General features: G+C 57.7%; 66 protein-coding genes and 38 pseudogenes (2 of these 104 cut by a window edge). 42 read left to right on the forward strand and 62 right to left on the reverse strand.

The window, feature by feature from the left end; genetic code table 11:
* Window positions 1-652, forward strand: partial view of an EAL domain-containing protein gene (locus PYH37_RS30250; protein WP_280736302.1) — the 3' portion only. It extends 164 nt beyond the left edge of the window; only the last 652 of its 816 coding nucleotides appear in the window; its start codon lies beyond the left edge, outside the window; its stop codon occupies window positions 650-652.
* 936 nt (window positions 653-1,588) lie between these two features.
* On the opposite strand, the gene PYH37_RS30255 is transcribed toward PYH37_RS30250, so the two are convergent.
* The 9 genes and pseudogenes from PYH37_RS30255 to PYH37_RS30295 form a co-directional block, all read right to left on the reverse strand.
* Window positions 1,589-2,284, reverse strand: a complete 696-nt coding sequence (locus PYH37_RS30255) for a response regulator transcription factor (protein ID WP_280736301.1) — start codon at window positions 2,282-2,284, stop codon at window positions 1,589-1,591.
* Window positions 2,285-2,591: 307 nt separating this feature from the next.
* A complete protein-coding gene (locus tag PYH37_RS30260; RefSeq protein ID WP_425336181.1) occupies window positions 2,592-4,004 on the reverse strand; it encodes a Glu/Leu/Phe/Val family dehydrogenase in 1,413 nt (470 codons plus the stop codon).
* 146 nt (window positions 4,005-4,150) lie between these two features.
* On the reverse strand, window positions 4,151-4,657 hold the full coding sequence (locus PYH37_RS30265) for a UPF0262 family protein (protein ID WP_280736300.1): 507 nt from the start codon (window positions 4,655-4,657) through the stop codon (window positions 4,151-4,153).
* A gap of 15 nt (window positions 4,658-4,672) precedes the next feature.
* Window positions 4,673-5,854: an acetyl-CoA C-acetyltransferase gene (locus PYH37_RS30270; protein WP_280736299.1), complete on the reverse strand. Its 1,182-nt coding sequence runs from the start codon at window positions 5,852-5,854 to the stop codon at window positions 4,673-4,675.
* Window positions 5,855-5,916: 62 nt separating this feature from the next.
* On the reverse strand, window positions 5,917-6,546 hold the full coding sequence (locus PYH37_RS30275) for a 3-oxoacid CoA-transferase subunit B (RefSeq protein WP_280736298.1): 630 nt from the start codon (window positions 6,544-6,546) through the stop codon (window positions 5,917-5,919).
* Window positions 6,547-6,559: 13 nt separating this feature from the next.
* Window positions 6,560-7,258: a CoA transferase subunit A gene (locus PYH37_RS30280; protein WP_280736297.1), complete on the reverse strand. Its 699-nt coding sequence runs from the start codon at window positions 7,256-7,258 to the stop codon at window positions 6,560-6,562.
* Between the two features lie 82 nt (window positions 7,259-7,340).
* On the reverse strand, window positions 7,341-8,750 hold the full coding sequence (locus PYH37_RS30285) for an aldehyde dehydrogenase family protein (RefSeq protein WP_280736296.1): 1,410 nt from the start codon (window positions 8,748-8,750) through the stop codon (window positions 7,341-7,343).
* A gap of 146 nt (window positions 8,751-8,896) precedes the next feature.
* Window positions 8,897-10,300: an aspartate aminotransferase family protein gene (locus tag PYH37_RS30290; RefSeq protein WP_280736295.1), complete on the reverse strand. Its 1,404-nt coding sequence runs from the start codon at window positions 10,298-10,300 to the stop codon at window positions 8,897-8,899.
* A 691-nt stretch (window positions 10,301-10,991) separates the two neighbouring features.
* Window positions 10,992-11,186 (reverse strand): annotated as a pseudogene (locus PYH37_RS30295) (glutamate dehydrogenase); the annotation flags it as partial.
* A 576-nt stretch (window positions 11,187-11,762) separates the two neighbouring features.
* On the opposite strand from PYH37_RS30295, the gene PYH37_RS30300 reads away from it, so the two are divergent.
* The 6 genes from PYH37_RS30300 (at window position 11,763) to PYH37_RS30325 (ending at window position 19,655) form a co-directional block, all read left to right on the forward strand.
* Window positions 11,763-13,133: an MmgE/PrpD family protein gene (locus tag PYH37_RS30300; RefSeq protein WP_280736294.1), complete on the forward strand. Its 1,371-nt coding sequence runs from the start codon at window positions 11,763-11,765 to the stop codon at window positions 13,131-13,133.
* 154 nt (window positions 13,134-13,287) lie between these two features.
* On the forward strand, window positions 13,288-14,571 hold the full coding sequence (locus PYH37_RS30305; protein WP_280736238.1) for an aminotransferase family protein: 1,284 nt from the start codon (window positions 13,288-13,290) through the stop codon (window positions 14,569-14,571).
* 98 nt (window positions 14,572-14,669) lie between these two features.
* The gene (locus PYH37_RS30310; protein ID WP_280736293.1) at window positions 14,670-15,884 is read left to right on the forward strand and encodes a M20 aminoacylase family protein; all 1,215 of its coding nucleotides are present in this window, start codon (window positions 14,670-14,672) and stop codon (window positions 15,882-15,884) included.
* Between the two features lie 396 nt (window positions 15,885-16,280).
* Window positions 16,281-17,615, forward strand: a complete 1,335-nt coding sequence (locus PYH37_RS30315; protein ID WP_280736292.1) for a CaiB/BaiF CoA transferase family protein — start codon at window positions 16,281-16,283, stop codon at window positions 17,613-17,615.
* A 118-nt stretch (window positions 17,616-17,733) separates the two neighbouring features.
* On the forward strand, window positions 17,734-18,522 hold the full coding sequence (locus PYH37_RS30320; RefSeq protein ID WP_280736291.1) for an enoyl-CoA hydratase-related protein: 789 nt from the start codon (window positions 17,734-17,736) through the stop codon (window positions 18,520-18,522).
* A 143-nt stretch (window positions 18,523-18,665) separates the two neighbouring features.
* Complete coding sequence (locus tag PYH37_RS30325; RefSeq protein WP_280736290.1) at window positions 18,666-19,655, forward strand: NADPH:quinone oxidoreductase family protein; 990 nt, start codon at window positions 18,666-18,668, stop codon at window positions 19,653-19,655.
* Between the two features lie 194 nt (window positions 19,656-19,849).
* Here the strand turns inward: PYH37_RS30325 and PYH37_RS30330 are convergent.
* A pseudogene (locus PYH37_RS30330) lies at window positions 19,850-20,217 on the reverse strand (DDE-type integrase/transposase/recombinase); the annotation flags it as partial.
* Window positions 20,218-20,395: 178 nt separating this feature from the next.
* Here PYH37_RS30330 and PYH37_RS30335 point away from each other — a divergent pair.
* From PYH37_RS30335 to PYH37_RS30345, 4 pseudogenes are all read left to right on the forward strand, one after another.
* A pseudogene (locus PYH37_RS30335) lies at window positions 20,396-20,632 on the forward strand (IS30 family transposase); the annotation flags it as partial.
* A 559-nt stretch (window positions 20,633-21,191) separates the two neighbouring features.
* Window positions 21,192-21,345, forward strand: a pseudogene (locus tag PYH37_RS32610) (IS6 family transposase); the annotation flags it as partial.
* A gap of 197 nt (window positions 21,346-21,542) precedes the next feature.
* A pseudogene (locus PYH37_RS30340) lies at window positions 21,543-22,327 on the forward strand (IS110 family transposase); the annotation flags it as partial.
* A 122-nt stretch (window positions 22,328-22,449) separates the two neighbouring features.
* Window positions 22,450-22,758: pseudogene (locus PYH37_RS30345) on the forward strand (transposase); the annotation flags it as partial.
* Window positions 22,759-23,401: 643 nt separating this feature from the next.
* On the opposite strand, the gene PYH37_RS30350 reads toward PYH37_RS30345, so the two are convergent.
* The 4 genes from PYH37_RS30350 to PYH37_RS30365 all read right to left on the reverse strand — a co-directional run bounded on the left by PYH37_RS30350 (window position 23,402) and on the right by PYH37_RS30365 (window position 28,800).
* On the reverse strand, window positions 23,402-24,604 hold the full coding sequence (locus PYH37_RS30350) for an acyl-CoA dehydrogenase family protein (protein ID WP_280736289.1): 1,203 nt from the start codon (window positions 24,602-24,604) through the stop codon (window positions 23,402-23,404).
* Window positions 24,605-24,650: 46 nt separating this feature from the next.
* Window positions 24,651-25,844 (reverse strand): acyl-CoA dehydrogenase family protein, encoded by a 1,194-nt coding sequence (locus tag PYH37_RS30355; protein ID WP_280736288.1) that lies wholly within the window; start codon window positions 25,842-25,844, stop codon window positions 24,651-24,653.
* A 99-nt stretch (window positions 25,845-25,943) separates the two neighbouring features.
* A complete protein-coding gene (locus tag PYH37_RS30360) occupies window positions 25,944-26,723 on the reverse strand; it encodes a carnitinyl-CoA dehydratase (RefSeq protein WP_280736287.1) in 780 nt (259 codons plus the stop codon).
* Window positions 26,716-28,800, reverse strand: a complete 2,085-nt coding sequence (locus tag PYH37_RS30365; RefSeq protein ID WP_280736638.1) for an acetate--CoA ligase family protein — start codon at window positions 28,798-28,800, stop codon at window positions 26,716-26,718. The genes PYH37_RS30360 and PYH37_RS30365 overlap by 8 nt, the downstream gene beginning before the upstream one ends.
* A gap of 742 nt (window positions 28,801-29,542) precedes the next feature.
* Between PYH37_RS30365 and PYH37_RS30370 the strand changes: the two genes are divergently transcribed.
* The 4 genes and pseudogenes from PYH37_RS30370 to PYH37_RS30385 form a co-directional block, all read left to right on the forward strand.
* On the forward strand, window positions 29,543-29,677 hold the full coding sequence (locus tag PYH37_RS30370) for a sigma factor-like helix-turn-helix DNA-binding protein (protein ID WP_280736637.1): 135 nt from the start codon (window positions 29,543-29,545) through the stop codon (window positions 29,675-29,677).
* A 55-nt stretch (window positions 29,678-29,732) separates the two neighbouring features.
* Window positions 29,733-30,619 (forward strand): annotated as a pseudogene (locus tag PYH37_RS30375) (carbamoyltransferase N-terminal domain-containing protein); the annotation flags it as partial.
* A 92-nt stretch (window positions 30,620-30,711) separates the two neighbouring features.
* Window positions 30,712-31,156 (forward strand): annotated as a pseudogene (locus PYH37_RS30380) (transposase); the annotation flags it as partial.
* Window positions 31,122-32,201, forward strand: a pseudogene (locus PYH37_RS30385) (IS3 family transposase); the annotation flags it as partial. The pseudogenes PYH37_RS30380 and PYH37_RS30385, both read left to right, overlap by 35 nt.
* Window positions 32,202-32,290: 89 nt before the next feature.
* On the opposite strand, the gene PYH37_RS30390 reads toward PYH37_RS30385, so the two are convergent.
* From PYH37_RS30390 to PYH37_RS30400, 3 genes are all read right to left on the reverse strand, one after another.
* Window positions 32,291-32,743: a PaaI family thioesterase gene (locus PYH37_RS30390; RefSeq protein ID WP_280736286.1), complete on the reverse strand. Its 453-nt coding sequence runs from the start codon at window positions 32,741-32,743 to the stop codon at window positions 32,291-32,293.
* Window positions 32,744-32,887: 144 nt separating this feature from the next.
* A complete protein-coding gene (gene kce, locus PYH37_RS30395) occupies window positions 32,888-33,823 on the reverse strand; it encodes a 3,5-dioxohexanoate:acetyl-CoA acetone transferase (RefSeq protein ID WP_280736285.1) in 936 nt (311 codons plus the stop codon).
* 608 nt (window positions 33,824-34,431) lie between these two features.
* Window positions 34,432-35,823, reverse strand: coding sequence for an amidohydrolase family protein (locus tag PYH37_RS30400; RefSeq protein WP_280736284.1), 1,392 nt, complete (start codon window positions 35,821-35,823; stop codon window positions 34,432-34,434).
* Between the two features lie 1,057 nt (window positions 35,824-36,880).
* Here PYH37_RS30400 and PYH37_RS32615 point away from each other — a divergent pair.
* Window positions 36,881-37,162 carry a helix-turn-helix transcriptional regulator gene (locus tag PYH37_RS32615; RefSeq protein WP_425336223.1) on the forward strand — a complete coding sequence of 94 codons (282 nt, stop codon included), beginning with the start codon at window positions 36,881-36,883 and terminating at the stop codon, window positions 37,160-37,162.
* Window positions 37,163-37,417: 255 nt separating this feature from the next.
* Here PYH37_RS32615 and PYH37_RS30405 read toward each other — a convergent pair whose 3' ends face one another.
* From PYH37_RS30405 to PYH37_RS30440, 6 genes and pseudogenes are all read right to left on the reverse strand, one after another.
* Window positions 37,418-38,002, reverse strand: coding sequence for a plasmid pRiA4b ORF-3 family protein (locus PYH37_RS30405; protein WP_280736283.1), 585 nt, complete (start codon window positions 38,000-38,002; stop codon window positions 37,418-37,420).
* A 2-nt stretch (window positions 38,003-38,004) separates the two neighbouring features.
* Window positions 38,005-39,379 (reverse strand): annotated as a pseudogene (gene tnpC, locus PYH37_RS32620) (IS66 family transposase).
* Between the two features lie 78 nt (window positions 39,380-39,457).
* Window positions 39,458-39,805, reverse strand: coding sequence for an IS66 family insertion sequence element accessory protein TnpB (tnpB, locus tag PYH37_RS30425; protein ID WP_280736282.1), 348 nt, complete (start codon window positions 39,803-39,805; stop codon window positions 39,458-39,460).
* Window positions 39,806-39,951: 146 nt separating this feature from the next.
* Window positions 39,952-40,143, reverse strand: coding sequence for a transposase (locus tag PYH37_RS30430; RefSeq protein WP_280736281.1), 192 nt, complete (start codon window positions 40,141-40,143; stop codon window positions 39,952-39,954).
* 128 nt (window positions 40,144-40,271) lie between these two features.
* Window positions 40,272-41,678 (reverse strand): amidohydrolase family protein, encoded by a 1,407-nt coding sequence (locus PYH37_RS30435; protein ID WP_280736280.1) that lies wholly within the window; start codon window positions 41,676-41,678, stop codon window positions 40,272-40,274.
* Between the two features lie 176 nt (window positions 41,679-41,854).
* A complete protein-coding gene (locus PYH37_RS30440; protein ID WP_280736279.1) occupies window positions 41,855-43,018 on the reverse strand; it encodes a M20 aminoacylase family protein in 1,164 nt (387 codons plus the stop codon).
* A gap of 92 nt (window positions 43,019-43,110) precedes the next feature.
* Here PYH37_RS30440 and PYH37_RS30445 point away from each other — a divergent pair.
* From PYH37_RS30445 to PYH37_RS30485, 9 genes and pseudogenes are all read left to right on the forward strand, one after another.
* Window positions 43,111-43,495 (forward strand): annotated as a pseudogene (locus tag PYH37_RS30445) (transposase); the annotation flags it as partial.
* A gap of 1,439 nt (window positions 43,496-44,934) precedes the next feature.
* A complete protein-coding gene (locus tag PYH37_RS30450; RefSeq protein ID WP_280736278.1) occupies window positions 44,935-45,291 on the forward strand; it encodes a group II intron maturase-specific domain-containing protein in 357 nt (118 codons plus the stop codon).
* A 118-nt stretch (window positions 45,292-45,409) separates the two neighbouring features.
* A pseudogene (locus PYH37_RS30455) lies at window positions 45,410-45,655 on the forward strand (transposase); the annotation flags it as partial.
* A gap of 84 nt (window positions 45,656-45,739) precedes the next feature.
* Window positions 45,740-46,032 (forward strand): annotated as a pseudogene (locus PYH37_RS30460) (hypothetical protein); the annotation flags it as partial.
* Window positions 46,017-46,450 (forward strand): annotated as a pseudogene (locus PYH37_RS30465) (transposase); the annotation flags it as partial. The pseudogenes PYH37_RS30460 and PYH37_RS30465, both read left to right, overlap by 16 nt.
* A gap of 230 nt (window positions 46,451-46,680) precedes the next feature.
* The gene (locus PYH37_RS30470; protein WP_280736277.1) at window positions 46,681-47,796 is read left to right on the forward strand and encodes an ABC transporter ATP-binding protein; all 1,116 of its coding nucleotides are present in this window, start codon (window positions 46,681-46,683) and stop codon (window positions 47,794-47,796) included.
* The gene (locus PYH37_RS30475; RefSeq protein WP_280736276.1) at window positions 47,793-48,707 is read left to right on the forward strand and encodes an ABC transporter permease; all 915 of its coding nucleotides are present in this window, start codon (window positions 47,793-47,795) and stop codon (window positions 48,705-48,707) included. Before PYH37_RS30470 ends, PYH37_RS30475 begins: the two co-directional genes overlap by 4 nt.
* Window positions 48,700-49,524: an ABC transporter permease gene (locus PYH37_RS30480; protein WP_425336178.1), complete on the forward strand. Its 825-nt coding sequence runs from the start codon at window positions 48,700-48,702 to the stop codon at window positions 49,522-49,524. Before PYH37_RS30475 ends, PYH37_RS30480 begins: the two co-directional genes overlap by 8 nt.
* A gap of 268 nt (window positions 49,525-49,792) precedes the next feature.
* A pseudogene (locus tag PYH37_RS30485) lies at window positions 49,793-50,944 on the forward strand (IS3 family transposase).
* 373 nt (window positions 50,945-51,317) lie between these two features.
* Here PYH37_RS30485 and PYH37_RS30490 read toward each other — a convergent pair.
* Window positions 51,318-52,370 (reverse strand): annotated as a pseudogene (locus PYH37_RS30490) (IS110 family RNA-guided transposase).
* A 130-nt stretch (window positions 52,371-52,500) separates the two neighbouring features.
* On the opposite strand from PYH37_RS30490, the gene tnpA (PYH37_RS30495) reads away from it, so the two are divergent.
* Together tnpA (PYH37_RS30495) and tnpB (PYH37_RS30500) are read left to right on the forward strand one after the other, a co-directional pair.
* Complete coding sequence (tnpA, locus tag PYH37_RS30495; RefSeq protein ID WP_280736275.1) at window positions 52,501-52,887, forward strand: IS66-like element accessory protein TnpA; 387 nt, start codon at window positions 52,501-52,503, stop codon at window positions 52,885-52,887.
* Window positions 52,884-53,225: pseudogene (gene tnpB / locus PYH37_RS30500) on the forward strand (IS66 family insertion sequence element accessory protein TnpB). The gene tnpA (PYH37_RS30495) and the pseudogene tnpB (PYH37_RS30500) overlap by 4 nt, the downstream one beginning before the upstream one ends.
* On the opposite strand, the gene PYH37_RS32625 reads toward tnpB (PYH37_RS30500), so the two are convergent.
* Complete coding sequence (locus tag PYH37_RS32625; RefSeq protein WP_425336204.1) at window positions 53,159-53,455, reverse strand: hypothetical protein; 297 nt, start codon at window positions 53,453-53,455, stop codon at window positions 53,159-53,161. The pseudogene tnpB (PYH37_RS30500) and the gene PYH37_RS32625 sit on opposite strands and share 67 nt — an antisense overlap.
* Between PYH37_RS32625 and tnpC (PYH37_RS30505) the strand changes: the two are divergent.
* Together tnpC (PYH37_RS30505) and PYH37_RS30510 are read left to right on the forward strand one after the other, a co-directional pair.
* Window positions 53,363-54,904 (forward strand): annotated as a pseudogene (gene tnpC, locus PYH37_RS30505) (IS66 family transposase). The gene PYH37_RS32625 and the pseudogene tnpC (PYH37_RS30505) sit on opposite strands and share 93 nt — an antisense overlap.
* Window positions 54,905-54,912: 8 nt before the next feature.
* Window positions 54,913-55,194, forward strand: a complete 282-nt coding sequence (locus PYH37_RS30510; RefSeq protein WP_280736274.1) for a hypothetical protein — start codon at window positions 54,913-54,915, stop codon at window positions 55,192-55,194.
* A 456-nt stretch (window positions 55,195-55,650) separates the two neighbouring features.
* On the opposite strand, the pseudogene tnpA (PYH37_RS30515) reads toward PYH37_RS30510, so the two are convergent.
* From tnpA (PYH37_RS30515) to PYH37_RS30540, 7 genes and pseudogenes are all read right to left on the reverse strand, one after another.
* Window positions 55,651-56,092 (reverse strand): annotated as a pseudogene (tnpA, locus tag PYH37_RS30515) (IS66-like element accessory protein TnpA).
* Between the two features lie 557 nt (window positions 56,093-56,649).
* Window positions 56,650-57,243, reverse strand: coding sequence for a thioesterase family protein (locus tag PYH37_RS30520; protein ID WP_280736273.1), 594 nt, complete (start codon window positions 57,241-57,243; stop codon window positions 56,650-56,652).
* A 51-nt stretch (window positions 57,244-57,294) separates the two neighbouring features.
* Window positions 57,295-57,379, reverse strand: a pseudogene (locus PYH37_RS32630) (DUF6429 family protein); the annotation flags it as partial.
* A gap of 556 nt (window positions 57,380-57,935) precedes the next feature.
* Window positions 57,936-58,727, reverse strand: a complete 792-nt coding sequence (locus tag PYH37_RS30525) for an SDR family NAD(P)-dependent oxidoreductase (RefSeq protein WP_280736272.1) — start codon at window positions 58,725-58,727, stop codon at window positions 57,936-57,938.
* A 432-nt stretch (window positions 58,728-59,159) separates the two neighbouring features.
* The gene (locus PYH37_RS30530) at window positions 59,160-60,032 is read right to left on the reverse strand and encodes a 3-hydroxyacyl-CoA dehydrogenase NAD-binding domain-containing protein (protein ID WP_280736271.1); all 873 of its coding nucleotides are present in this window, start codon (window positions 60,030-60,032) and stop codon (window positions 59,160-59,162) included.
* Window positions 60,033-60,115: 83 nt separating this feature from the next.
* Window positions 60,116-60,826, reverse strand: a complete 711-nt coding sequence (locus tag PYH37_RS30535; RefSeq protein WP_280736270.1) for an aspartate/glutamate racemase family protein — start codon at window positions 60,824-60,826, stop codon at window positions 60,116-60,118.
* Between the two features lie 44 nt (window positions 60,827-60,870).
* Entirely contained in the window at window positions 60,871-61,755 is an 885-nt protein-coding gene (locus PYH37_RS30540) for a beta-keto acid cleavage family enzyme (RefSeq protein ID WP_280736269.1), read from the reverse strand.
* Between the two features lie 145 nt (window positions 61,756-61,900).
* Here PYH37_RS30540 and PYH37_RS32635 point away from each other — a divergent pair, with 145 nt between their 5' ends.
* The gene (locus PYH37_RS32635; protein WP_425336221.1) at window positions 61,901-62,299 is read left to right on the forward strand and encodes a DUF1612 domain-containing protein; all 399 of its coding nucleotides are present in this window, start codon (window positions 61,901-61,903) and stop codon (window positions 62,297-62,299) included.
* On the opposite strand, the pseudogene PYH37_RS30545 reads toward PYH37_RS32635, so the two are convergent.
* The 5 genes and pseudogenes from PYH37_RS30545 to PYH37_RS30565 all read right to left on the reverse strand — a co-directional run.
* Window positions 62,268-63,377: pseudogene (locus PYH37_RS30545) on the reverse strand (IS110 family RNA-guided transposase). The gene PYH37_RS32635 and the pseudogene PYH37_RS30545 overlap by 32 nt on opposite strands.
* Window positions 63,378-63,567: 190 nt before the next feature.
* Window positions 63,568-64,305, reverse strand: a complete 738-nt coding sequence (locus PYH37_RS30550; RefSeq protein WP_280736268.1) for an aspartate racemase/maleate isomerase family protein — start codon at window positions 64,303-64,305, stop codon at window positions 63,568-63,570.
* Window positions 64,306-64,636: 331 nt separating this feature from the next.
* Complete coding sequence (locus PYH37_RS30555; RefSeq protein WP_280736267.1) at window positions 64,637-65,806, reverse strand: M24 family metallopeptidase; 1,170 nt, start codon at window positions 65,804-65,806, stop codon at window positions 64,637-64,639.
* A 145-nt stretch (window positions 65,807-65,951) separates the two neighbouring features.
* Window positions 65,952-66,143 carry a hypothetical protein gene (locus PYH37_RS30560; RefSeq protein WP_425336176.1) on the reverse strand — a complete coding sequence of 64 codons (192 nt, stop codon included), beginning with the start codon at window positions 66,141-66,143 and terminating at the stop codon, window positions 65,952-65,954.
* A gap of 710 nt (window positions 66,144-66,853) precedes the next feature.
* A pseudogene (locus PYH37_RS30565) lies at window positions 66,854-67,057 on the reverse strand (transposase domain-containing protein); the annotation flags it as partial.
* Between the two features lie 82 nt (window positions 67,058-67,139).
* Between PYH37_RS30565 and PYH37_RS30570 the strand changes: the two are divergent.
* Window positions 67,140-67,944: pseudogene (locus PYH37_RS30570) on the forward strand (IS110 family transposase).
* A 284-nt stretch (window positions 67,945-68,228) separates the two neighbouring features.
* Here the strand turns inward: PYH37_RS30570 and PYH37_RS30575 are convergent.
* Window positions 68,229-68,381, reverse strand: a pseudogene (locus PYH37_RS30575) (IS66 family transposase); the annotation flags it as partial.
* Window positions 68,382-68,540: 159 nt separating this feature from the next.
* On the opposite strand from PYH37_RS30575, the pseudogene tnpC (PYH37_RS30580) reads away from it, so the two are divergent.
* From tnpC (PYH37_RS30580) to PYH37_RS30600, 5 genes and pseudogenes are all read left to right on the forward strand, one after another.
* A pseudogene (gene tnpC / locus PYH37_RS30580) lies at window positions 68,541-69,331 on the forward strand (IS66 family transposase); the annotation flags it as partial.
* Between the two features lie 2 nt (window positions 69,332-69,333).
* Window positions 69,334-69,816 carry a plasmid pRiA4b ORF-3 family protein gene (locus tag PYH37_RS30585; protein ID WP_280736265.1) on the forward strand — a complete coding sequence of 161 codons (483 nt, stop codon included), beginning with the start codon at window positions 69,334-69,336 and terminating at the stop codon, window positions 69,814-69,816.
* A 207-nt stretch (window positions 69,817-70,023) separates the two neighbouring features.
* Complete coding sequence (locus tag PYH37_RS30590) at window positions 70,024-71,124, forward strand: ABC transporter substrate-binding protein (protein ID WP_280736264.1); 1,101 nt, start codon at window positions 70,024-70,026, stop codon at window positions 71,122-71,124.
* 117 nt (window positions 71,125-71,241) lie between these two features.
* Window positions 71,242-72,678: an amidase gene (locus PYH37_RS30595; RefSeq protein WP_280736263.1), complete on the forward strand. Its 1,437-nt coding sequence runs from the start codon at window positions 71,242-71,244 to the stop codon at window positions 72,676-72,678.
* A 776-nt stretch (window positions 72,679-73,454) separates the two neighbouring features.
* Window positions 73,455-73,622 (forward strand): annotated as a pseudogene (locus PYH37_RS30600) (integrase); the annotation flags it as partial.
* A gap of 13 nt (window positions 73,623-73,635) precedes the next feature.
* On the opposite strand, the pseudogene PYH37_RS32640 reads toward PYH37_RS30600, so the two are convergent.
* The 7 genes and pseudogenes from PYH37_RS32640 to PYH37_RS30625 all read right to left on the reverse strand — a co-directional run.
* Window positions 73,636-73,751 (reverse strand): annotated as a pseudogene (locus PYH37_RS32640) (integrase); the annotation flags it as partial.
* Between the two features lie 63 nt (window positions 73,752-73,814).
* Window positions 73,815-74,180: pseudogene (locus tag PYH37_RS32645) on the reverse strand (IS110 family transposase); the annotation flags it as partial.
* Between the two features lie 23 nt (window positions 74,181-74,203).
* Window positions 74,204-74,758 (reverse strand): annotated as a pseudogene (locus tag PYH37_RS30605) (ATP-binding protein); the annotation flags it as partial.
* Entirely contained in the window at window positions 74,662-75,117 is a 456-nt protein-coding gene (locus PYH37_RS30610; protein ID WP_280736262.1) for an ATP-binding protein, read from the reverse strand. The gene PYH37_RS30610 and the pseudogene PYH37_RS30605, both read right to left, overlap by 97 nt.
* A pseudogene (gene istA / locus PYH37_RS30615) lies at window positions 75,114-76,607 on the reverse strand (IS21 family transposase). Before istA ends, PYH37_RS30610 begins: the two are co-directional and overlap by 4 nt.
* Window positions 76,608-76,744: 137 nt before the next feature.
* Window positions 76,745-77,118: pseudogene (locus tag PYH37_RS30620) on the reverse strand (IS110 family transposase); the annotation flags it as partial.
* A 155-nt stretch (window positions 77,119-77,273) separates the two neighbouring features.
* Complete coding sequence (locus tag PYH37_RS30625; protein ID WP_280736261.1) at window positions 77,274-78,917, reverse strand: MFS transporter; 1,644 nt, start codon at window positions 78,915-78,917, stop codon at window positions 77,274-77,276.
* 502 nt (window positions 78,918-79,419) lie between these two features.
* Here PYH37_RS30625 and PYH37_RS30630 point away from each other — a divergent pair.
* Both PYH37_RS30630 and PYH37_RS30635 read left to right on the forward strand, forming a co-directional pair.
* Window positions 79,420-80,021 (forward strand): annotated as a pseudogene (locus tag PYH37_RS30630) (DUF1989 domain-containing protein).
* A 157-nt stretch (window positions 80,022-80,178) separates the two neighbouring features.
* A complete protein-coding gene (locus tag PYH37_RS30635) occupies window positions 80,179-81,411 on the forward strand; it encodes a RidA family protein (RefSeq protein WP_280736260.1) in 1,233 nt (410 codons plus the stop codon).
* A 393-nt stretch (window positions 81,412-81,804) separates the two neighbouring features.
* Here PYH37_RS30635 and PYH37_RS30640 read toward each other — a convergent pair whose 3' ends face one another.
* The 10 genes and pseudogenes from PYH37_RS30640 to PYH37_RS30685 all read right to left on the reverse strand — a co-directional run bounded on the left by PYH37_RS30640 (window position 81,805) and on the right by PYH37_RS30685 (window position 95,402).
* The gene (locus PYH37_RS30640) at window positions 81,805-82,596 is read right to left on the reverse strand and encodes an SDR family NAD(P)-dependent oxidoreductase (RefSeq protein WP_280736259.1); all 792 of its coding nucleotides are present in this window, start codon (window positions 82,594-82,596) and stop codon (window positions 81,805-81,807) included.
* 432 nt (window positions 82,597-83,028) lie between these two features.
* Complete coding sequence (locus PYH37_RS30645) at window positions 83,029-83,901, reverse strand: 3-hydroxyacyl-CoA dehydrogenase NAD-binding domain-containing protein (RefSeq protein WP_280736258.1); 873 nt, start codon at window positions 83,899-83,901, stop codon at window positions 83,029-83,031.
* A gap of 83 nt (window positions 83,902-83,984) precedes the next feature.
* Complete coding sequence (locus PYH37_RS30650) at window positions 83,985-84,656, reverse strand: aspartate/glutamate racemase family protein (RefSeq protein ID WP_342394684.1); 672 nt, start codon at window positions 84,654-84,656, stop codon at window positions 83,985-83,987.
* A gap of 371 nt (window positions 84,657-85,027) precedes the next feature.
* Entirely contained in the window at window positions 85,028-90,658 is a 5,631-nt protein-coding gene (locus PYH37_RS30655; protein ID WP_280736256.1) for a type I polyketide synthase, read from the reverse strand.
* Between the two features lie 1,347 nt (window positions 90,659-92,005).
* Window positions 92,006-92,125: pseudogene (locus tag PYH37_RS30660) on the reverse strand (transposase domain-containing protein); the annotation flags it as partial.
* Window positions 92,126-92,239: 114 nt separating this feature from the next.
* A pseudogene (locus PYH37_RS30665) lies at window positions 92,240-92,458 on the reverse strand (tyrosine-type recombinase/integrase); the annotation flags it as partial.
* A gap of 136 nt (window positions 92,459-92,594) precedes the next feature.
* A pseudogene (locus tag PYH37_RS30670) lies at window positions 92,595-93,530 on the reverse strand (site-specific integrase).
* 271 nt (window positions 93,531-93,801) lie between these two features.
* A complete protein-coding gene (gene tnpB, locus PYH37_RS30675; RefSeq protein ID WP_280736255.1) occupies window positions 93,802-94,083 on the reverse strand; it encodes an IS66 family insertion sequence element accessory protein TnpB in 282 nt (93 codons plus the stop codon).
* A pseudogene (locus tag PYH37_RS30680) lies at window positions 94,080-94,466 on the reverse strand (transposase); the annotation flags it as partial. The pseudogene PYH37_RS30680 and the gene tnpB (PYH37_RS30675), both read right to left, overlap by 4 nt.
* A protein-coding gene (locus PYH37_RS30685; RefSeq protein ID WP_425336174.1) for an IS630 family transposase occupies window positions 94,460-95,402 on the reverse strand; the annotation gives its coding sequence in 2 pieces (ribosomal slippage) (window positions 94,460-95,066 and window positions 95,065-95,402; 945 coding nt in all). The gene PYH37_RS30685 and the pseudogene PYH37_RS30680, both read right to left, overlap by 7 nt.
* Window positions 95,403-95,510: 108 nt before the next feature.
* On the opposite strand from PYH37_RS30685, the gene PYH37_RS30690 reads away from it, so the two are divergent.
* Window positions 95,511-96,533: an IS110 family RNA-guided transposase gene (locus PYH37_RS30690; RefSeq protein ID WP_252746836.1), complete on the forward strand. Its 1,023-nt coding sequence runs from the start codon at window positions 95,511-95,513 to the stop codon at window positions 96,531-96,533.
* Window positions 96,534-97,059: 526 nt separating this feature from the next.
* Here the strand turns inward: PYH37_RS30690 and PYH37_RS30695 are convergent.
* Both PYH37_RS30695 and PYH37_RS30700 read right to left on the reverse strand, forming a co-directional pair.
* A complete protein-coding gene (locus PYH37_RS30695) occupies window positions 97,060-98,442 on the reverse strand; it encodes an amidohydrolase family protein (RefSeq protein ID WP_280736253.1) in 1,383 nt (460 codons plus the stop codon).
* Between the two features lie 215 nt (window positions 98,443-98,657).
* Window positions 98,658-99,926 carry an ATP-grasp domain-containing protein gene (locus PYH37_RS30700; RefSeq protein WP_280736252.1) on the reverse strand — a complete coding sequence of 423 codons (1,269 nt, stop codon included), beginning with the start codon at window positions 99,924-99,926 and terminating at the stop codon, window positions 98,658-98,660.
* A gap of 1,169 nt (window positions 99,927-101,095) precedes the next feature.
* On the opposite strand from PYH37_RS30700, the gene PYH37_RS30705 reads away from it, so the two are divergent.
* Window positions 101,096-102,724, forward strand: a complete 1,629-nt coding sequence (locus PYH37_RS30705) for an MFS transporter (RefSeq protein WP_280736251.1) — start codon at window positions 101,096-101,098, stop codon at window positions 102,722-102,724.
* Window positions 102,725-103,252: 528 nt separating this feature from the next.
* Here the strand turns inward: PYH37_RS30705 and PYH37_RS30710 are convergent.
* Window positions 103,253-103,669, reverse strand: a complete 417-nt coding sequence (locus tag PYH37_RS30710) for a DDE-type integrase/transposase/recombinase (protein WP_280736250.1) — start codon at window positions 103,667-103,669, stop codon at window positions 103,253-103,255.
* Window positions 103,670-103,699: 30 nt separating this feature from the next.
* Here PYH37_RS30710 and PYH37_RS30715 point away from each other — a divergent pair.
* Window positions 103,700-103,949 (forward strand): annotated as a pseudogene (locus PYH37_RS30715) (ATP-binding protein); the annotation flags it as partial.
* Window positions 103,950-103,959: 10 nt separating this feature from the next.
* Here PYH37_RS30715 and PYH37_RS30720 read toward each other — a convergent pair.
* From PYH37_RS30720 to PYH37_RS30730, 3 genes and pseudogenes are all read right to left on the reverse strand, one after another.
* Entirely contained in the window at window positions 103,960-104,922 is a 963-nt protein-coding gene (locus PYH37_RS30720) for an IS110 family RNA-guided transposase (RefSeq protein ID WP_342394760.1), read from the reverse strand.
* A 125-nt stretch (window positions 104,923-105,047) separates the two neighbouring features.
* Window positions 105,048-105,494, reverse strand: a pseudogene (locus PYH37_RS30725) (transposase); the annotation flags it as partial.
* A gap of 694 nt (window positions 105,495-106,188) precedes the next feature.
* Window positions 106,189-107,421: an ATP-grasp domain-containing protein gene (locus PYH37_RS30730; RefSeq protein WP_280736248.1), complete on the reverse strand. Its 1,233-nt coding sequence runs from the start codon at window positions 107,419-107,421 to the stop codon at window positions 106,189-106,191.
* 1,349 nt (window positions 107,422-108,770) lie between these two features.
* Here PYH37_RS30730 and PYH37_RS30735 point away from each other — a divergent pair.
* Window positions 108,771-109,478, forward strand: a complete 708-nt coding sequence (locus tag PYH37_RS30735) for a response regulator transcription factor (RefSeq protein WP_280736247.1) — start codon at window positions 108,771-108,773, stop codon at window positions 109,476-109,478.
* Between the two features lie 357 nt (window positions 109,479-109,835).
* Here the strand turns inward: PYH37_RS30735 and PYH37_RS30740 are convergent, their stop codons facing one another.
* Window positions 109,836-115,343: the 3' portion of a hybrid non-ribosomal peptide synthetase/type I polyketide synthase gene (locus PYH37_RS30740; RefSeq protein WP_280736246.1), read on the reverse strand. 1,542 nt of this gene lie beyond the right edge of the window; only the last 5,508 of its 7,050 coding nucleotides appear in the window; the start codon falls outside the window, past its right edge; its stop codon occupies window positions 109,836-109,838.

Here is a 115,343-nt window from a genome sequence, read left to right on the forward strand (position 1 = left end):
CACCGCCGGCGAATTTTTGCCCGCGCTAGAAGCATCGGGCTATGCGCCTGAATTGGACCGCTGCATCTTGAGCTTAGCCTTCGAATGGTTGTCGAAGAGTGCATCCGGGTCGCTCGGATGCAACGTTTCATCCTTGAACTTCTCCAACACAGAAAACCGTGCGATGCTCTATGATCACCTTCATCGAAATCGATCGTTTGCACCGCGACTGGTCTTGGAGATTACTGAGAGCGCCCCGAGTTTCGGCGCTGCGGAGTTTATTCGAGATATTCGGAAGTTAGGTTATAGGGTTGCTATTGATGATTTCGGGACTGGGTTTTCGACCCCGGAAGCTATTTTTTCGATGGCCGTGGACATCGTCAAGATCGACGCTTTTTTTGTACAGCTGAACAGGCGTCTGGGCGCTGACCGCGTGTTGCACCATATGGTAGGGTTGGCCTCGTGCGCGGCACCGACCATTGTCGTCGAAGGGATCGAGACTTACGAACAGCTTACCTTGGCAAAAGCGGCTGGTGCCACCCACGTCCAGGGTTATCTGCTGTCTGAGCCTACGTTGTGTCCGGTCTTTCGGGGATTGGCACATCCCGGCGCTCCAGGTAGCGCAGCCGCAGGTGGGTTGCAGGTGCCCGGCTTCACCAAGCGTTCGGCTTGACAATCCTCTTCCTAACGGCCCAGCACTTACGACGGAGGCTGCTATTTAGTTGTACGAACGATGAGAGCTTCCGAACTCCGGCAGCCTGGACGAACGAAGTCGTTGTGCAGCCCGGACGATCAAACTCATCAGCACCTCCTCCGCTGACGTTAGTGGAATGCAACTTGAATAAATTCTAGTTAGAACCGATGCGAACTGGATTGCTCCGATTTGGATCGACAGCCCCGCGGTTCCTATTGATGCGTGATGCGGCCTTGAAGCACAGGACGTGACCACATTTGACTCCGCTAAAATGGCGGCTGAGTAATCAGGAGCGAACGGGGGGATTCTCGTCTGCTCCCTACTATTCTCTGGAACATACGAATCGCCGAGGAGACTCGAACCTGGGGGAGTATCTTGAGTTGGATCTGGATTGTCCGCTCGCCTCGACCGACTCGGCATACGGCTGGCCCCTGCGGCTTCGTCGCAGGGGCCTTGTTCACTCATCAGGCATATCTGATGAGTTTCCAGGTCACAGCCTTACCGCTGTAGGGAGGCATACGGTTTCCCTTTGCGATAGGAGCCGTGGTTCTCGGCGAGCCGACGACCTCCCAATTTCCACTCTCTGGGCAAATTTCGCCTGTTCGTGCCGTCGTTCCAATGGGCTTTTTCATTGCACTTACTCCCGCGACTGGTTGATGAAACTGCCTTTAGGAGTAAAATCCAATGCTCTGTTGACTTGGTAAAACTCCGGAAGGCCGATCAGTCTGACCGCGTCGCGAGCCAACCAGACCAATCGAGAGGCGGGGCCGTCGGCACGGTCTCGCCTTTTCATTGTGAGCAGGTCCCTGTCAGAAAGGCTGCCGTTCTCGGGCGAGCAGTTTTCCTGTCGCCATCAGAATTGCGGGCGCCCCCAGTGCTCCAATTCGAAATTTCTCCCGACGGAACGGGCAACGGTCACAATTCGCTGTAGCGGTATCCAAAACCACGGACAGTTTGAATGCAGGCCCCACTTTCCTCGCTGAGGTGCTTTAGCTTCTTTCGCAACCGGCTGACATAAACATCGAGGGTCTTGTCATAGGCATCGAATTCGCGAAAGAAGACGTTCTTGTATAGGAAAGACTTCGAGCAATTTCGGTTTCTGTTTTTGTAGAGCGCTTCAATGATGCGTGCTTCCGCATCCGTTACCAGCATTTCACTCCCACTGCATACCAACACTCTTCTTTGAAGGTCGCAGATTACGTGGCCCAAAGACACCAAGTCCTTTCGTTGCTGTGCCGGCCGTTCGGACCTGTGCGCCACCAGCCTCCTCATTCGCGCGTGCAATTCCCGAATGTGCAACGGCTTCATGATGTAATCGTCTGCTCCGAGATCAATTGCATCGGCACGACTGTCACCGGTTCCCGCCTCGGAAATCAGAATAAGCGGAACATTCGTGTTGCACCGAATTGCTCGCAAAATTTCGATCCCGTTACCATCTGGCAGATTTACGTCGACAACTATCCCGTCAAAGTAATCGATCTCACGGCTGTGTACGATGTGCGCAGCCTGCTTGTAGGTCGACAGAAGCCGAAGGCGATCGGAGGAGACCGGCCATTTTAGGCGAATAGTTTCGGCCTCCAGCGGGTCGTCTTCAATAACAAGTACATCCATGAGCCAAGTCACCTCGATCTGTAGTAGCCACCCCCGGACGATGCCTCTTTCACATTTGGGGCAACCTGCGACTGGTATGACTCTTGAGGCCGCGGTAGTGCTGAAGCCGATTTATCTACAGACATCTAATTTCTGGCCTCACCTGTGATTGCCGCAGAGTTGGATCCCATTGAACAAATAGTGCGATATCTCCCGATGTGCCTCGCCACCTGGGCACCGGTCGCCGGGAGTGGAGACATGCGGCAGAGTAAGAATAGCCGGTAGCGCCGCACGCCGCTTTCGCCATACTGCACCAAGCGAAAAGCTGTCATATGCCGATGGCCTCATAAGCGTCTGCGATCTGCCGGATAGAGGCGACATAAGCTGCGGTTCTGTAGTCGCCGAGTTCCGGTTGCTTCTCCAGCAGATGGCCAATGCGTGCCCAGGTGCTGCGCATGACGTCTTCGAGGCCGGAGCGAACGAGGTCGATCTCCGCGCCGCCCTCCAGGAACTCGTCGCGGATGTCAGCCGGGAACTCCTTGCCGGTCATTCGTTCGAGGACAGCCGCAATCGTCTGGTTGCGCCGTTCGCGCCGCCGCCGCTCCATCAGCCCGAACGGAATGTGCGTCAGGTTCTTGACCCACTCGAAGTAGCTGACGACGACACCGCCGGCATTGACATAGAGGTCGGGAAGGATGGTGACGGCACGGGAGCGCAGGATCTTGTCCGCCTCGAAGGTCACAGGACCATTAGCCGCCTCGACGACCAGGTGTGCCTTGATGCGTTCAGCGTTGTCGGCATGAATGGCATTTTCCATGGCCGCCGGAATGAGAACTTCGCAGCGCTGTTCAATGCCGGTCATGTCACCGGCAAAGGACTTAGCGCCTTCAAATCCGAGAACGCTGCCGGTGCGAATCTGATGCTGCTTGAGCGCCTCGATGGGAAGGCCTTCGGGATTGGCGACATAACCATCACGTTCAGCAACAATGGTGACGCGTGCGCCATCCTCTTCGGACAAGAATTTGGCAGCGTGATAGCCGACATTGCCGAAGCCCTGAACGATGACCGATGCGCCTTTGAGATCGCGGCGGCCGTCTAGACCTTGCGTACGAGAATCGCGAAGATAGCTCTGGATGGCGAACTGCACGCCCCTGCCGGTGGCCTCCGTCCGCCCGGCAATGCCGCCCTTCGACAAGGGTTTACCGGTGACGCAAGCGCGCGCGTTGACGACATCGGTCGGATTGGCGCGGCGGAACTCGTCCATCATCCAGGCCATTTCGCGCTCGCCCGTGCCGATATCCGGAGCCGGAACGTTGACGCCCGGACCGATCAGGCCGCGCTTGTTGAGTTCCTGGGTAAAGCGGCGGGTGATGCGCTCGAGTTCCTGCGGCGTCCACTCGCGCGGATCGATCTTCAGCGCCCCCTTGGAGCCGCCGAAGGGAACGTCCACGAGCGAGCACTTCAGCGTCATCAATGCAGCGAGCGCCTCGACCTCCTCGGCGTCGGCCTTGGAGGCATAACGAATGCCACCTTTGACCGGTTCGCAGTGTTCACTATGAACCGAGCGCCAGCCGATGAAGCTGTACATGCGGCCGCGCAGGCGCACTCCGAAGCGGACCGTGTAGGTCGAGTTGCACTGGATGATCCGTTCTGCCAGTCCTTCCGGCAGATCCAGGAAGGACATGGCATGGCGGAAGTTCTGGTCGACGCTCTCCAGAAAGCCTGCGGAACCGACCTGCATCACGCACCTCTCACGGCTTGAGAAGCGCCGCTTCGAGAGTAGCGTTTGCCGATCTGCAACGGCGACTGTGATCTTGCATGCACTTCTTGCTTCCTCCTAAGGCTATCGATGAGGCGCCGACCACCGACCGTGGCATGGCCGGGGTCTCATAGCTGGTCAACTTGACGAATCCGATGATCGGCATTGCGCGCGAGCAGCGCGTAGATCAGCGTGAACAGGCGACGCGCTGTGTCCTTGTCGATGCTGACTTTGGTTGAAAGACGCTCTCTCAATAGCTCGGCCGCTTCGTTGTGGATGCCACGGCGGCCCATGTCGATCGCCTGCAGCCGCTCTGGCCCTGGCCGGCACATGGCGTCGTAATAGCTTTCGCAGACGCGGGTGTAATCCTTGAACAGTCGGCGGAACGGCGTGAGCGACAGATAGTGGCTGACGACATGCCCCCCGTTGTCGTCCGCTATATGCAGTGCCAATCGCCCGTCCGCGGTCTTGATTTTGAGACGATAGGGGCCGCCGTCATGGCCGTGCGGCGTGAAGGTGTTGGATTCCAGAAGGTCGATGATCGCGAGCGCCTGTTCACGTTCGACGCGAGCATCTCGTGTCCTGAAGGAGCAGTCGAGTGCAACATCGCAGAGACGATACTCGGCGCCAGTCATCACACTCCCCCTCCCTCACACCGCGTCTACGCACATCGCGATGCCCATCCCGCCGCCGATGCAGAGCGTGGCAAGACCCTTCTTCGCTCCCCGGCGCTTCATCTCGAACAGCAGCGTGTTGAGCACGCGGGCGCCGGAAGCGCCGATCGGGTGGCCGATGGCGATCGCGCCACCGTTGACGTTGACGATCTCGGGGTTCCAGCCGAGGTCCTTGTTGACGGCGCAGGCCTGCGCTGCGAAGGCTTCGTTGGCTTCGACGAGGTCGAGATCGCCGAACGACCAGCCGGCCTTTTCGAGCGCCTTGCGTGAGGCCGGGATCGGGCCCGTGCCCATGATATGTGGGTCGACACCGGCGGTTGCCCAGGAGACGATGCGGGCGAGCGGCGCGATGCCGCGGCGGACTGCTTCTCCTTCGCTCATCAAAAGTGTTGCGGCCGCGCCGTCATTGATGCCGGATGCGTTTCCTGCAGTTACCGTACCCTCCTTGTCGAAGGCCGGGCGGAGCTTCGTCATGCTGTCGAGGCTGGCGCCGTGACGGATATATTCGTCCTGGTCGACCACGACATCACCCTTGCGGGACTTGACGGTGAAGGGAACGATCTCATCAGCAAAGCGGCCGTCTTTCTGGGCCGCCTCCGCCTTGTTCTGCGAGGCAAGCGCAAACTGATCCTGCTCCTCGCGGGTCAGCTGGTACTGGCGAGCGATGTTCTCGGCGGTGATGCCCATGTGGTAGCCATGGAAGGCGTCGGTCAGACCGTCCTTGATCATGGTGTCGATCATCTTCATGTCGCCCATCTTGATGCCGTTGCGTAGATGCGCGCAGTGCGGCGCCATCGACATCGACTCCTGACCGCCGGCGACAATGATCCTGGCATCGCCTGTGACGATCTGCTGCAGTCCGAGCGCGACGGCACGAAGACCGGAGCCGCAGAGCTGGTTGATACCCCAGGCGGTGGCTTCCTGCGGGATGCCAGCCTTCATCGCTGCCTGGCGCGCCGGGTTCTGGCCCTCGCCGGCGGGCAGAACCTGGCCGAGGATGACCTCGTCGACTTCACCAGCTTCGACGCCCGCGCGCTCGAGCACGCCCTTGATGACGGCAGCACCGAGCTCATGCGCCGGCGTATTGGCAAACGCACCATTGAACGAACCGACCGCGGTACGTGCGGCGCTGGCGATAACGATGGATGGGGTGCTCATGACGGCTCCTCCGCTGGTTGATGATCCAATCGACGTTGGGCTCTGCCCGGCAGGCTCCGGGATCAGTTGATTATCGTCGCGTCCGTCGCGGCGCGCAGTTCGCTATCCGTCACGCCATCGGCGAGTTCCACCAGCTTCAGGCCGCCATCGACGACGTCGAGAACGCCAAGATTGGTGATGATCCGGTCAACAACGCCTTCGCCGGTGAGTGGAAGCGTGCAAGTCTTCAGCACTTTCGACTCGCCCAGCTTGTTGGTGTGATCCATGACGACGACCACCCGCTTGACCCCGGCCACCAGGTCCATGGCGCCACCCATGCCCTTGACCAGCTTGCCGGGAATCATCCAGTTGGCGAGATCGCCGTTCTCGGCGACTTCCATGGCGCCGAGGATCGCCATGGCGATCTTGCCGCCGCGGATCATCGCAAAGCTTTGCGCCGAGTCGAAGAAGGCCGAATGCGGCAGCGCCGTTACCGTCTGCTTGCCGGCATTGATCAGGTCGGCATCGATCGCGTCCTCGGTCGGGAACGGACCGATGCCGAGCAACCCGTTCTCCGACTGCAGCGTCACATGGACGCCGTCCGGGATATAATTAGCGACCAGCGTCGGGATGCCGATGCCGAGATTGACGTAGGTGCCGTCTTCAAGTTCGCGTGCAGCCCGTGCTGCCATCTGGTTCCTGTCCCAGGCCATCTCTTCCCTACCTTCAAACCGCTGCGCGCGTTGTGCGCTGTTCGATGCGTTTTTCGTGCTCGCCCTGGATCAGGCGGTGCACGTAGATCCCGGCCAGGTGGATTTGGTCCGGATCAAGGCTGCCGACAGGCACGATCTGCTCGGCTTCGGCGACGCAGATCTTGCCGCAGGTGGCGGCTGGAGGGTTGAAGTTGCGGGCCGTCTTGCGGAAGACCAGATTGCCCGTCGTATCCGCCTTCCAAGCCTTGACGATCGAGAGGTCGGCGACAATGCCGGTCTCGAGCACATAGGTCTCGCCGTTGAAGACCTTGTGCTCCTTGCCCTCGGCGACGACGGTGCTGACTCCGGTCTTGGTAAAGAACCCGGCGATGCCTGCACCGCCTGCCCGCATGCGCTCGGCGAGCGTACCTTGCGGGTTGAACTCGAGTTCCAGTTCACCGCTCAGATACTGCCGCATGAACTCGGCGTTCTCGCCGACATAGGACGAGATCATCTTCCTGATCTGCCTGGTCTTCAGCAGCACGCCGAGACCGAAATCGTCCACCCCGCAATTGTTCGACGCGATCGTCAGGTCCTTAGTTCCGGCGTCACGGATCGCAGCGATCAGCAGTTCCGGGATACCGCAGAGGCCAAATCCACCAGCCGCGATAAACATTCCGTCGAACAGCAAGCCATCAAGGGCTGCCTGCGGGCTTTCGTAAATCTTATTCATAGTCTCCCTCGAGTTCTGCCAGAGGCGTCCGGCACTCGCCCCTGCATGTTGTCCGGCGGATCAGGTCACCCCAATATGGGTGTCACCCGCGATTGATGCAGACGACCTTCGGCTGAGTCATGTCCTCGTAGGCGAAGCGGACGCCTTCGCGCCCCATGCTGCCGTATTTGAAGCCGCCGAACGGCATGGCGTCGAAGCGATAGTCAGAGGAGTCGTTGATCATCACCCCGCCGGCCTCGATCCGGCTGGCTGCGTCTAGCGCGACATTGAGATCGCTGGTGAAGATGCCGGCATGCAGGCTGTAGTCCGGAGCGTTGGCCATCTCGATCGCTTCGTCAAGCGTATCGAAATGCGCCAGCATGACCACGGGTGCAAACACTTCCTCATGCCACAGCCGGCAGCTCAGAGGCGTACCTTCGAGAACGGTCGGGTGATACAGAGACCCCTCGCGACAGTTACCGCAAAGCAGCCTCGCGCCGGCTTTGATGGCTTCGTTGACCGCGGCTTCGGTGCGTTCCGCGACTTGGGCAGAGATCATTGGCCCGACGTCGGTGTCCTCCCGCAGGGGATCACTGGCCTTGAGCTTCTGTGTTGCCCCGACAAAGGCATCACGGAAGCGGTCGTAAAGCTCGGCCTGGATCAGGATGCGCTGCGCACCGATGCAGTTTTGGCCCGCCGCCCAGAAGGCACCGGAGACGCAACCCTCGACCGCCTTCTCGAAGTCGCAATCATTCATGACGATTACGGGCGCATTGCCGCCGAGCTCCATGGCGAGCTTCTTCAGGCCGGCCGCGCGGCTGATTGCTTCGCCCGTGGCAAAACCGCCGGTGAACGACACCATCCGCACCTCGCGGGCAGAGATCATGGCAGTCACCAGTTCTCGGTCGCCGTGAACGACCGTAAGGACCTCCTGAGGCAACCCGGCTTCACGCAGCGCTTCGACGAGCTTGATCGCAGAGAACGGTGTCAGGTTGGAGGGCTTTAGCAACACCGCATTGCCGCCGGCGACGGCAGGGCCGAGCTTGTGAGCCACCAGGTTCAGCGGGTCGTTGTAGGGGGTAATCGCGGTGATGATGCCGAGCGGTTCGCGGGTGAACCAGCCCTGGCGCTGTTCCGAGCCGGTATAGGCATCGAAGGGCACGATCTCGCCGGCATTGCGCTTTGCTTCCTCGGCCGACAGCTTCAGCGTGTTGATGCAGCGAAACACCTCTTTGCGCGCCTGGACGATCGTCTTACCGGCTTCGCGAACAATGGTCTCGGCAAAAGCGTCGCGACGGCCTTCGACAATCCGCGCGGCACCTTCCAGGACGCTCGCCCGTTTGTGCCTGGGCAGATTGCGCGAGATTTCGGCGCCGCGGCGAGCGGTTGCCAGCAGTTGATCGATCTCCGCAGGATCGGTCGACTCGACCGATCCAAGCAGCGACCCATCATAGGGGTTATGAACAGAGATCGGCGCCAGGTTGGTCTTGATGTGGAGTTTGGCGGCAGTCATGTGGCCAGTTCCCTATTCCTGATGGACCTCCCGTCGAGAGGTCGCGATTATCCGCAAGGCAAAAGTGGTCCCCCTGCCCCGTTCCGACTTCATTCAGTGGTTTCATGACAAGCCATGGCGGCCGGCCCCCAGGCCTTAAGTATCGATCAGAGCTTCTGGCGGTCGCGAACCAGCTCATCGATGACCGAGCGAACGGCCTTCTCGGCAATCGAGACGATCTCGTCGACTTCGTCCTTGGTGGTGACAAGTGGTGGGGCAAAGCCGAGGATGTCACCATGCGGCATGGCGCGGGCAATCAGGCCGCGGTCACGGGCAGCCTTGGAAATGCGGGCACCGACCTTGAGCGACGGATCGAAGCGCTTCTTGTTCTCGCGGTCACCGACGAACTCGATGGCGCCCATCAGGCCGACACCGCGCACTTCACCAACGATCGGCAGCTGGGCAAACTTCTCCTTAAGCTGTGCCTGGAAATAGGCGCCAACCTCGCGGGCATTGCCCGGCAGGTTCTCCTTCTCGACGATGTCGAGCACCGCATTGGCCGCGGCCGCGCCGATCGGATGGCCGGAATAGGTGTAGCCGTGCGAGAAGGCGCCGACACGATCGGCACCCTCTTCCAGAACCTTGTAGACCTTCTCGCCGACGATCGCGGCGGAGAGCGGGAAGTAGGCCGAGGTCAGGCCCTTGGCGACGGTGATCAGGTCGGGCTCGATGCCGTAGTGCTGCGAGCCGAACATGGAGCCGGTACGGCCGAAGCCGGTGATCACTTCATCAGCAATCAGCAGCACGTCGTGCTTTTTCAGCACCGCCTGGATCGCTTCCCAGTAACCTTCCGGCGGCGGCGTGATGCCGCCGGTGCCGAGCACAGGCTCGGCGATGAAAGCGCCAACGTTGCCGGGGCCGAGCGTTTCGATCATCTCGTCGAGCTCAGCGGCGCGGCGGGCGGAGAATTCCCGCTCCGTCTCGCCAGGGTTCGCACCCCAGTAGTGGTGCGGAACGCCGGCATGGACGACCTGCGGCAGCGGCAGATCCATATGACCGTGGTAGAAGCTCATGCCGGTCATCGAGCCGGAGACGACGCTGCAGCCGTGGTAGCCGCGCTCTCGCGAGATGATCTTCTTCTTCGTCGGCTTGCCACGCAGGTTGTTGTAGTACCAGACGAGCTTGGCCTGGGTCTCGTTGGCGTCCGAACCGGACATGCCGTAGAACACCTTGCTCATTTTGCCGGGCGCCATCTTCACCAGTCGGTCCGACAGAATCGCAAGCTCGTCCGTCGTGTGCGCCGCATAGGAGTGGTAATAGGCGAGACGATAGGCCTGGCGGGAGATCGCCTCGGCAACCTCGGTGCGGCCATAGCCGACATTGACGCAGTAGAGGCCGGCAAAGCCGTCGATCAGCTGGTTGCCGTGCGCATCCTGGATGCGGATACCCTTGCCCGTGTCGACGATCGTCGGCTCACCAAGCTTGCCGGTGGCGAAGTCCTTCAGCTGCGTGAAAGGGTGCAGGACCGTGTTGCGGTCCTTTTCACTGATGTCTTTTATGTTGATGGTCATTACCATTCCTTCCAGTGCCGGATTTTCCGCTGGTTTCTAGCTTCTGAGTTGGACGCAGGTTAGCCAAAGACTTTGCAGCAGTACTGAAAGTGGCTCAGACGAGACGGTTCTTTGCCTGAGGAACTGAATTTCGAACCACATGCTGCTGCGAAGACCGCCTTAGCTTCAACCAGGAACGTTCGGGACCAACTTCGTACGGGCGGGGGCTCTGAAGCCTTGACTTGATTAGCTCTTGAGGACACGCCGATATGTTTTTGTTTATCCATAATCTTTCACCGGACTAGTTGGCACCAAGACACTAGCGAGCGTCACCTCGAAAAAGCATTTCTCGAACGGTCACTGGTTGGCAGTAAACTCCTCAAAGACAATCGCAACGAAACGGATAATTCACAACGCGCTCGTGTTTTGCACGGTGGTCTATTCGTTATGCGTGTTGCTTGTGCTTGCAATTGAGGATGGCTTAAGCTGGTGTCTGATCATCTCGACCGCCTTCCTGTCGCGCGACCTCGAAACCGCCGATACGATCTCCCGGGCAGAAAGCGCAGTAATCTGCAGGACCCACGCCGTTCGTAAGCTTTCGACGAGGAATCCGCGTCGAAACGTCTTGGCACTATAACCGAACCCGGACGCGCAGAAGCAAGTTAACAGCGTCGCGGAGCTTAATGTTCGCGACGCGCCTTCGGAAGGCCGGCTAAATGCCGATGGCCTCATAAGCGTCTGCGATCTGCCGGATAGAGGCGACATAAGCTGCGGTTCTGTAGTCGCCGAGTTCCGGTTGCTTCTCCAGCAGATGGCCAATGCGTGCCCAGGTGCTGCGCATGACGTCTTCGAGGCCGGAGCGAACGAGGTCGATCTCCCCGCCGCCCTCCAGGAACTCGTCGCGGATGGGCGGTCAACACACATGTTGACGAGAGCGCCTTACTGGGTCGCCTCATCTAACTAGTCTCAATAGAGCTGATCGCTCGAACTTTGTTGTCGGGGCAACAATATTTGAAACAGACGCTGCGGCGAGTAACGAGTGTTATTCCTTTGAGTTAAAATTTTATGCTCACTCGAGAGGGCTTAGGAGAGCCGAGTTGCTCAGAGAATCCAGGTTTGAATTCACCCGCGCTGGCGGGCAAATCCTTAGCATAGAACGCCTCGCCATCAACGCTCGGGAGGCGGCCCATCAAATCGTAGAAGGTAACGACTAAGCAGCGCCAATTCCGCATGACGCCCTCGACGACGCGCGAGCGCCTACTCGCGTATCATGGCGCGCTTTGGCACCCCCCTTCGCATGTCATCGACGTCACACTCCTTTTATCGTGCACTATCAGGACCGTCGAATAACAAAATCCCCGGGTGCATAACCATCCCACAAGGGCCAAACTAACTGATTGGCTTACATTAAAGTAGCTGCAGGTGAGGACACGATCGTCGCACCTGCTTTGTACAAGCGGTCCAATCATAGCGGCTCATAAACATGACTTTAACTCAAGACGTCGCCACCAAGGTCACTGATCTGACCTATGATGCACTTCCGGAGCATGTTTGTGACAAAGCAAAGCTTCTTGTCCTGGACCTCGTTGGCTGCATGATCGCGGGGAGCCGAACGCGCGGCGCCGTGCAGTTGATGCCGCACCTGACCACTACGGATTCCGGCGGTTGTTGCACGGTATTCGGCACATCGTTGCGGTTCCATCCCGGTAATGCCGCCCACGCTAACGCCAATAGCGCCAGCATGCTCACTCTTGACGACTCCTATGTGCTTTTTGGTCACCCGGGTTCTTCGGTGATTCCGGCCGCTCTTGCAGTCGCCGAAGAGATTGATGCCTCGGGCAAGGACCTGCTTGCGGCGATCGTTGGCGGCTACGAAATGTCACTGCGCCTGGGTGCCGCCATCAGGCCCAGTGAAAAGCGCGACCGCGAAGTCAAGGGTCTCGGGACTTGGCAAATTTATGGCGCCTGCACCGCGGCGGGCCTTTTGCATCGATTCAATGCTGAGCAAATGGCCGATGCCTATGGCCTTGTTCCGATGCATGCTCCGTTGCCGTTCCTGCGCAAGTTCCACTCGAGGCCCATGAGCCTTTTAAAGAACAATTATGGTTGGGCGAACAAAGGCGCGATCATGGCGGTAGATCTCGTGCGCACTGGCTTTCACGGCAACCGTACCATCTTTGACGGCGATGACGGATTTTGGGTGATGGCCGGTTCTGACCGCTTTGACCCCGATGGGATGCTTGACCGATGGGGTGAGCGCTATTTCACCCTCGAGACCGGGTTTAGAGCCTTTGGCGTGTGTCGGTGGATACACACCTCGATCGACGCGCTTCGTTCGATATTGGCGCGCCAAACCTTCACCCGCGATGACATCGTTTCCATTCGAGTCGAAACCGTTTCTGAGTTTGTCCGCGACTTCAACGGGCCATGGCCGGAGTCCACGATCGAGGCCGCGTTTCACATCCCCTATGCGCTCGCCCTGGAGCTGCATGACAAGTCCTCCTCCAGTGGGCTCCGGGAGGAAGACCTTGCAGATGAGGAATTAAAGAAAACTGCAGCGAAGATTAGCCTCTCTAGCGACGCCTCCGCCGACGAAAAGTTTTACGCGAAGAAGCTCTTGCCGGCTCGCGTCACCGTCGCTCTCAAGAATGGCGCCACCCATTCCGCTGAGGCAGAGATTCCGACCGGCGCCCCTGGTGGGCCTGCGTTCGGTCAAGCGGAGATCGAAGCCAAGTTTCTTTCTCTGGCAACACCGCACATAGGCGAAGCCAACGCAAAGCGTCTGATGGGAGACCTCCTTCAGTTGGAGGCTCTCTCCGTGCGCAAAGCACTGCAATTCTGCGTCGTGGCGTGATGGCCTGCATGAGCGACGTACCCCCACTTCGAAAACTAGTCCAACACATTAGGATCAGGTAAAAATGTCAATTCAAAGCACCCAGCCCAAGCCCGCTCAGAAGGAATCTTCGGGAGGCGCCTTCTACGCCGGTCGCGGCGTTAGCAAAACGCCGATGATTACCCACGCCAAAGGTATTTTCTTCTGGGATACGGAAGGCAAGCGCTATCTCGACGGTTCTTCGGGCGCGGTTGCCGCGAATATCGGCCACGGGAACGAGCGTGTGCGTGATGCAATGCTGGAGCAGGCCAGCCGCTTCAGCTATGTGGTCCGCACAGCTTTCACCAGCGAGTCGACCGAAAAGCTTTGCAAGATGATAGCGGATCTCGCGGGGCCAGGCTTCGATCAGACTTTTCTGGTTTCGGGCGGCTCCGAGGCCATCGAGGCTACTCTCAAGCTCGCGCGCCAATACGCGGTCGTTTCGGGCCAACCAAAGCGGTCGAAAATTCTTGCGCGAATGCCAGGCTATCATGGTTCCACGATGGGCGCGGCAGCGGTTACGGGGGATCCTGACCGCGACGAGATGTTTGGGCCGATAATGCGGATAATGCCAAAGGTCCCTGCGCCGTTGAGCTACCGCCTCCCTGAGGGTTTCGACGTCGACTCCTATGCTGACTACTGCGCCAACGAACTTGAGCGACTAATTCTTGCGGAAGGTGAGGACACTGTCTTGGCCTTCATCATGGAGCCGGTCGGTGGCGTCGCAACCGGTGCCCTGGTGGCTCCGGATCATTACTATAAAAAGGTCCGGGAGATCTGCAATCGCTACGGTGTTCTATTGATCTTCGATGAGGTGATGTGCGGCGCAGGCCGAACGGGCACCTTCTTGGCTGCCCATCACTGGCCCGATGCGCTTCCGGACCTCGTTGCCTGCGCCAAGGGACTGAGCGCAGGTTACACGCCACTTGGCGCGATGATCGCACCTAACTGGATCGTCGACAAGGTTGTTGAATCCGGCGGCTTCCTGCACGGACACACATACTCCGGCAATCCCCTTTCATCAGCGATTGGAGTCGCGGTCCTCACGGAGTTGGTGAATCAAGATTTGATGAAGAATGCGGAGCGGATGGGAGTCCTCCTACGGCAACGGCTAAACGCGCTGAAGGATCGCACCGAGACCATTGGAGACGTGCGGGGCATGGGATTGCTGAATGCGGTAGAGATTGTCAGGGACAAAGCCAGCAAGGAAGTCTTTCCTGCCTCTAGCCAAGCGTCCTATCGCGTTTCAGCGATCGCCCGCGATCTGGGCCTGCACATCTACGGGCGGCGCGCCGCGGGGGGGAAGTTCGGTGAATGGTTCATGGCAGCTCCTCCGCTCATCATCACCGAACAAGAAATTGAGCTGTTCACGGACCTGCTCACAGAGACATTCCGTATCTTTGAAGGTGAGATTCGATGAGTCGTGTTCGAATCTCTTCTGATTTGAGTGAACCGGAACAGGCCGGATCCAACACAAGCGCGAGACCTGCTCTTGAGACGCACTACGGGATTGGCGGTATGACGCTGGGCAAAGACCTCATAGAGGAAGCGACGGCATGGCGGCAGCAGTTCCACCGTCATCCGGAGCTTCTCTTTGACGTGGTCCACACCGCTGCTCGTGTCACCGACCTCTTACGCAGCTTTGGATGCGACGAGGTAATAACCGGCATCGGCAAAACCGGAGTGGTTGCGGTAGTCCGGGGCGGGAACGCGCCGGCGAGCCGGACTATCGGTATTCGGGCGGATATGGATGCGTTGCCCATCCTTGAGGCGACCGGACTTCCATATGCCTCGAGCGTAGCCGGCAAGATGCACGCTTGCGGTCACGACGGGCATATGGCGATTCTCTTGGGAGCGGTAAAACACCTCGCTGAAAGCCGAGCATTCTCTGGAACCCTGGTCGCCATCTTTCAGCCAGCAGAGGAGGGCGGTGCTGGCGCGAAGATCATGTCGGACGATGGTCTGTTCGACCGATTTGGTATCGAAGAGGTATATGCTCTTCACAATATGCCTGGAATGGAGGTTGGGACCTTCGCCTTGTCCGACGGTGTATTGCTTGCTGCTTCCGATCGATTCGACCTAAAAATCGCCGGCTGTGGCGGCCATGCCGCGCGTCCCCACGAAGCCATTGATCCGATTCCGGTGGCGAATCATATTGTTAGCGCACTACAGACGATCGTGTCGCGGAACGTGAATCCACTTGATCCCGCGGTCCTCTCGGTGACCTCCATTCATGCAGGGGACGCCTACAATGTTATTCCTTCAGAGGTTACGCTGAGAGGCTCCGTCCGAACGTTGTCCGACGTAAACCGTGATAACGTCGAGGCCCGAGTAGGCGCGTTGGTTACATCGATAGCCGAAGCATTTGGCGCAAGCGCCGAGCTCGACTACCGCCGCGGCTACCCGCCGACCATAAATCACGCCACCCAGGCTCGCACCCTGGGGGATGCAGCAACACGTGTCGTGGGAATTCCCGGCGTTCAACGGGACGCCCCACCGATCATGGCGGCAGAAGATTTCTCCTACATGCTGCAAGCGAGACCCGGCGCCTTCATCTTCATGGGCAACGGTATGACAGCCCCATTGCACCACCCCATGTATGACTTTAACGATGATGCACTGCCCTATGGTATCGCGCTGTGGATCAGCCTGATGACAGAAAATAAAATTGCCCCCCACCCAAACAGCAATCTTCTTCCCAGCAGAGAGGCGGCAGCTTCTCCGGGTTCATGAAGATGCCCTGCCGATCCGGCACGAAATGGATGCGTCGATAGCCGAAGCGGCGGCGCACAGACGCGACCTGCCTCGTAGCTGTGATCGGTGTTCTGGCGCGCGCATTGCCTTCTTCCGTTTGATCTTTGATCGGCTTTTCGTGGAGAAGCTAAAGGAAGTTTCCCCATCGCAATGCATTGGAGCTTTCACATCGCGGAGGCCGATCGTAAGAGTCACCGGCACTGCGTGGACGAAGTGAGGGCGCAAATTATTTCGGAGAGCCCGCGGTGTGGCGTGACCGTCAACGAAGTGGCGTGGAGCGGTATGGCTGGCAGTCGCAAAACTCCTGAATGGATAAAGATTAGAGAGCTCTCATAACGCACCGCCAGTTGTAAGGCAGACGTATCATGAAGATACTTGCTTACAGACTGGGAGCTTTACTCAGTCATCGGCAGGCGCGAAGTACTCAAGTTGAGTGCGCAGCAGCTAGGCGATAGCGCTCGCTCAATCGAAGGAATGATGATCAGCATGAGCCGAAGAATTTTTGAAGGGCTGAAAGTATTGGATTTCACAAATAACGTAGCCGGTCCGGGCGCAAGCGCTCTGCTCGCTGACTACGGTGCAGAGGTAATCAAGATTGAGAGGCCGGTTTCCGGTGATGACACAAGAGGGTGGGCCTCAAACGTACTTGAAAACTACTCGTGGTACCCGTGGCTCAATCGCGGGAAAAAATCTGTAACTATTTCACTGACCGACCCGGACGGACTCGCGATTGTCAAAAAGATGGTTACCGATGCTGATGTCGTCCTTCAAGCATTCAGGCCCGGAGTTATGCGGAGATTCGGGCTGGACTATGAATCAGTGGCTACTGTTAACCCCAATGTTGTCTATTGCTCTATTTCTGCGTACGGGCAAACGGGCCCCAAAGCCTTAAAGCCGGGCTATGACCAGATTGCGCAAGCATACACCGGCTTGACGGATATGACCGGTGAGCCTGATGGACCCCCTACCAGGGTTCGTATTTCAATTCTCGACCACTCCACTGGCATTAACGCGTTTGGATCGATATGCGCCGCGCTTTACCACCGCGAAAGGACACGTGAAGGCCAGCATATCGACGTCTCACTTGTTGGCACCGCGTTCAGTATGAATGATGTTTTTGAAGAAGTTGCAGAAGCAACTGCTTTGGGGATCAGTATTAATGCGACAAGAGTCGGTCGATTTAGCTCCTATCCAGGCACCGGCACATATAGGGGGAAGGGAAACCAATATTGTGAAATCGCCGTCAATAATGAAAAACTCTGGGGATTGCTTTGCCAGGCTATGGACCGCGAGGACCTGATCACCGACCCGAGATCAGAGTCCTTGTTGTCAAGACTGAAGAACGCTCCTTTTCTCAATACCATCATCGAGGACTGGGTGGCGAGCTTTGAGGACATCAATGTCGCACTGGAGAAGCTGGATAAATTTGGTGTTCCCAACAGCAAGGTTAAGGCGGTCGCCGATCTCGTGACAGATGAACACCTCCTGGCCAGAGGTGCTATCACAGATATTCCTGCACCGACGAGTATGCAGGCGCGCGGAGTCGCGACGATAAGGGCACGGGGGCCCTGGCATGTTTTGTCCAAGACGCCTTTACAGATGAGGAAAGCTCCCGACCTTGGCGAACACAATGTCGAGGTTCTTATGCAATATGGCCTGAATGCGGAAGAAATCGGAAGGCTACAGGAAAAGTGGAATACGTCCAAATAAAGAGAGTCCTATGACTCGGCGGTCGTTATCTTACTTTAAAAATCGTTTAGCGGCGAGATCTAAACGTCTAGAAAAGATCGGAGTAATGGGCGCCGCAGCTTAAGAGGGAATACGCAATATGGTTTACACAAAATTGGCCGTTGAAACAGAAAATGGTTACGTCGTGGCTGCCATCAACCATCCGCCAGCTAATGCGCTGGGTCAAAAGGTCCTATTTGATTTGAACACTTTGCTGGATGAGTCTCTAGAAGATCCTGAAATCAGGGCTATTGTGCTTACTGGTACCGGAGAGAAGCTATTTTCTGCCGGAGCAGACATAACCGAATTTGACTCTGTTCAAGCCGGAGACAAACCTAACCAAATCAATCCTAAAATTGAAGGCAACGACGTCTTCTCAAAAATTGAAAACTACCCGAAACCGGTGATCGCAGCCATCCAGGGTAGCGCTTATGGTGGGGGCACCGAGATATCCCTAGCATGCCATTTTAGAATTTTGGCGGACACAGCCAAAGTTGCCCTCCCAGAGGTCAAATTGGGAATTATGCCCGGCTGGGGCGGTACCCAGCGCCTGCCCAGATTGATCGGTAAAACCAAAGCTTTAGAAATGATGTTGACCGGGGACCCATTGAGTTCAGCAGAAGCGTTTAGCTTCGGCTTAGTCAATAAGGTGGTTCCAGCCAGCCAAGTTCTGGCTGAGGCTAAGGCACTTGCTGCCAGGCTTGCCCAAGGGGCACCCGTTGCAATCAGAGGAATATTGAAGGCCGTGACGAAAGGGCTGGAGACCACCATCGACGAAGGTATTAAGATCGAAGATGCCGCAAGTGTAGTGGTTTCTGCCAGCGAGGATGCCAAGGAAGGTCCAAGAGCCTTCCTAGAGAAGAGAAAGGCCAACTTTCGGGGCATCTAAGTTCGAGAATTATTCGGTTCGAGGATGAAAACCCAAGCAGGCTGCCCCCCAGGTCGAAGACTTCGGCCGAAATTCATTTGATGACATTGCAAAACACCGGTTGCCGTAACGGGAATTCGGGTGAAGACAAACGAGGATAGTTCATGAAGGCGTTGCTAAGCAAAGCGGTCGGAGGGCCCCAGGCCCTAGTCTTGGAGGACGTGCCCAACCCAAAGGCCGCGCCCGGGCTTGCGGTGGTCGAAGTGAAGGCCGTGGGCGTCAACTACCCCGACGTGCTAGTCATTGAGGACAAATACCAGTTTAAGCCGCCGCGCCCCTTCTCGCCGGGCGGAGAGATCTCGGGCGTGGTAAAGGAAGTTGGCGAGGGTGTTGTTAATGTTAAGCCGGGTGACCGGGTATTGGGCACGTCCAACTTCGGCGGCATGGCCGAGGAGATGGCCATCGAGGCGGCAAACCTGGTCCGCATTCCAGTCACGATGCCTTTTGACGAGGCCGCGGCTTTTATCTACACCTACGGGGTCTCCCACTTCGCCCTGAAGCACCGCGGCCGCTTGAGGTCAGGCGAAAGCCTGCTCGTGCTCGGCGCGGCTGGTGGCGTCGGTCTGGCGGCAGTGGAGCTCGGTCGGGCCATGGGCGCGCGGGTAATTGCGGCTGCGTCATCTCAGGAGAAAGTGGACCTGGCACTGGCTCGGGGCGCCGAGTCGGGCCTTGTTTATCCACGTGGCCCTCTCGACCGCGATGCGCAGAAGGAGCTCTCCGCGCTCTTCAAGGCCGCCGCCCCAAATGGCGTGAACGTGGTATGCGACCCTGTAGGGGGGGACTACGCCGAGGCGGCGGTGCGCTCGATTGCCCGGGCGGGGCGCTACCTAGTGGTCGGCTTCGCCGCCGGAATTCCACGCATCCCTCTGAACCTGCCGCTGCTTAAGGGATGCGACATCCTCGGGGTCATCGACAACAATCGTGATCCGGCCGCGCACGAGCAAGACCTGAAAGAGCTTTTGGATCTGTATGCCGCCGGCAAGATCAAGCCGCACATCTCCGAGCGCTTTTCCCTTGCCCGCGGCGCCGACGCCATCGGCCATCTCGCCGCCCGCAAGGCCATGGGCAAAGTGGTCGTGGTGATTAGACCGTGAGCAGCGGTGCGACCCTGATTGGTGACTACAGGCCGTTTCGTGAACAGACACACGCCTTTCAGTTGTCGATCAGCGCACAATGTTGGATTCGGATGCTCGCGTGGCGCAGTTTTCTCCATGGTGCGTTGGCGTTGTCGCGTTACCGGGCATCGGGCCATCGGGCGCGCTGGGGCAAACTCGGTCACCTGACGGGCTCATGCAGCAACGCTGGCTGCAGACTTCCATGCCGACAGGGCCTTGAGGCGGGGGAGATAGGTGGCAAGAGCAGAGCGGCGGGAGTGGTGCGGGACAAAGACATTGCGGTCAGCCGAGAAGACACTGACCAACCGCTGCAGGCCTCCCGGCGGCCGTAAGCCCTGCATCACCCGCTCTCGTCGGCGCAGCGGCAGATGCGAATTCTCCACGCGATTGTTGAGGCCCTCGTGCGAGCGGCGTTCGATAGCTGGCATGACTTGGCGTCGAGCGGCGGAGCCGAGCTTATCCGGATCAACCGCCGGGGTGGGCACCCCTGGTTCTTCAACGGGCGCTTCAGCAAGCGCTTAGCCGCCGGCGTCACGGTGCGTCATCGAGCGCACAACGCGCTTCACGATGCTGTTGCATCTTCCGCGCCTCATGGGTCACGGGGACGCGCCGCTGCGAAGAACGGCCTGCGCGCGTCGGCCATGGTGCTGAGGCCGCGCGCAACGCGATCACGCGCACCATCATCACCTTGCCCGAAGAGCCGCCGATCGCTCACCTGAGATCAGGGAGCCGAGATGGCTCAGCATGCACGATTGAAGGTCGATGTTGGCGTCCAGGTCTACTTCTGCGATCGGCAAAGCCCGTGGCAGCGCGGCACCAACGAGAACACCCATGGACTGCTGCGTCAGTACTTGCCGAAAGGCACCAATCTGAGCGTACACAGCGCCGTCGAGGGCGCCGCCGTCAACGCCAAGCCGCGAAAGACGCTCGGCTGGAGAACGCCAGCCGAAGCCCTTGCGAGTGGCTGATGCATGTAAACAAATCCGTGTTGCGACGACCGCTTGCCCGCCGGCTGAAGCCGAGGAACGCTACTACGCCATGCTGTCGCCGAGCTCTTCAGCACCGAGTTGTGGGCGCCTATGGGGGCGGAGGAGGACGCCTATATCTCCGTTGACCATGGCGGCTTCAATGCGACCCTTCGTGATTATGCCCGCTTCGCGCTGCTGCTGCGCGGGGGAAAGCTAAACGGGAAGCAGATCGCTTCACGGGAATGGGTTAGAAGACGCGAACGGCCAACAACGATCTATTCGGGATATTCGGGCGCGCCAGACCTTACTTGCCGAAAGGCGCTTACCACAACAGTTCTGGATCGAGGATCGGGAGCGGCGCGCCTATGTGTGCTCCGGCCTAATGGGCCAGATCATCTATATCGACCCCGAGACTGACTTTGTTGCGGTGAAACTGTCGCACTGGCCAGATCATAACTGGGGTCGTACGATCGAGGCCCTGGCGGCCATTCACGCCATAAGGAATGCGTACATGGCCTGCTGAAGGGACTGTCACGTTAACTCGGGCATGAGCAAGCCCGTCAGGTACAAACGCCATCGCTTTCCGCCTGAGACCATCGCCCACGCGTCTGTTTGTACTCCCGATTTCCTCTGAGCCTTCGCCTCTGGAGGAGATGTTGCTCGAGCGCGGCATTCTCGTCTCCTATGACACGGTCCGCCGCTCCAGGCGTTGCCGGCGGCTTGCTTCCGGAGCCTGCGCCGTCGCTCCACCGCATGATGAAGGACTGCGCATATCGCAAAAGCCGGACAGGGATAAGGCGGACATTCGTTTCACCAAGATCCCATGGGGAGTGAACAGCGGCCGGCGCTTCTGGCAAAGTGAGGCTGCAATAACACTCACCTCATAGGAGACGCCGTCATGGAAGCTGGAACTTCCCAACCGCATACGCGGACCGCTATCCGCACCGATCTTGCCGCAATTTTCGTATCATTGGAACTCTCTCGCTCAACGTGGCTGATCATCTCGTTGCCGCCGGGAAACGGCGAGAAGATGTCGAAGCACGCGGTGGTTGGCGGCGATGTGAGGGCATTGCTGGATCGTTTTGCTCAGCTCCAGGAGAAGGTGCGATCTCGTACGGGCAATCAGGTTCCCTGAGCATTCAGGAAGCCGGACTCGACGGCTTCTGGATCGATCGTGTGCTGAAGGCGAACGGGATAGAAAGTTACGTCGTCGACCCAGCCTCGATAGCAACCTCGCGCAGGCGCCGGGGAGCGAAGACGGACAGATTGGATGGTGAGGCGCTGGTCCGAGCGCTGTTGGCTTTCAAGCGCGGAGAGCCACGGGTGTGTACTATGGTCAATGCACCACGCCCCGAGGAAGAAGATCGCCGTCGTATTTGCCGCGAGCGCAAGGTTCTGATCTCCGAGCGCATCAAACATGTCAATCGCATCAAAGGCCTGCTCTTCGGTCACGGCATCAGTGGATACGAACCGCTGCGCAAGAACCGGCGCAAGCAACTGGACCAGCTCCACACGGGGGACGGCCGTCCTTTGCCGCCCCACCTCAAAACTCAAATAAGCCGTGAACTTGATCGGCTCGAACTGTTGTTTGAGCAAATTACAGCGGTGGAGAACGAGCGCGATACGCTCCTGGCCGCGCCAAAGGACAGCGTAGTGGCAACAACGACCGCGGCTAGCCAAATTCGAAACCCTAGCCCAAGACACGTCATCTTCCAGGAGCGATCAGCCCTGGCGGATCCAGCGGGACGAACCGATCCGCGACATGGCTTCAAAAGCCGCTGCTAAGAATGGTCTCGTCCTCCTGAGCCTGCCGCATTCGGATTGCTGATGGCAACCCGCAACGCACCCTCGACAAGGGACAGCAGCACATGCCGGGCGAAGAGGCGTGGCTCCTAGGCGAGTGGCGCTCGAACGATGAACGCAAATATTATCTGTCCAATCTGCCGGCCGAGGCGACCTTGAAAGCGCTCGCGGGTGCCATCAAAGCGCGGTGGGTCTGCGAGCAGGCCCATCAGCAGATGAAGGAGGAACTCGGCCTCGATCACTTTGAAGGCCGATCATGGCAGGGCCTACACCGACACGCGATGATGACGATGATTGCCTATGCCTTTCTTCCCGTTCTTGTCCTTGAAGGTCAAAGCATCGATCTCAGCGCTCCTATCCTCGCGATCGAGTCGCGAGGGGCTAACACGCCCGCGCCAGACATTAACGGTCGCCCCAGTTCGCGCATATGTGACACCGACCACCGGATTTGTAGGAAATCGAGGAACGTGTTGTTTTCGAACTGGATGCGCTTGTCTTCAACTGGCGACGCACCAAACATCCAGCCTGCTTCCCGGGGATGGGATGCACGTCCGTCAATGTAAGACTGTCGTTGAATTCGATTATGCCCCATGGCAGTTGTCCTTTCGACGCTTGCCGAATCTATTTCGGTCTGAAAGATGTTCCGACACAGTGCCGTTACCAGTTATCAAATAATGCTCGCGCCGTCATTTGGCTTGTATCATCTGTTTGGCGCATACCTACAACCTGCGCAAGATACGTCTGCCTGGCAACTCACGGTGCATTATGCGAGCTCTCTAATCTTTATTCATTCAAGACTTTTGCGACTGGAGTGCGATTAACGAACCTCGCCCCAAGAATTGGCAACATATTGTCTCATCAGGCGCGCCGCGCACGTCTAAGCCACCGCCTGCAATCGGCGTCCGGCCACGACGCTAGTCGAGGGTCGCCACGCGCTTCGAGGACCTCCAGGAACTATCTCGCCGTCGTCATATTGGTGGCCACCATCGTCCTATGGCTGCGATAGCTGTCCACAGCTCCTAGCCCTCCAAGTGCCGCCAGTCGCCTCAGGTGATGATCTGCATCACCGAAAAGCATGTCGATCATCACGACGCGCTTGAAGTAGTGACCTATGCTATATTCCATCGTCATTCCAATGCCGCCATGAAGTTGGATTGACTGATGGCCTATGGCTTTGGATGACCGACCGATCTGAACCTTTGCCGCCGAAACTGCGCGCTCGCGCTCAATCGTGTTGTCTTCGCCCACCATCATTGCGGCGTACAGGGTCATCGATCGAGATTGCTCCAACTCCACAAGCATGTCGACGGCACGATGCTGCAGCACCTGAAAACTGCCGATCTTCGTTCCGAACTGTTCACGCGTCTTGAGGTAACCGAGTGTGATGGCCTGCATTTTTGTGAAGCAGCCAAGGGCTTCCGCACAGAGTGCCGTGACAGCCTCATCAGCCACCCTCGAGATAACTGGGAACGCCCCTTCTGGGTCGCCAATCAAATTACTCTCGTCAACGCGTACGTTCCCCAGTGCAATTTCCACCCCGCGCAGACCATCCTGCGTCAGGAAGGGGCGGCGGGTGAGGCCCGGCGCATGAACGTCAACAAGGAAGAGCCCGATCCCATTCTTATCGCGAGTGCCTCCGGCTGTCCGGGCTGAGACTATTATCTTATCGGCCACGTCGCCGTGAAGGACGCGGGTCTTGACCCCGCTTAGAGCCCAAAAAGTACCTTGCTTCTTTGCTTGTGTCTCAACGTGGAAAAGATCATAGCGCGACTGTGACTCGGCATATGCAAAGGCCAATTTGGCTCTACCGTTCACAATCAGGGGGATTAGCTCTGTCTTTTGTGCTTCGTTCCCACCACGGCGAAGCAAACCGCCGGCAAGGACCACCGTAGCGAGATAAGGCTCTAAGATCAAGCTCTTGCCGAAAGCCTCCATCACGATCATTGTTTCGACCGGACCGCCGCTGAAGCCGCCATATTCCTCCGAAAACGGCAACGCCAGGAGACCGAGCTCAGCATAGCGTTCCCACATCGCCTCGCTGAAGCCGGGGTCCTCACCTCCGTACTTGCGGCGATCGCCGAAGCCATAACTGTCGAGCATAAGTCGCTCGACGCTTTCCGTTAGGAGCCGTTGCTCTTCCGATAGATCGAACTTCACTGCAAATATCTCCCGAAACTTACGCGCTGCCAGTGAGCACGATGCATCAAAGGCCGAGGATCGCTTTGGCGATGATGTTCTTCTGAATCTCACTAGATCCCGAATAGATTGACGCCGCACGGCTATAGAAATAGGTAGGAGCAATCTCCGCGGCCCATCGCGGGAGGACTGGCGGCTCGTTGCGGCTCCCAAGCTCCTCGTCCGGGATGTAAGGCAATGCGTTAGGCCCCATCACAGCCATTAGGAGCTCCGCGGCGGCCTGCTCAACTTCCGAGCCCCTCAGCTTTAGGATGGAACTTGCGGGATCCTGTGCTCCTTGCTGCTTTGAGGCATTGGCGATTGCGCGGAGTTGGGTGATCTCAAGTGCCTTCAACTGAACGTCGAGTTCGGCAACCTTTTCACGAAATGAGGGTTGATCAGCAAGTCGCTCGCCGCCGACATAGGTCTGAGCCGCAAGTTCCAGGGCGCGCCACATACGCTCCTTGGAAACGCCTACGCCAGCATCGCCGAACCTCTCGTTACTAAGCAGATACTTCGCGTAGCCCCACCCTTTGTTCTCTTCCCCAACTAGATTCTCGACCGGGACATGGACATTGTCAAAGAATACCTCACTGACTTCGTGACCGCCATCGATCAGGTGGATCGGGCGCACAGTGACGCCCGGCGATTTGATGTCGATGAGAAGGAAAGAGATGCCTTGCTGCTTCTTCACATCTAGATTGGTCCGTACCAGACAAAAGATCCAGTCGGCGTAGTGCGCCGATGATGTCCAGGTCTTCTGGCCATCGACGACGTAATGGTCGCCATGGCGGACTGCCCGCGTCTTAAGTGCGGCCAGATCGGAGCCAGCTCCCGGTTCCGAAAAGCCTTGGCACCACCAATCAGTTGCGTTAGCGATGCGGGGCAAATAGTATTGTTTCTGCGCCAGATTGCCGAAGGTGTAGATGACTGGACCTACCAAGTCCTCACCCGAACCGAACTTGACTAGTGCTGGAAAGGCACGCACCTCTTCTTCGAAGATGTACTGCTGCACGAGGGTCCACCCCGTGCCTCCATATTCCTGAGGCCAAGTTGGCACACCTTTCTTGTAGAGGCTCCGCGCTCCAGCCGCGATCTCTTCTTTCGACAATTTTAGGCCTTCGGCCAATTTTCGACGTATCTCCGGGATCGTACTGTCATATAAGAACTTACGTACCTCCTCCCGGAAAGTCCGATCACCTTCTGTGAACATAAGATCCATGGGGCTATACTCCATTGCTAAACAAGAGTTGCCGGTGCCGAAGATGCCGCTTCCCTCCCCGTGGGGGAAGTCTGGAGACAAGTATCGTGGCAATGACCATTATTTTTCCTTCCAGACGGGATTACGCTTTTCGACAAGGGCACGGGGACCTTCAAGGTTGTCTGCTGACCGACGAAGATTGTCGACAGTCACGAGCTGATTGCTGTTCACGCGGTTTATCGCGTCCTGGAAACTGAGGGCCTCCGCCACGCGCGCCGTCTCCTTAATCGCGGCGAAGACCAGCGGCGGGCCGCCGGCTAAAAGCCGCGCGATTTCCCAGACGCGGTCTTCAAACTTCTCTTTGGGCAGCACCTCGTTGACCAGGCCCCAGCGATGCGCCTCGGCCACGTCCATCCAGCGGCCGATGAGCAAAAGCTCCATGGCGACATGGTATGGGATGCGCTTGGGCAGCTTGATCGTCGCCGCGTCGGCCAGCGTGCCGGCGCGGATCTCGGGCAGCGCGAAGGAAGAATGGTCCGAGGCATAGATGAGGTCGCAGGAGAGCGCCAGCTCGAAGCCGCCGCCCACCGCCATGCCGTTGACGCAGGCGATGACCGGCTTGTTGAGATCGCGCAGTTCCTGCAGCCCGCCGAAGCCGCCGACGCCATAGTCGCAATCGATATCGCCGCTTGCAGCAAACTTGAGGTCCCAGCCGGCACAGAAGAATTTATCGCCGGCTGTTTTCAAAAGGGCGACGCGAAGTTCCGGATCGTCGCGGAACGCCATGAACGCTTCACCCATCAGGCGGGACGTTCGCGGGTCGATGGCATTGGCCTTGGGCCGGTCGAGCATAACTTCGAGGATCGCGCCTTCGCGGCGGGTGGTGATGACGTCAGCCATTCTTCGTTTCTCCAAGCACTAGCAGGGCATCCGCGATCCAGGCGCCATTGCCTTCGGCGCAGACGATCAGCGGATTGATGTCGAGTTCCTCAATCTCACCGGCATTCTTCTGCACGAAGTCGGCAACGCCGGCGATGGTGTCGATGGCGGCCCCGACATCCGCCTTCGGTCGGCCGCGATAGCCCTCCAACAGTGGGTAGAACTTCAATCCGCGCAGCGCCGCCTCGATGTCGTCGCGCGTCGCCGGCAGCATCAGGATCACGCTATCGCGCAAAAGCTCTACCAGCACGCCCCCGGTGCCGAGCGTCATCACCGCGCCGAACATCGGGTCACGGGTAAATCCGACGATCAACTCGGCGACACCGTCTCGCACCATGTGCTCGACATAGAGGCCAGTGCCGAGCGGCAGGAGGTCATGTGCGGCATTGCTGACGGATTCAGTATCCTTGAGGTCCAGCCGCACCGCGCCCACTTGCGACTTGTGAGCGACGCCCAGCGCCTTCAGCGCCACAGGAAATCCGAGCGCCTGGGATAAGCTAGCTGCCTCGACCGCGTCGTTCGCACGCTCGCCCTTCGGTACCGGCAGGCCGGCTTTGATCAGCCTCTCTTTGCCTTCAGCTTCGTCGAGTGTGATGCGCTCGATGCCGGAATTTCCGACAATCGTGGTGTCTACTGGCTGCGCGAGCGGTTCGCGCCAAGCGCTGCCGATGAAGGCTGCGGCCTGTGCGGCATCCATAGCTTCCGGGATACCGAATAATGGCGCGACACCATGAACGATCAGTCGGTTTGCGTGCTCCTCAGGCAAGTTCTCGGGTATTGAAGAAACAATGGCGCCGTTCGCCTTGTTGGTCTTTAGCGCGGCTTCAAAGGAACGCAATATTGCCATGCCCCCCTCATCGACATTCCAACAGCGGTCGCGACGCGGAAAATCGATCACCAAAATGTTGAGGTCGAAGCCGCCGGACACCATGGCGGAGAAAGTGGCCGTCATTGCCGGTTCGTTGTTCCAGATGAAAGTCTGGTAGTCGAGCGGATTGGCAACCGCCACCAGGGGCCCGAGAGTCGATTTCACACGGGCACGATGGTCAACTGCCAGCACGGGGAAATGCACCGAGCGCCCTTCAGCGCTGTCGGCCATTATGGAGGCCTCGCCGCCCGAACAGCTCATCGACGAGAGCCTACAGCCTGGCAGCGGGCCGGTTATGTGTAGGAGCTTCAACGCCTCGATAAAGGCTGGAATCGAATCAACGCGCGCGATGCCGAGTCGCTTCAGGAAGGCGTCGGAAGCAACATCCGAGCCGGCGAGCGAGGCGGTGTGCGACACGGTTGCCTGCCGTGCCTGTTCTGAGCGCCCGACCTTCATGGCGATGATCGGCTTCTTCAGCTCGCGGGCTCTTGCCGCCAGCCTCTCGAAGCCGGCGACCGAGTCAAAAGCCTCGATGTGTAGGCCAAGCGCGGTGACGCGCTCGTCCTCTATCAGGTCGAGCGCCATTTCTGAAAGGCCGGTCTGCGCCTGGTTGCCGGCCGTGATCAGGAAGGCGAGCGGCAAGCCGCGCTTCTGCATCGTCATGTTGATCGCGATGTTGGACGACTGGGTGATGATGGCGACACCCCTGCCCTCATTTGCCAGTTTGACACCGCCATGGTTGTCAGGCCACAGAAGCGCACCGTCAGCATAGTTGATAAGGCCATAGCAGTTCGGGCCGATAATCGGCATCTGGCCGGCTGCGGTAACGAGTTCGGCCTGCAGCCTCTCACCGTCCTCGTCATATGCGCCGGTCTCCAGAAATCCAGCTGCATAGCAAACCGCCCCACCGGCGCCACGCTCGGCCAAAGCCTTCACGACGTCGACCGTGAGGTGACGATTGACACCCACAAAAGCAGCATCCGGAGCACCGGGCAATTCGGCGACTGAACGGTATGCCTTGTAGCCATCAACATCAGCCTTGTTTGGATGCACAGGCCAAATTTCGCCAGAAAATCCAATCCTGCTCGACTGCGTGACCACACGAGCCGCCTCTTTGCCGCCGAATACGGCGATCGATTTCGGACGCAGAAGTCGCTCGAGTTTATGCATGATCATTACCTTTTCGTTTGAGCGCGTTTTCCAGAACCGCATTCAAGCGTTGCGGCTTACCGCCGAAATGGCTCCATTCAAGATTCCGTGCCAATCATCATGGACACTCCGCTAATTGTGGGCGTGCCGTCAGAGAGCTTCCAGGGTTGGCTGTGCAAATGTCGTGCCATCCTGAACGACCCACCTGCGGCTTGACGCTCAAGAGTATCGGCGGACCTTTGTTCGCGCTTCTTTTCCTATTTTTGCCTTGGATCAAGCTGAGCACGAAAAGCAAACGTCTCGGCTACAGTTCGTCTGTTCGTCTCGCGACAGTTTCGTTCAATGGCAACAGCTTTTGTCTGCTATAGATTTCGACATTGAGACATCATGCAGCGGAGCCGTTCGGTGCAACGCCTTCATATTGGTCACGAGCGAGATCGGGCATGCCCTTGGATACGGCCCAGACTCGTGATCGTTAAGGCGGAGGCGGCGCCTAGCTTTTGGCGAGGTGCGCCAGCTTCCAATCAATCGGTACAAAGCGATTCCCCAAGGCTTGGAGATCGAGATGAACCGTCGCAATCATTTCCGGATTGGAAGCGGCGGATTCCGACGCGAAGCCGGCTACCGTTCCGATCAAGGGCCGGCCAGTTTTCGGCACTGAAGATTACCTCCTGGGTCAGCAACTTTGGCATGAAGTGCCCCGGTAAACGGGGAGATTTTGATGCCGGCAAAGAGAAGGCTGACCATGAAACAATTGAGACAAATGCTTCGGCTTGCCGGAAGCGGGACGAGTTCCCGCGAGATAGCAGTCATCTTGGGGATAGCGCGCCGCACGGTGCAGGCTAACCTGCAGCGTGCGGCAGCAGTTGGATTGAGCTGGCCCTGCCGGGCGAACTGACTGATCTGGCCAATCGCGGTGGTTTCGCAATGAGCTGCTAGACCCCTGCGGCAGCGCGCGGTTCATCGAACGCCTGTTTCTAGGTGAGGCCTATACTGCCGTGGGCGATCACTTCGGACGTTATACGAACGGCAGCAGCAGGGACGAGCTAGGTATTGCCGGCAAGCTGATGGCCTATATCGCGCTGGGCTCTGCTGATGGATGTATCATAACTGTGTTTCGGGAGCTGTACGAGGAGCGCTTTGCGGCCGAAGCGGAGCATGCTCATCGTACCAGGCGGAGAGCAGCATGGAATGCTCACTTTGCGGCTATCCACGACTTCTTCCACGCGAGTCTGCGATTGAAGGCCAAGCGATCCGAAGATGTACTTGCATCGCTTCATTGTTTCCTCGAGCGTCTCCTCATCCGGGAGATGACGAGTGTTTTGGAGCGGCATTGGGGGCTTCCACGATCGCGCAATTTGTGTATTGCCGGCGGCTGCGGTCTTAATATCAAATGGAACAGCGCACCGCGTGCTACCGGCCTGTTCTGTCTGGGTGCCGCCCTTTCCGAATGACAGCGGGGCGGCAATAGGTGCCGCTTGCTCCGCAATGGCGGCGGACAGGGGCTTCGTGCCGCTGGAATGGTCAGTCTACAGTGGCCCGGCACTGATACGCAGCGATGTGCCGTCCGAATGGGAGGCTGCGCCGTGCAGTATGCGTGAACTCGCTACGCTTCTCGCGAGCAACAAGCCCGTGGTTTTCCTCGCCGGCCACGCCGAACTGGGCCACGAGCATTGGGTGGCAGAAGCATTTTCAAGAACGCGACATCCGCGGAAAGGCAGGATTGTCTCGACGATATTAAACGTCGTGAACACTTCCGGCCAGTTGCGCGATATGCCTGGAGGATCGCGCACCCGAAATTTTCAGTCGCGGAACGCCGGATCCTTACGTGCTGCTCGATTGCAGACCATTCCTAGCAGGCTGTTGAAAAAAAAAGCTGGCCTGGAGGCTTTCGCCGTGATTCACTCGCTTCGTCGAGTTTTGGAGTGATGCATGCGCGGCGGCGATGTGAGGACGGGTGAACTCTTCAGCTATGTTGATCTGGAGGATCTCGTTCGTCGTGATCATCCGCTGCGGGCAATCCGGCAGATCGTGGACGACGCGCTGGTTTTGCTGGAACGGGAGTTTGCAGCGCTCTATTCGCCGATCGGGCGGCCATCGATTGCGCCTGAGAAGCTTCTGCGCGCCATGCTTTTGCAAGCCTTCTATTCGATCCGATCTGAGCGGCTTTTGATGGAGCGGCTGGAATACGACTTCTGTTCCGCTGGTCGTCGGCATTGGCATTGACGATCCAGCTCGGGACCATTCGGTGTTTTCGAAGAACCGCGACCGGTTGCTCGAAGGCGACATCGCTGCGAAGTTCCTCGGTGCGATCCTTTCGCAGCCCAAGGTAAAGCGGTTTCTGTCAACGGACCACTTCTCCGTCGATGGCACGCTATAAGTGGAAAGCCAAGTTCGGCGGCATGGAGGTGTCCGAGGCCAAACGGCTGAAGGCGCTGGAGGACGAGAACACGAAGCTGAAGCGGCTTGTGGCGGATGCCATGCTCGACAATGCTGCTTTGAAAGACCTTTTGGGAAAGAAGTGGTGACGCCCGCAGCCAAGCGGAACGCTGTCGCGCATCTGATGAGCCAACATGGGATGAGCGAACGGCGGGCGTGTACCCTGGCGCGACGACGATCATGGCCTTCGCGAGCTCATGAAGGTGCTGGCGCATGAACGTCGCCGCTTTGGCTATCGACGCATTCATGTGCTGCTCAGGCGCGAGGGACACCTTGTGAACCACAAGAAACTCTTCCGGCTCTATCGGGAGGAGAAGCTGACGGTGCGCAAGCGTGGCGGCCGGAAGCGAGCGATAGGCACACGAGCACCGATGTTGATCGCGATGGCAGCCAATGATCGCTGGTCACTGGACTTCGTCTCGGATCAACTCACCGACGGCCGCAGGTTTCGGGTTCTGACGGTCGTGGATGACTGCACCAGAGAATGTCTGGCTCTCGTCGCCGATACATCACTCTCCGGCCTGCGGGTTGCCCGAGAGCTGGACCGGATCATCGAGGAACGCGGAAAGCCGAGGATGATCGTCAGCGACAACGGCAGCGAGTTCACAAGCAATGCGATCCTGCAATGGACGGACCGGGCCAAGGTGGATTGGCACTACATCGCGCCTGGCAAACCGATCCAGAACGCCTTCATCGAAAGCTTCAATGGGCGGCTGTGCGACGAGCTATTGAACGAAACGCTGTTCTCGTCATTGGCTCAGGCGCGATCCGCGCTTGCGAACTGGCGTCGCGATTACAACGATCACCGACCGCATTCCGGCCTCGGCTGGCTGACACCCGCCGAGTTCGCTCAGACCATCAAACCGCGACGCGATGCGGTGCTGCGCAGCCGAAACGGCTTCGCACCGCAACCCGCCGCTACCACCCCAAATACAGCAACCCAAAACCGCTGGAGGGCAAGGTCAACCCCCTTGTCAGCCTGATTATCGCGGCACGCGGTTCAGCGCCGCCCTCCCGCCGGTCGAGCTTGCTCTTGCTAAGGAAGGGCCGAGATCGTTCGAGTTCCACTGCATCAGGAATTGGGATCGCTATGTATTTGCGTCTGCCAGATGTGGGCGCAGATAAGCCCCCGCTCATTACGCACGACAGTGTACCAAACCGATGTCCTTCGGCCCACATGGAGAGGCTGGCATTCGCCAGAGATACTCTCGCTTACGCAGGGGCGAACGAAATTAGTCTTGGACTCGAGCGTTGATGTTACGTGCATTGGACCAAGATTTTGAAGGGCCCCCATCGCACCTAGACTGTCCGCCAGCGAGATCAAAACGCCGCCGTGTACTGCACCGGCGGAATTGATGTGATGATCCTCAATGTTGATGTGCGCGGTGATCCGTTCCTTCGTCACCTCGTCAAGCACTATCCCAAGCATCTTCTGAAAACCTCGAGTCGGCATGCGTCTAATATCTTCCTCGCCCCATGGTCCTGGAGCAGTTCGGATGGGTGCCAAAGTCAGTTGCTTTTTCATGTTCAAGCATCCATTGAGTGGTAGTGCGTGGTACGCGGTCGTCGCAGCGGAAGGTCGTCTCACCGTCGGGTTGGTGCTGGACATCCGCGGGTGGAACCCACACTTGCGCCAGCGCGGCGTGCTCGGTCCGAAAGGCCAGCAGGTCTAAGCGGATGTGTGCTCCCGTCCCTTTAGTCCGAGGATATGCCGGGCTTCATCAGGGGTGGCAATGTCCACAGACAACAACTTAAGGATATCTCGTATCCGGGCCACCTGCTCGGCGTTGGAGTGGGCAAGTCTGCCCTTCTCAAGATAGAGACTATCCTCCATTCCCACTCGGACATTCGAACCCATCGTCGCCCCCATTGTGCAAAGCCGTAGCTGATGCTTCCCAGGCGCGAGCACCGACCATCGGTATTCCGAGCCGAAAAGGCGATCGGCAATGTTGCGCATATGGGTCATGTTATCAGCGTCAATGCCAATTCCACCGCTAAAGCCGAACACAGTTTGTATGATAAAGGGCGGCTTCAGCAGGCCGATCTCCGCGAAATAGGCGACGTTGTACAAGTGCCCCACATCATAGCACTCGCATTCAAAGCGCGTCCCGGCGGCACCGACTTCCTGGATCGTCCGAGTGATGATTTCTTCCGTGTTCGGATAAACCCGCGACGGTGCGGCAAGGAAGAGCTCCCGTTCCCACGCATGCTTCCATTGATCAAATTTTCCGACGATTCGCTGTCTTCCATAGGGTGAAAGGGAGCCCATGTTAAGAGAGGCTAGTTCTGGCTTGAATTTGAGCGCGGCCGCTATTCTATCTTCAACAGTGGCATTGGGCCCACCGCTCGTCGTAATGTTTATGACAACATCTGACTCACGGCGCACCTTCTCAATGGCGGGCGCGTAGACCTGCGGATCTGGGGTGGGGCGACCGTCAATTGGATTCCGAGCATGAAAATGTATGATGGCGGCTCCAGCATCCGCCGCCCCGATGGCCTGCTCTGCGATCTGTTCCGGAGTAATTGGCAAATGATCCGACATTGTCGGCGTGTGAGTAGCACCGGTCACGGCGCACGTTATTACAACTTTTCGTTCAGTGAACATGACGCTACTCCATCAACTCGGCTGGATCTATGAAAATCTCAGTAAGATCTAACCGCGAGACACGTGTACGAGCGAGCCTCAAGAGTTATTCCTGGCGCCGAACCTTTATGATCGGGATACTGCCGGAATCCTGAATTTAACCGCGTAGCTGTCGGGGTCCGCCAGTAAAAGAGGAAGGGGTTCGCAGCACCAGGCTTTTCCTATCGTGGTAATCGTAGGCACTTGGAAACCGAGCGCTCGTTTGTTGGCTGCTTTCTCAAAAAAAAACAGGTACAGGACATTGTCCTCTACAAGGCGCGAAAGCGGAGCACCCTGAATATTGCAGACTCACGGTCCACCGTCAGCCGAACCTTAGATAGGAGGTGCTGCCATGGAAAGATTGCCTGAGGCAGCACCGTCTCGCCGGCGTCTTTAGCGCAACGGCGATGGCCATTGCTCGGGTGAGTTGGGGAGGCTCTGATTTTTTTCGATCGCATTCGTCGAATTTGCTGCACGTTCAGTCGGAATGCGATTTTGGTCAGCACTTTGGGGACAGCCAACCTTGCACTCGCACGCACCATTGAGCACGAGGCCATGAGCAGGGAAACTTTACACGGATGACGCATATTTTATTCAGCCGACGCTCCTGCACGCTCGAGGATCCGGCGTCGTTGCCGCAGCGCGCTACGCAGTAGCTCGGTTTGGTCGGTCGCGGTCAATCGCCCGTCTTTCATGACCACTCGCCCATCGATCATAACTAGATCAACCGGTATTTGCGATGATGAAAGTGCAAGCAGTGCCCCTGCTTGCTCCAATGCGGTATGGGTGATGTCTTCAACTGCCCGCACGACAATGTCTGCGCGCTTGCCCACGGCTAACGTTCCGAGTTCATCGGCATATCCGATGTTACGTGCAGCGTTGGCAGTTTGCATATAGAACGGTTCCGCGTCGTCGAGGCGGTGTCCAACCGAGGCTGACAGGAGCAAGCTTGCCATGCCCGCCGTCCCCAGAGGATGATACATCGTGGTGTCTATGCCTAGGGAGACACACACGCCGCGGTCAATCAACCAGGGGAGACGGCAATGGTCCTGTGGATGCACCGCTCTATGCAGAGCATTGTTCGGGCACCAGGTAATACCCGGCCGGTTTTTCACGACAAGCTCCGCATCGGCGTCGCTCATCACGTTCATGTGGCTGAGGGTTGTTCTCTCAGTTAGCGCTCCCAGCCTGTGGAGCCGCTGAACGCCCGAAATCCCATACTTAGCGTGCTCGAATTCCTGCCACTGGCGTACAAAGCCCTGGTGCTGATTAAAAAGAACTCCTGCCTGTCGGGCGAGATCGCTCGCATCACGAGTAAGCGCATCCGTCGCAGAGCACTCGCCGTAGAGGCAGACATATCCGGTAACTAGCGCGTCCTTGTCCGCATTTCTTGTCAGCTCGCGCTCAAGACGTCTGATGACGGCGGCCCGGTTAGCCGGCGCTCGCTCCATCAATCGCTTGGTTATCGTAGCCGGCGCGAGGCTCTCAAAGATGCTTACATCGTCCCAACCAAACGGCGCGGAAACCATCCCGCGCATCCCGATCCGCTGCAGCGCAGCCGCGAATGCATCGGTCTCGAACACCGTTCCCGCTTCCATGAAGCACGTATAGCCTCTGCGCAACAATGCAACAGCAGCCGCAGCGGTCAGCGCGTCTGTGGATTCGTCGTCGGTCTGTACCTTAACGTCGGCATACGAAAACTTTGAAGCAGACGCCTTGTCGATGGAAACTGGAAGGCTATGCAGTCCAAGCGAGATTGCGTGAACGTGTGTATCGATCATACCAGGGTGAACGATTGCCCCGCCCACGTCTGTTACGCTTTCAGACTGATACCGCTCCTGCAAGGAACGAGCATCCCCAATGGCGACGATTCGGTTGCCGTTCACAGCGATTGCGCCGTTATTGAGATGGGGGGAGGCACGCTCGCCAGTAAAAATCTCACCGTTGACAATCAGATGATCGACCTGTTGCTTTACTGACATGACTTCTCGAATCCTCTCCGGTAAACCTAATATTCCCGCGAAGAGCCTGGTACGAATCTAGGTAAATGCATCTGGTGCGATCCAAACTCGGGCAAAATCGCTAAGACAGGGAACCGCAGCTAGAGTGGTTTGAACAGAGTGCAACCGTTATTCCGAATAGTGATTCTTTATGCTACGATCACTTGACAGGCGCGCGCGCAAAAATAGCGAGCGATATGTCGGACATCCGGCGATCCGTTGACATGAAAGCCGCATCTCATATAGGATTCTCTGTCAAACAAACATAATAAAACCGAGGTGGAACGTCATTGTCTACCGGCTTCATCCCCCGGAACCCATTGAGGGTTAGTCGCGCTGCCCGGTTGCTCCATAAGGATCTTGGATGATCGGGACAGATGAGTTTGTTCGGCGCCTCAATCAGGGGAGCCGATTTCAAGTCCAGCGGACCAATGACGCCGCGGGTGCTTATCGGCTTCTGCCGCCTTCAGAGAACGCCTCCGGCCACGTAGACGGATATTTCGACTATCAGAACCTTAGTTTAACAATTCGCAAGTTGCAGGCCCGAGACGAATTCTTTGATGACGAGTCGGGCTTAGGACGTCTAGTGTTTCTCCTTCACTTGTCCGGATCGCGGCGGGTAGAGCTTGGGTTCCATAACCATGAACTATCCAGGCCCACGCTAGCCGTCTACTATCAGCCACGGGGACTCGTAAAGCGAAGTGTTTGGAGTAGCGGCTCTAACGAGTTGTCGCTGTCCGTTGGCATTTGGCCGAAACGACTGAACTCGCTTTTTGGCTTCTATCCACCGTGTTTTCCAAGATTCTCGGGGCAACACGAAGGGTCTCAAGCATTTTGGTATTCTCGCCCGCTCCCCTATAGCGTGATGTCAGCGGCCGAGCAGTTGCTCAGCCCTAGCATTCATCCACAGCTGTCGAAATGTTACATAGCAGTCAAATCGCAGGAACTCCTCTGTCTCAGTGTCAGCGCCCTTCTTTCCGATGGCCAATTCCTTTCCCGTGCTGATCTGAGAGCAGATCGCGTAGAGCAAGTGAAAACAATGGTGGACGCAAATCTGAAAGCACCGCCTTCTCTGTCGAGTATTGCATCTGCATTTTGCTTGCCCGTGGAGGAACTTTCAAACGAATTCCGATTGGAGACGGGCATGACATTTGCGCAGTATACCACGGAACGCAGAATGAAGCGCGCGATGATAATGCTAGAAAGCGGCGCAATCCCGTTGAAGCAGGTAGCTTTCGAGGTCGGGTACAGTCACAGTTCAAATTTCTGCACAGCATTTAAACGCCATTTTGGCTCGACACCAAAGGACGTGCGCGGATAGTGCAGTCCGTTAACCGCTGGTGGCTCTGCGAGCAAGGCAACCCTGCAGTTCCCAGCGTTGACCGTGGAAAATGCCCACGTGAGGGAGCATTTGCCACGGACGAAAGCACGTTCTCTCAGTTCGACGAACGCGGAATGTCATAGCACACACAGGGCGTGCCAGTCTTGAGCTCGGACACCGCACTCGAGGGCGTTTGGAGCATTTGGAGCATGGAGCCGGGTAAGCATCCGGCAAAAACCGCAGCCTGAAGGACTTTCAGATTTTTCGGCATGATTTGCGGGTCCACTTTGCTGGCACATCATCGACGGCTTTGTTGAGCTCGGCGAAGTTTGCCTTGTCGGGATCGTAATCCTCGCTGCCCCACCACTTGACGAGCTCGGCGTGCCGCCCGTGGGTCGGATCGGCGAGCGCCTCGCGGAACTCCTGATAGCCCCATGGCCCGCTGATGTCCTCGGGAGGGCAGCGTCCGGTTGCTTCGAGGAGCATTGGCTCTGCAAGGCCGATGACGGGGAAGGTGCGCTCGATGTTGATACTGTGCGTCCAGCCGTCGCCAAAGTCGTAAAGGTACTTGAACGATTTCGCGGCGATGTCTTCGATTGCCGCCAGCAGCGAGATCTTGCGCGCATCGAGCGGGCCATCTCCCCAGTCCTGGTCAGCCGGACCAAAGCCGACGTCGCGGATGCGGAATTCGTAAAGGTGGCTGTTGCTCCAGCCCATCGCCGCCTGCAGCACCTCATGAAGGCGAGGGAGCTTGATGCGGAACGGCACCACAACGCGCCGCATCACCGTCGGTTCGACATGGTCGAGGGTGACCTTCAGGCGTACCAGAGAAGCCGGCATCTTTAGGCTGCCAGCATGTGTGCCGCCGGCGACGCGCTCTTCCAGTTCCAGGGCAAGAGCTCATCGAGCCGATGTGCGGGATAACCGGCAATGCGGTGAAGCACGTCGGCGAGCCAGGCTTGCGGACCGACGTCGTTCATTTTGGCCGAGACAATCAAGCTGTACATGGCGGCGCGCTGGCCACGCGGTCCGATCCGGCGAACAACCACGATTTCCTGCCCAGCGCTATGCCGCGCAGGGCGCGTTCGGCGGCATTGTTCGAGAGACAGACACGCCCCGTCGTCGAGGAAGAGGGTGAAGGCAGACCAGCGTTTCAGCAGGTAATCGAAGGCCTTGGCGAGATCATCGTTGCGAGACAGCTTGGCACGATGAGCCTTCATCCACGCTTCCAGGCCGAGAACCAGAGGCAGGCTCCGCTCCTGACGAACGGCCTTTCGGACCTCCGCGCGCTGACCGTTGATCTCGCGCTCGATGTCGAACAGGGCATCGATCCGTTGCACCATTTCCAGAGCGATCGGCGAGATGACGGCCGGCGTCTTGCCCTGGCTTTTCGGCGCGCATTCGCCTCGACGTCGGCCATCGCAAAAAAAGACCGCCTCGCATGGACCAAGCAGGCTGCTTCCGTTACCGGGCCGGGCCGTCGATCCGGAAGATAGAGCTTGGTGTAGCCGGTATAGGCGTCCGCCTGCAGAATGCCGCTACAGCCGGCGAGATGCGCCTGCGGGTGCTCGACCTGACGATTGAGCGGCAGATGCTGGCCGAACTTGTCGAACAGATCATCGCCAGAAGATTGGGGCCGGCCCATCCGCGCGGGATGGCATGGAAAGGGGCCGGAGCCTGGCTGATCTTCTCGCAATCGCGGCAGGTGGACTTCTCGCGCACCGTCTGGATCACCTTCCATTGGCGCGGAATGATCTCGAGGGTTTCTGTGATGTCCTCACCCAGCTTGCGCAGACGGTCGCCGCCACAGCACTGGCAGCTCACGGGACCGGGCACGACGACGCGTTCGCGCGGAAGATCATCGGGGAAAGGCTTCTTCACCGGCCGGCTGCGGGTAAAGCCGGCGACATTGACGGCGGCCGCGGCCGCCATTTCGGCAGCGAGTTCGTCCTCGGTCGCCGCCATCTCCAACTCTGCCAGTTGGAACTCCATCTGATCGATCAGCCGGGCGCGACGCTCTGCCTTCGGGCCATAAAGCTGCCGCTCGAGCTTTTCGATGCGCAGCTTCTGCCGGGCAATGACGGCAAGATCCTCCGACGCCTTGGCCTTGGCAACGGCAAGTTCAGCCTCGATCTGGGCGCCCTTGGCGCGTGCCGCGATGAGCTCTGCCCGCAGGGCAGCAACATCGTCGGGAAGCAAATCAGGGCCGTTGTCCATGTCCGAAGTGAATCACAGAAGCCCTGATTTGCCTAGCGTTTCAAAGAACTTGTCCCGGAATATTCGCCTTCGGACGGCTCACCCGGCGCCAGTCGGCCGCCAGGTCTGCTGCGGATTTCGCCAATCAATCCCCTCCAGCAGATAGGACATCTGACCGGCGGTCAGCGCGATCGCGCCATCCTCCGTCGCCGGCCAGATGAAGCGGCCGCGCTCGAGCCGTTTCGCAAACAGTGATAGGCCCATGCCATCATGCCAAAGGGCTTTTATCAGTCGGCCGCTACGACCGCGAAAGACGAAGACGTCGCCCTTAAACGGATCGCGGCCGAGGCCCTCCTGCACTAGCAGCGCCAGACCCTGCATGCCCTTGCGCATGTCGCAGTGACCGCTCGCGATCCACACCCGCACCCCGGAACTGATCGGGATCATTTGAGCTCATGATCGCGGCCGCCAGCTCGCATGGCGCTGCTGAGCCAATTCTCACCTTCACGCCGTTCGGGAAGTCCACCGCCATCGCCAGTTCGACCGCATCACTGCTGGCAGAGCCAGCAAGCTTGGCTGGCACAAAGGCGGGCTCAGTCTCCTGGACCAAAGACCAAAGCTCGCCGCCGCCAAGTATAGATCAGGCCAGTCGAAACCTCGAAGCGGCGTGCGACTTCAGAAACCACCGCGCCAGGCGCAAAAGCCTCCGCCAGTATCTGCGCCCGATCTTCCAACGACCATCGCCGACGCCGCTCTGGTCCCGTCAGCAAAACTGCATGTCCCATGAATTGCTCAGTGCCCCCTTTAGTCCACTCTGAAGAGCGCAGACTCACGGGATAAGCGGAACTTCGCAAGGCGGTCCCCGCCGGAGGGATACGGAGCCGGTGCCGTTATCGAGATTTCAATAAATCTCTCAATCTAGGCTGAGATTGTACAATCTTCGATTATTCTTATAGAGAATCATCCGGGCCCCCTCGATAGCCTCCTCGAAATCCATGCTGCCGCCCACAACGTAATCAGTAAGTGCCTGAGCCAAATACCGCTTACCCCACCGACCGGCGAGCCAATAAAGCTCAGGAATATGATATGTGTCGCTCGCGAAAAGAATCTTGGAGAGGGGCACAGCCTCCATTACCTGTAAATATCTTTGATACAAGCTCTGATGCACGAACGGTGTCATAATTGACAATTCGAAATAGCAGTTCGGGTATAGATGACTTAGCCAAGCAGCCTTGCCAACCGAAGGGTACCCTGCATGAAGCGGAATAATTTTTGGCATCCGCATCATGTTGTTTTTGTCGAAGCGGCACACTTCTTCGAGAAAAAATGGATCCTGATTTCTTAGTATCACCCACGGCGCCTCTCCGTCCCCCGTGTGGATTTGCATGGGCATATCTCTTTTTAGGCACTCCTCTAGAGTCAAAGTGAAAGTATACCTGCACAGGTCCTTGGTGATTTGTCCGGCCTCTTCTCTGTCCATCTTATCCCGTTGATCAAAGGAGTTTCTCAGCGCAATCCAAGAGGCTTCGGCTGGACCGCGGTCATACAACGGACGAATTAACCCAATTTCCGGAAGAAGATAGGACTTCATCCCGAATGAACGTTTCCCAAAGTTTCCGTTCCCATCCAGTACTTCCAGCAGCCGTTCGACGAAACGTCGTTCGAACTCATCAAATGTGATGTTCATCTGGAATAGCTCATCTTGTATTGTCTCAATTCTGGCTATGCGATGGGATTTGCACGGAAGAATCGCTTCTTCAAAACGCTCAAATTCTTTGGCGCCGCGGCCCTCGCGTACGCCGGTTTCTAGCATAATGTTGGCGATATTTACATCGTGGAAGAGAATATTGATATATGACCAGTAATCTTTGCCGCGTTCATTTCTGGCCTCAATAACGGCTTCAAGCCTGGCTTCGCAACCCAAAAAATGGGCAAGCTCTTTGACCAGCAATTTAACGAAGACGCTTTCACCAATGTCACTAGTTATTCCGGAAACTATTCGTTGTATGTCGTACTTTTGATTGAGGGCGTGTTTGATTTCCTCATCGCCAGTCAGCCACTGCGCATAGACACCGTCTGGAAAGTAACTCGCGATCGGAAAACCCGCTAGAGAGATCCGCTCAAGATACCTCTGTGGAGTTGTGATCGCGTCTCGATCGGTTATGAAATGGCAGTGTGTGTCGTCTATCGGTAATGCATTCACCGCTTCGAAAATCGAAGCGAACTCTGGATGTTGTCTCGAGAAAAACGTCTTTAAGTGTTCCGGAATGTCATCGCGGCGAGTGGGAGTGCTATCAGCGTTCGAAGTTGTTCTCTTCATATACGTGTTCCTCTAGATCGATTTGCAGAGGAGTGGTTTTGGAGTGCACTACGGCTCTCCGTGCCGACCCTGAGCGCGAACTCCCTTTCCAAGTGACGCCCGTATCGCACGCATTTGAATTGCGTGTATGCCACGGCTGTGAAATCCTCGGCGGCCTGTCGCGCGTTTTCGCCCCCTCATACCCTTAGCACGGTCTCGACCAAATTAACCCAGTAGGCAATGCCATAAGGCAAGGCTTCATCGTTGAAGTCGTACGCAGGATTGTGCAGCGCGGGGGTGTTGCCGTTGCCGAGAACGACGTAAGCGCCGGGTCGCGCTTCGAGCATGTAGGCGAAGTCTTCTGCTCCCATTGACGGTCTCATGGACCTGTTTACGGAGGCCGAACCGACGATTCCGGATGCTGCTTTTATCGCTAACTCCGTTTCTTTCGGATGATTGAACATAGTAGGTTCGAGCCGTCGATGCTCGAACACAACTTGAGCGCCAAAGCCGCGAGCGATTCCCTCGGCACCGGCTTTGACTTCGCGCTCTGCGAAGTCTCGGACGGTAGGGGATAGTGTACGAATTGTGCCGGAAATCTGAGCAGACTCGGGAATGATATTGTATGCGTGGCCCACGTTCAATTTTGTAACTGAGATCACTAGAGCCTCAAGCGGGTCAGCTCGCCTAGATACGAGTGTCTGAAGCCCCACAACAACATGCGCAGCGATCACGACGGGATCGATGGTCCGATGGGGGCTGGCGGCGTGACCGCCCTTACCCCTAACATGAATGTCAAACTCATCAAGGGCGGCAGCCACTATGCCCGGAGAGGTCGCAAATCGCCCGATTTCCAGCCCTGGTTCGTTGTGCATTCCGAACACCTGGGAGATCTCGAAACGATCCATGATTCCTTCTTGCACCATCCTTTGCCCACCCCGACCATCCTCTTCCGCAGGTTGAAATATGAGTGCGACAGAGCCTTTGAAGTTTCGCGTAGCCGCTAATTGTTTGGCTGCCCCCAACAGCATGGCCGTATGGCCGTCGTGACCGCAAGCGTGCATTTTGCCGGCGTTCCGCGAAGCCCATGGCTTTCCCGACGTCTCCGTGATTGGCAAGGCGTCCATATCGGCTCTCAAGCCGATAGTCGGGCCAGCGCTGCCTTTGCCGTGGATTAGGGCAACTATTCCGGTTTCAGCAACTTCGGTCTCGATTCGATCGATCCCGAATGACGACAACTTTTCAAGCACGAACCTTGCTGTGTCGTGCAACTGATAATCAAGCTCTGGGATTTGATGGAGGCGTCGGCGCCATTCTGCAGCTTCAGTTTTGATCTGTAAAAGACTTCTATCATCAAGCATAACTGGTCCCCACGCTAGGCTACTTTCGGGTAGGATGGAACGAGGCAATCGCCGCTTCTGTTCTGATGATTGTGAATCAGAAGGGCTCCGACATGGAAGTTAAATCCATTATGCGCGGCTGCACGGCATTCTGCGATAGCGCGGCTTGTGGCGAAAAGAACGCCTTTCGGCTTGTCCAACGCAACGGCTACCGCGAGCGCGGAGACGCGCGCCGGGACCGTGGAACTGTGTATCCCCAAGCTTCGCACCGGCTATTTCCCGAGTTTCCTGGAGCCGCGCCGCATGGCCGAGAGGCTTTGACGGCCGTAATTCAAGAGGCGTACATCCAGGGCGTCTCGACCCGCTCCGTCGACGACCCGGTCAAGGCGATGGGCATGAGCGGTATCTCCACAAAGCCAGGTCAGTCGCCTGTGCGAAGAGATCGACGACAAGGTGAAGGCCTTCCTCGCCCGGCCCATCGAAGGCGATTGGCCATATTGTGGATCGATGGTGCGCCGTAACGGCGCGGGAGGTGACAATGAGTTAGTGACACCTCTCAAACCTGCTGATTTTCAACCGGCGGCTGAGCTGCCGCCCCATCCATGGGAGCAGTGGACGGAAGGGGACCGAGCAGCCTGACCGGGCGTCGCCGGGTGGGTGGCATAACCAGATCGGGCTTAAATGTACCGGATGCGAGCCATTGAGCGCAGGCGGGCTCGCACGGGGTAGAGCTCACCGCCTAAGGGCATCAAGGTTGGAAGTCGGAACACGCGAACTTGGATCGTCTGCCCAGCACGGAAATGGGCTCAGAAGCGGTGCTCCCCGATTCCATTCCTCCCGTCGATCCCGGCTCTGCGCCCGTCGGTCCGAGGCTACACGTCGCCAGGCGAGGCGCAGCGTGCGCAGGTCGGTGACCCAAACGCACATGTCCCGCCACGCGCCGTCGGGATTTGCCTTACTCCACTGCTAGAGTTTGCGTTGAACGCTGAGTGCCCAGGCCTCGGCCTGGTGATCCATGTCCACAGATCGCTTCTCCGTCGTGCAAGTCTACCGTCCTCCTGCCTCCCTTCGCTTTGTGCGCGGCTTTCCGGCACCCGACTACTACGAAAGCTCCGCCCTTGGTGTCGTCCATCTCGGGCCGTCGAATACGGCATCCGGCTCCGCCGGGCATCCCTGTCGCGTTTTTGCGGCAAGGCTGCCCGTCGGATATACTCCAAGCACCATGCGTGCTCCGTCCGGGTCTGAACTCGTAGGAGACATGCCAGAATTGCGCCTCGAAGATTGGCTCCAGAAGTGTCTTGACCGTGCCTTGGACGACGCGCTCCCTGATCGTGGGAATGCCCAGGGCCGGAATTGTCCTGGTTTACCGGTCTTGGGAATGAGCTTGCGCCGCGCAGGACTGGACCGATATGAGCCGGAGCGCAGTTCCGTACCTCTTGGAGAGGCTGCGCAAGCGCATCGCCGACCGACGGCTGGTGAAATCGGTCGGGCAGTTCCTGAAAGCCGGTGTGCTGTCGGAGGAGCAGTTCCTCCGCACAGATGCGGGCACCCCTCAGGGTGGGATACTCTCACCGTTGCTCGCCAACATCGCGCTCAGCGCGATCGAAGAGCGGTATGAACGGTGGACGTATCACCGCAGCAAGACCCAGGCCCGCCGCGAAAGCGACGGGGTAAAGGCGGCAAAGAGTGCGCGGACACCGATCGAAAAGCTGGTCGCTGTGTGTTCCTCCTGCGCTATGCCGACGACTTCGTGGTTTTGGTCCCGGGAACGCAGGAGGACGCCATCGCAGAGAAATCCGCTTTGGCGGCATACCTGCACCGGACCACGGGCCTCGAGTTGTCACCGGAAAAGACGAAGGTGATGCGTATGAGGAAGGGTTCGAGTTCCTTGGAGTCCGTTTCGGCATGCAGGGACAAGCGCTACGGCTACGGCCCGCGTGGAAATTCCCAAGACAAAAGTCGTCAACCTGCGTCGCAAGGTCAAGCAACTGACGGGACGGGACAGTATCTTTGTCAGTCTTGGCGATAAGCTTCGGGAAATCAACCCCATGCTGCGTGGATGGTCAAACTATTACCGCCACTGTTCGTCGGTATCGGCTGGTATGTGGGTCTGCGTCTGTTCCACTGGCTCTATAAGAAACGCCCCAAAGCGGGGGTGCGTCAAACTTTGGGGCTCCAAACAGCCCAATAGTCGACGCCCCACCAGACGGCTCTGGCGAGAGGGCCGGTCGAGCAACATATGCTCGGCTGGCCCCCGTCTGCCGGCATCGTTTGGCATTGATGGGAACGCCTGACTTTGCCATGCCTTCTGGAGAGCCGGATGCGTAACGAAAGGCGCATGTCCGGTTCGGCGAGAGGCAACGTGAAACCTGCCGTCGCAAGGCGGTAAGGCGCACATCCCCTACTCTACCCACCTATCTGAAGGTCCGGCGCGGCGGTCGCATCGTCTCCGTCGCCGTCGGCGTCAAGACCGACGGTCGGCGCGAGGTGTTGGGGCATGGAGATCGGCACGTCTGAGCCGAGCCGATCTGGACGGAGTTCCTGCGCAAGCTGACCGACGGGGCTCAGAGGCGTCAAGCTGGTCGTCTCCGATGCCCACGAAGGATCAAGGCCGCCGTCTCAAAGGTCCTATCGGCCACCTGGCAGAGGTGCCGGGTGGGGCTGTTCAAGAAGTCTCATGCGTCTGATTCAATTGAGTAATCGGCGATTGTCTGGAGCCTCCACGATGCTCGGCCGTAAAGCTGGCGCTCGAAGGGATATCATGGCGAAGCCAAGACTTGGCACGGGCTATCGAGAGCGATCCGGCGCGTCTCATAAATATGAAGATCCAAGCCTATCTGACGGCCGCGGCAGTCAACTTGAAACGACTGGCGAGCGCATTTCTGTTCATTTTATTGTTCGTGTACAGCCGTGACGCTGCCAGTTCAGCCGATATCGCCTTAGACAAGGAAGGAGAAGACTTTGCAACTGGTTTGTGGCTGCCGCATAGCGCCGCCGCCAAAGATTATTCAACAGCCCCCGGGTCCGCTTCATGAGAAACGCGCTGGCCCATGCCGGAAAGAGCGGCCGATGTGTGGTCTCCGCCTTCATCGCCACGGCCTTCGCCAGGACACACCGGAGTCCGCAAGCACCCAGTGGCGCAACGTCGCCGACCAGATCAGGCCGAAAGTACCGAAGCTCGCCCAACTCATGCACACCGCCGAAGAAGACGTATTGCACTAGACCAAGCTTCACAGCACCAACCCCATCGAGCGCCTCAATGGCGAGATCAAGCGGCGCACCGAGGTCGTCGGCATCTTCCCCAACGATCACGCCATCGTCCGCCTCGTCGGCTCGCTGCTGCTCGAACAGAACGACGAGTGAGCCGTCCAGCGCTCCAGATACCTGTCCCTTGAGACCATCGCCGCAATAAGCGATGATCCGATCATCAGCCTGCCCGCTGCGGCAAGCTGATCATTCCCGGCCCTGTCCGGAAAGCACGGCAAACGCCGAAGCTACACCATCTCCTGAGACGTCATCCAATTTCATTTCAATAATTATTTGCTCTGATTCATAATGTGCGGAACTTCAAGGCGTGCCCGGCAGGGTTTACATTAACTTCGACAAAAGCGGCAGGTGCGGTAAGCTCATTTTTTCGGCCGCCACCAGTGCGAGTGGGAACCACAAATTAGATTGGGAACGAAATGAAGGGTGAAAGAGTCACGGTCCGCCAGATCGTAAAACACTATGGCCCGGTGACTGCGGTCGACAATGTCACGGTGGATGTCAAGGCCGGAGAATTCCTGTCCTTGTTGGGATCCTCAGGTTCCGGCAAAACAACCCTCCTGATGATGATCGCGGGCTTCGAGATGCCAACCGCTGGTGCAATCCAGATCGGCACAAACGACGTCACGTACATTGCTCCGAACAAACGTAACGTAGGAATGGTTTTCCAAAAATACGCTCTATTTCCTCACATGTCGGTGCGCGACAACGTCGCGTTTCCGCTGCGCATGCGAAAGATGGATCGAGCCCAGATTGACCGGCGAGTTGAAGAGGTGCTTGCAATGGTCCAGCTTGAGTCATTTGGCGATAGGGCCCCTGCTCAGTTGTCTGGCGGCCAGCAACAGCGGGTCGCGCTGGCGAGGGCACTAGTCTTTGAGCCTCCCGTACTATTAATGGACGAACCACTTGGTGCTCTCGACAAAAAACTTCGCGAGCAACTGCAACTCGAGATAAAGTCTCTCCAGCAGCGTCTTGGCGTCACGGTGATCTATGTTACCCACGACCAAGAAGAGGCGCTGACCATGTCTGATCGTGTCGCAGTTATGAGTCATGGCCAGGTTGCTCAAATCGGCAGTCCGTTCAGTCTTTACAGCGAGCCAGCCTCGGCCTTTGTTGCCGACTTCATTGGTAAAATGAATTTTCTCTCAGCTCAGTACCTTGGCAAGGCGCAGTCCGGTCTGCAGGTCAGGCTTACCGAAAGCTCTACTGTGAGCATAACGCGCTCGCTCAACGGACATATCCCGGAGCTTTCGCCTGGACTGCCAGTGAAGGCAGCAATTCGACCAGAAAACATTTCTCTCAGCCCACGTGGGCAGGGCGGGCCAAATGCCATTCCCGGCATAGTAGACACTTCAATTTATCTTGGAACGCACAACGTAATGCTGGTCAACGTCGAAGGACGCAGGGATCTATCGCTACATATCCAGGTGCCTGTCGGACAAGACATTCCCTTTTTCGCACGAGGTGATGCGGTTGATATCCTGCTCCAGAACGATGCCATTTATCTGTTTCCCAGCAAGGGAGATTGGCAATGAGCAGTGTTGAGGTAACAGACTCGGCCCGTGGTACTGCCACTCGTCTCGCTCGTAGAACCCTCGCGACCGGAACGGCTGGCAAGTATCCGCCGTTTTTGACGGTGATGTTGCTGCTACCCCTGCTTCTGATTCTATTCTTCGGCTTTCTTTATCCGGTGGGGCGGATGTTAATAGGAAGTTTCTTCGATCCGGATTTCACGTTTCACAACTACATTCGGATGTTCACCGAGCCGCTCTATGTGAAGATACTGGCTCGAACGCTCTGGATCGCTTTTGTCTCAACGATGGGGGCTTTCGTGCTCGGATATCCGGTCGCTTACGGCATGGCACGAGCCAGCGGGAGTGTCGCGTTATGGATCGGAGCTTGCGTATTAATTCCGCTTTGGACCTCCGTTCTTGTCCGATCCTATGCTTGGATCGTTTTGCTGCAGCGCAACGGCATCATCAACAATATCCTCGTAGAAAGCGGGATAGTAGATCAACCACTCAAGCTGATCTACAACAACGGCGCTGTGGTCGTGGCGATGACACACGTACTTTTGCCATTCATGATTCTGCCGATCTACAGTTCTCTACGGTCGATTCCCAAAGAACTGCCGCAAGCCGCCGCAAATCTCGGGGCCGGCAACATTACCACCTTCTTGAAGGTAATTTTGCCTCTTAGCCTACCAGGCGTCTTCGCAGGTTCATTGATGACCTTCATTCTCGCGCTAGGATTCTACATTACGCCCGCACTAGTGGGAGGACCTCAGACCCTGATGATGGCCACATTGATCGGGCAGCAGGCGACCGTGCTTATCAACTGGCCCTTCGCCGGCGCATTGGCGATGGTTCTCCTGGTTGTGACTTTGGTCCTCGCATTCTTGTTCCGCAGGGTTCTTTCTGCATACGGAGGATTTGGCAGTGTCTGAGACTATCACTCTTGTAAGGAGCCGCCCCTTCAGTCCGGCTATCCTCGCTAAGTTTAGTGGGGGCATCATCCTTGCAGTTCTCCTGTTTTTCCTTGTCTTGCCTACGTTGATCGTCATTCCAATGTCGTTCGGCAGCGCATCCTATATTGAATTCCCCCCTTCCGGGCTTACCTTAGATTGGTACGGCAAGTTTCTTACAGACCCTGCCTGGATTTCCGCAACGCTGTTCAGCCTGCGTATCGCTATCGCCACTACCGTCTCCGCAACGATTATTGGAACCCTCGCGGCCATCGCTCTTGTTCGTGGAGACATCCCGGGCAAATCGCTCATACTTGGTCTCTCGCTCAGCCCCCTCATAGTGCCTCAAATCATTATGGCAATCGCACTCTACCTCTTGTTCTCACCGCTTCAACTTACGGGGAACTTCTTCGGCTTCTTGTTGGCTCACACCATGCTGACCGTTCCGTACGTCGTGATTTCTGTTTCCGCGGCGCTTCAGCGTTTTGACCCAATTCTCGAAATGGCAGCGCTCAATTGTGGCGCCGGACGCAGTCGTGCTTTTTTCGAGGTCGTGTTACCGCAGATTCTTCCTGGGGTGATCACCGGCGCGGTGTTTGCTTTTGTCTCATCCTTCGACGAGGCGACGGTTTCATTCTTCATATCCGGCGTTGGTGGAAAGACGATAACTCGCAAACTATTCGAGGATATCAACTTCAGCCTCACGCCGGTGATCGCCGTCGTCTCGAGCCTTATCGTATGTGTCTCTATTCTGCTGATGGGCGCAGTTCGCATCGCTCAGAATAAGGTAACCTCGTAGGGCGGGTGAAGCTCCGGTCAATATTACGACGGATAGGAGGGGCTATGAGGCGCCCCTCCCTGCCGCACACCGGACTAGCGCTTCCTATCGGACGTCCAAAAAGGCGAAGCTCCCGATGGAGACGATCAACTCAAGCGTAAGCGTTTGGCTGACGGCGTCCTGACCTGAAGTTCTACTAGGGCGTTATTTCTGACACGGGCCAGCTGACCTTGCCCCGTTGAAATAATCCATTTTGAAGTAAGCTCTGGCCCATTGGGAGGACCAGAGAATGAAGGGCAACCGTTTCACCGACGAACAGATTATCGGGATATTGAAGGAGCACGAGGCAGGCACGCCGGTCTCGGAGCTTTGCCGCAAGCACTGTGTCAGCAACGGCAGCATCTATAAGTGGAAAGCCAAGTTCGGCGGCATGGAGGTGTCCGAGGCCAAACGGCTGAAGGCGCTGGAGGACGAGAACACGAAGCTGAAGCGGCTTGTGGCGGATGCCATGCTCGACAATGCTGCTTTGAAAGACCTTTTGGGAAAGAAGTGGTGACGCCCGCAGCCAAGCGGAACGCTGTCGCGCATCTGATGAGCCAACATGGGATGAGCGAACGGCGGGCGTGTACCCTGGCGCGACGACGATCATGGCCTTCGCGAGCTCATGAAGGTGCTGGCGCATGAACGTCGCCGCTTTGGCTATCGACGCATTCATGTGCTGCTCAGGCGCGAGGGACACCTTGTGAACCACAAGAAACTCTTCCGGCTCTATCGGGAGGAGAAGCTGACGGTGCGCAAGCGTGGCGGCCGGAAGCGAGCGATAGGCACACGAGCACCGATGTTGATCGCGATGGCAGCCAATGATCGCTGGTCACTGGACTTCGTCTCGGATCAACTCACCGACGGCCGCAGGTTTCGGGTTCTGACGGTCGTGGATGACTGCACCAGAGAATGTCTGGCTCTCGTCGCCGATACATCACTCTCCGGCCTGCGGGTTGCCCGAGAGCTGGACCGGATCATCGAGGAACGCGGAAAGCCGAGGATGATCGTCAGCGACAACGGCAGCGAGTTCACAAGCAATGCGATCCTGCAATGGACGGACCGGGCCAAGGTGGATTGGCACTACATCGCGCCTGGCAAACCGATCCAGAACGCCTTCATCGAAAGCTTCAATGGGCGGCTGTGCGACGAGCTATTGAACGAAACGCTGTTCTCGTCATTGGCTCAGGCGCGATCCGCGCTTGCGAACTGGCGTCGCGATTACAACGATCACCGACCGCATTCCGGCCTCGGCTGGCTGACACCCGCCGAGTTCGCTCAGACCATCAAACCGCGACGCGATGCGGTGCTGCGCAGCCGAAACGGCTTCGCACCGCAACCCGCCGCTACCACCCCAAATACAGCAACCCAAAACCGCTGGAGCGAACTGAAAACTGGATAAAACTTGGGGGGTATCCCTCCGGTGACGGCCGCCTTGCTGAGGTAGGCTGAAGACTGCAAGTCCTAGTGCAAGCACTTCTCTATTCGGCGGTTGTGGTCAAGCGCTTTCGAGCTTGCGTTCCGGCCGGCGTTAGATGTTCTTCGCGGGGTGTTGCTTCTCTTCGGGATCGGCACCTTGGCCCTCCCACCATGGGATCGGAAGAATGAAGCGGTCCAATCTAGGAGACGTCCTGACCGCAACTGATGCGACCGGCACAGTGCTTGCAACGAACTCACCTCATCCATCGTCCCGCGAAGGACATCCATACCGCCGGGGGCGGAATGTCTTCACCTCCTCTGTTCGGTCTCGAGACGCCAGGCTCGGCGCGGAGCCCTCAATCAGCGCAGCGTTGAGCCGGGCCAAGACCGTCTTTTCTGCTCCAGCAAAACTCCGTTTCGTCACTCCACATGCGATGCATGATCACCGCCAGCCGGCGGCCAAGCGCGACGACCGCTCTCTTGAGACCACGTCTCTTGGCGACATTCATCGCCCAGGCCTTTAGCCGACCATTTCTTTACACGCGTCAACAGCACCTGGGCTGCTTCATAGAGCAAAGTCCGCAGCATCGCGTCGCCGGCAAGCGAGACATGACCGGTGCGACAGCTCTCCCCCGACCGGTTGAGCACCGGCGTCAGCCCTAGAGCCGGGCCCACTGCCTTGGAATTCTTGAATCTCGTCGGGATATCGATGGTGCTTTTGAAGGCGAGCGCCGTCACAGCGCCGACGCCGGGGATTGTCATCAGCCGCCGGCAAACTGGATCGTCGCGCACGACCGACAGCAGCTTGCCACTCAATCTCGTGAACTCCTCGCGCAGCTTTCGGCGGGCCGCCAGCAGACATGCAACGATTTCCTCCAAATCCGGTACGCGTTCGACGAGTTCTCGGATACGGTCCTCGAACTTGATAGCGCCGACCGCGCCGACCTTGAGGCCGAAGTTCCGCAGCAGGCCACGGATATCGTTCTCAATGGCAATAGCCTTGGCTTGCAACAGCTTTCGTGCCGTAAGCAGCGCCCTGCGCGGTTCTGACTTTCAAGCGTCTTCACATGCACCGGCCGGTAAAGTCCGACTCTGACCATCTGGGCAATGCCACGAGCATCGTTCCGGTCGGACTTGTTCACCTGCGCCTTCAGGAAAGCTTTGGCGTGCCGGGTCTCAATGCAGATCGCCGGCAGGCCGGCACGCCAGAGTCCATCGAACAGCCATTGCGACAACGGTCCCGCTTCAAGGCCGACACGGGCCAGTTGCCAGACCGGATCCATCAAGGCGCGCGCCAAATCCTCCGGATGGCTGGTGACCTTCAATTCCCGGCAGATCTTGCCCGTCTCATCGACAATACAGATCGGGGTCTCTTTTATCGCCACGTCCAACCCAGCATAGTGTCTCATGCTGCGCTTCCTTTCCTGATGCTTGTGGCTGTTCTCGCAGACCACGTTCTATCATCAGCTCGAAGCGCAGCGCCTCTCTTACCCTCCACAGATGCAGCGCAAGCCGAATACCCCATCTAGGAGTAGTCCTATGACGAAGCATCAGGTTGAGGTCATCACGTCGGTCGAGCGGCGGCGGCGCTGGTCCCGGGAGGAGAAGGAGCGGCTGGTTGCAGCGACATTCGAACCCGGGGCAAGTGTTTCGGAGATCGCGCACTCGGCCGGCATCCATGTCAGCCAGCTCTTCCGCTGGCGCAAGGAGCTCTGCCAGATCTCCGCGCCGTCCGTCCCGCAACTCGTTCCGGTGGAGGTCGTCGAGCCGCTGCCGTCGTCGCCAGCGGAGCCGCCGGTCTCCCGACCGCGTAAGAAGGCAAGCATCGTCACGATCGAGCTTGGCGGTGGGCGTCGTCTCCGGGTCGAGAGTGACGTCGACACCGATGCGCTCGGCCGGATTCTTGATGTGCTGGAGCGGCGATGATCCCGGTCCCGAGCGGCGTGAAGGTTTGGCTGGCGACGGGACATGCGGAGAGGCTTTCCCGGGCTGTCGCTGATGGTGCAGGAGACGCTGAAGCGCGACCCAATGAGCGGTCATCTGTTTGTCTTCCGAGGGCGGAGCGGCGGCCTGATCAAGGTGATCTGGCACGACGGCCAGGGTGTGCCTGCCTGTTCACGAAGAAGCTCGAGCGCGGCCGTTTCATCTGGCCGTCAGCGGCCGACGGCACGGTGGTGATCACGCCGGCGCAGCTCGGCTATTTGCTCGAAGGCATCGACTGGCGAATGCCGCAAAAAACCTGGCGTCCGAGCTCGGCGGGATGAGCAAAACCGCTGGCACGACGGGAGCGAATATATTCCATCCCGCCATGACCGATGCGGCCGATCAGCTTCCCGACGACCTTGCCAGCGCGCATGCGATGATCCTCGCCGAGCGCGCGGCCCGTCGTGAGGCGGAGGCGCTGGCCGCCCGCGCGCAGGCAGTGAACTCGCACTCGGATGCGCTGATCGCCCGTCTCCGGCTGGAGATCGAAAAGCTGAAGCGCGACATCCACGGCAGCCGCTCGGAGCGCAAAGCCAGGCTTCTGGAACAGATGGAGTTGCAGCTCGAGGAGTTGGAGGCCAACGCCAGCGAAGACGAACTGGCGGCGGAGTTAGCGGCACGCTCCTCGCCGGTCAGGGCTTTCGAGCGCAAGCGTCCATCGCGCAAGCCGTTTCCCAGAGCATCTGCCGCGCCAACGCGTCGTCATTGCCGCACCGGCGAGCTGCCCGTGCTGCGGCTCGGCCAAGCTGGCAAAGCTGGGCGAGGACATCACCGAGACGCTGGAGGTGATCCCGCGCCAGTGGAAGGTGATCCAGACCGGGCGCGAGAAGTTTACCTGCCGCGAATGCGAGAAGATCACCCAGCCGCCCGCGCCCTTCCACGTGACGCCGCGCGGCTTTGCCGGACCGAACCTCTTGGCGATGATCCTGTTCGAGAAGTTCGGTCAGCATCAGCCGCTGAACCGGCAGAGCGAGCGTTACGCCCGCGAGGGCATCGACCTCAGCCTGTCGACGCTCGCCGATCAGGTCGGGGCCTGCGCCGCGGCATTAAAGCCGGTGCATGGACTGATCGAGGCGCATGTGCTTGCCGCCGAACGGCTGCATGGCGACGACACCACCGTGCCGATCCTGGCGAAGGGCAAGACCGACACCGGTCGCATCTGGACCTATGTCAGAGATGACCGGCCGTTCGGCGGGCAATCGCCACCGGCGGCGCTCTATTATGCCTCGCGCGACAGGCGACAGGAGCATCCCGAGCGCCATCTGAAGAACTTCACCGGCACTTTGCAGGCCGACGCCTATGGCGGCTACAACCCGCTGTTCAAGGTGGATCGCGACCCCGGTCCGCTGACGCAGGCGCTGTGCTGGGCACATGCCCGTCGCAAGTTCTTCGTGCTCGCGGACATCGCCAGCAACGCCAAACGCGGCAAGAATGCTGCCGCAATCTCACCGGTCGCGCTGGAGGCGGTCAAACGCATCGATGCGCTGTTCGACATCGAGCGCGACATCAACGGTCTTTCAGCGAACGAGCGGCTGCAATGCCGTCAGAAGGACAGCCGTCCGCTCGTTCATGAGCTTCAGATCTGGCTTCGATCTGAGCGAGCAAAGCTGTCGCGCAGTTCACCGTTTGCCGAGCCGATCGACTACATGCTCAAGCGCTGGGACAGCTTCACATCCTTCCTCGTGACGGCCGGATCTGCCTGACGAATAACGCGGCCGAACGAGCGCTGCGTGGTTTTGCCCTCGGGCGCAAGTCATGGCTCTTTGCCGGCTCCGATCGAGGTGCCGAGCGCGCCGCCTTCATGGCGACACTGATCATCACCGCCAAGCTCAACGACGTCGATCCGCAGGCCTGGCTTGCCGACGTTCTCGCTCGCATCGCCGACACCCCGATCACCAGGCTCGAGCAATTGCTCCCGTGGAATTGGACGGCATCGTCAGCAAAAGCCGCTGCTGCGTAGGGGCACCGATGACCCACGATACCGACAAAATCCGCGCTCTTGTTCGCGATGTGTTGCTCCGCGACTGGGATCCGATCGGCATATCTGACATTCCCGAAGCGAAGGACGAATACGACGCTTATGCCGACGTCGTGCTCGGTATGCTCATCAACGAGAACGCAACGGCAGAAGACATCGCCAACTACCTCTTCAAAATAGCCACAGAGCACATGGCGCTGCCCGATCGCGAGATGGCGAAGCTGTCCGAGACAGCCGCAGCAGCAATCGTGGCCCTCCGATCAAACCGCTAGGCGGAAGTCAGCTTCGAGGTACCTGCGGTGCTCACCGGACGGATACCTTGGGGGCAAGGTCAGCCCCAACAAAACGCCGTACACCGCGGCAACGGCCGCTCGCGTCCTCGGTGTCGAGCGCCACGACAGCCGACAGCGCCAATCAATACCAGAGCCGTGGTGAGAAAAGCGGGCTAAGATCGATCGGCTCCGACATGCGCCTTCATAGCAAATCGAAGCAGAAAAGCCCAATAAAACAATGCCGAAACAGGGCGGCTGAGTCATCCTGCCGCAGTCGGCGCTGGTACCCGTTGCGCCATAACCCGTCGCCAATCAAGCCCTGCGAACAAGGCTTCGTATTGAGCCCGAGAAAGACGCATCGTTCCATCCTGCACCTTGGGCCAGGCGCCTGATGGCCACAGCGGAAGTCCACCGGCCGCGTCGCGATTAGGATCGATAATCGTTTGCCCGCGACGATCACACCGTCCCTCGCATCGCACGCACCAAGGCTGCAACCCGATCAACCGGCACATCGCCGGGAACCCTCACCACGAGGTCTGCGCCCATTTCTACCGTCACGATCTGCGAAGCGGCCGCGACCGGCTCCGGGATCGGCAAAGCATCGGTAGCCGTCTTCGGCTCCGTCGTAATCGCAAGTGGCACAAAGGCGGGTTCGATAGGCCCGTCCTCAATGGCTGGCATCAGTTCGGCAGACAGCGCCAGAAGACCCTGACGTGCTTGTCGTCGCCAGCAATTGATGCGCAACGAGATCATGACGACACGCAACGTCGGCGACACCAACTCCAGGCTCAAGGCTCTCCGCAACAATCCGCGCCTTCACAGCATCTGGCCACCGTCGGTTTCCACGACGAGGCGCCACAACTTCGCATCGCCCGACAAATCCTTCACCATCCGCCATGCCAAATCTCCAGCGTTGCCAAAAACCATGCGGTAGAAACTCAATGCTCAGAAACACACGGAATCAATGGGATGTAGGCGGCGCATACCATTCAAACAATCAAGTACGGGGTATATTTAAAGCGCAAAGATTGTCGGGACCTTCCTTCCATTCTGCGTCGGGTGTTTCTCCAGCAAAGCCGAGCGCGAACGCCAGCTCATTAAGCGCAGACTCAAATTTCTCAGCTTTCGTTCCAAATACCAGTCCCCCCAAGATATCGGAAACTGTTGGGTCGAGATCTGCAAAAGATTCAAATTTGTTTACCCAGTTGACTATTCTCTCCGTGCGTCCTTGGCTCACGATCGTTAGCTTCGTAACGGTAACTCCTGTCGGAGGCTTAAGCAGAGGCCCGATTGAAATTCGCTTCTTACGGTTCAAGGGAAAGTCACACGCCACGATCCGAGTTCTTTACCCGCATCATCACGCCTGCCAACGGAGCCGGTGGACACTTCGAATCTGCCGCCTAACGTACACGCGTGAAGGTGCCGCCGAGATAGACTGACAAAGATCAGGCAAGTTCATACTAATCTCGGTATGCCCATTCGGCGGCTGACAATGCCCGGATCGAATGTACCACTGTCCGACTCAACACTGCGTCTAAGCTCGGCCATCACATCCGGCAGGAATGGTTCTACGCGGCGCGATAGCAGATTGAAATTCAGGAAAAGCTGTTCAGCTGTCGACAGTAACGTTCCGTCGCCACGCACCATCGCTTGCGCGACATGGACTCGCTTTTCGTCAATGTCGGCTATCCAAGTAGTGAGGAGCAGATCGTCGCCGCGCATCGCTTCTTTCTTGTAAGCGACCCGCGCTTCGGCGGTGACGAGGCCAGAGATCACTGAGCCATCCGGACTTAGACGTATCGCAAAGTCGAGCCGTACATCCGCAGCTCGACTGAACGCTCCCAGATAGTGCATCATATTCATGTGCCCATATCCGTCGATAAGATCGTCGGTCACCATTGTTGCAAATTTTTGGGTCGTATTCATCATTTGCCCATTCTCGTGTGATCTTGGCAGATTACCATGCCGTTCTGATAACGCTTTGAACAAGATGTGCCGGTCGGCAACTTCCGTAACGATGGCACGCATACCCGCTATCTTCAGTTCCATATCTACTCCACGGCCTTGTCCCATGAAGCAGATCACGCTCAGTCAAAGCGCTCTCCAAGCGCACTTTTTCATTTTGCAGGGTCAGCCAAAGCAGCGCCAGCACCGCATCATCAATCTTGACGGTGTCAATCACCATCGCTGCAGCTTAACACAGACTGCACCCGTCGCGGCGCAGACAAGGGGATATGGCTCTGGTTTGCATCCTTAGTTAAAGACAGTCGGTGAGGCCCCAATAGCGTATGGCTCGGCTTAATTTGACAAGCGTCGGCATGGCGCAGGTCCTCCACGCCACCTTGAATTACGCCAACATCAACTTGGGAACCCCCGTCGAGTCAGTTCAGTGGGCCGTTGCCACTAGTCACATTTGGGCACTTTTAAGGTGGCCGCTGCAATGCAGATCGAATGGCCACCACCCCCGCATCTCGCAATTCCATAAGCTCGGCTTGGCCGTTGGCGTCAATACCTTTCAATACCTGTTCGCCATATGCTCGTATCATTTGCCGATCTGGCTGGAAATCTGTGGCGCCCCTCTCCATCTCGGCGGCGAAACCACGCCCACATACTGCCTAACCTGGCGGCCTTGAAGGCGGTCTTCGGATCAGTTGCCGACCGTTCATGTGCAACTCGCATCGCTCATTAAAAGGGTCAACTGATGTATTTCCAGGGATGACCGCACTGAGTCCTGCAATTCCTCAGCTTAAGAGGAAATCGCCACCATCCGCTATTACTACCTGGGCGGTTATGTAGGACGCGCCTGCCGCGAGATAAGTGATGAGTTCCGCATACTCTTCAGGCTGACCAATACGCTGAAGCGGAACAGCGGTTCGCGCCCACTCCTCGTTGTCCAGCCCCCATGAGCATTCCCAAGGAGAATTTACCGCTCCGGGTGCAATTCCGTTGACCCTCACCCGAGGTGCCAAAGCCTTGGCCAAATGTCTAGTCAGGTGAGCCAGCCCGGCCTTGGCGCAGGCATACGCGGTACTGCTACCGGTGCACGCGAATGCGCCTGTGGATACCGTGTTGACTACCGCGCCATGGCTCTCCATGAGAGCGGTACGGGCAGCCTTGGTCATCCAGAACGCACTCAATAAATTAACGTCCAGCATCTTCTGCCAGAAGGCTGGGGTAAGAGCATCAAAGTCATCTACTGGGATTGGCGACTTCGTACCGGGTGCTCCAGCGTTATTAATTAGATAATCAAGGCCGCCGAGCACTTCCAAGGCAGATGAGACAACTTTGTGCGCGGAGTCTGGTTGGCTGACATCTCCCGGCACGCTATACACGTCAAGACCGTCGTCCCTTAGTTTGGTGACTTCAATGATCAGCTTTTCGTTTGTGCGTAAGTCATTTATCGCGACACTAGCGCCAGATCTTGCGAGTCTTGTCGCTGTGGCAAGACCGATACCGGAAGCCGCTCCTGTTACAATAGCCTTTTTATTCCGCAAATCAAAGTTTATCATGACGTCTTCCTTGGGTTGTATCATACTCATTTCCGGAGAGTGCTATTGCACTGCTAAATTTTCGCACGGTCCCTGCCTTTGGGTGCCTTTTCGCTGCCGACGAAGGCAAGGGTATGGGCAAACGACAGGTGAGGTACCTACGATCCAGCACCGACACTGGCGATACTTGCGGCGTAGTGGTGGATCGACGCCTCGCGTCGTTCCGTCGGTCATGTAAATCTTTGCTACGGATCCATTGACGCTGCACTCCCACCTTGATTGCCTCGCCGCACTGAGGCGGTCGATCACATTGAGATATCGTGGGCGCGCCAACACGCCACCACCGAGTCCGGCCACGGTGAGCACAGCCACAATTTCTACGCCTTGACGATCCAACGCTGGGCTTGGACAAGCGCTAAGGACTCCTGTCACGTCGGTCTGAACCTCAGATGTTCCCGACTGCACGTCGTACTGCAATTATCCGCTTCTCCCGTGCGTCGTCGGGGAGCCTCTTTGCGTGCGCTGCCAAGAGTTGCGGACGAGGAGGTCACGCAGTGCATTGGTCAGCGGCGGACCTGGCAGGCGGCTCCAGTCACTGTCCATCAGGATCGACCACTTTTCTTCATTTATCTCGCCGGGGGCCTCCGGACGATCTACCCAACCCAATTGGGCCTCACATGGGCCTGAAATGCCATAGCGGAGACCAGGTCCGCTCTTAATGATGCTGTCGATCTCTTCCATCGTGGCCTCGTCGGCCGCGATCATGTGGAACGCCTCGCGGAACATCGCGGCTTGCAGGCGATTGCCGATAAAACCCGGAATGGCTTGCGACACTACAATCGGTTGTCTGCCGATGCTGCGGTACAGTTCGACTGCTGCTTCAAGTCTTTCTCTCGGCATTTCAGGTGTGCCGACGATCTCCATGGCCGGGACCAGGTGCGGAGGGGAAAAAGGATGTGCTACGAGGAGACGACCCGGGTTGGGAATGTCTCTAGCGATATCGCCTGGCAAAAGTCCTGATGTGGAGGAGGCGATAATCGAATCGAGCGGCGCGAGACTGGCAATTTCCCGGACCAGCGCGCGTTTGAGATCTATCTGTTCCGGGGCATTTTCCTGAATGAGCTCTGCCTCGGCCACCGCCTCGGCCAAAGTGGCGCAAAGTCGAAGGCGTGTACGTACAATGGGCAAATGAAGCTCTTGCAATTGCGGCTCATAGCGGTCGAGGGCCGCCACTAGACGATCCTGCCAACCCGGTGCTGGATCCCATGCGGTCACCTCATGGGTGCCAGTCATGAACAACGCCACCCAGCTCGCGCCTATTTCCCCTGTGCCGATGCATGCGATGCGCATAGATTACCTCATATCAATGGATCTGGAGAGTGACTTCTCAAATAGGCTTCGAGAAACCTGATGAACTTGAAGCGATGACAACATTAGGTGCGAACAGACTCAAGCGTCATCCGGGATATGGTTGTGATGTCGTAGATAGGCAGCCCTGTCATGCAACGGATTGCCGGCGTTATCGGCGGGAATCCAGTGCAAGTGAAGAGTAGCGCAGCGATGTCCGGATTTGCGACGCGGAGCCGCGCGACACAAGCAGCCACATCATTCTCGATGTCGGCGATATCGGTCGGTTGCGGCGGACGCATGGACGCGTTTTCAGACATCTTACCGCCTTCGACGCCGCCGATGACGATCCGATCCCGGTCGGCCTGATCAATGAGCCCAAGCAAATCATCTCGAAACACTCGTGAATCAGCTGTGACAACAGCGAGTTTGGCTTTTGGCGGCAGTTGGCGGAGCAGCGTCGGCACTAAGAGCAGGCTGGACATTATTACCGGAACACTTACCGCCGCAGCCACCGCTGCCTGATGCCGGACAGCAAAGCCGCAGTCCGAGCTGATTACGACTGCGCCTCGCTCCACCAGCCTCCGAGCTGCCGCCACAAAAGCAGGCTCGAGTGCAGGTTCGCCCTGCATCACAACATCCGCCCAGGCTCCCTCGACGGTTTCCGATATTACGGGAAAGTCGAAAGTAGCTGAACTAAACAGCGACCCGGACGGCTCCGCCGGCGGCGCCACGCCGGCCGGCAAACCGGGTTCCAAGCCCAAGATTCCAAGACAACTTCCGGCTTGCGACGTCATTTCGCCTCCAAGACATATAGATACATTTGATACATTGAGGGCGGTCATCCGCGCTTCTTAACTCCGAGGATTGCCCGTGCCTCGGCAGGTGTGGCAACGCTGGCGCCCATGCGCTCTATGATCCCAACCGCATTGTCAACGAGCCCGGCGTTGGAAGCCAGTACGCCACGTCGGAGATAGATGTTATCTTCCAATCCTACCCGGACGTGTCCACCCATGGCCACCAACTGGCCAACCATCGGCATCTCATCTGCACCACAGCCAAACCCACACCAGACTGCCCCGGAAGGCAGAATCTCACGCATCGCCTGCACAACACTCGGTACAGCGGGAGCACCATAACCTGTGCTGAGGCAAAATTGGAAAAGGGGCGGACCGTCGATTATGTTTTCGGAGATGAGTTTCTTAGCGATTTCAATGTGACCTAAATCGAAACACTCGAGCTCGGGCTTGACACCAGCGTCGCGCATAAGTGTCGCCATCTCTCGCAGATCGGACGTACGCGCAACATATATTTGCTCCCCATAACCGAATGTTCCGCAATCCAGCGTGCTCAGTTCAGGCTGAAGCTTGACGGCATGGGAGCAGCGTCCAATTGCGCTCTTAAGTGTGCTGGTGTTTGCTAATTTTAAAGGATCCAAAGAATCAAATTCAATTTCGCCGTCCATTCCACAAGTTAAGTTGATGATGACATCCGTTGCAGCGTCCCTGAGCTTTTTAACGACCTGTTCATAGAGCTCAAATCGGTTTGATGGGGCCCCCGTCTCAGGATCACGGACGTGAATATGCACAATCGCAGCTCCAGCCTTTGCAGCTTCGAGTGCAGCCTCAGCGATTTGCGATGGCGTCTTGGGGATATTTGGATGCTTCCCAAGAACCGCAGAGCTTCCTCCGGTGACTGCACACGTGACGATTACTTTCCGCGACATCAGAACTCCTACTTCCGTTCGTCTTAGTTGATTGGCTGACGCCAAACACTCGGTGCGGCGCCGAGTGGTCATACTGGCAATGTTTTATCGCGTTAAGCCGCGCCTGTTGGCTAGCCCGAATTGTTTTGCCCGGCCTTCAATTGTTATGGCTGAAGCGGAGGCGCAATCGGCCGGCGCGCGCAGCGCGGCAGAGGATTCGCGGAACAGCGCGCTGCCGAGCCGAAGGAGGAAGAAGTCGTGGCCGAGGAGTTCGCGGCCCATCGATGCCGTGCTCGCGCGCTCAAGCGCGAACCTCGAAGGCGTCACGGTTGAACGGCCGCCTCGGCCGGAAACGACGCCCGAGCGGGATTCACTCGTCCACGACCCGCATTGGGACGAGCATGCCCGGCTCGAGGAATGGCGCGCTCTACTTAACCGCACCATGGATCTTCCGCCTGTGCTTACGGCCGCGATCCTTTGGGACGCCTGGGGAGGTCAGCCCGCTGCAGCGTCGATTTGGCTAAGCTTCCTTGTCAGGCTAACTTCATCACCGCGCCCTCGATGACAATCGCCGGCGGTCACATATTTCCATAGTGCAACCAATAATTTGCGGGCCAGCGCCACGATTGCGTTCTTCTTCGTGCGGCCGCCGCTGGATTGCACGCGCGCCGTAAACCACTGGCTCAACGCTGATTGCGGCTGATGGCGCAACCACAACCACGACAGTTGGATCATTGTGGCGCGTAGGCGCGGGTTGCCCGCCTTCGACACGCCTTGCTCATGATCGATGGTTCCACTTTGCCAGGGTGTCGGTGCCAGCCCTGCGTACGCGGCAACCTGCCGCCGATTGTCAAAATGGCTAAACACGCCTTCGGTCCAGAGAACAGCCGCAAATTCTAGACCAATGCCTTTGATGTCGCACAACATTGACCCAGCCGCGGTCGTTGTTGCCACTACGCTATCCTTTGGCGCGGCCAGGAGCGTATCGCGCTCGTTCTCCACCGCTGTAATTTGCTCAAACAACAGTTCGAGCCGATCAAGTTCACGGCTTATTTGAGTTTTGAGGTGGGGCGGCAAAGGACGGCCGTCCCCCGTGTGGAGCTGGTCCAGTTGCTTGCGCCGGTTCTTGCGCAGCGGTTCGTATCCACTGATGCCGTGACCGAAGAGCAGGCCTTTGATGCGATTGACATGTTTGATGCGCTCGGAGATCAGAACCTTGCGCTCGCGGCAAATACGACGGCGATCTTCTTCCTCGGGGCGTGGTGCATTGACCATAGCACACACCCGTGGCTCTCCGCGCTTGAAAGCCAACAGCGCTCGGACCAGCGCCTCACCATCCAATCTGTCCGTCTTCGCTCCCCGGCGCCTGCGCGAGGTTGCTATCGAGGCTGGGTCGACGACGTAACTTTCTATCCCGTTCGCCTTCAGCACACGATCGATCCAGAAGCCGTCGAGTCCGGCTTCCTGAATGCTCAGGGAACCTGATTGCCCGTACGAGATCGCACCTTCTCCTGGAGCTGAGCAAAACGATCCAGCAATGCCCTCACATCGCCGCCAACCACCGCGTGCTTCGACATCTTCTCGCCGTTTCCCGGCGGCAACGAGATGATCAGCCACGTTGAGCGAGAGAGTTCCAATGATATGGGATCTTGGTGAAACGAATGTCCGCCTTATCCCTGTCCGGCTTTTGCGATATGCGCAGTAAGAGCAAGCGGATCGCCTCGAGTGTAGCCATGATGTTCCGAGGGCCGGCGACTATTCTGTTACTCACCCGACGCAACTGCCACTTACATACGCCGCGCCGCAGGTTCTTTCATGATCGGAAATGAACTTTTAAAGACCAGCGCTTAGCAATCCCAACTCGACCGCCATCCTGTCCCTGTAAGTGTGCTCGCCGAGGAGATCGAGAGTGTGCCAAGCCATGGAATTGACACTCGCGAGTACTGGGCAAGCGAGCGCAACTTCCATTTGGGCAAGGTTCGACCTTTGTATAGAGAAAGCTGCGCAAGATACGAATAACGCATCCACGGGGCGCGCAGCAGCGAGAAGGGACTCGAGCTCTGTTTGGATTCGATTCAGGGGTACACTGGCGATATCTTCGTCGGTCACGAGATTCAAAGGCCGTGCTAACGAATGATGGGCGACTACTTCGATCCCGTAACGCGAGAAATATGGCGGCATCGCGTGGTGCAGTTTGGACCCATAAGGGGTAAGGAGCGCTATTCGCTTAACCTTGTACCGTTGCATCATCGCGATGGAGGCTATGCCCGGAGACGTGTAGCGAAGACCAGGCCGGGCAGAACCGAGGAGACGCACAAGTGTTTCATTACCGAGCGCTACGGTGGCTGATGTGCATGAAAACGCGATCACGTCAATCAGATTACCAGGAGGTAAGGTTCCCAAAACGGTTGGCCAATCAGGGATTGGGGTAAAACCGCCGGCTTGATGATCGGCCTCGTCATAGGAGGTGCGCGTCGTAAAGACTCTCACGGGCGAACCCGCCATCTCGGCTTTAAAAGCGTCCTCGCCGACCGGATCGGTGGACAGTGTGATCAACCCTATGCCCTTCATCTCGTCCTCATTTGAATGATCTCGCGGATTATTCACTTTTCTCGCGGCCCCGTCCGATTTTGTCAGCTGCTGTACCGGCCCCACAAACATCCTGTGCAGAACACAATCGTTTGTGGTCCGGTTGATAGTCTGGAGCGTCCGCCCAATCTATCTGGTCGCAGGTATGGGATCTAAGGATCCGTCCCTAAATACAGCTTGGAAAATGCCGGCCAGCATTTGGCCCCCGGCACCATAACCCAGCGGTGATCTAGGAAACAGCGCCCCTTACTAACAGCTTCGCGACAGCCAGCAGATCGGACGTTGCTGTAGGTGGCCTCTCCACTCCGACTACTTAAAGCTCGTATAGCTTCCGCGGCGACTTGGTCAGGACTTCATAGCCAGATTGTGTAACACGAAACGTCTCGCTGATGACGTACCCAAAATCTTCTTCGATCCAGTTGCCGAGCATTAGGTGGAAGGTCATATTTGGCTTCAGCTCTGTCATATCGCCGTCCTTCAGACTCGCGGTGGGTTCGCCCCAATCAATACCCATGGCGTACCCACAACGTGAATCCTTCTGAAATCCGGCCCTTTCAATTGTGCGATAAAACGCAGTCGCCACGTCGCTGCAGGTTGCGCCAGGTCGAACGGCATTCAACGCCGCCTCCAAGCCTGAGACCTCGGCATCATGCAGACGCCGAAGACGATCGCAGGGAGCACCAACTGAAAACGTCCGCATGATGGCCGACACGTACCCGTGGCGGACGCCTGCTATTTCAAGATTGATCTGAGAACCTTCGCGAATGACGTCTTCGCTCCACTGGATATGGGACGTACCAGTGCGTGGAGAAGAGCAGAGTGTCATCGGTGCAAGATCAGTCCCCTCTTTGCCACCAGCCCCGCGAATGAGCTGCGCTGCGATTTCTGCCATTACTTCGGCTTCACGAACACCAGGGCGAATGACTTCGGAGGCTTTCAAGACTCCCGCGTCAGCGATTGCGGCGGCATCGCGCATCATTTCTAGTTCGAGATCAGACTTGATCATTCGTATCCAGGCAACGGAATGCGTGCAATCAACGATTCGGGCGGTTTTAAAACGAGATTTGAATTTCTCGGCGGACCTTGAGGAGAGATAGCCAAGCTGCACTCCAATGCCGCGCTCCACAGCGCGCGCTTCGTGTACGAAATCAATGATCGCATCAAAACCATCCTTAAGCGGATTTCCGATCAATGCTTCCGAATATCCGATAATGTTTTTGCGGTCCAAGAACGTTTGGTGTACCGCTGCTGGCGCATCCTGGCGCCGCAATATGAAGGTGGGCTCTTCCTCCTTCATAGAGATCACGACCGCTTGCGGCACATAGCTCGACTTAGCCGTATAGCCCGTCAGATAGGTGATATCTGAGGAATTCCCAACGATCAATGTCTCGATTTCGAGCCGGTCCATCTCCGACTTCACCGCGTTGAGACGCCTTAGAAATTCAGTGCGAGGAAATACTTGGGGCCCTTTGATAACCGGCATTTCTTTCTCCTTTTGAACGGTTAGTGATTGACAACGTTCGCGCCTTTTGCTGAACGGTCGACGGCAGTGCGGACGATGCACCGGGCTGCGACATTGGATTAAATTGACCGACTATTTGGTTACTATTCTCTGAAGAGCCAACGGCTCAGCTACAGCTTTCAAACATGCGGCCCGCATTGAGCTCTTCTGCGCGCTGAAAGGCTAACGTGGCAATCGTAGTATCCTGAACACCTGTACCGGTAAGATCGGCTGTTGTGATGTCTGCCTCGCGATTGCGGCCGGCCCTTCCGCCGGCAATAACTTGACCCAGTTCCGGAAAGTCCCGTGTCGCCCGCAAACAGTCCAGGCTCTATCCCATGATGAAGTTCACCTAGCGACGTCGACGTCGTGAGAGGATTACGGAGGACGTGATTGGCGATCCTCTCACGTGCCTGCTCGATCAAATCTAGGCTAATCATAGGATACACCTGCTCCAGAAACGGTCATAGTGCCTAACATGGTAGTCAAAAGTGCTGGTTCTGCGTCGACCGCGACCTGTGCACACCAGTTGAGCAGCTTGCCCGTTGAGCGGTCGAAACAAATAGCGATGGGTAGGGGGCCGGAGCCATCTACGAGCAACGGTCTTGCGGGTGCGTTTGCGCCGTCAGAGCCGAAGTGTTTTTGACGTTTTCCCTAACGCGCATACCGACCGATCCTCCATCAGGCGTTCCAATCACACTAAATGGGATAGACGAGGTGCGCGAGCGGCATCAATTATTCAGAAGCGGGAATTCTTATGATCTGAAGAAAGCTATCATCCGTCGGCCGACACACACCAAAGTCGTTGCGCTATTATTCTATTCAATCGAACTCGCTGCTTCCACTCTGCCTGGAGTGGAGACGAGCTGCTCGATTTCTGCTTGATCCAATTCAGGATGATTCTGGGTTGGCTGGCGCCCGTTGAGCAGCCAAAATTGCTGGGCGAAGCAGTGAAATTCAGTACGCGCGATTTTCCCCGCGCGTTGACGCCGCCTTTCGGCATTTGATTTTGGAAAATGTCGCGCTGGCTCAGGCGACAGTGGCAGTCTTGGGGAAGTTGGACGGTAGCAGGTCGGTGAGATCGGCGTCGGCGGCGCGCTGGGGCAATTCGGTGAGGACATGGCGCAACCAGGCGAACGGCTCGACGGGTGAGGCGCGGCAGGTCAGCATCAGGCTGTAGAATACGGTACTGGCCTTGGATCCATCCACGGTGTCGCTGAACAGCCAGATGCTATGACCATTTCTCCTTGCCAGGTTGTGCTCTATGCGCAGCTTATCCGTTGGCCATTTCGGCCGGGAGAAGGATGTATTCATCATGACCGGTTACGACGCATATGTCGGTCTGGACGTCCACAAGGACTCGATTTCCGTGGCAGTTGCCGACGGAGGACGGTCGGGCGAGGTTCGCCTTATCGGGACGATACCTAACGAGCCGGAAGCGCTTTCCAAGCTGATTGGGAAGCTTGGAGTTTGTCTATGAAGCTGGTCCATGCGGTTACAACGTCTTTCGGCAAATTGAGGCACTCGGGTTTGATTGCAGAGTTGTAGGGCCAAGCCACACCCCGTTCGGCCGGGCAATCGGCAGAAGAACGATTCGCGCGACGCTATGATGCTCGCGCGATTGTTGCGTGCCGGCGAACTAGCCTTTGTTTGGGTGCCGGACGCAGTGCATGAAGCGATGGGGGACCTGGTGCGCGCTCGTTCGGTAGCTTCTCACGATGCGCGGAAAGCACGCACATTGATACAACAGCCCGCGTCAACTCATGGCATACCTCGGCCTGGTGCCGGGGGAACACTCAAGCGGCGGATCTGTGCGACCACGAGGAATAACCAAGACAGGCAATTCCGCCCTGCGCGCCTTGCTGTTTGAAGCAGCTTGGTCTTACCGCGGTCGTGCCAAGGTTGGGAACTGGATGCACCAGCATCGCCCCGACGTGCCGCAGGCTATCAATGACATTGCTTGGAAAGCCCAAGTCCGGCTGAGCGCTCGTTACCGGAAGTTGGTCGGTTCAGGCAAAAAGAGCACTGTCGCAATCACTGCTATTGCTCGCGAACTCGTAGGATTTCTATGGGACGTCGCTCGTAGACCTGAAGGCGAACCGGGGTTACCCACAGCCTGAAGCCGAGTTCAAAATCAACGATCGGGAATGGTCAGGGCGTCGGGAGCGGAGAAGGAAACCTCGGGCAAAGTGTTTGGACAGGTTCTTCCCACGTCCGCAGCCAGATCGAGGCAGCCTTCCGACGCATCGTCATCATTGGGAGCCAACCCCAGGAAAAGAGTTTGAGCAACCGTCGAGTAGTCCCGGCGCTCTGACCCATCCCGACCGTCACATAACCTTGCTCGTCGCCTGCATCGCGGCCGGCGCTTTAAGTTGTGTCTTAACTCTGGACAATGATCATAAGAACTCTTTCTGCCAGTGGCAAAGATTCTGATATCGCATTCGAGAAGGTTGTTGTCGATCGGCATCCTGCCGTCTTCGGCGTAGCGCGTCAGATATTCCCATTGGTTCAGACTGTAGAATACGGCATCGCCAAGCTTGCTCTCCGGCAAGACCTTTCTTGGCGATTTTATCGAGCAATTCCTACGACGGTCCCGGTCCTTGCGGCAGGAAAGACCGATATCGACCGTCGACAGGCTGAGGGAAACGCCTTCGCGTTCGAAGCGCTCGACCTGACGATTGAGCGGCAGATGCTCCCGAAGTTGGGTCTATGTCCGCGACGTTTCGGCGGCACAGCCGCACCGTCGGCGATGTTCTACTATTCCCGTGATCGCGCGGGCGAGCACCCGCAGGCGCATCTCGCCGGCTGTAGCGGCATTCTGCAGGCGGACGCCTATACCGGCTACACCAAGCTCTATCTTCCGGATCGACGGCCCGGCCCGGTAACGGAAGCAGCCTGCTTGGTCCATGCGAGGCGGTCTTTTTTTGCGATGGCCGACGTCGAGGCGAATGCGCGCCGAAAAGCCAGGGCAAGACGCCGGCCGTCATCTCGCCGATCGCTCTGGAAATGGTGCAACGGATCGATGCCCTGTTCGACATCGAGCGCGAGATCAACGGTCAGCGCGCGGAGGTCCGAAAGGCCGTTCGTCAGGAGCGGAGCCTGCCTCTGGTTCTCGGCCTGGAAGCGTGGATGAAGGCTCATCGTGCCAAGCTGTCTCGCAACGATGATCTCGCCAAGGCCTTCGATTACCTGCTGAAACGCTGGTCTGCCTTCACCCTCTTCCTCGACGACGGGGCGTGTCTGTCTCTCGAACAATGCCGCCGAACGCGCCCTGCGCGGCATAGCGCTGGGCAGGAAATCGTGGTTGTTCGCCGGATCGGACCGCGTGGCCAGCGCGCCGCCATGTACAGCTTGATTGTCTCGGCCAAAATGAACGACGTCGGTCCGCAAGCCTGGCTCGCCGACGTGCTTCACCGCATTGCCGGTTATCCCGCACATCGGCTCGATGAGCTCTTGCCCTGGAACTGGAAGAGCGCGTCGCCGGCGGCACACATGCTGGCAGCCTAAAGATGCCGGCTTCTCTGGTACGCCTGAAGGTCACCCTCGACCATGTCGAACCGACGGTGATGCGGCGCGTTGTGGTGCCGTTCCGCATCAAGCTCCCTCGCCTTCATGAGGTGCTGCAGGCGGCGATGGGCTGGAGCAACAGCCACCTTTACGAATTCCGCATCCGCGACGTCGGCTTTGGTCCGGCTGACCAGGACTGGGGAGATGGCCCGCTCGATGCGCGCAAGATCTCGCTGCTGGCGGCAATCGAAGACATCGCCGCGAAATCGTTCAAGTACCTTTACGACTTTGGCGACGGCTGGACGCACAGTATCAACATCGAGCGCACCTTCCCCGTCATCGGCCTTGCAGAGCCAATGCTCCTCGAAGCAACCGGACGCTGCCCTCCCGAGGACATCAGCGGACCATATGGAGAAACCCTCCTTCTCGACACTCGAAGAACCTGGTTTGTCGCGAGCGCCGATTTGGAGACTGGAACGGAGTAGCCTTTGTGAGGACTCGCGCTCTCAGACCTGATACCGCGAGATGCAAGCCCGCTTATCAGCCGCAGAGTTCGTTTCAATCTCGTAGGCACCCCGAGATGTTCCAAATAACATTCCCATATCAGGCATAACACTTCGCATCTTCCAAAGGAGCTCAGTTCGCGGGATGCGTATATCGCAGACAAACAAAGCAGAAAGGGGAACATTTCAATGTTTAGCAGACGCAGAATTTTGCAGTTGAGCGCGTTGGCCGCGGCGGGTTCGTTCATTCCGCGCTTTACGCTTGCCCAATCGACCTCTTCGCTGGTTGAGGCTGCCAAAGCCGCGGGCCAGGATCGCGTTGTAATCAGTTCCGGGTCCGGCGTCTTCGCACAACTAATGGACGAACTGTTCTTTCAGCCATTCAAGAAAGCGACAGGTATTTCGGTTAGTGGGGTGGATTCGGTAGACTCGCTCGTGCGCATCAAAGCAATGGTGCAGTCGGGCAACATAGAGTGGGACATTGCATATTTGTCCCCCGAAGAGGTCTCGGACGAATTCAAGCCGTACTTCGAAAACCTTGGCGCAAATTGCGAACAATTGCCGAACGTTAGTCTAGAGGGAGTTGACGGATCTTGCTTTGGAGGATCTGCAGTCGCCTGGGATCAGGGCGGCCTTGGTCTGGCTTACGACGAACGTGCATTTCCAGAGGGCGGCCCAACCAACTGGGTCGAATTTTGGGACGTCGAAAAGTTCCCCGGGCCCCGGGCGCTTCCCAACTACGGCAGTCCTTGGCAAGTTCTGACGGCTGCACTCATAGCGGACGGTGTTCCTCGTGATAAGCTCTTTCCGCTGGATCTTGATCGCGCATTTAGGAAGCTCGACGAGCTCAAGCCGAACATCGCCGTGTGGTGGGCCGCGGGTGACCAGAGCCAGCAGCTCTTTCGCAGCAAAGAGGTGGTTGCTTCGGCGATCTGGAACGGTCGCGCTTCTCGCCTTCAAGCAGAGGGCGTCCCAGTCCGGTTTAGTTGGGATGGCGCATGTTATGAACCCATGACTTATCGCTTAGTTAAAAACGGGCCGAATCCGTTGGCTGCCAAAGCGTTGCTCGACTTCCTTTATACTCGGCCGGAAGCGCACGCAGCGTTTATCAAGAAGATGTCCTATGCGCTTCCGAATAAGAAAGCCATTGAACTGCTTGATCCGAAATTCGCGTCCTCGCTTGTCACTGCACCCGAGAACTTGCCCAAAGTAGTCAGGATGGACGCTGATTGGATCAACGCCAATCGTGCGGTCCTCAGTGAGCGCTGGACCAGTTGGGTTAGTGGGTGAGATAGATATTCTGGCGATGGGTCTCGAACTTAGACTTACTCCAGGTCGAGACCCATCATTCTGAGCCCCCGACTGCTACGACCATCCCAGGGCCCGACGGCGCAAAGGTACATTAACTTGAAACTCAGTGAGTATGTCCATTTCGACGCGACCGGGCTAGCGCATCTCGTACGCTCCGGCGAGATAGCTGCGGTTGAGCTAACCCGCTTAGCTCGCCTCGCCTATGACGAGGTCAACCCTCGCATCAACGCAGTCATTGAATTTTATGAAGACGCAGAGACCGTTGCGAGTTCGGATTCAGGCCTTTTTCACGGCGTCCCGTTCCTACGCAAAGACATTGGGCCCAGCGAATCTGGCCGTCTTCAAGAAAAAGGGAGCCGGCTGTTCAAAGGTTATCGCCCTAAAACGGACAGCTTCTACTTCCGTCGCGCTCGCGCGGCCGGGCTCCGAACTGTCGGAAGAACAACAACGCCGGAGCTAGCGATATCCGGCACCACTGAAACCGTTCTCAACGGCATTACTCATAACCCATGGAATTTAGATCGCACTGCAGGAGGGTCCTCCGGCGGGGCCGCTGCGGCAGTCGCCGCCGGAATCACCCCAATAGCGCATGCCAGCGACGGCGGCGGATCGACCCGGGGTCCCGCAGCCTGGTGCGGACTCGTAGGACTTAACCCGTCTCGCGGTCGAGTTTCAGGAGGGCCGGCCCAACAAGATACAAAGTTTGGTCTGTCTCGATCGTTCGTTCTTTGTCGTACCGTGCGCGATATGGCTGCCGCACTGGACGTGTTTTCCGGCTCGCATATCGGCGATCCATTTACGATCGTTCAGCCTGAACGTTCCTATGTAGCGGAACTTTCGCGACCGACCAGTGCCCTGAAGATTGGGGTCGCTAGGACTACATGGGGCAAGCTCGATCTTGATCCAGAAGTCCTGCAAGCCGTCGACTCGACCGCCTCGCTTTTGGAGGAAATGGGGCACTCGGTGGCAGAGATCGAAGCTCCGTTCGATTATAAGGAGTTCATAGAGACTATTCTCCTTTGGGAGGATCTTGACGCGGTGTCGCTTGAAGCGGCGGCACAAGCCCTCGGTCGAGAGATCAGCCAAGACACCCTAGAGCCGGTAACGCTCAAGCTTTACGAACGTGGGCGAAAACAGCCATTGTCGATCTGGAGCGAGGTGGACGAAGGGTTTCGAAGACTTCGCTTCCGCGTCGCCGAGGCTATTCATTCATTCGACGTTCTGCTTACACCTACGCAGCCGATCGTGGCCCACCCGCATGGAACAATTTACAGCCTCACCCACCCAGCAATCTCTGCAGAAGAGTGGACGGAAAAGGTCTACAAAGGTTGCCATATGCCAATATTCAACATTACTGGACAACCTTCTGTCTCCTTGCCACTCGCACAAAGCACAGACGGGTTGCCAATCGGTCTTCAGATCGTCGGTCGCTTCGGCGACGAAGCCACACTCGTGCGGGTAGCACGAGACTTGGAAGAGGCTAGACCGTGGCGAGACAGGCACCCTGGCGTTCGGGCAGGCGGTGATCGATGACCCTTATGTTCAATTATGTTTTTGTGGTCAGATTCGGAGACTAACGGGTACGCCACCCACGCTCCCGAAATTGAGCTTTCCCCAGCATGCTCCTCGCTGGGGCGGGCCCTGGCGGCTTCGGTTCAGCGTCCCCGGCGTTTGCCGCGATATGTTCAAGATCTTGATCGCCGCCCGCATTGATTTTAGCGCCGCCAGACTGATCTCGGGGGTATATCCGGAGAAGAACTCATCTGCTGTGACGTCACCACCTGTCGCGGCCTGAATTTGGCTCCAAGGAAGCGCCAACTTTGACAGTCGGATACATTTTTCGGCGCCGATTATTTTTGCAGCAGACGATCTGAGTCTGATGCATCAGAAGCCCGCATTCTGGCAGCCACCCTTGAAGTTCGGCCATGAGGGCCCCTGCTTCTTGCTCGGTCCGGCAGTGCGCCAGACTATCGTCCGCATACCGACACCCATGGAAGATCCGGATGTGCCCGGGTCATCCAGACGTCAAACGCCTAATGCAGGAGCAGATTCGAAACGATTCGGCTGAGCACGCCCACTTGCGGGGTACCACGCGTGCTTTCAATGCTTCTCCGCTCTTTTTCATAGGCGCGGTCAGCCATCTTTCGACGTCGTTGGATAAATGCAGTTCGACTAACCCGCTCCGCCGCGCCGGAGCGGCAAGGAAGTGATATATTCAGTAGGGGCTCCAACTGCGAGAGGAAGGGACGGCGGTTCGCAACCCATTCTATCGGACGGAGGGCTCGTCATGCCCCCCACTTCGCCAGCGCATGAGCGAGGACATGCAGGTGTGCAATTTCTCGCTCAAGATTCAACTCCCGTACCTGCAACAAGTGTCGCTGTTTTGCACGACATTTCGGCAGGTCGCCGGACTTACTCGGCCGCGAGGACGCCCGGCCGATCTGGCCTATCTGGCCAACGAGAAGAAACTGGCGCCGGTTCGATCCACAAAAGCTTCGCAAGCGCGGCTTCGTTCGGTTCAAGATGCGCGTGAAGATAGGTCAGCGTGGTTTCGACCGTCTCATGTCGAGCCATAGGGCGATGACCGAGCAATCCACGCCCGCCTGTGGCGAAATATTTGTTCAGCCGCGCCTGCACGCCGCCAGCTGAGCTTGCCGAAGGGCGTGCTGTGCCAACACCGCGGTCGAGATGAGCGGAACGACGCCGGGAACACTCATCGCGCGGCGGCAATTCGCAATTCGCCTCGTTCTGGCTGATCTCTTCGATTTCGTGCGTGACCGTTTCGATACGCTCGTCGAGCCATAGCCAGTCTTCGAAAAGGCCGACGATCAAGTCACTTATGCGCGGCGAAATCTCGTCCGCGCGGTTCTTCGAGATTTGGAAACAAAGAGTTGCGCAATGCCCGCATACCCGCCCGCACCGCAATGCCCTACTCGATGAGGAAAACTCTGATCTAATTTGATGGTCGCCGTACGCCGCGAGACCAGGCGCGATCGCACGCGATGGCAAGCCTGTAGATCGAGCTTCTCCTGGGCGTAGAGCGACAATCTGGATGCGATCAGCGCGACAATCTGGATGAGATTCTGGTGTCGCGGTTGTCGGCGACGGCATCACCGTGATTGTCGCTGGCAAGGGCTTCGTTGGGTTCTGATTGTCGCGCAGCGTCAATCTCGGCGGCGTTTCTGATTGTCGCGAAGGAAGCCGGCCTACCGCGTTGGCGTTTGGCTTCCATCGCGGATCGACGCCGGTAGCTTTCGACATTCATCTCAAAGATGGTCGCGTGGTGGACGAGACGATCGACGTCGGCGAGTGTCATGGCGGGATCGGGGAAGACCCTGTTCCAATCGCCGAAGGGCTGGTTGGCGGTGATCATGATCGATCGCCGCTCGAAGCGCGCGGAGATGAGCTCGAAGAGCACGCTCGTTTCCCGCGTGGTCCTTGGTCACATAGGCGAGATCATCAAGAATGAGCAGATCGAACTTGTCGAGCTTGGCGATGGCGGATTCGAGCTGGAGTTCACGACGTGCCACCTGCAGTTTCTGAACGAACTCGGACGCATGAACAGCACCCGCCAACCGTTCTCGATGAGCGCGAGGCCGATTGCGGCGGCGAGATGGCTCTTGCCGCCACCGGGCGGGCCGAACAATAGGATGTTCGCTCCCTTAGCGAGCCATCGCCGGCGGCGATCGCCATGACCTGTGCCTTGGAGACCATCGGCACGGCGTCGAAGTCAAAGCTGTCGAGCGTCTTTCCCGGTGGCAACCGCGCCTCGGCGAGATGGCGTTCGATGCGGCGGCGATCGCGTTCGGCCAGTTCGTGCTCGGCGATCACCGACAGGAACCGGGCCGCTGGCCACCCTTCCTTGTCGGCCCGTTCGGCAAATTCCGGCCAAAGGACCTTGATGGCCGGGAGGCGGAGTTCATTGAGCAGCGTGCTGAGCGTGGCGGCGTCGATGGCAGGGGCGTTTCTCATGCGGCGTCCTCCAGATGACGCGCGTCGATCAGGGCCTCATAGCCCTGGAGGGAGGCGAGACGAACGTTCACGGCGGGCAACTGTGCCGGATCGGGCGCGAAGAAAGTCCTCAGCGCGATGATTGTCCGGCAGTTCGCCCGCATCGAGTGTTTTAGCGAGCCGCTCTGCCAGTTCCCGCTCGCAGCCCCGATCGTGGGCAAGGCCAGGAGCTCGACGGTGATCTTGCAGGCCTGCTTGTCGGAAGGCCGGTCGAGCAGGGTCTCGAAGGCCCTTCGGTATTCCTGCCGTGGAAACAGCTTGTCGCGATAGACAAGCTGAAGGAGCGCCACCGGCTTTTTGCGCAGCGAATGGATGACATGCCGATAATCGACCACCTGGTCGTGCTTGCCGCTGGCATGCGCACGCCCTCTTTGGAGCGTCATCAGATGCGTGCCGCCGATAAAGAGCTCGTAGTAAAGGCGCACGCGCAGCCGGTGCACGATGAGCCGTGATGGCACGGTGTAAAAGACCTTGCGCAAGGTGAAGCCGCCGCTGCGCGAGACCCGCACGACAACCTCCTCAAAATCGCTGGTTCCCGGCAACGGCTGCAGCGCCGTCCGCTCGGCGTCGATGCGCTTGCCGTAGCGGGCATTACGCCGGCTGACGATCTCATCGATGAAGCCTGATAGGCATCGAGATCGTCGAAGTCACGGGTGCCGCGCAGCAACAGGGCATCGCGGATCGCATTCTTAAGGTGGCCATGCGGGCTCTCAATCGCACCGTTCTCGTGGGCAATGCCCTTGTTGTTGCGGGTCGGCGTCATCCGGTAGTGCGCACAAAGCTCTGCGTAGCGCCGCGTCTGGTCCTCCTTGGCATTGGCATCGAGATTGCGGATGGCCGCCGACAGGCTGTCGCTGCGATGGTAAAACGGCGCGCCGCCAAGGAACCAGAGAGCGTTCTGCAGCCTTCGGCCAGCACCACGAAGCTTTCGCCACCGAGGACGACGTGGGCGTGTTCGAAGCCGGAATAGGCGAGCCGGAAGTGATAAAGCAGGTGATCGAGCGGCTGGCCTGCGATCGTGATCCCCAATTCGTTCATGTTGGTGAAGTCGGCCCCAGTCGGCCGGGCTCATGAACATGGCGAAAGATGACGTCCTGCTCGTCGCCATTGGTGGCCCGCCAGGCACGGATCCGCCGTTCCATTGTCCGGCGAACGCCTTCGCTGAGGTCGGGATGGCGGCGCAACATCTCCTCGAAGACGGCGACCGGACGAATGCCAGGTGCCGCCTTCAGCAGCGGCACGACCTCGGCATCGAAGATGTCGGCGAGTGGGTCGGGACGCCGACGACCGCGCGGCTTCTTCATTTGTGATGGCAGTTGCGCGTTCTTCTCGATGCGATAGGCCGTTGCTCTGCTGAGCGACGCCTTCACGGCGGCGACATCAACTCTGTGCTCTTGTCGTAACTTCATGAAAAGCCTCATCTGCTGATCGGTTATGTGACGACCTGGCACAAAGGTGGTTCCCCGTTCTTCGAAGAATCCAACCTACCGGTCGAACCGCAATCACCAGATAAATCGGCGCGGCAGCAGCGGTAGAACTCCGTTCGGGCTACGCCCTCTCTGCGTTCCACCGCTGCTGCCGAGTCTCATCTTGATTGACGCTTCGTCTCATCTTGGTTGTCGCGCTGCACCTGGGACTTTTCCTTCACAGTGCGCAGCTTCGGCCGCAGGGCTGCTTCGGCGATCACTTCCGCGTCGTTGTAGTCGTTCTTTTGCCCGTTCGCGAACGGCTTAACGTAGATCCCGGAATAATCCTCGGCTCGTGACCGAGAGGGCGCAGTGTGCGACTGACGAGATGCGCGCTCAGCCAGGCTTCCATGCCGACGATGCACGGCGACAACTTCCTGAACGTGTCGGCAAGGGCCAATCGCTTGATCTTGCGACGGAAAGCGATCTTCCCGTCAGTATCGAAGCCAAATATGTGAAAAACATCCTTGCCAAGGCCGACGCCGATCGTCGTCAGCGTCGAAAGAGGTAATCGGTTTTGGTTTCTCCACTGCTTGTCCTGTTGCCACGGGTATAAGCTTGTGCAGACTAACCCGCCGGGGGAGCAGCCGGTCCATCCCATTAGCGGACGTTGCGCAGTTGACTTACTGGCGACCTCATTGTTCGGTCACGTCACGGGCGCGAAAAACGAGTTATTGGTTGGCTGCGGCTACGAACGGCGCCAGTTGCTCTTTCGATCGAAAGCACCGGCTCGGGAGGAAGGTCCCCGTCGTGCAGAGCGGCAAGGCGTTTGTCGACATCCTGGTCTGTTGCGGTCAGCCTATGGTTCAGACGGAGATAGTCCGTCCATGTCGGCGTTCTAAACGTCTCCGTCCATAAGGTAGGGTTTTGTAAGTTGCGCTGGAGCGTCCAGTTCCGTGCGCCCGCGCGGCTCTGGATGCGCCGCCGGTCGCGCATGCACTCGAGAAAGGCCTCGAGACGATGCTCTCCTATAACGTAGTCCACCTTGATCACGATAGGGCCGCTTCTCGGCTGCAGGTTAAACGCGAGCGGCGGCGGTACAAACTCAGAGGCTTCCCGATCCGTTTCTTCCCACAATTGTATCGGCAGCACGAATGCAGCGCCAGCAGCAAGGAGCAGAACCACAGCAGCAGCCTCGAGAGCGATCGTCAGGGAGAAATTCTGGGCAACCGCGCCCCAGACCCAACTGCCTGCCGCCATGCCGCCGTAGGATAGGGCATAATAGATCGAAAGCGTCCGACCGACGACCCATCTGGGGCTCGATAGCTGTATCGAAACGTCTAGTCCGGTCCAGGTTAGTAGCCAGCCTGCGCCACCGACCGCCAATGCAAGGGCCGCGATGGGGATCGACGCTGTGAGGGGTAATACGAGGCAGCATATGGCACAGGCAATGGATGCCAATGCGATGAGACGGTCCTGGGAAACAATCCGTCTCAGATGGTTTGTGCCGAGACCGGCGCTGAAGGCACCTACCCCGAACGCAGCGAGGAGTGCACCGTAAACGATGGGTCCGCTGGCCAAATGATCGCGGACGATCAGGGGAAGCAGCGCGAGGATCGAAATGCTCGCAAGACCGAACACGGCGCCGCGTGCGATCGCCGCTCTGATTTCCGACGACATTGCGGTGAAGCGCAGCCCATCATGAATGGCCGTAACTACGCGCTCGCGCGGGAGCGAAGACGTGCGAACGTGCCATTTCGACCGCGATATAGCTGCGAGCGGGACGAGATCGCTCAGTGCTGCCAAGACGAAAGCGGCAAGGGGCCCAAAGAATGCCAAAATGGCGCCACCCAGGGCCGGGCCTGTGCTTCGAACAATATTATAGCCGACCGACATCAGCGTCACCGCGGCTGGGATGTCTCGCTTCTTCAGAATATCGCCGACAGAGGCGTGCCAAGCTGGATCATTCAAGGCAAAGCCGCACCCGGCCAGGAAGCCCAATCCCAGTATCAACCATGGACTGACGAAGCCCAGTGACACGCAAATCGCCAGCGTCAGGGAGGCCAGAGCAATCAAGCAGTGTCCGGCGAGCATCACGCCCCGTCGGCTGAAACTGTCGGCGATGGCGCCGGCGAGAACGGAGAGGAAGAATGCCGGCAGTGTGGACGCGCCCTGTACGAGCGCGACCATCAGATCGGAAGCCGAAATCGTGGCCATGAGCCAACTGACGGCAGTTGTCTGGACGAGCCAGCCGAGGCTCGAGATTTGTGTCGCCGTCCAGATTGAACTAAATGCGTGGTTCCGGAGCGGGGCAAACGTTGTCGAGATGGCCGAGTGCGAATCTGCACGATGCATGATGATGGCTTTCCGGACTAGGTTGGCGTCCATGTTAGTAGCGTCATGTTGTACCTGGAAACTCCCCTGCGCCTAAAGCTACCGAACGAGACATTCGGCGAATACGCACATGCAAGCAATTCGCTGTCCATTATGTGCATTCCCAAAACATTATTGACTGAAGCGTTGGAGTCGCACTGGTCAGTGGAAACTGGGAGAGAAACCAGCGTTGTGACAGCTCACACGCATCTTCCTTCAACTCGCGTCATCCTGTCGACGATTGAAGTAAGTCTCAGTGAACGAAACGGTAGTCAGGCCAAGGCCGTAGAAGAGGTATCTCCAGTAGGCGCCGACCCGACTGTGCAGGTACATCGTGTCTTTGTGCACTTCATTGCATAATCAACAGCGGCCTCGCATAACGGTACTTGCCTTCCTTGACCGCTGAACGCCGTGCAATTCTTAATTGCGAGCTCAGTTTAACCGGCATGCTCCGTTTAAATTCGCATTAGTCGAACGGACGTTCATGATAGATAGTGGACTCATAACCATTCTCGCGCGTCAGGGCCGCGCGCAGCTGACACGGGGTCAATCGATTAAAATCACAAACACCGATGGCAGCCAAGTGATCGACACTTGGTGCTTTAATGCTGATGACCTGACGGAGTTTATATCGATGGGGCTTTTGCGCGCGGCGCTAGGAAGGCTGTGGCCCCTCAAAGGTGACCTCTACACACGAACAGGCGGCGGCCGATTCTGACGGTGGTGGAAGACACCTCACCGAGCAGGCATGACACCACAATGGCAGGGTGCGACGACTATCGTTATGGCCAACTCGGTTGTAGCCAATACCACGACAATTGCGCCGACAATCTGAGGTCGGCAATGCGTCAAATCGGCCTTACGGTCTTGGAGGTGCCCTGCCCCTTGAATCTCTGGATGAACTTTCCGGTGGCGCTCGATGGAACACTTACCTCGGGGGAATTCCTGTCGAGGCCGGAAGACTTTGTCGTGATACGAGCGGAACTGGATTGTATCGTCGCGATGTCCGCCTGCCCGTGGGACATTGCATCTACAGATGGCATGGTCTGTGTGCCCACCGACGCACACTACCAAGTCCTAGGCTAGCGATGAAGGTCTGGTGTCGCGCACTTCGAGCAGGTGCTCGCTTCAGCAACCCCGCCGCTTACGATCGGAAAAGCGAACGGCTGGTGCGTGGCGGCCCGAGGCCGGATTTGTTCCGGAGCATCGTGCAGTTTTTGTGTAATCTCTCAGGAGCAGAGAAATGACGTCTGCGATGTGGAATCTGCCGATTCCGAACGTCCACAATTTGTGCGCCAGTTCAGGCGAATTGACTTTCGTCGGGGGCGCTGGTGATTTCGATGCGACGGGACGGATTCGCCACCCAGGTGAACTGGATAAGCAGATTGAGGGCGCGATGGCCAACGTGGCGGATGCGCTCGCAACAGAGTCTTGCACTCTCGACGACGTTGTTCGGATAAAGGCGCATTACACCGCCGAGCGCGATGATTGGGTCGTGATCGCGGCCCTAGCATGCTTCTTCAAAGCGGAGCCCATGCCCGTGATCAGCACGATGCCAGAGGCTTTGCAGCCTTTCTGCGGCCAATGCATTCAAATTCAGGTCGTTGCGCAACGCGGTTGGCGCACGCACTCTGACATTCGAAGTGTGCCGCGCCAAGTCCCCCCGAAGAGACGCGAGTTATTAGGGGGGCGGACGGTTACTGGAGGCCTGCGAGCTGGCGAGTTCATCGCGCTGGCCAATCGCACAGCGGAGGACCTTGAAGGCGCGGTGCGCCACCCGGGCGATGGCGTTGCCCAAATCAACTTCATCATGGAAACACATTCGGAGACGCTGGCTGGGCTCGGCGCTTCCTTCCAGGACTGCATCAAGTTTGAGGGGTATTACCTCTATGGCCCTTGCGGCGGCACGCGCGAGCGATGGGAGCCACTCGCAAAGGCGCGGGCGAGCCACTTTCGTGAGCCGGGGCCCGTCGCGACTTCTGTTCCCTGCCATCGCCTCAATCCGAATGAGGCGCTGACCAAAATCGAGGTCATGGCAATGCGCGAGCAGAGGAACGGCCTCGACAAGTACATCTCGCGTGAGGACCATTGGCCCGAGCGCGTGTGGGACTGGCCGATCCCGTTACCCTATCGCCAAGCCATCCGGCTGCGCGATACGGTATGGCTAGGAGGCCAGTGGCCCGGTCGTCCCTACGACAACAAATGGCAGGCTGTGATGGAGGGGCAGCTGTTGCCTCAGACCCGCTTCACTATGAGCTACATCGAGGACCTCCTACGTCCCTTCGGTCGGGAACCCGCGGACATAGTTCTCCTGGTGTGCTACTTCAGTTCAACTGGCACCCAAGCTGAAACTGTTGCATTAACCAACACCATTGCTGCTTCCGTCGGTGGGGCGCTGCCGCCCATGACGCTCATACCATTGCCCATGTACTCGCCTGAAAATACTGTCGAAATATGGGGTGTTGCCCGAGGCTGAACGCTACAGCTGTGTCTACGAATGCGCCGCTAGCGCTCGAATATAGAGGAGAAAGATACCACGAAAGGTCGAGGTTGCCGCTCCGGGTCAAGCGTAAAGTCAAGTCCAGACACAAGTCGATCTCCGATCCCAATGCAGAACCGGCAACTTCACAGATCGCGACCACTCCCGAAAGGTGGTCCCGAAACACCGCTTACTCATGTGCCCATATCCGTCGAGAAGATCGTCGGTCACCATTGTTGCAAATTTTCGGGTCGTATCCATCTATTTGCCCATTCTCGTGTGATCTGGGCAGATCACCATGCCGGGACCGTTCATGTGCAACTCGCATCGCTCATTAAAAGGGTCAACTGATGTATTTCCAGGGATGACCGCACTGAGTCCTGCAATTCCTCAGCTTAAGAGGAAATCGCCACCATCCGCTATTACTACCTGGGCGGTTATGTAGGACGCGCCTGCCGCGAGATAAGTGATGAGTTCCGCATACTCTTCAGGCTGACCAATACGCTGAAGCGGAACAGCGGTTCGCGCCCACTCCTCGTTGTCCAGCCCCCATGAGCATTCCCAAGGAGAATTTACCGCTCCGGGTGCAATTCCGTTGACCCTCACCCGAGGTGCCAAAGCCTTGGCCAAATGTCTAGTCAGGTGAGCCAGCCCGGCCTTGGCGCAGGCATACGCGGTACTGCTACCGGTGCACGCGAATGCGCCTGTGGATACCGTGTTGACTACCGCGCCATGGCTCTCCATGAGAGCGGTACGGGCAGCCTTGGTCATCCAGAACGCACTCAATAAATTAACGTCCAGCATCTTCTGCCAGAAGGCTGGGGTAAGAGCATCAAAGTCATCTACTGGGATTGGCGACTTCGTACCGGGTGCTCCAGCGTTATTAATTAGATAATCAAGGCCGCCGAGCACTTCCAAGGCAGATGAGACAACTTTGTGCGCGGAGTCTGGTTGGCTGACATCTCCCGGCACGCTATACACGTCAAGACCGTCGTCCCTTAGTTTGGTGACTTCAATGATCAGCTTTTCGTTTGTGCGTAAGCCATTTATCGCGACACTAGCGCCAGATCTTGCGAGTCTTGTCGCTGTGGCAAGACCGATACCGGAAGCCGCTCCTGTTACAATAGCCTTTTTATTCCGCAAATCAAAGTTTATCATGACGTCTTCCTTGGGTTGTATCATACTCATTTCCGGAGAGTGCTATTGCACTGCTAAATTTTCGCACGGTCCCTGCCTTTGGGTGCCTTTTCGCTGCCGACGAAGGCAAGGGTATGGGCAAACGACAGGTGAGGTACCTACGATCCAGCACCGACACTGGCGATACTTGCGGCGTAGTGGTGGATCGACGCCTCGCGTCGTTCCGTCGGTCATGTAAATCTTTGCTACGGATCCATTGACGCTGCACTCCCACCTTGATTGCCTCGCCGCACTGAGGCGGTCGATCACATTGAGATATCGTGGGCGCGCCAACACGCCACCACCGAGTCCGGCCACGGTGAGCACAGCCACAATTTCTACGCCTTGACGATCCAACGCTGGGCTTGGACAAGCGCTAAGGACTCCTGTCACGTCGGTCTGAACCTCAGATGTTCCCGACTGCACGTCGTACTGCAATTATCCGCTTCTCCCGTGCGTCGTCGGGGAGCCTCTTTGCGTGCGCTGCCAAGAGTTGCGGACGAGGAGGTCACGCAGTGCATTGGTCAGCGGCGGACCTGGCAGGCGGCTCCAGTCACTGTCCATCAGGATCGACCACTTTTCTTCATTTATCTCGCCGGGGGCCTCCGGACGATCTACCCAACCCAATTGGGCCTCACATGGGCCTGAAATGCCATAGCGGAGACCAGGTCCGCTCTTAATGATGCTGTCGATCTCTTCCATCGTGGCCTCGTCGGCCGCGATCATGTGGAACGCCTCGCGGAACATCGCGGCTTGCAGGCGATTGCCGATAAAACCCGGAATGGCTTGCGACACTACAATCGGTTGTCTGCCGATGCTGCGGTACAGTTCGACTGCTGCTTCAAGTCTTTCTCTCGGCATTTCAGGTATGCCGACGATCTCCATGGCCGGGACCAGGTGCGGAGGGGAAAAAGGATGTGCTACGAGGAGACGACCCGGGTTGGGAATGTCTCTAGCGATATCGCCTGGCAAAAGTCCTGATGTGGAGGAGGCGATAATCGAATCGAGCGGCGCGAGACTGGCAATTTCCCGGACCAGCGCGCGTTTGAGATCTATCTGTTCCGGGGCATTTTCCTGAATGAGCTCTGCCTCGGCCACCGCCTCGGCCAAAGTGGCGCAAAGTCGAAGGCGTGTACGTACAATGGGCAAATGAAGCTCTTGCAATTGCGGCTCATAGCGGTCGAGGGCCGCCACTAGACGATCCTGCCAACCCGGTGCTGGATCCCATGCGGTCACCTCATGGGTGCCAGTCATGAACAACGCCACCCAGCTCGCGCCTATTTCCCCTGTGCCGATGCATGCGATGCGCATAGATTACCTCATATCAATGGATCTGGAGAGTGACTTCTCAAATAGGCTTCGAGAAACCTGATGAACTTGAAGCGATGACAACATTAGGTGCGAACAGACTCAAGCGTCATCCGGGATATGGTTGTGATGTCGTAGATAGGCAGCCCTGTCATGCAACGGATTGCCGGCGTTATCGGCGGGAATCCAGTGCAAGTGAAGAGTAGCGCAGCGATGTCCGGATTTGCGACGCGGAGCCGCGCGACACAAGCAGCCACATCATTCTCGATGTCGGCGATATCGGTCGGTTGCGGCGGACGCATGGACGCGTTTTCAGACATCTTACCGCCTTCGACGCCGCCGATGACGATCCGATCCCGGTCGGCCTGATCAATGAGCCCAAGCAAATCATCTCGAAACACTCGTGAATCAGCTGTGACAACAGCGAGTTTGGCTTTTGGCGGCAGTTGGCGGAGCAGCGTCGGCACTAAGAGCAGGCTGGACATTATTACCGGAACACTTACCGCCGCAGCCACCGCTGCCTGATGCCGGACAGCAAAGCCGCAGTCCGAGCTGATTACGACTGCGCCTCGCTCCACCAGCCTCCGAGCTGCCGCCACAAAAGCAGGCTCGAGTGCAGGTTCGCCCTGCATCACAACATCCGCCCAGGCTCCCTCGACGGTTTCCGATATTACGGGAAAGTCGAAAGTAGCTGAACTAAACAGCGACCCGGACGGCTCCGCCGGCGGCGCCACGCCGGCCGGCAAACCGGGTTCCAAGCCCAAGACTCCAAGACAACTTCCGGCTTGCGACGTCATTTCGCCTCAGGTCATGTAGTTACATTTGATGTGCATGGTATATGCGCCTTCGTCAAATATCGATTGTCGCCGCCGACCACCTGGGTGCAAGATGGCCATGTGCGATAGCAGGTTCGGAGATCTAGTGGTTACAGCCTAACAGAAGAGTCCGATTTGGGATTCCCTTTGGGAAGTTGTGCGTGCGAGTCTGGCGCATGCGTACAGGAAGATGATCCGCTACCAGTCTCGCCGACCGCCGGAAACAGAGCTGCGCGTGTCTGCTGCGTCTGCGCTCTAGACCAAATGTTCTCCTGGGACCGGCGAACATTTAGTCTGGCAGGTTTGAGGTGTCGTTATTGCGACGGGTGGTTACGTCTGCATATTCGGTCATACAGGTCCCCGAACGTCGCCGCCTCAATTATCTCATCCAATTGCGGCGGCCTCCAGCGGTCGCCTTTATCCAAATTAGCTTGGAGCTCTGCGGCGATCAGGCTGTCTCCCCCAACATCAAAGAAGTTATCTTCCAAGCCTATTTCGTTGGAGCCAATAATAGTTTTGATTTCATCAAGAAAAATTCTCCTCGGATCATCGTTGCTAAACATGTTGACCTTTCCTATTTCGACTTCTTCTTTTGGAAAAGATTTTTTATCTTCTTGTGGCTGCTCGTCCGCCGTCGTGAACACCTCCCCCCTTTGCCGTTCTTGCCCCCCCGGGTGCCGCCAAACCGTCGGGCCTGCAGGCTGATCGTCCGGCCAGCATCGGTGACCGTCGAACGAGTACGTTGGAAGGGGAATGCGACGGCGAGTACCGAACGGTTCCAATTGATCACTGGCCCGTTTCCAATCCACCGCAACACCCGCGGCCCAGAGTGCCCCAAGGCATTCCAAAAGGACATGGCGGTCCGTCGACTCTTCATCGTTCTCGTCGCGCGCGGCTGGGACAATCGATGGAATTCGGGTCTTGCAATCCTCCGGGTTGATCGCCCCATGTGCGAAACGCGCCAGATTGCGCGAAGGGCCAAGGTCAATGAGCGCAGTTGCACCAGTTGCGACCACGGCCTGGATAGCGCGATCGAATCGGATAGTCTCAGTTGCTTGCCCACTCCAGTGGCTCTCCGGCAGGGGTACTTTCACACGATGCAGGGATCCTGAATTCAGGGCTATGGCGACATTCGGCAGAGCCTTTTCGAGTACGCGGGCCTGCACGTCGATCATGTCAGTCGCTTGTTTCATCAGCGGAGAATGACTGGGGACGCCGGCTGTATTAAGGAGTTTGTTGGGAATCTCTCGCTGTTTGAGACTTTCCTGAAGCCTTTCCAAAAATTCCCACTTGCCGGTGAACACGACGCTCGTGTTTGAGTTCACGACACCGACGCCGATCTCGCCAGCTTCAGCTCGATCACGCCAAGCGTCCTCCGTGAGGATACGCTCAGCCTCACTCGGGCAGCATTCAGCCGAAAGCATAGCACCATCGATACTAAGATTCGCCATCGACCGGCTCCGAATGACCGACAGCCCAACAGCATCTTCTACTTTTAGAATGCCTGCTAGAGTGGCCACAATGTATTCGCTCATGCTGTGTCCGACGAGATAATCGGGCAGCACGCCGAACAGTTCTAGCAAACGCGCCATGGCGTATTGCACGGAGAAAATCATGACATTGATTTCTTCGAAGGAAGCCGTCCGATTTTCGTCCTCTTCCCCAAACATGACCGTTTCCAGGTCACGATCGAGAACCCGGCGACTAGCGTCGGCACAAGTCAGGAAAGCATTGCGAAAGTCTGGCACGTGATCAAAGAGTTCCTTGAACATTCGCGGGTGCTGCACTCCGCAGCCGGGCAGCATGAACCCAATCGACGGCGAGGAAAGGGTCCGATCAGCCGCACGATCCACTTCTTCTTCCAACCTCGCGATTGCCGTATCTAAGTTGCGCGCCACAATGACGGTTCGATGCTCAAACTGGCATCTCGCCACGCGTAGTGTGTGCGCGACGTCCCCAAGATGGATATCGCGGTTACGCCGCAGGAACGCGGCCAGATTCCGGCAAGCCCGGCTTAGCGCCGAAGGGGTCTTTGCGGATAGGCAAAGAGCGTGAGATCCCCGTTCGACCGATCCGGGCCAAGCCCTGGCATTGTCGCTGTCCCATTCTTGCAGCACGACATGGCAGTTGGTTCCGCCAACACCGAGGCCAGTAACTCCGGCCGTTCGCGAGCGTCCAGGCGGACGGCGCCAAGGTCTAAGCTGCTCATTGATGAAGAAGGGTGTGTCTTCCAGACCTAGATCTTCGTTCAGCCGGTTGATTTTGATGGTCGGTGGGATTACTCCGTGCTGAAGGGTGAGAACTGTCTTGATAAAGCTCGCGACCCCTGAGGCGACGTCGGCATGCCCGATATTCGGTTTAATTGACCCCAGCGCACAGGCGTGCCCCGTCTTCTCTTGCTCCGCGAAGACCTCTGCCAGAGCGCGGATCTCGATCGGGTCGCCGACCTTGGTGCCGGTCCCATGAGTTTCGATATATTCGACATCTTCAGGGCCGAGTGCCGCAGAGGCAAGTGCTTGGCGCACAACTTCGGCCTGGCCTCGCGCGCTAGGCGCCGAGAAGGACGATTTGGCGCGGCCGTCGTTGTTAATGGCACATCCTTTTACCACCGCGTGGATCGGGTCGTTCGCCTCCAGCGCGTCTTCAAGGCGCTTAAGAACGACAACGCCTACCCCATCTCCAAACACCGTGCCACTGGCATCGGCATCAAAGGCTCGGCACACACCGTCCGACGAATTAATGTAGCCCTTGACAAACTGATACCCCGCTTGAGGGAAGGTGATACTCGAGCCCCCTGCCAACGCGATCTCGCAATAGCCGGCCGCGAGCGACTGAGCGGCGACCGCGATCGCCACTAACCCAGTTGAGCATGAGGTTTGCACCGCAATGCTTGGCCCGTTGAGGTTAAGCATGTAGGACACGCGGGAGGCAAGGTAGTCCTTCTCGTTGCCGAGCTCCGTCAGGAAAGCGAGTGGCGCGTTGTTGGGATCGCTGGGGCCGCCCTTCAAATGGTAGCGTAGATAGAGCGAGGAAGAAGCACCTGCAAACACTCCGGTACGGCCTTCATGCTGGGTTGGCGCATATCCGGCCGACTCAAGGGCCTTCCAACAGCATTCGAGAAACAGCCGATGCTGCGGGTCCATTAACGTTGCCTCACGCCTCGAAAGGTTCCAGAAATCCGGATCGAAAAGGTCCACATCGTTGAGATGGGCGCCCACGCGCACGTAATCGGGGCGCTTCAGGACGGCCTCCGGGATGCCCCGGGCCTTGAGTTCCTGCGTGGAGAGCGACGTGATCGAGCACACCCCTTGGCAGAGGTTCTCCCACAGGGCGTCCACCGTCTCCGCGCCAGGAAAACGCGCGGCCATACCAATCACCGCAATGTCAATACCGGGGCTGCGTCGACGGTCCAACGCCTTCACATGCGCCCCACCCGGCAAGACTGGCGGCGTTTTGGGGAGCTTGGCGTTTTGGGGACGTCCCTGCTCAACAACGCGTTTGCGGAGAAGAGCCGCGAGTTCGTTAAAGGTCGGATTGAGGAAGATCTCCACTACGCGGAGCTCCACCTTCAGACTCTTACGAAGGTGCGTACAGAGACCGGCAGCCAGAAGGGAGGTTCCGCCGCAATCGAAAAAGTTGTCGCCTGGATCAGCACCTTCGGCCTGGAGAAGGTCGCGCCAAGCTGCGAGAAGTGCCGGTTCAACCTCGTCGGTACCGGTCACCGGAGCGCACGCCTCTTGCACGAGCGCGCGAAGGCGCGACCTATCAAGTTTCCCGTTGGCCGCTATGGGCAATTCGGTCAGAGCAACGAACTCTGACGGAATTGCGTAGTGCGGCACCTCAGACTTCAAATACGCCCGCAAAGAAGCCTGCCACCCCTTGCACGGATTCGACAAGACTACATAGGCGATCAGCCGATCAGGCTGGCCGGTCGTCGGATTGAGCTCCGGCAATACGGCGGCGGAGCGGACGCCGGCGTATTGAAGCAAAGCAGCTTCTACAGACGCTGGAACGACGCTGTATCCCCGGATCTTCACCATGAAAGCGCAGCGCCCCAAGATCTCTAGTTGGCCGCCGGGCAGCATGCGGCCAAGATCGCCCGTGCGGAACATCGTGCCTTCAGCGCGGAACGGGTCGGGAAGGAACCTTTCGCGCGTCATCTCCGGGCTGTCGAGATATCCATGAGCCAAGACATCGCCGCCGACGAAGACCTCGCCCGAGAAGCCCAGTGGGACGGGATCGCGTTGCTCCTCGAGGATATAGACGCTGACATTGTACTGAGGCGGACCGACCGGTGCGACCTTTTGTATTGTCGCCGGATCGATCTCGCTCAAGTCAATATGCGCGATATCACATGCCTCCGCGGCGCCGTAGTAATTGATGATTCTGACGTGCGGCAGCGCATCCCTCACACGCGCAAGCAACGCTGCCGTTAGTACCTCGCCTGATAGGTAGATAAATCGGAGATCCGAAAGGCGGGAACGGACATCGAGGAAACCGCTGCTGAGAAGAACATCCAACAGTGAAGGAGTTAGCAATATTCTGGAAATTCGATTTCGTTCCAGGTAGTCGACCAGCCGGTGCGGATCGTAGATAACGTCATCAGGGATCAGATAGGCTGGAATCCCGGCGAGGATCGGCCGCATCATGGCCCCGAAGAGATTGACCGCCTCACGCTCATCAGACGCATATGGCAGCGCGTAATAGCGCCACTGGTAAGAGGATACAACGCTTCGATGAGGACAGACAATCCCTTTTGGTTCACCAGTGGTGCCAGACGAAAATGAAATCTCGGCCGGCGCATCGAGATCCACCGTTGGGGGATTGGCCGGACTGGCCTTGCCAAGTTGTGCTTCCCATTCCTTGTCGAGCGAAACCGCAATACCAGACCAGTCAGGCGGAAGCTTAGCCGCGAACCGGTTGTTAGTGACGACGATTTCAACACATGCTTTCTGAAGTATTCTCTTTATCGCAGCGACAGGCACTGCTTTGTCAAGCAAAACGTAGGCCGCCCCTGTCTTAAGAATACCGAACAATGCGACAGCGTATTCAGGTGAAGTATCCATCAGGAGACCCACGCGGGAGCCTCGGCTCTGACCATGTCCGAGGAGGTGCCTGGACAGAATGTCGCTTAGTTCGTCGAGTTCGCGATATGTGATGGTCGCAGCCTCTGAAACGATCGCAGGACTGTCGGGGGTGAGAGCCGCTTGTTTGCGGAATTGCTCATGCAGCGTTAGATTATTATAAGGGAGGACTTCGCCGTGTTGGATGGAAGCTGGAAGTTGTCCCTTCACCTCGCCAACCTCGCGCAGGAGGCTAGACACCACCTCCTCCGTCATGGAATGAGTGAAAAAGTGATCGCCATCAAACATAATCCGAGCGAAGCGCGACGTCGTAAGCCGATGCCATTCGTCTAGGTCATTGGCATTGATATCGTCCTTAACTCCGCCCATTGCGGTGATTGCTGCCTTGAGAGGCGTTGGCAGGTTTCGATCGTAAGTCTCCACAAGTTCGAAGTCGGCCCTCATGGGCGGCAAAATGAATTCCAGTAGCAATTTCTCGTTTGCCAGCGCCTTTGTGGGGACCATGCCAAGGGTACGCACCACATCGGCTAACTTATCATCCGCGTAGGTATACATCGGCGGCTCTTCCGGGGGCAGGTCGGCCGACGGGTGAGCAGACACGACAACATGGAAGGGAGATGGCCGACCGGCCTGCTCCAGAGAGCGAGCAATCTCGTAGGCCACGAGGGCGCCTGCGCTATGGCCGAAGAAAACAAAAGGCCTATCGCTGTACGCCTGGAGCGCCTCGATGACCATGGGTACTAGTACGTCCATGCTGCGGATGGCCGCCTCCGCAGACCGTTTGCCGCGCCCGGGAAGATCCAGGCAAATAAGCTCAACGTCGTCGGGGAGATAGTCAGACCAGGTACGGAATGAGCGCATACTGCCCCCTCCATGAGGGAAACAAATTATCCGATACGACGGCTCAAGTGAACTCTTTACGACGCTAAGCAGTCCGTTGGCTTTACCAGGAATTTGTTCCATCTCTCAAACTACTCCATCAAGATTCCGCCTGAAATGACCATCTCTAAGCGGATGTTATTGATTTATAAAGATTTCCAAGATCTTCCGCGAGGCAGCCCCACTTGTTAGACAGCGCAGGCCCGCATTCTGCAGATGTCGCACCTCATCTACAAAGTATCTGGCCGCCGCATAGCTGTTGCGAGTGCTCGCGCTAACGAAACGGTTCTCGTGCGGCTTCCTCAAGTGCGGTCTATCTATTTAGGTTCATTACAGCTCCTCCCCATAGGCCGGATGGGTGTGAAAGGGCCTTCATGGCGCGCAGGTCTCGTGGCTGAAGGTACAACCTGTACCTCGCCGGTATGCGGGCTTTGGTTATCGAACAGTTCAACGCACCCAGAGTCTACGGTATTGCCCCCATCATCGACGACCATGACGCATTTCGAGTTCGTAGGGCTCCTCGATGATCAGGCGCTGACGTGGGTGCGGTCGCCAGACAAAGACTCAAAAGAGCGTATCCGAAAGTCGGTCAGCGGGACGTCTTCTAGCGGAAACATATGTCCACCCCTCGGGTGATCCGTCCCACGGGATCAGGGAGGATTCCTTGACTAGCTGATGCCGGTCTTGCATCGAAGCTCTCCAGGATAAGCCGTCAACGTTCCCAAGATAAGGGAGGAACTGGCCGAGACGGAGTAATTGATATTGTCAACAGGAACATACCAGCAGCACGCAGCGGTAAAAAGATGTTTTTTACGAATTTTACGTTACGTTATGTAAAGGTTTTTAACGATATTTAATTTTATAGTCTTTTCGAAAAACATCGAAAGCTACGTTTAACAATTCTGCCCAATTTCTGCCAACGTTTTATTTTAATTCGCCCCGAACGATTTCATGCTTGCTCCAGACTAATCTGTGCCTTTAGCTTAGCGTGGCTACATGTGAGGACGTATATGGAGAAGCAGTCCGGTATCCGACGGGAGGGTTCCCCGAAATGAAGTACCTCTACATGGGCGACATCTGAACATCTGTAGCGGGGATCGCGGATCGTCGAGCGATCTACGAATATGTGAACGAAGGGTTCCTTCCCGATGGCGGGCCGACGCCCAACTCCGCAGGCCGTGCAGCACAATTCTGAAACACTCTCGACGAGACAAAGCTTCTGCATTGTCGACGAAAAGGGAGCGCATATCCGACGCCCTCACCGACTGTTCAGGCGACAGCTTTGTCGTTTACCCGGATGTTGGGCGGTAAGCGCGTAGCTGATGCCGTTTAGCGCTGGTAGTTCCAAAGCATGAGCGCCTCGATATCGCTGTTTGGCCAGCCATTGGCGACGCGCTCGAGGGTCTGTGTGAGCCAGGCGTGCGGATCGACCTGGTTCATTTTGGCGGTTTATGCCGCCCGCCGAACTATGCCGAACGGGCGTCGGAGCAACGAGCCGTTTGCGCACACGTGCTGCTGTTTGGCTGGGTGCCACTCCGATTCCATTCGGCATAGTTTCCTGCCTTACAGCGCCTCCAGGAAGGCGAGCAGGCGATCGTCCGGCTGGAAGCGGATTGGCTTGCCCGCGTGATACGGCTGAAGCTTGGCCAGCGCCGTTTCCTTGACTGCGAGATGGGCATGCAGGTAGGTCTGCGTCGTTTCCATCGCCTCATGGCCCAGCCATAGGGCAATGATTGAGCCGTCGACGCCCGCCTGTAGCAGCTCCATGGCAGCGCTGTGCCGCCTGTCTTGGTCGACGGAGGCGGCACTATCTACCCCGCCTGACTATGTTAGGTAGCTTCGACCGGAAATGCAAACGTCTGAGGAACGAGGAAATTTCCCGCAGAGGCGCCCGGGCCACCCGACATAGTCAGTTCGATCACAGGCCGTTCAAGAACTCCAGCAGATTGTCGTCGGGCCGGAATCGGGATGACGTCCCGGAATATGGGGATGTCTTTGCCAACGCCGCCTCCTTCATCGCCAACGTCGCCTCGAGATAGATTTGGGTCGTCTCGACCGATTCATGGCCGAGCCACAGGGCGATGACGGCGATCGACGCCGGCCTGTAGGAGGTCCATGGCCATCGTGTGCCTCAGACGATGAACAGTGACGCGCTTTCCCTTCAGAGACGGGCACATGGCAGAAGCGATCTGACGGTGTTTGTTCAGCATATTGAACGCCATGAACGCTCAGCCGCTCCCTCTGGCGCTGGGAAACAGGATACCTTGGTCTCCGCGCCGAGGCTCTTTCAGCCAGTTTCGCAAGACGGCGGTCGTAGACTTGGCGAACGTGGTGCAGCGTTCCTTGCGCCCTTTACCAATGACGCGCAGGTGGGCCCCCGTGCCGAAGAACAGATCATCCCGCTTGAGACCCGTGATCTCCGATAGCCGCAATCCGGTCTGCACGGCCACCAGCAGGAACGCGTGACCGCGTCGGCCGGACCAGGTCGATTGATCCGGTGCGGCCAGCAACGCATCGACCTCTGGGCGGGTCAGGAAATTGACCAGTGTTCGAGTGAAGCGCTTGCTGGGATTGCGAGCACGCGTTGAATTTGAGCGGAATGCTCGGGTGCTTCGAAGGCGGCATAGCGAAAGAAGGAATGAATCGCCGTGAGGCGCAAGTTGCGGCTGCGGACGCTGATGCCCGCGTGGCTCTCCAGGTCATCAAGGAAGGCAACGATCAACGGCGCGTCGATTTCTGCGAAACTGAGGCGAGATGGCGGCTTATGCAGTGTTCGTGCAGAGAACTTCAGTAACTGCCGAAATGTGTCGCGATAGGAACTGATTGTATTGGGGCTTGCCTGCCGTTGTTGCATCAGGCGTTGGATGAAAAAGCGCTTGAGTGACGCCAGGCTGGCATGCTTGCTTCAGCTCGGTGATGAAGGCGTCCTTCTCGGTCACCACTGCCTGCTAATGCTGACGCGCCGCACTCTCGACCGACAGCTCGAACTGCACCGCCGCAAAGGCTTTCAATACCTCGGGAGGAGGTCCGGGAACTGGCTAAGATCGATCGGCACCTACATGCGCCTTCATAGCAAATCGAAGCAGAAAAGCCCAATAAAACAATGCCGAAACAGGGCGGCTGAGTCATCCTGCCGCAGTCGGCGCTGTTACCCGTTGCGCCATAAACCGTCGCCAATCAAGCCCATCGAACGGCTTCGTATTGAGCCCGAGAAAATCGCATCGTTCCATCCTGGGCAGGATTTTTAGGCGACACCCGTGCTTCGACCGGAAGATCACCGTCACCCCGGAATGCGGATCAAGCTTCAACTCGGTCTGCACCATCAATGCCAGCGCCTGATGACCACAGCGGAAGTCCACCGGCCGCGTCGCGATCACGATCGGCAATCCTTGGCCCGCGACGATCACGCCGTCCCTCGCATCGCCCGAACCAAGGCTGCAACCCGATCAACCGGCACATCGCCGGGAACCCTCACGACGAGGTCTAAGCCTATTTCTATTGTCACGAGCCCCGAAGCGGCCGCGACCGGCTCCGGACCCGGCAAAGCGTCGGTAGCCGTCTTCGGCTCCGTCGTAATCGCAAGTGGCACAAAGGCGGGTTCGATAGGCCCGTCCTCAGAGAGCGGCACGGCCGTCATCAGTTCCGGAGGCAGCGCCAGAAGACCCTGACGTGCTTGTCGTCGCCCAAGAACCCAAGAAAGTTGATGCGCAACGAGATCATGACGACGCGCAACACCAACAACCCGAGCTCCAGGCTGAAGGCTTTCCGCCACAATCCGCGCCTTCAGATCCTTGGTCTATCTGCGTTGGCCAGATAGTTTGAGCATTCGTGTGGTTCGATTGTCTGGACGAGCGCTCCGATGTGTCGCCAGGCGTCTTCGACGGTTCGCTTCTGGGCCTGCCGCATCCAGTGCTTGATCTTGGAGAAAGCCTGCTCGATCGGATTGAGATCCGGCGAATAGGGCGGCAGGAACCAGAGCCGTGCACCGGCCGCCTTTATGATCTGCCGGATAGCTGCCGATTTGTGGCTGCCGAGATTGTCGATGATGACGATATCGCCGGGTTTGAGCGCGGGCACGAGCTGTTGCTCGACATAGGCGCGGAAACACTGGCCGTTGATCGGTCCGTCGAAGACACAGGGAGCAGTCAGCCGATCGCTGCGCAAGGCACCGAGGAAGGTCAGCGTCCGCCAGTGGCCGTGCGGAGCAAAGGCACGCAGGCGCTTGCCCTTTGGTCCCCAGCCTCGAAGCGGCGTCATGTTGGTCTTGATCCAGGTCTCGTCGATAAACACCAGCCGCTCAGGATCGAGATTGCGCTGAAAGGTCTTCCATCGCTCCCGCCTGCGAGCGATGTCGGCGCGGGCTTGCTCAAGGGCGAACAGGGTTTTTTTTGAAGCGCAGTCCCTCGCGCCGGATGAATTCCCAGATCGTATTGTGGGAGACCGTGACGCCGCGTCTTGCCAGTTCATCCTTCAAGCCATGCAGCGTCAGATGCGGGTTCTGATTGAGCCGCTCGGCAATGAAAGCGCGATGCGGTTCCAGAATACGCCTGCGATGCCCGCCCATCTTGCCCGGTGCGCCAGAACCGGTCGCACGATAGCGCTGCGACCATTTCACCACGGACGAGACGGCAACTCCGAAGCGCGCCGCCACCACACGGCTGGTCTCGCCGCTCAAAACCGCTGCCAAAACGCGGTCGCGAAGGTCGTTCGATAAGGGTCGCGTCATCCAATGCTGGCCTCCTTCCAGCCAGCATCTTGATGATGTGGACGCCCCCGCACCGGCTGCGGCTATGATGCCGGCCTGTCATCCGAAGCAGCAAGAGGAGCATTCACGATGAAGATCACGATCATGGGATTGGACCTGGCCAAGAGCGTGTTTCAGGCGCATGGCATCGACGAGACAGGCAACACCGTGCTCGTGAAGCGGTTGCATCGGAAGCAGATGCTGCCCTTCTTCTCAAAGCTACCATCATGCCTGATCGGGATGGAGGCGTGCGGAACAGCGCATCATTGGGCTCGCACGCTCGCGGCGATGGGGCACGAGGTCCGGCTCATCCCGCCGTCCTATGTGAAGGCCTATGTCAAGCGTGGCAAGAGCGACGCGCTGGATGCCGAAGCAATCTGCGAAGCCGTGCAGCGCCCGACGATGCGGTTCGTGCCTGTGAAGACGGTGGAGCAGCAAGGCATTCTCATGACCCACCGCGCGCGAGCGCTGCTCGTTCGCCAGCGCACCATGGTCGCAAATGCGCTGCGGGCGCATTTGGCAGAATTCGGCCTTGTCGCCAATCCCGGCATTGCCAATCTGGCCAAGCTGGCGCAGCAAGCGCTGTCCGATGAGGACGGCCTACCTTCTTATGCACGCACTTCGCTGGATATTCTGATCCGGCAGATCATGGTGTTTACCGATGAGATTGCGGTGCTGGATCAGCAACTTCACGCTTGGCATGTCGACAGCGAAGCCAGTCGTAGGCTCGCAGCGATCCCCGGCCTCGGCGTAGTCACGGCCACGGCTGTTGCTGCCACCGTCACCGATCCCGATCAATTCCGTTCAGGTCGGCAATTTGCCGCTTGGCTCGGCCTGACGCCGCAACAGCATTCGACAGGGGGCAAAACCCAGCTCGGTGGCATCTCCAAGCAAGGAGACCGATATTTGCGCCGATTGCTGGTTGTCGGTGCTACCGCCGTCATCCGTCACACGAAGGACAAGGCAACACCCATGGCGAATTGGATCAGAAAGCTCTTGGAGAAAAAGCCGTTCAGGCTCGTCTCCGTCGCGCTCGCCAACAAGCTCGCGCGGATCGCATGGGTCGTACTGACCCGAAAGGAAGCTTATAGGGCTCATGAGCTGACGGCCTGAGTTCGATCCCAGACAACCCGAATTGGTAACGGCAGTCGATGATGTGTAACGATCGAGCCAATGGTGAGGCCAACCCGTCTGATTCAATGCGCTTCAAAAGCGCGCCAGCTTGATCAGGGACCTCAACGGCGGATTTCCATCAGGGCCAGCGGTCAAACTCTACGCCGCACAAACAGGCCGGACATATGAAAGCAACCGATCAAACCATCCCCGACAAAAGGCCCTTGCCATAGGGGCGTCCACATATGAGATCACAACAACGACGATTCGGGAATCGGCAACGATTCAATCAAACACGGAAACGCTCTAGGACTTTCAGTCTTCAGCTTGCCTCGGCAAGGCGGCCATCACCGGAGGAGTACCCTATTGTCGGAGTCCCCGTTGGCCCAGACATTAAGATCCGGGAGGTGGGGCAAAACAGCGCTTACGGCGGAGTGTGCGATTCCCTAGAAAGCTGGCAATAATTATGTGTAGCCACGGAAAGGGTACAAACCACTTCGTCTTTTGGGGACAAAGTGGAATGGTTTCACGTCGCGGCTCGCTCCAAGACCCGACGTCTTTGCGCCAAAGCGTGATGCAGAACCTCGGCTTGGTCGACCCTGGTCAACCGCCCGCCTTTCATGACAAGCTTTCCGTCGATTATGACTACATCGACCGGGATTTGCGACGACGAAAGCGCGAGCAACCCCCCCACCTTTTCCATAGCAGTGTGCGTTATGTCTTCGGACGCCCTCACTACGATATCCGCACGTTTGCCGACCGAGAGCGTTCCTAGCTCGTCACTAAACCCTATATTCCGCGCGGCATTAGCGGTCTGCATGTAAAACGGCTCCGCGTCGTCCAGGCGCTGGCCAGAGGTCGCCGACAGAAGCAGGCTTGCCATGCCCGCGGTTCCGAGAGCGTGATACATCGTGGTGTCTATGCCAAGCGAAACGCACACGCTTTGCTCGATCAGCTTTGGCATCCGGCAAGGGTCCGCCGGATGCACCGCCCGGTGCAACGCATTATTCGGACACCAGGTTATGCCGGGCCGGTGTTCGACTACGAGCTCCGCATCCAGGTCGCTCATCGAATTCATGTGGCTGAGTGTCGTTCTCTCATGAAGCGCTCCCAATTGATGAAGCCGCGCGACGCCGGATTTGCCATACTTCCTGGTTTCGAGCTCCCGCCACATATGGATGAAACCTTGATGCTGGTTGAAAATCACGCCGGCCTCCAGCGCTAGGTCGATTGCATCGCGCGTCAAGGCATCTGTCGCGGAGCCCTCGCCATAGAGGCAGACATAGCCGGTTACCAGCGGATCCTTATCCGCGTTCCTCGTGAGCTCACGTTCAAGACGTCTGATGACGGTAGCTCGGTCTGCAGGCGCCCTCTCCAGTAGCCGTTTCGTGATCATGCCTGGAGCGTGACTCTCGAAATCGCTCACGTCGTCCCAACCGAACGGCGCCGAGACCATGCCACGCATCCCAATCCGCTGCAGCGCCGAGGCAAATGCATCCGTCTCAAACACTGTCCCGGCCTCCATAAAGCACGTGTAGCCTCTGCGCAGCAGCGCAACGGCCGCCGCCGCAACCAGCGCGTCGGTCGACTCGTCGTCCGTCTGAACCTTCACGTCGGCGTATGACACCTTCGATTGGGAAATCTCATCAATCGAGACGGGCAGGCTATGCAGCGCGATTGAGGTTGCGTGAATATGGGTATCAATCATGCCCGGGTGAACGATGGCGCCCCCGGCATCAATGAAGTCCGGCGACAGGTAGCGTTCCGATAGTGCACGTGTATCGCCTATCGCCAAGATGCGACCGCCGTCGACGGCGATCGCGCCATCCTTGATGTAAGGCGATGCGCGTTCACCGGTGAAGATTTCGCCATTGACTATCAGGTGATCGATCTGTTGCTTGACGGCCATCGCTCGGGGTCCTGTTCAGTTTGTACGTCGCATTGCAAGTCGGCAGAAGGTGCTCACGATTGCAGCCAGCCACCGCGGAGGCGTATAGGTCCTCGCAAGGCTAAGTAGTCACATACCCGACGAGCTGAATACCCTTTTACGGCACCTCGATTTAAGCATCATCATTGATCTCGTCTCTATCTGCTCTCGACACAATAAACGGGCATGGTCACCTCTCACCTGGCGCGCCCTGGTGCAGCTGGCTGAATGGCCGCCGATTCCTCCTGCTCGACAATGGGTGGGAATGGTGTGATCGACCAACTAATTAAATCGACCGCACGCTGAAGTGCCGCTTCGGTCTGCGCACGGCTTGGTGTAGCGGCCATGACATATCCCATAGAGTCTCGGTAGTCGCCGTTCCTGACGATCTGCGCCTTGGGTTTAGCATGCAGTTTGACCTCGGCTACACCTGGCACAGCAGCGGCTCGACTGTCGCCATCAATCCAATCGAGGACGCCGTCGCGATCAGGAAGCAGGGAGCGCCAGGCGGCAGTGTTCGAATTCTTTTTGCGTAAATCGCATTCCTCGCCGATGACAAGCTTGATATGCTCGGTCACGAGATCGACACCGTAAGCCAGTTGAACCGGTTGAGGATCGCCACCGAGCCGCGGATTGACTTCAATGACGACTGGGCCAAGCTTTGTCCACCGGAAATCAATGTTCGTTGGCCCCCAGCCAAGATTTAAAGCTTGCAAACAGCTCAGCGAAACATCAGCGATACGTTTGTGTTCGTCGTCAGTCAGCGGGGCTGGAAACATGCCCTCACGAAACACGAAATACGGGGGCGGGCCGAAGTCAGCGGCCTCCATCCCAACCACCTCCTGTCCCATTATCAGAGCGCCGTAGTACGGGCCTTGTGCAAATTCTTCCACCAGTATCCTCGGTGCAGACCACCATATATGCTTCCCACCCAACAGATAGGTTGTATGTTCGGCCAACTCGTCAACGCTGCGGCACAATCGAACACCGCTGCTGCCCGCACCTACGGATGGCTTCAGAACTACAGGCAGGCCGATTTCCGCGGCAGCGCTTTCAACTTCCGTCGCATTCGCCGCTAAGCGATAAGCCGGTACCGGAACGCCGGCCTCCGCGAGGAGCTGACGTTGTGTGAATTTGTCACAGCATCGTTCAACCGAGGTCGGATCTGGTCCCGGCAGGTCGAAACGCCGGCAGAGCTTTCCAACTGTCGCATAGACTTTTTCCTTGGCACTTGTAATTCCAGCAAGATCATAGGTCTCACTTAACCGGGTGCATTCGCGGATCAGCGCATCCTGATTATCGGTGTCGACGTGGATTGCCTCAAAGCTATGCGCCGCAAGGTAGTCGTACTGAGGTGGATCAGCAGACAGGGTAATTGGATGAAGACCAATACGCTGAGCCGCTTGGACGTACAGCAGGCCATTGCTCCTTGTGCCCTCGAGCAGGATGAGCGCTTTTCTTGTCATAGACTTACACTCCGCTTTGCGTGGTGTGCGATGATCCGAATGTAGTAAGCGTCAGCTATTTCAGCTGTGCCCACCTCCGACCTGCGGTAAAGGTACCATTGTCGACGATCTGCGGTGATGAATATTCTGTTAATTTATATGAACACTTATTTAACTTAGCGAGCCGGTGGAAGACGATACCCGTATTGAAGGGCAAGACGCCGTTGCCCTTGGTTCAGCGCACGGCTATCGCGAGCGGGACTGGGGAAACGCGTGCGGGCACGTCGGCTGCGCATTCCCGAGGCTGCGAATAGGCAGCTATTTCCAACTTTCCCCGCGAGCCCCGACGGCAACGGAGCATCCATGGGAACCAGCCCGTGAGCGTCGGCCATTTGGCTGCACCGAATCTTGCACAAGACCCGCGACCGCGCAGGCGCCGAATATTTATCAAATTCCGAGGCCGCTTGCCTGGCCTTCGTGTTTTTGCTGGGCCCTGGCGCGGTGACCATCTCGTAGCCGCCAACACTGCCGCAATCAGGTCCTTGCCTCACCTGCTTCCGATCAACAAAATTATTCGTCTTTCCGGAGGGTTACGCTCTCTGACTTTGGCATTCGGCCGTTCGGAGCTCCAACAGATCGGCAAGGAATATCAACATCTGGCCTTGATGAGCTTGCGGGCAAGGTGCGGCATTGGTCGCTGCTTCCGTTCCAATCGGAAAACAACCGCAGAGCTTCTTGATCGAGATCAATGTAGCCGTCGCGAGGTTGGGGTAGTTTACCGGGTGAGCACGCGATGACCTGTAAGATAAATTCACGTAGCAATCGACACTGAGTGGAAGCAACTTAACAACCGCGGCGGCTGCTGTGCGGTGGCCGAGACCGTGGACCGCCGAAGCTCTCGGCGATTTGCTGCATTCGATCAACGCAGGTACCAAGCCGCAATAGTGTTGGCGGCTGTCCGCTCGATCACCGCCGTGGTGGTGCTAGCGGCCGGTTCATGGCGACCTTGGCACGACTGACCGACCGAGTACGGCGTAATAACAAAATAGGCGCGCTCATAACCACCTCCAAATGCAAGAACGTCACCACGGATTACAAATTAGTGAAATTATTCGCGAGGCGCACTTTTCTTGCCTGACGGCACGCAGGTGTTTGCAAGAGATACGGCTCCATTACAAAAGATTCCCACAATGACGAAGAGAACATCTCCGATCGTACTATTTCAATATAAGACGTTCCGTTCCCTCTGGTCAGCTTCTCTTGTATCGAACCTCGGCAGCCTGGTTGAGGGGGTTGGTGCGGCGTGGCTGATGACGAGCCTTGCCACCTCACATGAAGAAGTTGCCCTCGTGCAGACGTCGGCCACACTGCCGGTTATGGTCTTTTCACTCGTAGCAGGAGCACTAGCAGACAGCTTTGATCGCCGACGCATCATGTTGGCAGCGCAACTGCTGATGTTATGCGTCTCCACCGCTCTGGCGTTTCTCGCCTACGCGGGGATAATGACGCCTTGGCTGCTGTTGGGTTTTACCTTCCTGATCGGCTGCGGTTGGGCCCTCCACGATCCACCATGGTACGCTTCGATGGGAGACATAGTGCCGCGTGAACATCTTGCGAGCGCGGCTGCACTGAACAGCATGAGCTACAATCTCATGCGCAGCATCGGACCCGCGGTGGGCGGCATCATCGTCGCAGCTGCTGGTGCGGCGTTCGCGTTTCTGTTCAATGTGTTTTGCTATTTCGCACTAATCGTCGCGCTCTGGCGATGGAAAACGGAACCTGCACAAGGATTGCTGCCGCGGGAACCTTTTAGCACTGCATTGGCTGCGGGATTCCGCTACGTGCTTTTGTCGCCGAAGCTGCTCAAGGTTATGTGTCGGAGCCTCATGTTTGGTCTGACCGCCGTCGTGATTCCGGCTCTGCTGCCCTTTGTTGCCCGTGATCAGGTTGAGGGCACGTCCATCACCTATGGTATAATGCTTGGTTTCTTCGGTCTTGGAGCGATTTGCGGGGCCCTTCTCATCGGGCGGGTTCGGGAGGTCCTCAGCAGTGAGTGGGTCATCCGCGGCGCATTTCTTGTGCTGGCCATTAGCTGCTACTTTCTGGCGGGTAGCGAGCACGTTTGGCTGAGCTGTCTGCTGCTCATCCCTGCTGGTATGGCGTGGGTGCAGGCATTCTCGTTGTTCAATGTAACGGTTCAACTTTCTACACCGCGGTGGGTCGTAGGACGTGCCTTGTCACTCTATCAGGCGGCCACTTTTGGGGGCATGGCGGCGGGGAGCTGGATCTGGGGCAAGCTGGCTGACGCGCAGGGTGTTTCCGGTGCCTTGCTCCTTGCAAGCCTCGCTCTCATCTTCGGTGGGCTGATCGGCATCGTTCTTCGCGAACCGGATTTCGAGATGCTCAATCTTGATCCAACCAGCAAGTTCATCGAGCCGACGCTGCAACTTGACCTCCAACCCCGAAGCGGGCCCATCTCGGTGACAGTCGACTATTCCATTGATCAAGAAGATGTTGCTGAGTTCCTCAGAATGATGGCATTGCGGCGAAGAGCCCTGCTTCGAGATGGCGCCAGGCAATGGGCGCTTTTCCGCGATCTGGAAGAGGCTCACATGTGGACTGAGAGCTACCACGTACCCACGTGGATCGAGTACGTGCGCCATAGTCAGAGGCAGACGCGTGCCGATGCCGAACTGGTGGCTCGCCTGGGAGCGCTTCATCGAGACGATTGCCCACCTAAAACCCGCCACAAGATAGAACGGCAGCCCTTCCGTGTACACAACGAGCTGCCGCTCAAACGTCACTTCGACAGGATCTGAACGGGAAGGCTGCAAGCATCGGCCCGAACGACCGGACCACGGCGTTGCCGGGCGCTGCTGAGTTTGCGGCGGCGGGAATGAGGGGAAGGCCCGGCGCTGCTGCAAGGCCGGCCGCGTGTCCATCCGATCCACACGCTTGGCCCGGAACGCGTAGATCCTGCCGGAGAACGGGTCGGCATCCATCTCGGCCCTTGGTCAGCGCCGCCAGTCCATCCGCGCCCGTGCGAAAGTCGACAGGCCGGGTGGCGACCATCACCTTTACCGCTGAAATCGACATATGTCCAAGCCCTCGTTCGAGCTCAACATCGTCAATCACACCACGAGCCGGAAGGTGCGGTCAAAACACCGCTCTGATGTCCGTTGTCAATGCTTTGGCCACGAGGAAGCTACCGTTCTCGGGCCTCTCATGATGATCGCGCATGGGTGGAGGCGGAACTGAAGGACGTCGGTGATCAAGTTCTGATGCGCCGGCAAAGCCGCCGCAAATTTCCCCAAAAGTTGGAGTGCGCCCCTTGGGGTGGACATGGATCAGGCTGCTGATTTGCCAGTCTGCCGGATGTGTTGGTCCTCGAACTGTTGAGGGCTCAAGTAGCCGAGCGCTGAATGGAGCCATCGTTTGTTGTAGACCTCCTCAATGAAGTGGGGAAGGTGCTCGGTGATCTCTTCAAGGTTTCGAAGGGCATCGGATAGACCGCCTCGACCTTCAGCGTTTTCATGAAGCTTTCGGCCTTGGCGTTGTCGTAGGGATTTGCCGCAGCGGCCCATCGAACCGATCAGGCCGTTGGCGGCCAGTGTGTCGCGGTAGCGCTCGGCGGCATACTGCGAGCCGCGGTCGGAATGGTGCACCACGCCCGGCGGCGGCTTTCTCCTGTCAATGGCCGCCTTCAAGGCTGCCACCGTCAGCCGCGCGTCGATCGACCGACCGATGGCGTAACCGACGATCAACCGCGACCAGGCATCGAGGATGATGGCGACTCAAATCGTGGCTTTGCCGAATGGGGCGATGTCTTCGGCGATCCGGTCGTTGCCACCGCGCTGCTCGACAGGCTTCTGCACCATGCCGTCGTCGTCCAGATCGACAAGCTATCGACTGCGTCAGCATGCCGAGCTCATGCGGAGCATGTCCGCTCGAAGGCGCTGATCACCAGCCTTCACCCCTCCGCCGAAACCGAGGGGACGGCCGCCGAAAAATGGCCATCTCTCCGTGACGACCCCGTCGGCATAATTGGGGAATTTTACTTCGGCACTTTGGGGAATTTTACGGCGGCATTGACAAACTGAGCCTTCCACGCGATCTCTCGCACCCTCGGCGGGGCTTCTTCCAGGCGGTACAGCTTCCTTACGCCGACCTTCGGCGGATGCCGATACGTCCACGCACTCTCCACAAGCATGTGTCGAACTCGAACATTACCAGCCTTAGTTATTGCGCCTCGTCTCACGGTCTCACCCGTGGATCGCTCACCAGGAACGAGACCAAGATAGCCCATCAATTGGCGTGGGCTTTCAAATCGGGTCACGTCACCGACTTCCGTGGCGAAGGTGACGGCGACAATCAGATCGACACCTCGCAGGGTCTGCAGCGCTCGAACGACCGGGGCGAGATACCAGTTCGGGACGAACTCCTCGATCACCTTCTCCAGTCGTTCGACACGCTCCTTCGAGACGCGCACTGCCTCGACCATATCCTGCAGTGCTATCTGATGTGCCGGATGATCGAACTGCTGCTCCTGCAGCCAGTGCAGATACCGCATCGTCCAGCCTTTCTTGCGTGGATAGGTGCGACCATGCTTGAGCATGAAGGCACTGGTCTGTTGCTGGTGAACCTGTAATGTCTCGACAGCGGCAGAGCGGGCGCGAACGAGATCTCGCATAGCTTCATGACCCTCGTCGGGAACCCAAACCGCCGTGAGCTCGCCGGCCCTCAATAGCCGGGCGAGCGCAAGCGCATCTCGACGGTTCGTCTTCACCCGGTCGCCAGGCTTCCTCGGCATCAACGACGGAGCGACAACCATACAGCTCTGGCCAAGCGACCGGATCAGCCGATGGAGGCCGTAGCCCGTGGGGCCGGCCTCGTAGCAGAAATGCACGCGATCAAACTTCGCGGCTATTCGCTGGATTGCTACGCATGCTTGCATCCGATGCCGCAACCTCGCCGAATAGCGGACCTCTCCGTCCCGATCCAGCAATCGCAATCGCATTCTTCAGCTTGGCGACATCGATTCCGACAAAAGCTTCTCTATAATCTGCCACGGCTCGTCCTCTTGTCGTCACGATCGGCTCGGCCTATCCGAGCAACCCTCGGGAGACCAGTGTAGGGCGAGCCAGGCCGCTCGAGGAAAGCCTTGGCCGTGCCGTCGATCTCTTCGCACAGGCGGCTGACCTGGCTCTTGGAGATGCCGCTCATGCCCATGGCCTTGACCAGATCGTCGACCGAGCGGGTCGAGATTCCCTGCACATAGGCTTCCTGGATGACCGCGGTCAGCGCCTTCTCGGCCATGCGCGGCTCCAGGAAGCCCGGAAAGTAAGAGCCCTTCCTGAGCTTCGGAATGCGCAGCTCGACCGTTCCGGCGCGCGTCTCCCAATCCCGCTCGCGGTAGCCGTTGCGTTGGGCCGTCCGCAGCGGGTTCTTCTCGCCATAGCCGGCACCGGTGGCGGCGCCCACCTCCAGCTCCATCAGCCGCTCGGCGGCAAAACCGATCATCTCGCGCAAAAGATCGGCATCGGGGGACTTCTCCACGAGCGCACGCAGGTTCATCATGTCGTCGGTCATCGGTGGTTCCTTCGAATCAGGTTGGTGTCAGCAACCCGAACCCTACCGGAGAACATCGATGACCACCGCTACGCCGCCCGCTCACTACGGCGCTGTTGAGGGCGCGCTCGCGAGCGGCTTCGCTACCGCCGACCTACACCACCTGTAGGGACACGACCTAAACCAATCTGACCGGCGCAGGCCGACAGATGCAGGTGCAACTACACGCGATGAACGTAAGGACGAAATCCCGTAACGAGTAAAGCCGCCAAACTCACTGCGCTTTAGGCGCGTGTATGTGATCTAGCTCCTTGCTTCGCGGTCTCATCAAGGCCAGCGGTCATGCACCGCGTTCAAGGCCGTACATATGAACGCACCGTCCTGGACTGTGAAATCGATTGAAACGCACCGCGGGCCGCTCCACATATGAATTTGACCGGACTCGAATAGCTGAGGCGCGTCATGCAATCGGGCCCAACTCTGGATTCCGATTGGAGGAACACGATGGCGCCGTGGCACCCTCTTGACGCAGCGTAGTCACCGCGGAGACGTACCGGTAGGTCGCCAGCCTTTCAACCAACGAGCTGAGCTTGCTTACGGAACCTCGGATGCAAGCATCATCGTTGATCCTCGTCTATCTGCTCTTGATACGATAGTCGGCGACGGTCATCTTCTACTTGGCGCCGCCTGGTGCGGCTGCGTGAGTGGACTCCGACTATTCCTGCTCGCCAACGGTCGGGAATGGTGTGATCGACCAACCAATTAAATCGACGGCACGCTGAAGTGCCACTTCGGTCTGCGCACGGCTGGGTAAAGCGGCGGTGACATGTCCGATCGTGTCTCGGTCATCGCCTTTTCTGACGATCATGGCCCTAGGCTTAACATAAATTTTAACGTCGGCGACACCTGCTACTGCAGCCGCCCGACTCTCGCCCTCGATCCAATCGAGAATTCCGTCGCGATCAGGGTTTAGGTATCGCGTGGCGGCAGTGTTCGAAGTCTTCTTGCGTAAATCCCATTCCTCGCCGATGACGAGCTTGATATGCTCGGTGACGAGATCTACACCGTAAGCCAGTTGAACCCGTCGAGGAGCAGTCCCACCTATAAGACGCGGATTGACTTCAATGACGACTGGACCACGCTTCGTCCACCGGAGCTCAATGTTCGTCGGCCCCCAGCCAAGGCCGAGAGCGTGCAAACAGCTCAGCGAAATATCGGCGATACGTTTGTGCTCATAGTCAGTCAGCGAGGCCGGGGAGATGGCCCCACGAAAGACAAAATGCGGTGGGGGATCGAAGTCAGCGCTGGAAACGCAAATAACCTCATTTCCCATCACGTCAGCCCTATAGTGTGGGCCGTGTGCGAACTCTTCGACCAGTATCCTCGGCGAAGACCGCCATACATATTTCCCGCCCAATAGATAGGCCGCATGTTCGCCCAACTCGCTGGCGCTGCGACATAATCGGACACCGCTGCTGCCGCTGCCTATGGCTGGCTTCAGAATTACCGGGAGGCCGATTTCCGCGGCAAAGCCTTCAACCTCCGTCGCATTCGCTGCAACGCGATAGGCGGGAACTGGAACGCCGGCCTCCTCGAGGAGCTGACGTTGGGTAAATTTGTCGCAGCATCGTTCAATCGATGCGGGGTTCGGTCCTGGTAGGCTGAAATGTTCGCAGAGCTTGCCAACTGTCGCATAGAAAGCCTCCTCGGAACCCGTTATTCCAGCAATGTCATAGGTCGCCCGCAGTCGGTGACATTCGTGGATCAGCGCAGTACAACTCTCTGTATCGACCCGGACCGCCTCAATCCCCTCCCCCGCGAGATAGTCGTACTGAGCAGGATCAGCCGAAAAAGTAATTGGGTGAAGCCCAAGACGCTGAGCCGCTTCGATGTATCGCAGACCGTTCCCCGGGTGTCCTTCAACCAGAACGAGCGCTCTTCCTGCCATGGGATGTCTACCTCCGTTTTCGCGCTGTGCAGTGGTCCGAAGCGTAAATGAGCAATTCAGCATATTTTAGCTGGCCCTCAGACCTTGCGATGAAGGTAACATTGTCCGCGTGCTGCGCTTGCGAACATTTGTGAATTTATTCGCAGAATTTGTTGCGATGTTTCGGTTTGAGGCGCTTTGGTCAGTGCGTCTCAAGGAATTTTGGAGGGTCACGTTGTTCAACGCAGGTCTGCATTAGGAGTTCCGTGATCCTCCTGTGTATAGCATAGACTGGTCTGGCCTGCCGGAGCCTACGCGATCGCAATCTATCGTTGGACAGTTCGCTTCTCGCCTGTGTTGTTTGGAACGCTTCTACCCGCGCAAACCGTCTCTGGCACGCGCATATTGGCGAACTACGTCAAGGACCGCGGCCGTTGGATGTACCTTGCGCGCCATCGACAGGTCGGCGACACGGTCGAGTTCTGACTGGCCGAACACTACGCTGCCCCCGGCAGGAGTTGGCGCTAGCCTTTGTCAGCATGTGCGAGGGAGTGTGGCTTCAGGGCAGTTCCATTTCTGCAGTCTTGGGCGGCACCTTCTCCTGCATCGGACTGCCGGTGAGCGTTGGCAAAGGTAACCGGTACCTACTGTCGGTTTGTCGCGTCCACGACACGGTCATGTTCGGCATGATACCTGCTGCGCAAAAGTTAAGCGATTGGCCCAACATGCAGAAAATCGTCTGAGTTCATTTCTCGCGGTTGGCACGAATCTTGAGTGTAGTCATCGCGCTGGAACTGCCTACCAATAATCATAGCGGGCGAGGACGCCGATGGGAACGAAGGACATTATGTCGGGTCTGCCTCAGACGAGTCGCGCGCACGAAAGGGGCAGCGGCTTTGGCGGCGGCAGTCTGCGCTACGTGATAGGTGTGGATGTTGAACCTCTGCACGGTTTCTGTTGTATCGGCCGTGTCGTCGGCTTGGCCGAGCAACTGAGCCGTCATCTTTGCTCGGCTGCCCACAGTACAAGTGGGCGTGCCAGTCTACTTTTAGACCAAGGTGAGAACGGCTGCTCTCCGATAAAGGTCGGCGCCGCTCAAGGTATCGCACGCCGTAAGCGCGTACTGCAGACCGAGAATCGTCTACAGCTGAAGCTCTTCGGTTGGATCGTGTCACAAAACGACTTCCAGCTCAAACGGCGATTGTTTAGGGGCGTATCTGGGCTGACACAGCATCGCGTATCGAACAGCCGTATGCCGCTGGCTGGAAAAATAGGCAGCCGGAGGATGATGCTGCATTTAGTTACACCCTCGACGCGAGCATCGCAAACGACACGCAACTGCCCGTTACTAGAGTGAGGGGGCTGTGCTCATGAAGCCACTGGTCCTGATCTGTTCAGAGGATCCCGAATTTTATCTATTCTTCAGCCACGTCCTGGAGGTAGACGGCTTCGCGAGCGATCTGGCTGACGGTTTGGAGGAAGCGGTCCGGCAGGTCACTGAGCGGGAGCCGCAAGCCGTTATACTCGACTGCCAACCGGCGAGCGCGGTAGGCCCTGCTGTCTGTGCCCGTCTCAAAAACGAGTCGCAGACTGGCGCCATGCCCGTAGTCGCCCTGATCGCGCCAGGCGCCGGGCCCCAGCATCTGGATCTACTAAAGGCGGGCATTGACGAAAGCTTCTTGCGACCCTTCGCACCAGCCAAGCTAATCGCCTACTTGCGCGATGAACTAGCGATGGCGCGGCTGGGCTTCGATAGCGACGAGAGAAGCCGGCCGCTGATCTGGGGCGACCTCGAGATGCGGCTCGCCAGTCACCAGATACGTTGCTGCAACGGCCAACGGATCCATCTGAGCTCGATCGAGTTCAACCTGCTGCGCCATCTAATCGAGAACCGCGGCAAGGTGTGCAGCCGCGACGAACTGATCGAGGCCGCTTGGCCAGCTAACATTCATGTCGAAGCGCGCACCGTCGATGTCCATATCAGCCGGCTGAGAAGGGCCGTTGGGAGCGTTTCGGCCCACAACGGCATTCGAACTATACGCTCCGCCGGTTATACCTTAGACGAGGGGGACGTCTGACTCGGCTGCGCCACAGAGGCGCCGACGTTTATGGTGTGCACCTGAGCACTGTTTCGTTTTGATCAAGAGCGCGACAAACAGACCACTTGAATCGACTATTGTCTTCTACTGTGTTGCGCGGCAACCCTGATTGCGGCATAAAGCTGGACCGATGTCTCTACTGATGAGTACTTTCGCGCCAACATGGACGGAATTAGGATAGCTATGAGGCCAGAGGTGATCTGGGCGGAGGAATCTTAACCAGCCACACTGATCAATCGCCTGACCGCCCGACCCGTAAGACAGCTTGAGCTGCATCTTGGTTTATGCAGGTTGGACCCGAGATAGCTTTTGCGAGTGTGTTGTCGGTGGCGTCGCTCAGTTGTTTGGAATGAGATACTTATCAAGCTTGGTTGCGAGGATGCTCACATTCGGCGGAGCGACCATAGTATAATGATCACCCGGCACGCTTTGAATTTCCAAGCGTCCCCTGGCGAATTGCTTCCACCCGAGATCACCATTGTGTTGATTGTTGGATATGCGGAGCCCCTTCTTGGCCGTAAAAAGAACGGACCTGCAGTCGTTGGGCCGAGGCGTATATTCATGTAGTGCAATTCTGTTCGCCTCGGCAACTGTCAGGATATAGTTGAGTTGCGTTTCGCTCATCTCCTTAATGTTGCCTGCTTGGGTTCCGAAATCAAGCAAGGCAGCGACCTGACGCTCACGGTCGATCAGCTTCAGTTTTTTCCAATGTTTCGCCAGCGCGGGGAAAAGCATGCTCAAGACGACAACTCGCTCGCTCAGCCAATCTGGAATAGGGACATTGCCGAGAAGGGCTTGGCGGTCTGCGCGCTCTTCCTGCGTGTGAAGCGCTTTGGCATCAAGAAGTCCGAGTATTGCTATCTCCTCGCCAGCATCGCGTAATTGACAGGCCATTTCCCAAGCGATGCTACCGCCCATCGAGTGGCCGACAAGCTGATAAGGACCACGTTGTTGGACGGACTTGATAGCATGAAGATATTCCCGCGCCATCTCCGAAATGCTTAGGTGAGGACTCGCTTCGCCGTGCAGACCGCGTGCCTGTAGGCCGTACAGTGGCTGCTCCGGGCCCAGTGCTTTAGCAAGAGGCGTATAGTGGAGTACATGTCCGCCAAAAGGGTGCGGGCAAAACAAAGGGGGCCGCAACCCGCCGGTTTGTATCGGGACCAATGTGCTATAAGCCGCGCTTCTATCCGTCGTCGACAGGGCTATCGCGAGCGCTCTTGGTGTCTGATGTTTCAGCAGAAGAGAAACAGCCACTTTCTCTCCCGTAAGTTCCTCAATGCAATTGATGACGCTCAACGCACTCAGAGAATCGCCACCAAGATCAAAGAAGCTGTCCGTCGGGGTAATCTCACTTGATCCCAAAATCTCGCGGTAGACCGCCGCGATTTTGTGCTCCAAAGCCGCCTCAGCGGATATGTCGCCACCAATTGAACTGCGTGCTTCTTCGGCCCCAGCCTGAGCGACGTCCTCAGTATCAGATCGATTCGATTTCTTCTTTCCCTTATGCTTGTTAGCGGCAGCCGTAGGGAGCCAGTAGCGTTTGCGGTCAAAAGGATAAGGGGGGAGCGGCATACGCTGGAGGGGGTGATGGTAGTGCAGTGCAGACCAATCAATGCAAACACCGCAGGTCCAAAGGTTGGCCAGCGTCTGTAACAGTCTCGCATGATCGCCTTGGCCATGATCGCGTCCTGGCAAGGCTGAAAAGGCGACGAGGCTACGCGGGCTGCCGTTTGATTTGAGCCGCCTTGAATGTGAGGTCAGGGCTGCGCCTGGACCCATTTCAATAAATAAATCGTGGCCCGACTGCACCAGCCGGTCGAAGGCCAAGTGGAACTGCACTGTTTCGCGCAGATTGCGGACCCAGTAGTCAGCAGGCGGCGCGTCCGCCTCAAGCCAGTCACCTGTCACCGTTGACATGAAAGGTATTTGCGGCGCATGCAACGCGAATTGTTTTGCGTGGACCCTAAATTCCGGCAGGATTGGATCCAGCAGGGCTGAATGGACGGCATGACTTGCGTGTATTCGTTTGCTTGTTATGGATTTCGCCGCTAACCGAGCATGAAACGCTGCGATCTCGGGTGCGGCCCCCGAAACAACGCACTGACGCGGCCCATTTATTGCTGCTAGGGATAGGTTCGCATTCCAATGCGGCTGGAGCTCTTCGGGCGACAGTCCGACTGCAACAATTCCGCCGGCGGGCAGACGCGAGCTTAGCCGTCCCCTTATCAGCGTCAACCGGATGGCGTCTGGTAGTGAAATAATGCCCGCTGTGTGAGCGGCAGCATATTCTCCGATGCTGTGCCCGATCACAGCTGCAGGGAAAATGCCCCATGACATGAAGAGCTTCGCCATTGCGTATTGTGTAGCGAGGACAACTGTCTGTATGACCGTTTCTAGCTCAGGCGCAAGCTCGCCATCGGATTTGCATTCCCCGTAAAGCAGTGAGCGAAAATCAATATGTGCGAACTCCTTAATCCACGTTGCGCATTCATCGATGGCGCTGCGGAATACCGGCTCTTGCTCATAGATCTCCCGACCCATTCCAACCTGTTGCCCCCCCTGCCCCGAGAACATGAACACGATGGGGTGCTCACTAGTTGACACCTCTCGCGACGCGCTCTCATGCAAACTCGCCTGATCAACTTGCTCGGCCAGTTGCGCCAGATCGGATCCCACGAAACTTGTGCGATATCTTAGAGCGGCTCGGCCCTTTTGCAGAGTGTATGCGATATTTGCTGCCTTGTGCTGTATATCGCTTCGGCGCATGAAGGCGGCGAGCTGCCGAAGGATTTCGGTCAGCGCCGATCTACTCGCGGCCGATACCGGGAAAACGTGCAGCTTGCTATCGCCTTCGTCCCCAGTACGCCCCGGAGCCTCCTCAAGAACAACATGCGCATTCGTGCCGCCAATGCCGAAAGAGCTGACTCCGCCGCGCCGTGGCGCATGACCTTTGTGCCAAGCGGTGCACGTCCTGTTTACAAACACCGGGCTGTCCTGAAAGTCGATATTCGGATTAGGTTCATCAAAATGCAAGCTGGGAGGAATGATGCCCTTGTCCAGCATTGTGGCGACTTTGATCAAACCCGTTGCACCAGCGGCGGTATCAAGATGACCTATATTTGGCTTCACCGAACCCAACGCGCAGAATTGTTTTCTCCCGGTGTGGGAACGAAAGGCCTTGGTCAGACCAGAGACCTCGATGGGGTCGCCAAGGTAGGTTCCCGTCCCATGCGCCTCCACATAACTAACGGTGTCCGCCGAGACATCAGCGTCGTCGAGAGCAGCTAGGATTGCTGCAGCCTGTCCGTCGGCGCTGGGGGCGGTGAACCCTACCTTGGCGGCCCCATCATTGTTGACAGCGGTCCCCTTTATGACTGCCCAGATATAGTCGCCGTCTTTGCAGGCATCGCTCATGCGCTTGAGAACGACTACCGCGGCTCCGCTGCCTCTCACCGTTCCTTGCGCTTTGGCATCGAACGCTCGGCAGTGCCCGTCAGGAGACAAGATATGGCCTTGCTGATGGAGGTAACCTTTTCCATGGGGCAGGGAAATTGACGCACCGCCTGCCAACGCCATGTCGCAATCGTTGCTACGCAGGCTCTGACACGCCAGGTGGACAGCAACTAGCGAAGTGGAGCAGGCCGTCTGAACTGACAAACAAGGCCCAGTCAAGTTGAGCTTATAGGCGATTCGTGTGGCGGTGAAATCGCGGCCATTGAGAATGTGGACCTGCAGTTTTTCTGAATCCAGCAGATTTTGACCTCCCTCGCTGCCAGCCATATAATGATTGGCGCCCACACCCGCAAACACGCCAACGCGACAGTCCCCATCACGGGACCCATATCCGGCGTGGTCGAGAGCTTGGTACGCTGTTTCCAATAGAATTCTCTGTTGCGGATCCATCCACATTGCCTCTTTGGGCGAGATGCCGAAGAAGGCTGCATCAAACAGGTCAACTCCACTAATGACGCCTTCGCGCCTCACGTAATTTTGCTTGTTAAAAGTGTCTGGATCGACGCCGGCATTTCGCAGTGTCTGTTCATCCAGATCCTTGATGGACTCTGTACCTTTAACAAGATTGTTCCAGAACTGATCTACGTCCTCCGCGCCGGGGAATCTCCCGGCCATACCGATGATCGCAACAGCATTCCGGTCGTGGTCAGGTTCGTTCGTATTTGCGGCCAAGGCAATCGGATTCTTCGAATCTTGAGCAGTGTGAGAAGCAGCTGAAATATTGGCCAAATGCAGCGCGAGTGTTCTTATAGTGGGGTGCTGAAACAGGTCCAAAATTTTGTAATTCACACCTAAGCGTGCGTGAATGAGCGCCTGAACCTGAACAATAGCGAGGGAATCTCCGCCAATTTCAAAGAAATTCTCTTCTGCCCCCACAGAGTCCAGCATCAGTACATCCTTCCAGATGTCGGCCAATTCCTTCTGCAGTCTGATTGAGGGCAAAACGGGGGCGTTTGGTCTCGAGTTGCCTCTCGGGTTAGGAAGAGCGCGCCTATCGACCTTGCCGCTGTGATTGGTCGGCATCTGCGCGAGGAATACGAATTGTGATGGGATCATGTGGCTTGGCAGCAGACCGCGCAGAAAGGCGCGAAGATCGTCGGCATTTTCCGGACTCTCGCCTCGGCCTACCACATAGGCTGTAAGCTTTCTATTTTCATTGGGATAGTCTTTCAGCGTAACACAGCAGGCCTTGACGTTTTTGTGCTCCATCAGACACTGTTCAATTTCCGCAAGTTCAACCCGCATGCCGCGGATCTTGACCTGTTCGTCCTTCCGGCCCAAGAACTCAATCGAGCCGTCGGACCGATACCGGGCCTGATCCCCTGTTCTGTAGAGCCTGGAGTGAGGTTCATCATCGAATGGGTTTGGTCGGAATAGTTCGCATGTGAGTTCGTCACGGTTGAGGTAGCCACGAGCAATGCCGACCCCACTGATGTAAAGTTCACCGGCGGCACCAATTGGTACCGGTGCGCCATACCGATCGAGAATGTAAGCCTTGGTGTTGATCGCGGGCCGCCCGATTGGCGGTTTCTTACCATCAGCCTTCACCTCTGTCCTGATACAATAAACGGTTGTTTCTGTGGGTCCATACGAATTGAAAATCCGGCGGTTCTCACCCCATCGCTCGATAAGGCTCGACGGTAAGGGCTCTCCACCTGACTTAATCGTGGTGAGGTCAGGAAGATCAGCTGACGGCAAGCTAGCCCACGCTGTCGGAGTGAGGCCGGCAGCGGTGATACGCTCACGACGCATGAACTCGGCAAGTTCTGCCCCCGGCAGCGACGCGGCTGGGGGCGCCAAACACAATTGGCCACCAGAAGATAAGGCCAGCATAAAATCAAAGACCGATGCATCAAATCCGCACGAAGCGAACTGCAATACTCGGCTATCTGGCCCCAGTTGATAGGTCCGCCTTAGATCCTCCGCCATATTGCAGGCACTGCGATGTTCAACCATCACGCCTTTCGGCTTACCCATGGAACCTGACGTGTAGATTACATAAGCCAAATCAGGGGGGCCAGCGGGGCAGTGCGGAGGCGTTACATCATGCAGAGAAATCTCGCGCTCATCCCTGTCAAGGAGAACCAACGCGCATCTATTCACATCTTCAAGATTCAGGCATGATTCGTCTTTCCCAAACGCTTGTTCTGCAAGCTCGGTCTTGGTGATGACCGCAGCGGCACCAGCGTCCTGCACAATAAAGCGCAGGCGCTGGGCTGGCAGACGCGGGTCGAGAGGGAGATAGGCGGCCCCCGCTTTCAAAACTCCTACAAAGCTGGCAATGAGATCGCACGAGCGCTCAACGAGAACGCCTACCACGTGTCCAGG

Source organism: Sinorhizobium numidicum, from assembly GCF_029892045.1.
Taxonomy (GTDB): Bacteria; Pseudomonadota; Alphaproteobacteria; order Rhizobiales; family Rhizobiaceae; genus Sinorhizobium; species Sinorhizobium numidicum.

Coding starts and splice junctions, on each gene's coding strand:
- PYH37_RS30640 (WP_280736259.1), bottom strand. CDS start 82,596: ATGATACAACCCAAGGAAGACGTCATGATAAACTTTGATTTGCGGAAT.
- PYH37_RS30325 (WP_280736290.1), top strand. CDS start 18,666: ATGAAGGCGTTGCTAAGCAAAGCGGTCGGAGGGCCCCAGGCCCTAGTC.
- PYH37_RS30635 (WP_280736260.1), top strand. CDS start 80,179: ATGACGTCTGCGATGTGGAATCTGCCGATTCCGAACGTCCACAATTTG.
- PYH37_RS30305 (WP_280736238.1), top strand. CDS start 13,288: ATGATTACCCACGCCAAAGGTATTTTCTTCTGGGATACGGAAGGCAAG.
- PYH37_RS30525 (WP_280736272.1), bottom strand. CDS start 58,727: ATGATACAACCCAAGGAAGACGTCATGATAAACTTTGATTTGCGGAAT.
- PYH37_RS30705 (WP_280736251.1), top strand. CDS start 101,096: ATGACGAAGAGAACATCTCCGATCGTACTATTTCAATATAAGACGTTC.
- PYH37_RS30555 (WP_280736267.1), bottom strand. CDS start 65,806: ATGCCGGTTATCAAAGGGCCCCAAGTATTTCCTCGCACTGAATTTCTA.
- PYH37_RS30310 (WP_280736293.1), top strand. CDS start 14,670: ATGACGCTGGGCAAAGACCTCATAGAGGAAGCGACGGCATGGCGGCAG.
- PYH37_RS30265 (WP_280736300.1), bottom strand. CDS start 4,657: ATGACTGGCGCCGAGTATCGTCTCTGCGATGTTGCACTCGACTGCTCC.
- PYH37_RS30435 (WP_280736280.1), bottom strand. CDS start 41,678: ATGAAGAGAACAACTTCGAACGCTGATAGCACTCCCACTCGCCGCGAT.
- PYH37_RS30590 (WP_280736264.1), top strand. CDS start 70,024: ATGTTTAGCAGACGCAGAATTTTGCAGTTGAGCGCGTTGGCCGCGGCG.
- PYH37_RS30535 (WP_280736270.1), bottom strand. CDS start 60,826: ATGACGTCGCAAGCCGGAAGTTGTCTTGGAATCTTGGGCTTGGAACCC.
- PYH37_RS30470 (WP_280736277.1), top strand. CDS start 46,681: ATGAAGGGTGAAAGAGTCACGGTCCGCCAGATCGTAAAACACTATGGC.
- PYH37_RS30530 (WP_280736271.1), bottom strand. CDS start 60,032: ATGCGCATCGCATGCATCGGCACAGGGGAAATAGGCGCGAGCTGGGTG.
- PYH37_RS30585 (WP_280736265.1), top strand. CDS start 69,334: ATGCCGGCTTCTCTGGTACGCCTGAAGGTCACCCTCGACCATGTCGAA.
- PYH37_RS30550 (WP_280736268.1), bottom strand. CDS start 64,305: ATGAAGGGCATAGGGTTGATCACACTGTCCACCGATCCGGTCGGCGAG.
- PYH37_RS30280 (WP_280736297.1), bottom strand. CDS start 7,258: ATGAATAAGATTTACGAAAGCCCGCAGGCAGCCCTTGATGGCTTGCTG.
- PYH37_RS30405 (WP_280736283.1), bottom strand. CDS start 38,002: ATGCCGGCTTCTCTGGTACGCCTGAAGGTCACCCTCGACCATGTCGAA.
- PYH37_RS30355 (WP_280736288.1), bottom strand. CDS start 25,844: ATGGATCTTATGTTCACAGAAGGTGATCGGACTTTCCGGGAGGAGGTA.
- PYH37_RS30390 (WP_280736286.1), bottom strand. CDS start 32,743: ATGAAAAAGCAACTGACTTTGGCACCCATCCGAACTGCTCCAGGACCA.
- PYH37_RS30285 (WP_280736296.1), bottom strand. CDS start 8,750: ATGACTGCCGCCAAACTCCACATCAAGACCAACCTGGCGCCGATCTCT.
- tnpA (WP_280736275.1), top strand. CDS start 52,501: ATGACGAAGCATCAGGTTGAGGTCATCACGTCGGTCGAGCGGCGGCGG.
- kce (WP_280736285.1), bottom strand. CDS start 33,823: ATGTTCACTGAACGAAAAGTTGTAATAACGTGCGCCGTGACCGGTGCT.
- PYH37_RS30645 (WP_280736258.1), bottom strand. CDS start 83,901: ATGCGCATCGCATGCATCGGCACAGGGGAAATAGGCGCGAGCTGGGTG.
- PYH37_RS30370 (WP_280736637.1), top strand. CDS start 29,543: ATGCTTCGGCTTGCCGGAAGCGGGACGAGTTCCCGCGAGATAGCAGTC.
- PYH37_RS30625 (WP_280736261.1), bottom strand. CDS start 78,917: ATGCATCGTGCAGATTCGCACTCGGCCATCTCGACAACGTTTGCCCCG.
- PYH37_RS30440 (WP_280736279.1), bottom strand. CDS start 43,018: ATGCTTGATGATAGAAGTCTTTTACAGATCAAAACTGAAGCTGCAGAA.
- PYH37_RS30270 (WP_280736299.1), bottom strand. CDS start 5,854: ATGAGCACCCCATCCATCGTTATCGCCAGCGCCGCACGTACCGCGGTC.
- PYH37_RS30700 (WP_280736252.1), bottom strand. CDS start 99,926: ATGACAAGAAAAGCGCTCATCCTGCTCGAGGGCACAAGGAGCAATGGC.
- PYH37_RS30290 (WP_280736295.1), bottom strand. CDS start 10,300: ATGACCATCAACATAAAAGACATCAGTGAAAAGGACCGCAACACGGTC.
- PYH37_RS30475 (WP_280736276.1), top strand. CDS start 47,793: ATGAGCAGTGTTGAGGTAACAGACTCGGCCCGTGGTACTGCCACTCGT.
- PYH37_RS30255 (WP_280736301.1), bottom strand. CDS start 2,284: ATGGATGTACTTGTTATTGAAGACGACCCGCTGGAGGCCGAAACTATT.
- tnpB (WP_280736282.1), bottom strand. CDS start 39,805: ATGATCCCGATCAGTTCCGGGGTGCGGGTGTGGATCGCGAGCGGTCAC.
- PYH37_RS30360 (WP_280736287.1), bottom strand. CDS start 26,723: ATGGCTGACGTCATCACCACCCGCCGCGAAGGCGCGATCCTCGAAGTT.
- PYH37_RS32615 (WP_425336223.1), top strand. CDS start 36,881: ATGGTGGACGCAAATCTGAAAGCACCGCCTTCTCTGTCGAGTATTGCA.
- PYH37_RS30735 (WP_280736247.1), top strand. CDS start 108,771: ATGAAGCCACTGGTCCTGATCTGTTCAGAGGATCCCGAATTTTATCTA.
- PYH37_RS30510 (WP_280736274.1), top strand. CDS start 54,913: ATGACCCACGATACCGACAAAATCCGCGCTCTTGTTCGCGATGTGTTG.
- PYH37_RS30655 (WP_280736256.1), bottom strand. CDS start 90,658: ATGCGCTCATTCCGTACCTGGTCTGACTATCTCCCCGACGACGTTGAG.
- PYH37_RS30320 (WP_280736291.1), top strand. CDS start 17,734: ATGGTTTACACAAAATTGGCCGTTGAAACAGAAAATGGTTACGTCGTG.
- PYH37_RS30430 (WP_280736281.1), bottom strand. CDS start 40,143: ATGGGACATGCAGTTTTGCTGACGGGACCAGAGCGGCGTCGGCGATGG.
- PYH37_RS30260 (WP_425336181.1), bottom strand. CDS start 4,004: ATGCAGGTCGGTTCCGCAGGCTTTCTGGAGAGCGTCGACCAGAACTTC.
- PYH37_RS30695 (WP_280736253.1), bottom strand. CDS start 98,442: ATGGCCGTCAAGCAACAGATCGATCACCTGATAGTCAATGGCGAAATC.
- PYH37_RS30520 (WP_280736273.1), bottom strand. CDS start 57,243: ATGGAACTGAAGATAGCGGGTATGCGTGCCATCGTTACGGAAGTTGCC.
- PYH37_RS30610 (WP_280736262.1), bottom strand. CDS start 75,117: ATGAGAAACGCCCCTGCCATCGACGCCGCCACGCTCAGCACGCTGCTC.
- PYH37_RS32635 (WP_425336221.1), top strand. CDS start 61,901: ATGGCTGAAGCGGAGGCGCAATCGGCCGGCGCGCGCAGCGCGGCAGAG.
- PYH37_RS30730 (WP_280736248.1), bottom strand. CDS start 107,421: ATGGCAGGAAGAGCGCTCGTTCTGGTTGAAGGACACCCGGGGAACGGT.
- PYH37_RS30540 (WP_280736269.1), bottom strand. CDS start 61,755: ATGTCGCGGAAAGTAATCGTCACGTGTGCAGTCACCGGAGGAAGCTCT.
- PYH37_RS30690 (WP_252746836.1), top strand. CDS start 95,511: ATGAAGATCACGATCATGGGATTGGACCTGGCCAAGAGCGTGTTTCAG.
- PYH37_RS30720 (WP_342394760.1), bottom strand. CDS start 104,922: ATGCGATTGCGATTGCTGGATCGGGACGGAGAGGTCCGCTATTCGGCG.
- PYH37_RS30365 (WP_280736638.1), bottom strand. CDS start 28,800: ATGCATAAACTCGAGCGACTTCTGCGTCCGAAATCGATCGCCGTATTC.
- PYH37_RS30275 (WP_280736298.1), bottom strand. CDS start 6,546: ATGGCCTGGGACAGGAACCAGATGGCAGCACGGGCTGCACGCGAACTT.
- PYH37_RS30300 (WP_280736294.1), top strand. CDS start 11,763: ATGACTTTAACTCAAGACGTCGCCACCAAGGTCACTGATCTGACCTAT.
- PYH37_RS30400 (WP_280736284.1), bottom strand. CDS start 35,823: ATGTCAGTAAAGCAACAGGTCGATCATCTGATTGTCAACGGTGAGATT.